The organism is Dyella sp. AtDHG13 (assembly GCF_003201105.1).
Taxonomy (GTDB): Bacteria; Pseudomonadota; Gammaproteobacteria; order Xanthomonadales; family Rhodanobacteraceae; genus Dyella; species Dyella jiangningensis_B.
Genome location: NZ_QICJ01000004.1, coordinates 1 through 110,869, shown reverse-complemented (window position 1 = coordinate 110,869; position 110,869 = coordinate 1). Strand labels below are relative to the sequence as shown.

The following is a 110,869-nucleotide window of genomic DNA, read 5'->3' as shown; positions in this document are numbered from 1 at the left end:
GCGGACGCATCGACGTCCAAAGCCAACGCGCTGAAGGCGCCGAAAGAGCTGGAAGAAGTCGAGGTGCAGGGCACCGTCGCGCAGTCCGCCATCACGCAGGCGCCGACGCAGGCCGACCTCAACATCACCCAGCCGCAGTCGGTGATCGGGCTGGACTGGATCAGCAACCACGTGGCGCCCACGGCCGACTACGCCACCATCGCGGCGATCTCGCCGGGCGTGACCAATGTGAGCCCGGCCGGCCCAGGCCTGGGCGAGTCCAAGCAGATGACGCTGCGCGGCTTCAACGACAACCAGTACAACGTCACCTACGACGGCATTCCGTTCGGCGACACCAACGACTTCAGCCACCACACCAGCAGCTATTTCCCGGCCAAGATGCTCGGCCAGATCGTGGTGGACCGCGGCCCCGGCAACGCCAGCACCATCGGCGAGGCGACCTTCGGCGGCACCGTGGCGCTGAGCTCGAAGGATCCGACCGACTCGTTCTCGTTCATTCCCACGCAGAGCTTCGGCAGCTACGACACCTCGCTCACGCACCTGGAAGTGAACTCCGGCAAGCTGGATGACCTCGGCGGCGGCAAGTTCATCGCCAGCGCGCAGTACATCAGCACCGACACCGCCAAGACGGACGGCGACATGTCGCGCAAGACCGGCTACATCAAGTACGTGCAGCCGATCGGCGAGAACACCGAGATCACCTTCCTCAGCAACTACAACTACATCCGCTTCAACAACCCCAACCTGAGTTCGCTGACGCTGCAGCAGATCGCGCAGCTGGGCCGCAACTTCGGCCTCAACGACGACCGCACCAGCACCAACTGCGCCTGCTACAACTACCAGACCAAGCAGACCGACCTCGAATACCTGGGCGTGCACAGCCTGCTGTCGCCGACCTGGTCGCTGGACAACAAGGTCTATACCTACGCCTACGACAACACCAGCCACGAAAGCCCGTACGTGGGCACGAAGGCATCGCCCACCAACATGGGCGGCTACGTCAAGATCAACAACTACCGCGCCTGGGGCGACGTACTGCAGCTGGTGCACGCGGACGACCACGGCCAGTTCCGCACCGGCGGCTGGTACGAGTACACCAACAACAGCCGCAGCAGCATCGCCATCGACTACGGCCGCGGCGGCGCGGTGGACGTTAAGCCGGGCGCCTCGACCTTCGGCACGTTCAACAGCAAGGGCGTGTACAGCGGCCCGTACAAGTACATCATGACCGACCAGCTGCACACCGGTCAGCTCTATGCGGAATACGAGTGGTACGCGTATGACGGCCTGAGCATCACCCCCGGCGTGAAGTACTTCAACGTGAGCCGCGACATCGAGGCGCCGATCAACCAGACCACCAAGACCCCGCTCTACTACAAGCAGAGCTGGGACAAGACGCTGGGCTACCTCACCGCGAACTACACGTTCAACCAGGAGTGGAGCGTCTACGCGCAGGCGGCGCAGGGCTTCCTCACGCCCAACCTCAACCAGTTCTACGTGCCCGACCCCACCGCCAACAACACGCATCCCACGCAGACGATGAACTACCAGTTCGGCACGGTCTACAAGACCGATCGCTTCAACGCCGACGCCGACGTGTATTTCATCAACTACAAGAACTACCAGTTCTCCACCACGGTGCCGGGCACCACCGAACCGGTCTACTACCTGGCGAAGGGCGCCTACATCAAGGGCATCGAAGGCGAGGCCACCTACTACGTGGGCGCCGGCGCCAGCGTGTTCGCCAACGGCTCGCTGCAGGATGCGTACTTCAAGGGCTCCAGCCTCGACATGCCCAACGTGCCCAACCGCACCGCGGCGCTGGGCGTGATGTACGAACACGAAGGCTTCTTCGCCTCGCTGTACGACAAGTACACGGGCAGCCAGAAGGCGTACAACTCCAGCTTCAATCCGGACGTCGCCTCTTCCGTGACCTCGACCATCGGCACCGGCGGCTACTGGCAGGCGGCAATGAGCCTGGGCTACGGCCAGAACCTCAGCGGCTCGGTGATCAAGAGCTACAAGGTGCGCCTGCAGGTGGACAACCTGTTCGACGCACACAACCTGGTGATCAACTCGGTGAGCGGCAACGTGGGTTCGTACTACGTGCTGCCGGGCCGCAGCTGGTTCGCCTCGCTGTCGCTCGCACTGTAAGGAACGAGGCAGTCGCATGATGTTCAAGCCAACGTTCCTCGCCCTGCTCCTGCTCGCACCGCCGCTGGCCGCCGCCCGCGACGGCCACGCCAACGCCTACCTCAGCGACACGCAGGTCAGCGTCGCGATGGCCGTGCTGCCCGCGCCAAGCACGCCGGGCAGCGCGGAAGACAAGGCCGACTACGCCGCCACCGACCGCGCCTTTGCAGACCGTTCGGCGGCCGACTTCGAGCAGGCCAAAAAGGAAGAGAAGTTCAACGCCTTCGACTTTGCCCCGGTGATCGGTGACGGTTTCCGCGCGGACAAGCTTCCGCACGTGGCCGCGCTGTTCAAGGAGGCCGAGGAAGAAACCAAGCAGGCGGTCGACCTTTCCAAGAATCACTGGAAACGCCCGCGCCCCTGCCCGCCCGCTTCCGAATGCGCCGATCATCCGGAGAAGGCCGCGAAGAAGAGCTTCGGCTATCCCAGCGGCCATTCCAGCCGCGCCACGGTGGACGCGATCCTGCTGGCGCAGCTGTTTCCGCAGGATGCCGACGCCTTGATGCAGCATGCTCGCGACATCGGCTGGCGCCGCGTGGTGAAGGGCGTGCACACCTTGCAGGACATCTACGCAGGACGCGAATTCGGCACGGCGCTCGCCACCGACATGCTCGCCTCGCCGGCCCTGCAACACGATCTGGCGGCAGCCCGCGAGGAATTGCGGGCCGCCGGTTTGGCTCCGAAGACGCCGTGATCCTCCCCTTCCAGTCTCGATGGAGCACGCCCACGGATGGGCACTTTTTTCCCCGGACCGTAACAAAACCGCAAGACAATCGACGGCAGGCCCGGGAATCCCCAGGCCTGCCGTTCTGGTACGAAGGGGCGCACGGTGCACATCATCCTCGTGGAAGACGATCTGGAGCTGGGCGCGGCCATCCAGCGCGCGCTGGAGCGCCTGTCCTACACCGTCACCTGGCTGACCGACGGCACCGGCGCCATCGCCACCATGCAGGCCAGCAGCGCCGACCTGGTGCTGCTCGACCTTGGCCTGCCCGGCCAGGACGGCCTGGACATTCTTACCGAAGCGCGCAACAGCGGCCTCGCCACGCCCGTGCTGATCCTCACCGCGCGCGATGCCGTGCAGGCACGCATCCACGGCCTGGATGCCGGCGCCGACGATTACCTCACCAAGCCGTTCCACCTGGATGAACTGGCCGCGCGCATCCGCTCGCTCACGCGCCGCATGCAGGGGCTGGCCGCCAACCGCATCGAGGTCGGCGCGCTGTGCCTGGACCTGGGCACGCTGGAAGTCAGCTTCCGTGGCAACAAGGTGGACCTGACCCGCCGCGAGCTGTCGCTGCTGCAGGCGCTGATGGAACGCTCGGGGCGCGTCGTGCGCCGCGACACGCTGGAAAGCTCGCTGTACGGCGGCGAGAAAGTGGTGACCGACGGCGCCCTCGACGTGCTGGTGCATTCGCTGCGCCGCAAGCTCAGCTTCGACACCATCCAGAACGTGCGCGCGTTCGGCTACATGATTCCACGGGACGCGCGGTGAAACCCACCAGCCTGCGCGGGCGCCTGCGCTGGATGATCATCGCGCTGCTGGTGCTGTTCCTGCTGCCGCTGGCTTTCTACAGCTTCTACCGCACCAGCGACGAAATGGCCGTGTTGTCCGACGCGCGCCTGGCCGAGGCGGCGCACACCGTGGCCGCGTTGATCCGCCAGTCCGGCCTGCAGACCTTCGCCAACCACGACGGCATCATCGTGCCCGTGCAGAAGAAGAGCGTGCTTGCCGCGCAGGGCGAAGTCGCCACGCACGAATCGGAAGTGGGCTTCCAGGTGTTCGACCGACAGGGCAGGCTGCTGCTCGGCACGGTCAACCTGATGACCCTGCCCGCCACGCCCGACGACCGCTCCGCGTATCACGACCTGAAGAAGCAGCACCACGTGTGGCGCGTGTTCAACTACGTCGATCCGGCCAGCCAGTACGTCATCCGCACCGCCGACCGCTACGACAGCCGCGAGAACATCGTCTACACGCTGTGGATCGATCACGGCGTGCCCTTCCTGCTCGGCCTGCCCGTGCTCGCCCTGCTGGTGGGCTGGGCGGTAGGCCGCGGATTGCGTCCGCTCGCCAGCCTCACCACCGCCCTGTCCGAACGCGAACCTGGCAGCCGCGAGCGCATCGTGCTGCCCGACGCGCCGCGCGAACTGCGTCCCGTGCTCGCGGCGCTCAACGAACAGCTGGCGCGGCAGGAAGATGCGCTGGAACGCGAGCGCCGCTTCAGCGCCGACGTGGCGCACGAACTGCGCACGCCGCTGGCATCCATCCAGCTCAACCTGGAAAGCGCGATGGAAACCGTCGACCCCGACGAGATCCACGACAGCGTGGCCGGCGCGCACGGCAGCGTCGCCACGCTGAGCCGGCGCGTGGAACAGCTGCTGGCGCTGGCCAAGCTCGAAGCGGGTGCAGCATCCACGCAGTTCGAACCGGTCGACCTGGCCGAGGTCGCCGACGACGTGGTGAAGGAGCTCGCGCCCGTCATCCAGCGGCGCGGCGTGGAACTCGGCTTCACGCAACAGCATGGCCGCGTGCTGGTGCAAGGCTACGCGCCTGCCCTCGTCGCGCTGCTGCGCAACCTGCTGGAGAACTCGCTGCGCTACGTGCCCGCCGGCGGCCATATCCAGCTCGCCGTGACGCAAAGCCGGCAGGAAGCCACGCTGGAAGTGATCGACAACGGCCCCGGCATTCCCATCGATCGCCGCCGCGACGTGTTCGCCCGCTTCCACCGCGAACACGGCAGCCGCGGCGAAGGCTACGGCCTGGGCCTTTCCATCGTCGCCCGCGCCGCCAGCCTGCACCGTGCCTCCATCGAACTGCTCGATGCGCCGATGGGGCGGGGATTGCGCGTGCGCGTGTCGATTCCGCTGCTGTGTCCCTGAGGGCCGGTTTCAGGACAACGTCACTATCGCCTGCAGCCCGCCGCCTTCGCGATTGGACAACTGCAGATGGCCGCCGATGGAGGCGATCAGCTGCGCGCCGATCGCCAGGCCCAGGCCGGAGCCGCCGGTATCGCGGTTGCGTGAGGATTCCAGCCGATAGAACGGCTCCAGCACCTGTTCGAGTTGGTCCTCGGGAATACCAGGGCCGCGGTCGGAGACGGTGATGGTGAACGCACCGGAGTCGGCGCGGCGCAGGGCCACTTCCGCCGAGCCGCCGTACTTGATGGCGTTGTCGATCAGGTTGACCAGCACGCGGCGCAGCGCTTGCGGGCGAACCGTCGCGGTGATCGCCGGCGCATCGGCCATGCTGACCGGCTGTCCGACATCCTGATAGTCGAACACCAGGCTTTCCAGGAAGGCGCCCACGTCCAGCTTCACCGGTGTTTCCGAACCGCCGTGCGCGCTGCGCGCGTAGGCCACGCCTTCGCGCACCAGGTGTTCCAGCTCGCGCAGGTCGTCGAGGATGCGCTGCTGTTCGGGCGATTCGTCAAGCGCCTCGACGCGCAGGCGCATGCGGGTGATCGGCGTCTGCAGGTCATGCGAGATCGACGCGAGGATGTGCAGCCGCTCCTTGAGATGGCGCGCGATGCGATCCTGCATGGTGTTGAAGGCTTTCGCGGCGCGCGCGACTTCGGTCGGGCCGTCCTGCGGCACGCGCGGGCCGTTGGCGGCCGGCGTCATCGCATCCGCCGCTTCCGCCAGCGTGGCGAGTGGCCGCGTAGCGAGCCGCACGGCCAGCCAGGTGCATATCAGCAGCAGGATCACCTGCAGCACGAACACGAACGGCAGCCACGACGCCACCGGCTTCATGCGCGGCGTGATCTGCAAGGTCAGCGGCGTGCCGTCGTGCAGGGTGAAATGCACCTGGTAGCGCTCCGGCGACATCGAGATGGTGTTGCCGTACACGCGATAGTCCGGGCCCACTTCCTTGGCGATCAGGTCGGTGGTGTAGCGGGAACGCGCCGTGGTCAGCTCGCGGCCCGGTTCGCCCGGGCCGAGCAGGTAGAAGTAGTTGTCGCGTTCCAGCCGCGTGAGCCAGCGCGGACGTTCGGCGGCGGGCAGGCGGTCGAGTACGGCGACGGAGGTGCCCACGTCGTGCTCCAGCGTGTTGAACATCGCCGCCGTCGCGCTCTGCATGCGCTCGGTATAGAGCACCGCGAACGACAAACCCTGCGCCAGCATCAGGCCGACGAAGATGATCAGGTAGAGCCGCGAGGCCATGCTGCGCGGCCACCAGCGCCGCAGGGCATTGGTCGCCTCGGCATTCATGGCTGGTCGCCGTTGAGGATCACCGGCATGGAGAACACGTAGCCCTCGCTGCGCACGGTCTTGATGTAGGTCTGCTCACGTGCGCCGTCCTGCAGGCGCTGGCGCAGGCGGCTCACCAGCAGGTCGATGGAGCGGTCGAACAGTTCCGCGTCCCGGCCCTGCGTGAGGTTGAGCAGCTGGTCGCGCGACAGCACGCGCTGCGGATGATCGAGGAACACGCGCAGCAGGCGGAACTCCGCGCCGCTCAGCGACACCACGGTGCCGTCCTCGTCGAGCAGGTGGCGTGCGGTGGTGTCCAGCCGCCAGCGGCCGAAGGCGATGACGTCGCTGCTCTCGGTCACGCGCAGGTTGGGCGGCAGCATGCGTGTGCGGCGGATCACCGCCTTGATGCGCGCCAAGAGTTCGCGCGGGGAGAACGGCTTGGTGACGTAATCGTCCGCGCCCATTTCCAGGCCGATGATGCGGTCGGTTTCGTCGTCGCGCGCGGTGAGCAGCACCACCGGCACGTGCTTGTGCTTGCCGCCGCGCAGCGTGCGGCACAGCACCAGGCCGTCGTCGCCCGGCATCATGATGTCGAGCACCACCAGGTCGAAGGCGGAGGAGTCCAGCTGCGCGAACATCTCGCGGCCGTCGGCGGCGGCGCTGGCGCGCAGGCCGTTCTTGCGCAGGTAATCCACGATGCCCGTGCGGATGCCGTGGTCGTCATCGACGACGAGGATATGGTCGATGTGTTCCATGCCTACTCCAATAGTGGGACGCAACCGCGCGCGCCGGTGTCACGCCTTGCCGAGCAGCCGGCGCACCTGCGCCTCGGTCTGATCGTAGTCTCCCTCGCCGACGTGGCGGTAGACCACGTGGCCTTCGCGGTCGATCAGGTAGATGGCCGGCCAGTACTGGTTGCCGTAAGCGTTCCAGATCCGGTGGTCGTTATCCATCGCCACGGGATAGCGGATGCCCAGCGTGCGGATCGCCTGCTGCAGGGCGGTGACGTCCTGCTCCTCGTCGTATTCGGGCGTGTGCACGCCCACCACCACCAGGCCATCGCCCGCGTAGCGGTCGTAGAGCGCCTTGGTGTGCGGCAGCACGTGCAGGCAGTTGATGCATTCGCGCGTCCAGAACTCCACCAGCACCACCTTGCCGCGCAATGCGGGCAAGGAGAGCGGCGGCGAGTTGAGCCAGCGGGTGGCGCCGTCGAAGCCGGCGGCGGGCGCATCGGCCACGGGTGTCTGCGCGCTGGCGCTGTTCCATGTGCCGGGCAGCGCGATGAACAGGGCTGCACTGAAAGCCGCGGCAGCAACGGCGTAGCGAAGGAAGGACATGAGCGGTTCTCCGGAAGTGATCGCGGCACGGCGCCGCCGACCTGCCTATGGAAACAGGCCCGCTTGTACCGGGCGTGTCCCGCCACCGGGCTTTTTGTATCGCTTTGTATCCGCCGCCGCGGCCCGCCACCGGCCCGGTTTGTATCCGAACGTATCCGCCTGCGGCGGCGATACATGGCGATGCCAAGAGCCACCGCGCCGGACACATCGGCGATACGCGCCGGGCGTCTCCTATCCCCACCGGCTGATGCACAGCCCTGACCACACCACCCCAAGGAGACTTCCCCATGTCCGACCGCACCATTCTCTATACCGGCAAGACCACCACCACCGGCGGCCGCGAGGGCCGTTCCATCAGCGACGACGGCCAGCTCGACCTCAAGCTCTCCGTGCCCGGCTCCCACCTGCCCGGCACGAATCCGGAGCAGCTGTTCGGCGCCGGCTGGTCCGCCTGCTTCACCGGCGCGATGCGCCATGCCGCCCGCGCGCAGAAGATCAACCTGCCCGCCGAGACCTCCGTGAGCGCGGAGATCGACCTGGGCCAGGGTTCCGAAGGCTTTTTCCTGCAGGCGCGCCTCACGGTCTCGCTGCCGGGCCTGGATCGCGACACCGCCCGCGCGCTGATCGACGCCGCCCATCAGACCTGCCCCTACTCCAAGGCGACGCGCGGAAACATCGACGTCGTGATCACGCTCGCCTGAGCGCCACCCACTCGGAGAAACCACCATGACCCGCTTCCGCGCCCTGCTTGCCGCCACCGTGTGGCTGACGCTCGCCTTCAGCCCGTTCGCCTTCGCCGCCAACCCCATGCCGCCTGGCGCGTCGGCCAGCCCGATGCCATCCGCCGGCGACGGCCAGCCATCGGCCAGTGAAATCAACAGCCGGGCGGACTGGAATGTCGACTATCCCTCCCAGCTCGCCCCGCAGGCGGCCACGCCGAAACTGCCCTACCGCACCTTGCCGACGGTGGTCGTGACACCGACGGGCGCGCCGGAACATCCGCAACCCTGAGCCGCCCGCGCATGGAGACGTGCCGGCTCGAACCGGCACGGCGTTACGTACAAATACGGTAGCCAGCGCCAGCGCGCAGGCGCACGCTGGCGGTTACCGAACGACGAATGATCGACTACGGCAAGGCGGGCCTCGGCATCATCGCGCCCGCATGACACATGCTTGAGGGCACGCCGAGGACATTCATGGAATGCCATCGACGCTACAGCGCAGGGATAGCGGCCATCCTTCTGATGCTGGCCGGGATGAGTCCAGCGATACACGCCACGGAAGGCGGCGGCGGACTCTACCTGCTGGGCAGCCAGTCGCTGGATGCCGGCCTCACGCCCGCACCGGGCTGGTACGTCACGCTGGTCATGCTGCACTACGCCGGCGACGCGGGCGGCGCCTCGCTCGGCGGCGTCAAGCTGATGTCGTTGAACAAGCGCACGGACAGCGCCGGCATCAACCTGCTGTATGCACCGCGACAGCGCGTGCTGGGCGGCCAGTTGGCCGTCTCGATCACCGCGCCTTATGCGCACCTGAAACTCAGTGGCGAGATCAGCGCACCGCGCGGCGTTATCTCGCGCTCGGTCAGCGGATCGGGCAGCGCCGATACGGCGATGAGCGCGCGCCTGGGCTGGGCCGTGGGGCCCTCGTTCACGCATGCGGTGGCCATCACCGTGTGGGCGCCGACCGGCACGTACAACAAGGGCTTCACGCCTTCGCTCGGGCACAACCGCTGGGCGGGCGACGCGCTATGGGCCTTCACCTATGCGCCGTTCGGCCATCACACCGAGTTCTCCGCCGCGATCGGCTACGGCGTCAACGCACCCAACGACGTCACGCATTACCGCAGCGGCAACGAGGCGCATCTGGAATTGGCCATCGGCCAGCATCTATCGCCGCATTGGGAAGTGGGCCTGGCCGGTTATGCCTATCGCCAGGTCAGCGGCGACAACGGCCCGGGCGCCCTGCTCGGCACGCTCAAGGGCCGCGTGTACGGCGCAGGCCCCGCCGTGAACTACGGCACACGACTGGGCACACACGTGGTGGCGTTCACTGCGCGCTACTACAGGGAGTTCGGAGCGGAGCATCATTTCGAGGGCGATCTGGTGCTGGCTTCGGCGACGATCCGGTTCTGACGCGCCAGGGTTCGATCCGCGCATCATTCAAGCTCTTGCGAAACCTGCCGATGAAGTGGCAGGAACAGCACGCAAAGGACTTGCCATGCCTCTCGCCATCGCCTCACCGGGAGCGATACCGCTCACGGCATCGACCCCATCCCTCAGCGCCGCTGCGTTGAACCAGGCGCCCGCCGCGTCGAGTTCGACGGTCACATCGGTGGAAGCCGCTCCCGCACCCGCGGACAGCCCGAAGCTGGCGGAAGCGTTGAAAGCGCTGGGCAAATCCGCGCATCTGCAGAGCGACCTTCAGGATGTCGCCAGTGCGCTGGTGCAGAGCATGCAGCAGGTGATCCAGGACAGGCCCGACCTTGCCATGGCGTCGTTCGATTTCCAGTCCGACGACGGCGCCATCAAGGTGGTGTCCAGCGCGCTCAACGCCAACGACAAGGCGTGGCTGGAACAGACGCTCAACGCCAACCAGTCGCTGGTCAAGGCCGTGCAGTCGTTCCATGACGATGCAACGGACAGCTACGCGCTGTGGTCGGACGCGGGCGGCCAGCCCTTGTCGGCATCCGACGCGGACCAGGCCTCCCGCCTTGCGGATACCAGCTACAACTTCATGAGCATGTTCCGCAAGGCCAGCCAGGCGATGGCGAAGACCATGGACCCCAACGCCAGCTACACCACGTCCAACGGCGCGCCGATCGATTTTCACCACACCGTGAACTCGCCGCTCAGCTTCCTGGTGTTCCAGAAGAGCAACCAGGCGATCACGGATGGTACCAACATCTACACGTCGAGCACCGGCCGCACGTACTACGGCATGATCAAGGGCAACCTGTTTTCCATGGGAGACGCGGCACCCGGCATGCTGCCGAATCTGCCGTCCGGATCGATCGGGTTGAAAGCCACGGCGTGAAGGCTCGCGTGGCTCATCCAGCGCTGTCGCGTTCCTGCATGTTGCGCTTGTAGGCGTTGGCGCGCTCCAGGAATGCGATGGTCTCGTCGAAGATCATCGACACCGGCGGGGGCAGGTCCTTGTTCGCCTTCGATGCCTCGAAGTCGCCCTTGGCGCCGTCGAGCAGCGCATCGATAAGGCCGGGCTCCTGCTGGTCCATCCGCTGCAGCAGGCTCAGCAGGATGTACGAGCAGGCATAGGCCTTGGCATCGGCCTTGGTGAAACCCTGCGGCGTGGCTTCCTCTTCCATCGCGCGCTCCCTTCAATCGTGACGATGCGCCAAGGCGTAGTCGATAGCCGCACGCACCGCGGCCACCTGCGCGTCGTTGCACTGCTGCGGCGTGGCGCGCGGGCTGTCGGGATACACCTCGGTGGTGGTGGCGTAGCGCGCGTGGGTGATGCCGGCGCACAGGCCCCACTGCTTCACCGGAAACTTGATCACGCCCGGCATCAGCAGCGGCGCGCCGATGATCTCGCCGCGCGCGTCAGCATCGGCGATATGCGTCACCTTCGCCACCGCCTCGATCACCGCCTGCTGGAACGCCGGCTGCGGGTTGTCGATGTCGTCGACCAGGTAGAAACCGTCGGGAACCTCGCCCGGCTCGAACGGCTTGCCATCGCGCGCGGCCAGTGCCGGACGGAACTCCGACTCGTCCGAATCGGTGGTCTCGTGCAGGTCGATATGCATCAGCACGTGATCGCTCAGCGGCTCCAGCAGGTCGACCAGCGCCGCCGACTCGCCGGCCGGGCTGCTCTTGCGGAAATTGCGGTTGGGGTCGAGCGCATCCGGATTCCAGCGATGGATGCGCTCGTACGCCCACGGGCTGACACAGGGCACTACCAGCAGGTTGGCGCGGCCGTCATAGTCGCGGCCATGCCGCTGCAAAAACTGCAGCGCGCCATGCACGCCGCTGGTTTCATAACCGTGTACGCCGCCCGTCACCACCAGCACCGGCAGATCGTCGCGCCAGTCGCGGCTGCGCACCACGATCAACGGGTAATGCTCATCGCCATAATGCAAGGCGCCGTACTCGCTGACGTGAAACGCATCGCGCAGCGTCCCCAGGACGCTCAGCACGTCATCGGCATAACTGCGGTGGCGCGTCTGCCTGGCAAGCCACGCCGCACGTTCCGCCGCGCCCCACGGCTGTCCGGGAGTGCCAATGGGATAGAAAGCCTGGTTGCTCATGGTGATGGCGTCGTGGTGGAGAGAGGGCCGTACTTTATCAAACGCCCCAGGCGTGACGGTCATTTTCCGCCTGCGCTTCTGGCCAAGCACCTGGCAGCGAACCTTCGAGACGCGACGTACTCAACCCGCGCCATCCAGCGGCACCTGCATGCCACGCTTGAGCGTGCTCAAGGCCACGCGGGTCTGGAATCGGCGGACGTTGGCGTTGTCGGCCACCAGCCGTTGCATGAGTGCCTCGAAGTCATCGACGTCGCGCGCCACCACGATCAGCACATAGTCGCCGGCGCCGGTGACGTACCACGCCTCCTGGACGCACGGCTCGGCGCCGATCCATTGCTTCAGGCTCGCCAGCAGCTCCGGCCGCTCGCGCTCCACTTCCACGTCGACGATCATCGTCAGTGGACGTCCAGCCCGCTTGGGATCGACTACCGCTACTTCCGCGAGGATGACGCCGTCCTCGCGCATGCGCACGATGCGCCGCTGCACCGCCGAGGCGGACAGGCCGACCTCCGCGCCGATCAGCTCCGCAGGGCGGCGCGCGTCCTTCTGCAGGATGCCCAGGATGCGTCGGTCAACCTTGTCCAGTTCACTGGCCATGAGCGCGAAACCCACACGAGACGGGAAAAAGATGCGCCGAGGCTCCCCAGGTTGCGGGCTGGCCGCGCCGCCGGACTCTAGCATAGCCCGCACTTCCACCACCCAGGCATTCGCCGCATGAAACTGCATTACCAGTCACACTCGCCTTATGCACGCAAGGTGCTCGTGTTCGCCCACGAAGCCGGGCTGGCCGATCGCCTCGAGGTGATCCAGCAGGAAACCAGCCCGGTGCAACGCAACGACGACGTGTTCGCGCTCAACCCGCTCGGCAAGGTGCCCGTGCTGGTCTGCGACGACGGCACGGTGCTGTTCGATTCCAGCGTCATCTGCGACTACCTGGATGGCCTGCACCACGGCGACAAACTCATTCCGTACGCCGCGCCGCGGCGCTTGCAGGCCTTGCTCAAGCAGGCGCTCGCCATGGGCCTGGCCGATGCGGGCATTGCCGCGCGCTGGGAATCGCAGCGCCGGCCCGAGGCGTTGCGCTGGCCGCCCTTGCTGGAAGGCCATCTGCAGAAAGTCATCGCCGCCTGCGATTACCTGGAAGCGAACGTGCCCGACGGCGAGCGCGTGGACATCGGCGACATCGCGCTCGCCACGGCCCTCAGCTGGATCGAGTTCCGCCAGGTCCACGATTTTCAGCCAGGACGTCCCCGACTGTCCGCCTGGTATCGACGCTTCTGCGCACGCCCGTCGATGATGGCCACGCCGCTGTCCGGCGAGACCGTCGACCGTCCCGCATCCTTCCCGCCGGGAGCCGCGGATGCCGTCGCTTTGGCTTGACCTGCTGTGCCTGCACGGACATATCGCCGATCCGCGGTTGCTGCGCAGGTTGGCGACACACCCACCGGCACCGCGACCCACGCGTGAGAAGCGCGATGCGCGCCTCTCGCTCGCCAAACGCGCCGTGACCTCACTGCGTATATGCCTGGGCATCGGCGATGGCGTGCTGCGTTCGCAGTGAATCGCAAGGCTGGGCCGCCTGTCGGCATCATGGTCGCAGGCCGTTATGATCGCGCTGCGCCATCACAACGGAATCCGCAGCATGACCCGACTGGAACAAGCCCGCACCGAAATCGTTCTACTGCACGAACAGATCGAAGCGTGGTTTCGCGGCGAAGCGGCACCTGAGGCACTGGATGCGCTGATCGCCTGTTTTGACGATGACTTCGCGATGGTGACGGTGCGTGGCGAACGTCTGGACCGCGACAGCACCCGCCACCTGTTCGCGCGACTCGGCGGCGCGCGGCCGGGCATCGCCATCACCATCGACGATGTCGCCGTGACCGTCGATAGTCCCGAGGGGTGCATGGTGAGCTACCGCGAAATACAGGTCCTGCCCGATGGCTCGTCCAACCAGCGGCATTCGGTGGCCTGGCTGAGCACCGCGGAACTGGGGCGACCCCGGTGGCGGTTTCTGCAGGAGACGTCCATTCCGCAGGCCGCATGACTTCAGGAACGTCCCACTAGCATTCGTCGTTCCATGGCGGCGCTGCAAGACGCGACAAGCGTTCAGTCCTGCGACGAAGCCGCACCCTGACCCGGCCCCTTCGTGCCGGGTGCGACGCGGTTCAACCATTCGAAGGCGCGTCGCATCCAGTTGCCCACCTGGGCCGTGTTCCACACGAAGGTGGCCACGCTGCGGGGCGGCATGGTGTATTCGAACTGGATGGTGCCTTCGGCCACGGACAGGTGTCGCTCCTGCGGGTTGGTGTTGACCATTACCAGCACGATCGACCCGTCGGTGGTGTTCTGGAACGCGACGTTGGCCACGCCCTTGTCGGCGTCGGTGTCCGTGGATGCCACGCGCAGGGCGTCGCGCATGACGAACTTGCTGAAGTGCGCCAGCGCGTAGTACTCGTCGTTGCGGCTCACCGCGCCGGTCTTGGAGTCGATCATGATCACGCCCTTGCAGGCGGCGCAGCCGCCGAAGTGCGGGCCGTGGTTTTCGTCCAGCGCCAGGTTCCAGTAAATCACGCCGCGCGCCCATTGCCGGATGCCGGTGACCAGCAGATTGCGCGCGAACCAGATCAGCTCGCCGTTGATGCTCGAGGCCCAGTCACCGCCGGAGCATTCGGTGAGATAGACGTCCTTCTGCGGATACGCGCGATGCACGCGCCCCTGCGCCGCCTGGCTGCCTTCGTAGCAATGCCAGGCCACGCCGTCGATGTAGCGCGAGGCATCGGGATCGCCCAGCACGGCCAGCGGCTGCTCGGGGTGGCTCCAGTTGTGGTCCCATTCGAGGATGGCCGTCGCCGGGTTGCGTCCCGCCAGCCGGGGCCCCAGGTATTGCGCGACGATGCGCGCGCGCGTCTCCGCGCTCATGGCCATGCCCGGATAGGTGATCGGCACGAAGTTGGGTTCGTTCTGCAGGGTCAGCGCGAAGATGGGGATGCCATAGCCGCGGTACGTGTCGACGTACTTCACGAGGTAATCCGCGTAGTCGCTTTCGTACTGCTCCAGCAACTCGCCGCCGATCAGGTTCTCGCTGCTCTTCATCCACGCCGGCGCGCTCCAGGGCGAGGCGATGATGCGCAGGTCGGGATTGACCGCAAGCACTTCGCGCACGGTCGGTATCACGTCCTGCAGGTTGGCGGTGACGTTGAAATGCGTCAGGTCGGGATCGGTCTGGCCGGTGGGTACGTCGTCCAGCGTGTACGGCTTCAACGAGAAGTCCGACGCGCCGATGGTCAGGCGCATCATGCTCAGGTTGAGGTTGGGCGGCGGCCCGTACAGCTCGCGCAGCAGCTCGCCGCGCTGCGCGTCGCTGAGCTTGTTCTGCAGCAGCCATGCGGACGAATCCGTCATCGCCGCGCCGAAGCCCACCATGGTCTGGTACTTCTTGCCCACGTCGATCACCACGTCGGCGGGCGAACCGCCGCGCGCACCCAGCGCGATGTCGGGCTGTCGCATCAGCTTGAGGCGACGGTCGGCCGTGCTCAGCCAGATCTCCACCGCCGGTCCGGTGATCGGCGCCGGGATGGCCACGCGGGCCACGGCCTTGGGATGTTCGAAGCGCGGCGCATAGACGGCCGCGAAGGTCAGCAGCGCGAGTACGACGATGAAGGCGACAGCAGCCCAGGGGGCATTCGACTCGCGCTCATCCATGGTGCGCGCAATACCCGTCGATCATGGTGCGGTTCACTTGAATCACGAAGCTCCCGGGCTTTCGCAGAAGCATACTGGACTTGCCGGCATGGATGAGTTTGGCGGCGGACACGCGCCCTGCACTCGCGCTCATTCCCGCTCGCGCAGGAACGCGCCGATGCGGCGACGCAGCTGGCGGTCGTCGATCTGCCTGGCGTCGTCGTCCGCCGCGATGGCGTACTCGCGCGCCCGCTCGGGTTCGCCGGTGCGGCGGTAGCGCTCGGCCAGCGCAAAGCGGATCGACGCACGATACGCGTGCGCATCCGGCCATGACGCCTTGTCCAGGGCCTTCAGGTACAGGGGAATGGCGGCGCGGTCATCCTCGGTGAAATCCGCGAGGGTTTCCCACAGGAACGGATGCTCGTATCCGGCAGCGCCTTGTGATTCGCAATAGTCTTTCAGCGCCTCGTAGCTCTCCCGGTACTTTTCGGGTTGCGCTTCGTTCGCCAGTTGGGTCGCGAACGCCATGACGCGATCCCAAACCTCTGCCTTGAGCTCCATCGGCTCCGCTCCTCGACCCGGCCGCATAACCTTGCGCCCACGTCCGCCAGGGGTCGAAAGCGGATGCGGGCGCCCGTTCCCTGTGCTGGAACGGGCATGCGCAGAGTAGCGCATAGCTCCTGCGACAGTGCGCGCCCGCCGGCCCTGGCCGGCACGTCCATGGCACCGCATCGACCCCATCTACACCGCAGGCGGGCTATAGTCTCCGACTGACCCGCAAGGTTGGCCGCCCGCCACTGGTCTAGAGCGCGACGCATGCTCAAGCGATATCGATGGTCCATGCTCAACGTATTGATTGCGACGATGACGCTGATCGTGATCGTCCTGGTGATGGTGCCGATCTGGCGCGGCTTCGGCCCGAGCCGGCACATCGCCGAGGCGCTGAAGGACGCGAACGCGTTGAAGGACGTCGTGCTGGAGGCGGCCACCGTGCGCGGCGGGCTGGCCGAGGTCCATGCCACGGATCTGCACTACAACCGCTCAGCGGCGGTGGGCACCTATATCGCCTCCGCGGAGATCGCCGACGGCGGCCTGATCACCTTGCACACACGCAATACCGGGGCAAACCCCGACCCCGTGCTGATGCTGATTCCCAGGGAGCGCAACGGCAAGGAAGGCGCGGAGATCACCTGGAGCTGCAAGCTCGTGCTCACCGGCTATTCGCTGTCGCCGCCCGATTGCCTCAACCAGAACGCGACGATGGTGCAGGCGGGCAACGGGCTGGAATCCCAGACGGCGAGAGTGGGCGCCGCGGCGACGCCGCCGGCGGCCGGAGCCCCGCAGCCCTGACCACGTCCGTCGGGTTCACGCGGAAGCGCCCTTCCCGTTCGGCTCGCCGTACCAGCGCTTCGAGCGGTTGACGATGCGCACCACCGACAGCATCACCGGCACCTCGACCAACACGCCCACCACCGTGGCCAGGGCCGCGCCCGAATCCAGGCCGAACAGGCTCACCGCGGCGGCGACGGCCAGCTCGAAGAAGTTGCTTGCGCCGATCAGGGCGGACGGCCCCGCCACGCAGTGTTCGACGCCCAAGCGGCGGTTCAGCAGATAGGCCAGACCCGAAGTGAAGTACACCTGCACCAGGATCGGCACCGCGAGCATCGCGATGATCAGGGGTTGCGCCAGCATCTGCTTTCCCTGAAAGCCGAACAGCAGCGTCAGGGTGATCAGCAAGGCGCCCAGCGACACCGGCGCCAGGCGACGCAGGCATGCGGCCAGGGCCGCTTCGCCGCCGCGCGCCAACAGCATGCGCCGCAGCAGGCTTGCACCGATCACCGGCAACACGATGTACAGCCCCACGGACAACGCCAGCGTGGCCCAGGGCACCGTGATCGCCGACACGCCCAGCAGCAGCGCCACCAGCGGCGCGAACGCCACCACCATGATCGCGTCGTTGATGGCGACCTGGCTGAGCGTGAACGTCGGCTCGCCCTGGCACAGGTGGCTCCACACGAACACCATGGCCGTGCACGGCGCCGCCGCCAGCAGGATCAGGCCGGCCACGTAACTGTCCACTTCGCCCGGCGGCAGATGGCCGGCAAAGACATGCCGCAGGAACAGCCAGGCGAGCACGGCCATGGAGAACGGTTTCACCGCCCAGTTGACGAACAGCGTGACGCCCATGCCCTTCCAGTGGCGCCCGACCTGGCGCATGGCGCCAAGGTCGACCTTCAGCAACATGGGCACGATCATCAGCCAGATGAGCAGCGCCATCGGCAGGTTGACCCTGGCAAGCTGCATCGCTCCGAGAGTGGCGAACGGCCCCGGCAACCAATGGCCCACCGCCGTGCCCAGCACGATGCACGCAGCGACCCAGAGCGTCAGATAGCGCTCGAACAAGCCGATGGCAGGCTGTGTGTCGACGGCTTCACTCATGCGCATCGTCCCCGGACTGGAACAGGCCGATCCGGTCCAGCGCGGTTTTCAACGCAGTGCGGTCGGCCCAGGTGTCGGACGGCAGATCGAGCAACGCCCTTACGCGCGCCTTGATCGTGGCATGCGCACGCGCAAATGCGGCGTGCTTGTCGGCATCGCTACCCTGCACGCTCGCCGGATCGGGCAAACCCCAGTGCGTGCGCACGAAGTCGCCAAGAAACACGGGGCAGGTTTCGTCATTCGCGCTATCGCATACCGTGATCACGATATCGAGCGCCGGCGCGCCGGCGCCGGAGAACTCGTCCCAGGATTTGCTGCGCAGGCCGTGAGTGGGCATGCCTGCGGCGTCGAGCGTGTCGAGCGCAAACGGGTTGATCTTGCCGGTGGGCCGGCTGCCCGCACTGAACGCCTCGAACCGTGGGCTGCCCCAGGCGCGCAGCGTGGCTTCGGCCAACACGCTGCGGGCGGAGTTGCCCGTGCACACGAACAGGACGCGATGAGTCACGACGATTCCCCGGAATAAAGATCAGCAGCTGTCGCCGGGCCGGCAAGCGCCGGACACCGGAGCACAGCCGGCGTCCGCGCTCCCCGCGCAGCAGTTGTGGGTGAGGTAGGCAATGAGCCCATTCATGGCGTCGAAGGCCGCCCGGTAGCAGACGAAACGGCCCTGCGGCTCGGCCGTCACCAGCCCCGCGTTGGCCAGCTCCTTCAGATGAAAGGACAGCGTGGCGCCGGGCATGCCCAGCTCGTCCCCGATATCCCCCGCCATGCGACCCGCCGGGCCCGCCACCACCAGCAGACGAAAGATGGCCAGGCGCTTGGCGTGGCCGAGGGCGGTGAGCGCGGCGATGGCGTCTGTCGTTTCCATAAAACTAGAATAGTCGAAATGTTTGCGGGGCGGCAAGCCGAGCCGCGAAGCCATGACTTCGCGAACCGCCACCGCGAGCGCGTGGGCAACACCTGCGCTCGTGCACGCCGCAGGCGTCGAGAAAGCATGAAGAGCGCGGGCACCATTTCGGCGGGAGCCAGCTTGGCGTGGCTATGCTCGACCGCCTCGGATGAGACCTGAGGTGCCGCCATGTCCGCGGATACGAAGACTCCGTTCGAACACGTCAACGATGTAGTCGCGCAGCTGAAGGAAATGCGCCACTACGCGAAGAACAATGTCGAAACCCTCACGGCGCAGTGGCTGCTGTTCGACGGCGAACTGAAAAAGCTCAAGCAGGCGGCGTCCACCGAAACGCTGATGACGCGCCAGAGCGAACTGCATGACGCACTGAACGAGCAGATCGCCATCCTCGAAGAACTCGCCACGACGCTGCAACCGCCGCCCGAGCAGCCGTAACTTCTACGGAGCCGCATCGGTCCTGATCTCAGGCGATGGATGCGTCGACGACCACCTGGTCGCGGCCGTTCTTCTTGGCCAGGCGCATGGCCTGGTCGGCGCGCGAGATCAGGCTTTCGATGTTTTCGCCGGGCCGATCGCAGCACACGATGCCGACGCTGACCGTCAGCAGGCGATCCGGGCGATGCACGACACGCACTGCCTCGCGCAAGCGCTCCGCGCGCGAACGCGCGTGCTGCATGTTCACGCCGCACAGCAGCACCACGAATTCCTCGCCACCCACGCGGCCAATCAGGTCCGAATCGCGCATCTGCGCACGCAGGCCGCTCGCCAGCTGGATCAGCACCTGATCGCCGGCCTCGTGGCCGAACGCATCGTTGAGCTGCTTGAAGTGATCCGCATCCAGGTAAAGCAGCGCCGCCGGCATGCGACGCAGGTAGATATCGCTCAAGGCGTAGCGCGCCAGTTCGAGAAACCGGTTGCGCTGGAGCAGGCCGGTGAGGCCGTCGGTGTGCGCCTGCTCCCTCAGTTTCTTTTCCAGGCGGAACTGCTCGAACAGCGTGCGCGTGATGAACGCGCGCAGCACGGCGGCCACGGAAATCGCGATGGTCATGTACACGGCGTACTGGAACACGGGCACGCCGCTGACCGAGCCCAGCATCAGCATCGGCAACGGACCGAGCGCGCACAGCAGCATCGCGACGATGAAATCCCAGCGGCCGATCCAGATCACCGACGACGCCACCGGCAGCAACAGCCCGGGCAGCACCAGCCGCTGGCCCGGCACTTGGCCGATGCCGTTCAAGTTGACGCCCACTTCCAGCAGCAGCACGCAGGCGAGCGCCAGCAGGCTCAACGCCAGCGGCCGCCGTTCGCGCCGGGCCGCCACAGCCAGCACCGCAAGCGGCACGACAGGCGCCAGCCGCAGCGGCAAAGGTACCGGCGACGAACTGAGCAGCGCGCGCCCGCCGGCCGCCAGCAGATAGGCGGCCACCGCCAGCGCCGTCAGCGCGCGGATTGCCGGCGCCATGCGTTGCGCAAGGTAGTGCGTGTACTCCCGTCGATGTTCCGTATCGTCGGCGCGCCGCTGCTTGGCGAACGGGTGGGGCATGCGGTGCGGGCCTCAGGCGCGTGGATGGGAACGGATACCACCCGATGCGCAGCAAGATGGATGCCACGCGCCCGAAGCAAGCGCTGTCGCGGTTTCGGCGCGACGCTCGCTGGCACGGCAGGGCCAAGCCTTACCTGGAAGGGCAGGCAGCGACGCCACACGGCAGTCCGCCGGCCCGCGGCGGCGCCTGGCTAGGCGGGTCCGAGGAAGGAGGCCAGGTCGCCCTTGATCATGCTTTGCGCTTCCTCGACCGTGAGGTTGTTGCCCACCACGGTGTCCAGATGCTCCGTGGCTTCCAGCAACAGGGAGCGCACGTCGCCGGACGACAGCACGCCCTTCTCCACCAGCTTCCGTACCAGCGCCCTGAGGATCTGGGCCTCAAGCGTGGTGTTTCCCAGGCCCGGTGTGGCATCCAGAGACATGATGATTTCCTCCGTCAGTAGCGCACGGCGCAGCCGTGGATCGCATCACCGCACGCCCGCCTCGAAAAACGCGTACCCCTGGTCCGCCACCTGCTTCAACACCGCCGCCGCGTCCAGGCCAACAAAGTAGTTGCCCGAGACCAGATCCGTGCCCTGCAGAAACAACTGAGGTTCCACCAGCTCCGGCTTGGGCGGAACACGCGCAAAGGCGAGCTGGTTCCCGGTGGGAACCGCGACGAACCAACCGTTGCTGATACTGCTTTGGTAGATGTCGACGAGCATGCTCCACTCCGGTCGGTGATGGACCCGCAAAGCGTGAAAGAGCCGTGCGGAAGGAACATAACCGACACGCCGTAGTTGGCGGCGTGACGACGCACGGCAGCGAGTAGCCCGGATGAAGCACCGCGAAATCCGGGGCAACGGAGCGACAGCACAGCAAACCCGTCGCATGCCGCGCGATCGCGGACGTCGTTCTTGGCCTGTATACCGACGACGCTATCGCTCGAAGAGCCTCCAATGCCCTTCGGAGATAATCTCGACGACACCATTCACCACCTTGATGGCGGTGTCGTCATCGATGGCATACCCCGGCACCGGCACGCGCGCGGCCCATTGCTCGGCATCGGCCATGCTGTTCTCCGGGCACATGGCGTTGTCCAGGTGCGGGAAGATCGAAAAGCCGACCATACCCAGCGCACGGTCGCCGCCCTCGGCCGGCTTCCAGCCCACGAAGGCCTCGCCGACGTGCGGCGCCATCACCATGCTGCCGGCGCTCAGCCCGACATAGACGGTATCGGCGAGCGATGGAAACTGGTCCGCCAGACCGGACTCGCGCATCCAGTGACGCAGATACAGTACGTCGCCACCGCACACCAGCAGCGCGTCGGTTTCGCGTACCAAGGGAACCCAGTTCTGCCTGTCGATGCTGGGCAGCGCGGTCAGTTCGAGCATGCCCACGGACTTCCATCCCAGCTCGACCATGGGCGTGGGCGTCAGCCCTGCAATCTGCCGCCACGTCATCACTGCGGTCTTCGGGAACATGCCGTACATCGCCGTGGGGACGCACAGCGCGGTGGACTCTTCGATGGGCTTGCCCAGCAGGTCGACTAGGGCCTGGCGGATGCTCCGGTTACTGACGCCACCGGACGTGAGCAGTAGCTTCATCGCGCGCTCCTTGTCCATCGAGAGGCGGGAACAGTGGCGCCGAGGCGCACAAGCCCCCGCATGTCGCCGGGTTCGTTGGCGGCCGAGTCAAGCATGGCGCATCGACCCGCACAAGTGCACGAGTCCGCCGACAAACCCGCGCCGCGCAGCCATGGGGGCGCAAACTTCAGATGCCGGCATACCACTCGTAGCCCTGATCTTCCCAGTAGCCGCCGTTGCCGTCGCCGATATCCTCGAGCGAACTGACCAGTTCGATGCGGGCCAGATACTTGGCCTGCTTGTAGCCGAGCTGGCGACCGATGCGCAGTCGCAGAGGCGCGCCGTTCGGCACCGGCAGCGGCTTGTCGTTCAAGGCGAAGGCCAGCAGCGTCTGCGGATGCCTGGCTTCCGTGAGGTCGATGCTCTCGTAATACGGCGTGTCTTCCTCCATCTCGTCGAAACAGTGGAACACCACGAAACGCGCGCGCGGATCGACGCCAACGTGATCGAGCACGGCGGACAGCGCCGTTCCCTGCCATTTGCCGATGGCGCTCCAGCCTTCCACGCAATCGTGGCGCGTGATCTGCGTGCGTGTATCCAGCCGCTTCAGCTGATCGATGGAGAGGCTGGCCGGCCGGCGCACCAGGCCATCCACCTGCAGTTTGTAATCGCGGAAGTTGTCGGCGAGCAGGGCCTGATAGGCCGGCGTGGCGGGCATGGTGGTGCCGTTGGGGTGGAACACCGGCGATATGTCGGCTTCGGTGTATTCCTTCGCCATGCTGCCGGAGGGAGACAACAGTGCCTGCACGCGGCGGTTCAAACCTTCCGCCTGGCCCAGCACATCGGGGCCCCACAACGTGCGCGAGATGCGGTCGCAGCCGACGACGAGCACGCCCGCCGCACCCACCATGGTCATGCGCAGAAACGAGCGGCGATCAGTCATGCGGGCGATCCTCCGAGGAAACGACTTCCGCGGCTGGCGGCTGCGTGTCGCGCGGCGAGGCATCGATCGCGTAGTAGCCGGTGATCATCCCCCGCAACTGGTTGAACACGCCGGTGATCAACACTTCGAACACATGGATCAGCACAAAGGCCACGAAGCCCCAGGCGATGATGAAATGGATCGTCCGCGCCGATTGCCGTCCGCCGACGGCTTCCACCAGCGGTGAAAGCACCGCATCCATGCGCGGCGACATGGCCAGCCCCATCAGCACGATGCCCACGCCGAACACGAAGATCACCGTCAGGTAGGCAAGCCGCTGCAGGATGTTGTAGCGCAGCGCCTCGTCGCCGTGAGGATGCTTGAAGCGCAGATGGTCGACGATGGATCGCCCGATGCCGCGCCAGTCCGCGCCCGTGGGCCACAGATCGCGCTGCAGGTGTCGCGTGGCGATGGCGTAGCCGACGTAGCACAGGCCGTTCAGCACGAACACCCACGCAAAGAAGAAATGCCAGCGCCGCCCCATCGCCAGCCACTGCGGGCCGGGCACGGTAAGCCATGACGGGAAGCCGCGGACCTGCGGACTGCCGTCGCTCCCGTTCGATACGCCAAGCACGCCGGTGGTGGTGAACTCGTGCTTGCCGATGCGCGTGGCGCCTTGCAGCTTGCCCGCCGCATCCTCGCGTGCGCCCAGCGCGAAGATCGCCGTCCCTTCGTCGGATCGATTGCCCCAGTACAAACTCGGATGCGCGTTGAATATCTGCAGCCCGCTCAGGAACATCAGCGTCAACGCGACCACGTTGATCCAGTGCATGATGCGGATCGGCAGCGGATGCCGGTAAACGGTTCTGCGCGACTCCCGATTCGCGATGGGAATCGGTGCGGATGCGCCAGCATCGAGGCTTTCCGTACTCATGGCCATACTCCGGGGAAGCAGGGCGAACCGAACGGCTTGCCACCTAGTCTACTCGCGCACCGGACAGACGCGCCTGCCACCAGACTCAGGTTTCACGCGAACCAGCCCGAGGCAGGCACGAAGCTTTGCCCTGTCACTTGTTCATTCGCGGCTGCGCGTTCACCGGTTACTCGCCGCATTGAAGCCAACGAAGTAACCCTGCGGGCCCGAGCGCCGAATACCAGAAGACCGATGCGCACGGTCGCTACAGGGGACTCGCCGCGGCGACACGTGTTGCCGCAATTACCTGCGATCACATCGAGGACTGGTCATGAAACGAACCATCTGCGGGACGGCATTGCTGGGGTTGATGGTGGCCGGCGCGGCTTACGCCCAAGCCGGCCTGGACTGGAACGACGGCGACCTTGTGGTCACGTCGTCGAACACAACCAACAACGAGCTGCTGGTCTATAACACGCGCGGCGTGCTGGTGGAGCAGTCCAAGACCGGAGGAACCGGCGGCGTGACCGGCAACGCCGGCGGCATCGCGCAGAACCATCGCCTGCTTGCCGTGGTGAATTTCGGTTCCGGCAACGTATCGATCTTTCGAAAACAAGAGGGCGGCGTTCCCCTGCAGCTGATGAAGCTGGTGCCCGCCATCACCAACCCGGTGAGCGTCGCCTTCGGCCGCGATCATCTCTATATCCTCACCGCCACTCGTATCGAGTCGCACCCGATCGACCGCTATGGCGTGGCATCGAGCGCGGACGGCGCGGCGCCACTGGTGCGCGCCGACGGCTCCGCCGCCCAGGTGGGCGTGCTCGACGGCGAGTTGGTCATCTCCGAAAAGAGTAATGCGATTGAAACCGTGCGCCTGACCGATCAGGGCGCCATCAGCGGCCAGACCCGACTGGTGGCCAATATTCCCGCCAACGTCAACGCGCCCTTCGGGCTCGCCACGCGCGGCCGCGACGCCTACGTCACCATTGCCCACGCCAACGAAATCAGCCTCGTGCGTGACGATGCGGTGCTCACGGTTACCGGCTCCGGCACCCAGATGGCACCGTGCTGGGTTGCGCTGGATGGCTCGTTCCTGTTCTCGGCCAATTCGCCCAGCCACTCCGTATCGCGCTACTCCGTCTACAACCGCAAGATCGTCCAGGACGCGGCCGTGGTTGCCACGTTCAACGGCAACCCCACCGACATCGCCTACCGCGACCGACTCGCCGCCGTGGTGGACGGCAACGGATCGGCATCGCATGTTTCCATCTTCAACGTCGATGGCGACGGCAACTTCGCGCTGAAAAGCAGCGTCACGCTCAACAGCGGTGCCACCAACGGCATAGCGATCGTGCATGCCGGGGACGATATCGACGACTGATCGACAACCCCGCGCCGGCAGGGCATCGCCTCTCCGGCGCGGGATCCCTTGCGGTGATTCCCTCTACCGATGCGTGCCCCCTAGCCGAGCTGCTCGGCAAGCCCGACAAGGATGCCTTCCGGCCCGCGGATATAGGCGAGGCGATACGTGTCCCCGTATTGCATCTGGCCGACAAGTTCGGCGCCATGGGCCTGCATGTGCGCGATGACCGTGTCGATGTCGTCGACGGCGAACATGATGCGGCGCAAGCCCAAGGTGTTCACCGGCGGCGCCACCGGCCCGAAGCGGATGGCGTCGGGCGTGTGGAACTTGTCCAGCTCGATGCCCTGGCCGTCGGGCGTGCGCATCATCGCCACCGTGGCCCGGACATCCGCGAGCCCGATCAGGCGCCCGACCTCGGGACCTTCGACCGTCGCCTGGCCTTCGAACACCAGGCCAAGCTCGATGAAGAACGACTTCATGCCTTCCAGATCGTCGACGACCAGAAGAATGTTGTCCATGCGCTTGAGCGCCATCTTTCACTCCCTTGTTCTGCGATACCGGCGGCACGCCTCACGCGAAGTAAACCAGACCCTACCCCACCGAACCCACTCATGGGGCGATATTGGCCTGCGTGAAGATCACCTGCCAGCGGCCATTGCGCTTCGCCCAGACGTCCGCGAAGCGTATCCGCGCGGAAAACGGCTTGCCGCGATCCAGCCCCTTGGCGTCAGCCAGTCCACCGAGCACCGCGCCATCCGTCCACACCTTGCGCACCTGCACGGACAGCGCGAGGTAGGTGGTCTTGCTGCCCGGCGCCACCATATCGGCGATGAACTCCGCCTTGGTCTGGCTTTTTCCGCTCGAATTCGCCAGCGTGTAATCGTCGGCCAGCAGCCTTTCCAGTTCGGCGCGATCGGCCTTGTACTGCGCCAGATCGTAGGCCGTCGCCGCGGCGGCAAGGTCCTCGGGCAAGCCCGAGTAATCACCAACCTCCTGCCCTGCCCGGGCCTGCGACGCGATCAGGGCCACACAGAACATCACCCAACGCCAGTGCGATAGCCGCATGAATCTCCCTCCCATGCCGATGACTTCGCACCAAGGTAGCCGGGAACCCCGGCCGCGCAATGACCAGCAAGGTCATATTCGGCCATGCCCCGCAGGCCAATACGAGCGATAGGCAGGTCGAATGGACGACTATCGTGGAGATCGCCGCGAAGCCGTTTGAACCCTGTATATCCAGCTCTCACAGATGTCGCTCAGCTTGACCGATGTCTCGCCAAGCCGAACTGCCTGGCGAAACATATCGGCCAGCGCATCCTGGTTGCGTGCGAAGTCAGGGTCCCCGCGCTCTAGAGCGAGATACAGGCAAGCGGATGCGCCCACCGCGCCCCGCTCCCTTTCCTCCTCGATCTTCGATTCCGCGTCCAGCATGTCCAGGGATGCATGGGTCGCTTCATGAAGCGCGATCATCGCGCCATAGAACAGTGCCGTATCGCCGTTGCCGTTCACGCATGGGGTCCAGTACCTCAGCTCGTAGGAACGGCCTGCATGCAGCGAGAAGCTATAGCGCGCGACATAGGCGTTGTCATCGACGATGGACACCCTGGCCTTTCCGACCGATGGAAGTCCGCCGGCCTTGTCCCAAAGCCTGGTGAGCGCTGCCGTCAGTTGCTGTTTGGCTACATCGGAGGATCGGCAGCTTTCCGGTGCCGCGACCTCAAGACCGAACCGGCTGTTTCCTGCGTGCTCGAAGGAAAACTCCGGAGCAACCACGGGCATCGCGCGCCTGGATCCGGGCAAGTACGTCCCGGAAATGGACCAGGTCAGGCCAGGCCATCGATAGACCGAGCTGTTATAGGCAGAGGTAACTTCATAGCCGCTTGCCTGAAGTTTCCCGACCTCGGAGAAGGCCGCCTTGGGCGCCTTGAAGGAAGCAGTGCACGCCGTCAGGAACAACGCGGAGACCGCGAGTGCCAGCACTCGGCGCATCATGCAACGCTCCCTGGGAATGATGACGTTGGATGGCGAACGAAGCGAGCGAGGTGCCGGCAAGATGCTTTCCTCACGCCAGCTGCCGCACGAACCGTTCCAGCCAGAGAAAGGCGATCAGCGGAGCCGCCGATGCATCTCCTCGCGTGGCCGCCACCTCTTTCAGCAAGGCCAGCGCGGCGCCGTGATCCACCAGGCCGTGATCCGCCAGTGCGCACTCACGCAACTGCGCGGCGAGCTGCTTCTCGTGCCGCGAGATCAAATCGGGAAGCACGCGTGCAAAGGTTTCCTTGGCGTAGTCCGGAGGAAAGACATCCGCACCCAGATGCCGGCCCAGATACCGCCGCATCGCGCCGCGACGATGGCGGCCCGCATGCGGAAGCCGGTGGCAGAACGCCACCAGCCGGGGATCGCTCAAGGGATTGACGGGCCATAGGCCGTGACGCAGCAGATGCGGTGCCTGGCACGTGCTGGCGAGCAGCGAAGAGACGGGAATGGGGCTCGCGGGTGCATCGAACATGCGCGAAGCGCGCACCGCCGCCTGGGCGCGCGGCGTAAGCAGCCTGGTCGCGTGATGCCTGGCTTGCTCGACCAACTCGCTGCCGGTGCTGGCCGCTTCTGCTTCGTCCTGATAGGTGGGAAAGAGCTCGTCGCCGCCCACGCCGGTGAAGAGCAACTCGCGTCCTTCGCTTCTTGCCGCTCCCCACAGGCGATCGAAGGCCTCCAGGTAAAGTTCCGCGTGTGGGTACACCTTGCGCTCGCCGGGCTGCAAGTCCAGCGTGGGCAGGTACGCGTCGATATCCACGGTGTCGTCGAGCAGGCCCAATCGCTGGCCGATCTTCTCGCGGCGCGCGACCTGGGGTTGCCGCTCCTCGCCACTGAGCAGGATGCCCTTGCTGGCAACCTTGCCGAAGGCGCTGGTCAATGCGCAGGCGACGGTGGCCGAATCCATGCCGCCGCTGAGCTCGACCGCGATGCGTTCGCCTTCCGCGGGACGTGCCGACACGACGCCATGCAGCAGCTTTTCGAATGCGTCGTCGGCGTCGCCGTCGAACGTCGATGCAGTGGAGCGCGCGCCCGTTTCGACCGCCGCCGGATAGTGATAGCGCGCCTTGCCGGGCTCCGCGAAGATCACTGCCCGCTCGGTGAGCAGGGTGACGCCCGACAGGATGGTTTGCGCCGAGTAAGGCGAGCCCTGCGCGAGAAACACGCTGGCGATATCGAAGTCGATGGAAGCGGGGGCCGCGAGGAAATCCGCGAGATCCCATGAAACGCTGAGCGCATCGGTAGTGGAGCGGCAATAGACGGGTGCCGCGCCATACATGCCGGATCGTAGCTTTATGCGGTGCCCGGCCTGGGCCACCTCGATCATCACGTAATCGAGCGGCCACAAGAGGCATGCGCGATGCAGCTCGTCGAACGCCTTGGCATCGAGCGTTGTGTGGGCATCGTCCTCACGTGACGGCATGCCTGCGTGGCGTTCGCGAACCACGAATATCCACTGCCCCTGCGTGTGCGCGAACAGTGTTTCCAGTGCGGCGTGCGCGTGGGGTCTTATCCAGCTGGCCCCGAGGGAAAGCACACCATCGCGCCATTCGGGCGCACACGACAAGTCACGAAGCGCGATCTCGGCCTTGAGCATGGCATCTTCCTTGAGTGCAAAACGCCGCCCCTCTGAAGGGACGGCGCTGTGTCGCTAGAACAGAAACTCAGAGCAAGGTTCCGCTCAGCCGCCGCTGTAGTACCAGCGGGCGTCCTGCGGGAATCCCATCGGCTTCATTTCCAGTGCGCCGGTCACCGCATCCTTCTGCATCGGACCGTCCATCTGGATCGCGAAGGGATTGCTCTCCTCAACCGCGCCTTCGATCTTGGCTTCTAGCGTATTCATAACGTCACTCCATTGAGTTGGTCAGCCGCCACCTGGCGGCATCGGCGAACCTAGCACGATGCGCGGAACGCGCACCAATGCCTTGCGCGTGAAAACATCTTGCCGCGCAGCAGCATGGCTCGCTTCTTCGCGCCACGTTCACGCATGTGAAGAAGAAAGGCTCGGCCTAGAGATCCGCGCCGCTGAAGGCGAACCAGCGGCCATCGTGAAACGTGTAGCCATCGACGAAGTGAACCTCCTTCGGGTTGCCCGCCTTGTCGGTGGTCCTGAGGATGGAATGGGCCGTCGCGGCATCGCCGTGGATCACCACGATGGTGTCGAGCTTGGGAACCTCCTTCGCGTCGTTGCTGACCTGCGGCACGCGATCGATCACGTCCTGCCGTGAACGCACCAGCCCGGATCGGCTGGAGGTGTGGTAATCCGGCTCCAGCAGGCACGCAAGATATTCCGGGTGGCCGCGGTATTCCGCGGTCAGCCAGGCCTGCTCGATGCGCTGGATCGTCGCCGCGTCGCGCTGCTGGCTGGGCGTGGCAATCTTGGCGCACTCCGCCGGGGTCGGGTCGGCAGCGTGGGCGTGGAAGGCAATGGCGCAGAGCGTCATGGCGCCGATGAGCGCGTTGAGATTCGAGCGGCGAAACAGGGGTGAGCGAAGCATCGTCGTCTCCTGGGTTGATGACGGCGCCAGCATTGGGCGGGCCCGCCCATTCGATAAGTGAGCGCCGTCATGCCCATCGCCCATGACAGCCGTCATGGGACAGCAGCGTGCGCCGGAGTTAAGGTGCGGCCCATGCCCTCGCCGCGCACACCTCTGCTTCGCATCCGCCTGCTCGTGCAAGCGGCGTGCGTGCTGATGCTGGCGGCGGCCGGCGGGCTGGCTCTCGTCACGCGGCTGCTGAAGCCGGAAACCTTTGCCGCCCACGCTCACTGGGACCTGCAGTGGACGCTCGCCTACGGCGCGCTGATCGCGGCCTATATCGCGGTCGAGCTGGACAGCAGCCCCGGCCTGACGCGCCGCAAGGCCGCGCTGCTCATCCTCGAGGGTTTCGCGGCGCAATACCTGGTGTGGCTCTATCCGAGCTTCCTGGTGACGAGCATGATCGTGGTGGTCGCCTGGCAGGTGGCGTGGATCGCCTCGCTGCGCACGGCGCTACTGGCCGCGGCAGCGCTGGCCGCGGCCCTGGTCGCGCAGAAGTGCGCGGTCGGCGGCGAAGGCATGTCGGCGGTGATCCTGATTTCGAGTTGCGGCTTCCAGCTTTTCGCCATCAGCGCCGCGCACCTCGCGCGCAGCGAAGCGGCCGCGCACGAGCGCCTGGCGCAGGCACACGCGGAACTGAATGCCACGCAGGCGCTGCTAACCGAAAGCGCGCGCATGGGCGAGCGGCTGCGCATTTCGCGCGACCTGCACGACGTTCTTGGCCACCACCTCACCAGCTTGCACGTGCACCTGGACGTGGCCGCACGCACGGCGGAAGGCCAGTCGGCGCTGCATCTCGGCCACGCACGCGACATCGCCGGCGAACTGCTGGACGAAGTGCGCGAGGTGGTGAGGCAGGTGCGCGTGCTGCCCGTGGACTTGCACACCACGCTGCGCGCCTTGGCCGAAGGCGCGGCGGACCTGGATGTCCGACTCGTACTGCCGGAGACGCTGGGCGCGCTGGATGCGCCGCGCGCGGACGCCCTGCTGCGCTGCGTGCAGGAACTGATCACCAACACCCGGCGACACGCCGGCGCGCGGCAGCTCCGCATAGAACTCGTGCAGGCGCCAAACGGCGAGATACAGCTGACTGCCAAGGACGACGGCGTCGGCACGGACACGGACATCGCCGAAGGCCAGGGCTTGGCCGGCATGCGCGAGCGCTTCGAGGCGCTGGGCGGCTGGCTGTCGGTGCTCAGCCGTCGCGGCGAAGGCTTCCAGGTGAGCGGCGCGATTCCGCCCGTGGGCGCGCGGCCATGATCCGCGTGTGCATCGCCGACGATCAGGCCCTGATACGCAGCGGTCTCAAGGCCCTGCTCAGTCTGTTCGAGGGCATCGTCGTCAGCGCAGAAGCGGCCGATGGCGAAGCCGCAATCAACGCCGTCATTGCCGACCGTCCGGACGTTCTGCTGCTGGACGTGCGCATGCCGAGGTTGAGCGGCGTCGAGGTTGTCGAGGCGCTCGCCGCGCGCGGCGAGCTTCCACCCACGCTATTGCTCACAACCTTCGAGGACGATGCCGCCCTGGTGGCCGGTGTGCGTGCCGGCGCGCGCGGTTTCCTGCTCAAGGCCGTCACCGCCGAAACGCTGGTGGAGGCGATCCGCACCGTTGCCCGTGGCGACGCCTACCTGTTCGCGCCGCTTGCCGAGAGTCTGGATGCTGCCCGCACCGGTGCCTGGCGCGATGACGCGTTCGACACGCCCGACGCGCTCACGCCCCGCGAACGCGAGGTGCTCAAGCTGATGACCAGCGGCATCTCCAACGGCGAGATCGCCAAGGCGCTGCGCCTGAGCGAAGGCACGGTACGCAACCACGTCTCCAATATTCTCTCCAAGCTCGGCGTAAGCGACCGCACGCGCGCGGTGCTCCGCGCGCTGGAACGGCGGCTGGTCTGATCGAACAACGGTCGGAGCAACGCTATCGGTGTGTAACGTCGCCTTGAAGCGCGCCGTTCAAGGCGTGATCTTGCCGCTCTTGGCGTCGACCCTGTAGTTTCCGCCCACGCAGCTGATGTCGAGCATATTGCCCGAATCGTCCGCGTAGTCGACCTTGACCACCGACGTGCAGGCGCGCTGGCGCACACGCAATGCGCTGGCCACCGCCTCGAGAACCTCGGGCTGGCTGGCTGCGCGATCCGTCGGAAACTGCGGCATGTCGGCGATGCGGTTGGCGTTGAAGTACGCGTTCTGCACAAAGCCCATCAGCTCGCCGAGCAGGGCGGGCGAGAGTTCTTCGGTGGCCTGGGCGCGTGCGCCCATCGGCATCATCGCCAACGTCAGGATCACCGCAGCCCATCGCTGGGCCGGCTTGGTACAGGTTGTCATTTGGCCTGCACCTCGCCGCTCAGCGGCTGCACGACGTAATGGCCGCCGTCGGCACAGGTCACTTCGATCCTTTCCCCGTTGGCGTCTATCGCATGGGCTTCCGTCACGTCCGTGCAGGCTTTGCCGCGCACGCGGATACCCGCGGCCACGCCGCTATACAGTTCAGCCGTGGTCAGGATTCCCTTGGGATACCTGGGCGCCTCGTCCGCCTTCTGCACGCCACTGAAGGCGTTGGGAACGAAAACACGCAAACCGAGGTGAGTGGCATCCATCGGCGCTTCTTGCGCCGGAAGCGAAGGTGCAACGCCGAGGAAGGCAAGCAGGATGACGAGCGAACGTTTCATGTGGAAATCCCTGTCCAGTCGATAAGGATGAAGCCGGCGAAGCTTATACCAGGGCAGGCAAGGCAGGTTCGAATCAAGCGCCTCCGCGCCTGGTGCGCCTGCGCCCCATCACGACATGCAGCGCCAGCAGCGCAGGCAAGGCCAGGCCAATCGTCCAATGAGCGAGCACGCTGGCGCTGCGCCAGCTGTCGTCCGTGAGGTAGTAGAGCAGGTAACCCGTGATGACCAGCCAGGCCAGAACGCCCACGGCCACGCCTCCGGTCACGCGCTGCCGGCCTGTCTTCCACCCGGCCACGATATGGACGCCCCAGGTGAGCCCGAATGACCACAGCGCGCCGAACGCCATGGCGCCATGCAAGCGCAGCCACCAGGGTTCCAGCGGATTCGGGGTGTCGCCAAACGGCCCCTTGCTCATCAGGAAGTAGTGGCACACCAGCCATGCGGCTCCGCTCAGCCAGAGCGTCCAGCCGATGGCGTATACCAGGTAGCGTCTCCTGCGTGACAACCGCAGCGGTGCGCGGTGATGGCCGATGACATTGTGATGGGTAGGATTCTTCATGCGATCGCCTGGCCCACGCAGGTCCACTCGCCGCTGGGGCAGTGCAGATAGGCTTCGGCATCGTAATGCCGGAGAACGGCATCGCTCTGCGTGCCAAGGGCAAGCACGACCTTGGTGAGCGCATCGGCATGCATGCATTGGCTGGCAACGACCGTCGCCAGCAGATCGCCAACGACCGGCGAACGTCGCCGTGCGTCGTGATGTGAAATGGCCGCACCCTGCGCGCGTGCCCTGGGGGTGCTCGTCGCGATCGCGACTTCACCCACTTCCAGCGCGGGAACATTCGCGCCTTCCTCATGCGTGGTATCGATGGCGACCCGATGCGGACCCTCCCCGATAAAGCGCAGATCGCCACCCGCGTTGACCACGCCATGGGCCACGCCGTGTTGCTTGAGCGCGAGCACGGCGCGATCCACCGCATAGCCCTTGGCGATGCCGCCCAGATCGATCCGGAGATGACGATGCAGGCAGGCATGCGTCGCCGACACCTCGATATCCTTCCAGCTCGCCAGGGGATCGGGCGGACACGGCGCACACGGCGACGGCAGCACGCCATCGCGGACGAGCTGGCCACCGATGGTGACGTCGAACACGCCGTCGGATTGCCTTGCCAGGCGCAGCGCCTCCTGGAGGACTTCCGCGGTCATGCGGTCGATGGAAATACGCTCGCCCAGCGGCGCGCGATGCAGCCGCGACAGGTCGCTCGCTGGTTCGTGAAAGCTCATCAAGGCGTGGACGCGCTCCACCTGCGCAAATGCCGCGTCGATGGCGGCATGCGCCTGCGCTGCGTCCAGCCCGTGCACGCGGATGCTTACCGTCGTGCCGAGCAGCGGACGCGCCCGTTCAACCTTGCTGCTTGGAAAGGACGAGGTCATAGGTGGTCAGCAGTCGCTTCACGCCGTCCGTGATGTGCCGGCTCGATAGCGTTGCACCCGAAATGTTCTGGATGTCCGTGCCCAGCTTGAGGGGTGCCGCATGTGTCTTGCCGGTGAACTGGGCGCGCCATGCTTCGTTGCGCACCTGGTCGCCGTAGGTTTCCCGATACTCGAGGATCTCCACCGACTTCACGGCGCCCTTGTCGTCCAGCGCCAGCGCGAACGGAATGAACTCGTGCTTGCCCACCACCTGGTCGGCAATGAACCAGCCGCCGGTGGATGCGCGCCAGGCCTTCACGTTGGGGCTGAGCACGTTGACGTCGCACGCCTTCTCGATGGCCTTGACCTGTTCGGGCGTCAGCGTCACGAAGTCGGGCGTCAAGGTGGCGCCAGGGAACATCTGCGCCTGGGCCTGTTCGACGCTCATGTACACCGTGGCCTGCACCGGGGCCGCGACCACCAGGGCATAGGCGGGAATCAGCAGGAAACGTGATTTCATGACGAGGCCTCAGAAGTACCAGCCGGCTTTGATGCGGACGCGATACTTTTCAAAATCGTTGTCGTAGATGCGGCGGCCGACGATGGCGCCGGGCACCGTGTCCGAGTGCGACGACGCCCAGGGCAGCTGCTCCAGGAACGTGGCCGTGACGAAGAACTTCTTGCCGCCGTAGTGGATCACCGGGCCAACGTAGTAACCGTCGTTCGCCTCGTTGCTGAAGTTGTAGCTGGCGTATTCGCGCTCGTTGAGAAGCTCGACACCGGCGGACCAGTTGGGCGCGAAGCGGTAGGAAGCGGCCACGTTGAGGTTGACGTCGGTTTCTTCCTGCCAGCGCTTGTGCGTCATGGCGTCGTCCGACCAGTCGTAGCGAAGCTCGGGCGCATAGGTGAAGTTGAAGGCCGTGACCAGGCGATCGTCGAAAAAGTTTTTCTGCAGGATCAGCTTGGTTTCCAGCTCGCGGAACTGCGGGCCGACCGTGGGCTCCACGTAGACGGCCACGCCCAGCGGATCCGTATACGGGCTCCAGATGCGATAGATCGCCTCGCCGGAGAAGCCGACGAAACGCTTGGCGCTGTAGTGGTCATCCGGACCCGGGCGGTCATACGAGAGCGGTTCCGGCGGCGTGGTCTCCTCGAACGGCCCGTTGTGATAGGCGCGCGACCACACGTAGTTCGCGTAGAACGCAAGCTGCAGCTTGTCGGTCATGCCGTACTCGAACTCGGTGCGGCCATCGACCTGATCGAAATAGCCGGCGACCTTCTGATGACGCCAGGTGGCCCACTGCTCCACTTCCTTGGCGCCCTGCGGCAGCAGGTCGGTGGTGTAGACATAGCCGAACTGGCTTTCCTCGGCGTGCACTCGAGAAACGGCGGAGCCCGCCAACGTAACGATGGCGGCGAGCGCGGACAGACAGATACCCGCGCAACGGCGAACGGCGTGCTTCATGCGAACAGCTTCCCCAAAGACGAGGACGCAATAGTAAATGATAGTAATTCGTAATTGTGTTTTCAGGCTGATATCGCAATAACTTGCGATGCACGGTAGTTCGTAGCCCGGATGAAGCCGCAGGCGGAATCCGGGAGACACGCCACTCTGCACGGCGAATCCCGGATTCCGCCTGCGGCTCCATCCGGGCTACGGGTCTACGTTCGCAGGATGGGTTGGCCGCTGCGTGGGTCGGTCAGGGTCACGTTTTCCAGCGCACGGATGCGCCACGTATCGCCCTGCGCCACCAGTACGGCGAGGATCAGCGTATCCACCTCGTGCGGCCCGGCGGGATGGGCGTTGCCGGTGGTCAGCCGGCTCCAGAAATGGATCACCACGGCGTTGTCCGCAAGGTGTACGACGTCGATGAGTTCATTGCGCAGCGTGGAATCGCGATAGATGGTTTCGTGGATGGGCGCGTGCAGCGCGATGATGGCATCGACGCCACGCACGTAATGCCCGAAGCGATTGACGAAGGTCGCGTCCTTGTCGAACAGCGCGCCGAACGCCGCCATGTCATGCGCATTCCAGACGGCCTGGAATGCGGCGGGCACGTCTTCGGGTCGGGTGATCGGGGTCATGGGTGCGCTCATACGTATTGATGTTCCGCGATGCCGCTCGAATCGAACCGGCGTCAATGCACCCGGCCAAACCTGATGAACTGCCGGAATGCCGCGCGAAAATAGCTGGCGTCGCCATTGTCTTCGGCGTCCGCGTGGGCCAGCGCCGGCAAGGCCGTCCAAGGCAACGTGGGATGCTGATGATGCAGGCGATGAAGGTGATGGTTCATCACCACGGGACGCCAGATGGCGGCCAGGCGAAAGTTTCTCGCGCGCTGCGGCTCGTGCAGCTTCACGTCGTAGTGCGGCAGGTTGTCCGCGATGGACAGCCACACGCCACGCAGGAACATCGCCGCGGCCAGCGCAGGCCACCACGGGCCGTAGAGATAGAAGGCGCACACATAGAGCGTCACCGACATGATCCAGTCGCGCCGCATGCGGCTGCGCCGGTCCTGGTTGGCGGCAAAGCCGACGAACAGGCGCTGGATGTCCTGCCCTACCCGCTCGTCGCTGCGTAGCCGGTTCGCCACCAGCCGGCTCACCCACGCGGCAGGAAGAAAGGCCAGCAGCGGCAGCGCGAGTTCCGCCAGGTAGAGACCGCCGAGCAGATGCGCGTAATAGCCGATGCGGGCGAGCAGCGGATGCGTGGTGCCGTCATGCACGTCCGGCCGGTCGTAGGCTTCGCGCGTGTAGCGGTGATGCATCAGGTGGCCGAAGCGCACGGCGTCGTAGGGCAGGCCAAAGGCGATTGCCAGAGTTCGCCCCAGCCCTTCGTTGAGGCGCCGCTGCGGCAAGAGCTGCCCGTGGATGGATTCGTGGATCAGGCCCCAATGCGTCGGGGTCAGCATCACAAGCGGCAGCATGAGCCACAGCGCCGGCGCGCCCCACTGCCGCAGCAGCCATGGCCACGCGAGCAGCTGCAGCAGCACGGCTGACGTGACGAGCCCAAGCAAGGCCAGGTTGGCGCGATGGTCGATGGGCACGCGACGGGGCGCGCGACGCTCTATCGCCGCTTGCGCGCCATCCATCGCTGCCGTTGCCTCCATGTCCATCTCTTCCCCTTGACTGCGGAATGGTCGCCGCCAAGTTAGCGGCGGCTTTTTACAATCCAGCGAGCCTGTCGACACTCAACGTCGCAGCCGCATCCACGTTGCCGCTAAGGTCCGGCCGCCGACAAGCCGAATTTAGCCGCCCGCTCGTCGATCTGTGGATCGAGCGCATGCGCAGCGGCCAGGTCGGCATGTCCCGCATCGGCCTGGCCGCTGCGCAGTTCGGCCAGGCCCAGGCCGTAGCGTGACCATGCGCCAGCAGCGTGCTGCGCCAGGGCGGCCTGGTAGTCCTTGATCGCGTCGGGATAATGCCCCAGCCGCAACTCGACCATGCCAAGGCTGTCCAGGTAAGCCGCATTCCCACCGTCGCGCTTGATCGCCTTGAGGCAATCCTTGCGGGCATCGTCCAGCATCTGGTTGCTCAGGCCGCGTGCCCAGCAGCGCTCGTTGAGCGCGGAGCCGAGCATGGCGTCGTCCCGGTGCAGGCGGATCCAGTCGTCCAGCAAGGGCAGCGCAGCGGCCGGTTGATCCAGCTGGACATACAGCCCCGCCACGGCGCGCGCCAACGTGGAGCCGGCGGGCACGACGTCTTTCGCCGCCGCGGCATCCACGGCAGCGCCCGTGCGGTCCTTGCGCGTGAAGCGCAGCCCGGCGCGCATCACCAGCGCTTCGCCGTTGTTCGGATCCAGCGACAAGGCTTTGTCCAGATCGGCCAGCGCGGCATCGGGCTGCTTGTTGGCCTCGTGCGCCCGCGCTCGCGCGATGTAGTAGGCGGATTGATCAGGCGCCAGCCGGATGGCTTCATCCAGTTCGCCAATGGCGGCACCCGCTTCGCCGCGCGACAGATGCGCCTGGCCGGACAGCGCATAATCGCTCGCGGTCTTCTTGTCGGCACCGTCGGTGTTCGCGGAATTGCCGGTGTCGGCTTTGCCGTCGCCCTGCGGCGCATCGGCAAAGGTGAACACGCGTCCGCCGTTGTAGGTGAAGTAGAGCTTCTTCTTGCTGTTGGCGACGAACATGTGATGGGCGAGAAGAAAATCCACGCCGAGCAGCATGTCGGTGTCGTCGCCGAAGCGTCCGTCGAGCACCTGCATCTGACTGTGCTGGATGGTTTCCGTGCCCACCGAGAACGTATCCACGTGCACGGTCCACGCCTTGAGCGTCTTGGCGCCCACACCCATGCCGCGGCCGACCCTGGTGCCGGCCGCGTTCAGATCGAGCCCGACGCGCTCGGCGGCGTTGCGCGTCAGCACGGTGGCCATGGCGCCCGAATCGAGCACGGCCCGCACCTTCTTGCCGTTGATCGTCACGTTGACGAAGCTGCGCCGGTCGTAAGGGTTGATGGAAGGTTCGAGGTCGGCCACGTTGTAGCTGCCGTCCTTCACCCAATACGCCAGCGAAACCTTGTCGCAGCCTTCGACCTTGAACAGCGTCATCTTGCCGTGCGCAAGGTCGATCTCCAGGTCGGCGAAGTCGAGCAGGTTGGCGCCGAGCAAACCCTCGCCCGCGTCCGTGCCGCCGACCATGAAGTCGACGTTCTTGAGCGTGGTGTCGAGTATGCCGAACTGCTTGACGTGCGCCTGCTGGATGTTCGCCGAACCGCCGATGCCGCTGACGCGATAGCCGAACGGCGCGGGCTGCAGGGTGAGGCCGAGCGACGATGCGTTCGCGCTCGACATGATGTTGAAGAAGGCGCCGGTGTCGAGGATGAAGCGCGCGTCCTTTCCGTTGATCTTCACCGTGGTGGTGGCGCGGTCTCCTACCATCTCCACCGGCAGCGTGCCGTATTGCTTCACGTGGCAGCTGTCGGCCCACGCCTGGCCCGCCAGCAGAAGTAGCACGGCTCCCGCACAGCACCAACGCAGCATGTCCGCCCCCTGTTTGTCCCGGCGGCAGAATATCGTTGGGGCTGGAACCGGTGCAACGCGTTCGCTAAGGCGAGCTGGCAGGCAGCATGCCGATGTTGCGCATCCACGCCTCGGCCAGCGAGGTCCACTGCGTGATCGGGTTGGGCGTGGAACGAACGCCGAGGGCATGGCCGCCGTGCGCGTAAAGGTGCATTTCCACCGGCACGCCCGCCTGCTGTAGCGCGACGTAGTAAGTCACCGACTCGCGCACGTCATCCACCGGATCGTCGCCCGCCTGCACGATAAGCGTCGGCGGTGCGTGCGGATCGATCTTCACGTCCGGCCGCAGCGTGATGCCGGGGCCTTTCCACAGGTGGCCGGGATAGAGCGCCATGGCGAAGTCCGGCCGCACGCTTTGCCTGTCCGCCTCATCCACCGCCTTGTAGCTGCGCTCGGCGTGGTTGCTGACGTCGGCCACCATGCGCCCGCCAGCGGAGAAGCCGACCACGCCGATCTTGTGCGGGTCGACGCCGAGGCTCGCCGCGCGTTCGCGCAACAAGGCGATGGCGCGTTGCGCATCCTGCAAGGCCATGGGCACGACGGGGCGTTTCTCGCAATTGCATTCTTCGTTGTAGTACGGGCCCGAACCGGGCACGCGGTATTTCAGCAGCACGCAGGTGATGCCGCGCGAGGTGAGCCAGTCGCAGATCTCGGTGCCTTCCAGGTCGATGGCGAGCACGCGATAGCCGCCGCCGGGAAATATCACCACGGCCGCGCCGGTGTTCTTCCCTTTGGCCGGATAGAGGGTCATGGTCGGGCGCGATACGTGTTCGACCACGGTCACCGGCAGGCCGGCAAGCGGTTGCGTGCTGGTGCCGAAGCTTTCTTCGCCGGGCATGGATGGCGGCGCGATCTTCACGCCGTCCGGCCAGAGGGGCGTCTGCACGGCGGGCGGCGCCGGTTGCCAGGGCCGCGCCTGGCGGTTCAGCAGGTTCGCCGTGCCGGTGGTCGCCCACGCCGTGGCGACGCAGAGCCACCACGCGACCATCAAGCCCATGCATGCGTGCTTGCGCATATCGCCTCCACCTTTCTGTCCCTGGATCGTGGATGAGGCGGGCGGCGCGCGGCGCCACCCGGAAGAGGCAGCCTGCACGCACGCGAGGGCGTGGCGCTTGCAACGTTCTGGCGATTCGCTGATCGGAAGGCGACGGACGCGCGACTGGCCTCGCGGCCCTGCAGGCGCTATCCTACTCATGCTGCACCGCACCAACGCGCCTCTCCCCAAGGCCTGAGCACTCCCATGTCCGCTTCCGCACCCGCTCTCGATCCGGGCACGCCGCCCGTCCGCGCTCCCCACGTCGGGCTTGTGATCCTCGCCCTTGCCGTGGGCGGCTTCGCCATCGGCACCACCGAGTTCGCCACCATGAGCATGCTGCCGCTGTTCGCGCAGGGGCTGGGCATCGACGCGCCGACGGCGGGCCACGCCATCAGCGCGTACGCCTTGGGCGTGGTGGTGGGCGCGCCGGTGATCACCGTGCTCGGCGCGCGCCTGCCGCGCCGCGCCCTGCTGCTGATGCTGATGGCGATGTTCACGGTGTTCAACGGGCTCACCGGCCTGTCGCCCAGTTACCACTGGATGCTGGTGTTCCGTTTTCTCAGCGGCCTGCCGCACGGCGCGTACTTCGGCGTCGCCGCGCTGGTGGCCAGTTCGATGGTGCCCCCCAACCGCCGCACGCGCGCGGTGGGCCAGATGTTCCTTGGCCTGACCTGCGCCACCGTGGTGGGCGTGCCGCTGGCGAGCTGGCTGGGGCAGATGGTGGGCTGGCGCTGGAGCTTCGCGCTGGTGGCGCTGCTCGGCGTGGCCACGATGAGCGCGGTGTACGCCTTCGCGCCGAATACGCCCGCCGACGCCAAGGCGAGCCCGCTGCGCGAACTCGGTGCGCTCAAGCGTCCGCAGGTATGGATGACGCTGGGTATCGGCGCCATCGGTTTCGGCGGCCTGTTCGCGGTGTACACCTATCTCGCCGACATCCTGCTCAAGGTGACGCACATGCCGCTGGACGCGGTGCCGTGGGTGATGGGCGTGTTCGGCATCGGCATGACGCTGGGCAACGTGGTGGTGCCGGTGCTCGCCGATCGCGCGCTGATGCGCACGGCGGGCGGCCTGCTGGTGTGGAGCATGGTGATGCTCGCGGTGTTTCCGTTCACCGCCGGCAACGTGTGGACGCTGGGCGCCACCGTGTTCCTGATCGGCATGGGCGGCGCATTGGGCACGGTGCTGCAGACACGATTGATGGACGTGGCGGGCGATGCGCAAGGCCTCGCCGCCTCGCTCAATCATTCCGCGTTCAATGCGGCGAATGCGCTCGGCCCCTTCCTCGGCGGCCTGGCCATTGCGCATGGCTACGGCTGGACCTCGCCCGGCTGGGTAGGCAGCGGCCTCGCGCTGGGCGGCCTGCTGCTGTGGTTCGTGTCGATGGCGATGGATCGCCGCGACGATGCCGTGACGGCGTGCGAATCCTGCTGATGTCGCCGCCCCGCTGACGGCACGGAGTGGACGACATCAATGCAGCAGGTCTTCCCAATTCTTCGGCACCTTGCCCTTCGGCCCGGGCGTGGGTTGATCCAGCGGATGGAACAGTGGCGGGCGCAGTTCGGGGCCGTAAAAGGCCTCGCCCGTGCGGTAGTCGAAGAACCAGCGCTCGTCCGGTTCGAAGTTCGCGATCACCGGGTGGCCAGTGGCGTGGAAATGCTTGCTGGCGTGCTGGTTGGGCGAGCTGTCGCAGCAGCCGATGTGGCCGCACTCGGCGCAGCGGCGCAGGTGGAACCACCAGCCGTCGTTCTTCAGGCATTCCACGCAGCCGTCGCCGCTGGGTTCCGCATCCAGGTTGATGCCTGAGTCCGGCTTGCTCATGTTGCGTTCCCCGTATCCATGATCGATGCATCGTGGCGTTGGCCGCGTGCAGGTTTCGTCAGCGCCGGTGCGATCAGAAGCCCAGTTCGCTCAGGCCCGGATGATCGTCCGGCCGGCGCCCCAGCGGCCAGTGGTACTTGCGCTCGGATTCGCCGATGCGCAGGTCGTTGATCGATGCATGGCGATGCGTCATCAGCCCGTGCTCGTCGAACTGCCAGTTCTCGTTGCCATAGCTGCGATACCACTGGCCAGAGTCGTCGTGCCATTCGTAGGCGAAGCGCACGGCGATGCGGTTGCCGGCGAAGGTCCATAGCTCCTTGATAAGGCGATAGTCCAGCTCGCGATGCCACTTGCGCGTGAGGAAGGCCTGCGCCTCCTCGCGCCCGTGGATGAACTCGGCGCGGTTGCGCCAGTAGGTGTCCGGCGAATACGCCAGCACCACGCGGGCGGGATCGCGGCTGTTCCAGCCATCCTCGGCCAGGCGTACTTTCTGCGCCGCTGTTTCGGCGGTAAACGGTGGAACCGGCGGACGTGCTTCCATGGGACACCTCGACAGGAAACCGATAGAGCGGGCAGCGTAGCGCGGAGATCATCCACGCATCGAGAAGACGAAAGCGTTACAGCGGCAAGGCGTAGGTGCGCTTGACCACCTGGCTGGGCATGTCCGTCTTGACGTTCTGGATGCCGTTGGCGCGCGTGAGGTGCGTGGACTGGAAATGGCGGTAGTCGTCCAGATCCGCCACCGCCACGCGCAACAGCGCATCGCTTTCGCCCAGCATGATGTAGCACTCCATCACCTGCGGCAGCCGCCGCATGGCGCGGATGAACTGGTCGATGGTGTCGGCGTCCTGCGCGATCAGCCACACGCGGGTGAACAGCGTGAGGCCCGCGCCGACCTTGGACGGATCGAGCACGGTGACGTAGCGCTCGATCACGCCGGCCTCTTCCAGTTGCTTCACCCGCCGCAGGCAGGGCGATGGCGACAGGCCCACTTCGTTCGCCAGATCGGTGTTCGGCAGCCGCGCGTTCTCCTGCAGGGCGCGCAGGATGCGCTTGTCGGTCTCGTCCAGACGGAGGGGCATGATGCGTCAGCCTTGGCGAAGAGATTGGCATGATATGCCAAAAATCGCAGACATCGCGCGATATTTGGCACCCTATGCCCGGCCTGTCCACGTAGCCTGTGGACATGGACATGCACACCTTGCTGCTCTTCGTCGCCACGGTGCTCCCGCTGATCGGCGTGCCGGGGCCGGACATGCTCTACATCGCATCGCAAGCCATCTCAGGCGATGCGCGCGCCGGCCTGCGTGCGACGGCGGGCGTGTGCGCCGGTTACGTGTTGCATTCGCTGCTGGTGGCGTTGGGGTTGGCCGCGGTGATCGCCGCGTCGCCCGTGTTGTTCCATGCGCTGCGTTGGGCAGGCGTGGCGTATCTGATCTACCTGGCCGCGCGGCTGCTGCGTTCGGCGATGCGGCCGGGACGTTTGGCGCTGTCCCATGCGCGGACAACGTCGCAGCTGCGCCGTGGCTTTCTTACCGCCGCGTTGAATCCCAAGGGCATGATGATCTATTTCGCGCTGCTGCCGCAGTTCGTGCAACCGGGCCACGCCGTGGCGCTGCAGGCGATGCTGTTGTCGGCTGTCTTCATCGTGCTGTGCGCGCTGGTGTACAGCGCGCTGAGCGTGGCGCTGGCACGCACCGGCAAGGCGGGCGGCCTGAGCGATCGGCGGCGGCGCTGCGTGGAAGGCGTGTCCGGTGGCCTGTTGCTCGCCGCGGCCGCCAGACTGGCCAGCACGTAGCCCGGATGGAATCCGGGATCACGCTACCGATGCATGGATATATGCCACGTCGGCACGCCATCCCGGATTGCGCTGCGCTCCATCCGGGCTACGAGTGCTACGGGTGCGGCTGCGGTTAGCGCTTGAGGTCGTTCCTGTCGACGTCGCCGCCCTTCATCACGAAGCCGACGTGTTCGAGCACGGAGACGTCTTTCAACGGGTCGCCATTCACCGCCACGAGGTCGGCGTAGTAGCCCGGCGCCACCGCGCCCACCTTGCCGGTCATGCCGAGCAGGTCGGCCGCGTTCACGGTGGCGGCCTGGATGGCCTGCATCGGCGTCATGCCCCACTTGGTCATGATGGCGAACTGCTTGGCGTTCCAGCCATGCGGGTAGACGCCGGCATCGGTGCCGAAGGTCATCTTCTCGCCAGCCTTCACCGCGCGCTGGAAGTTCTCGCGCTGCAGGCGGCCCACCATCTTCTCCTTTTCGATGGTGCTGGCCGGGAAGCCTTTCTTGGCGTATTCGGCCAGGATGTAGTCGTCGTTGTAGACGTCGAAATCCAGATACGTGCCGTGCTGCTTGGCGAGCTTCAGACCTTCGTCGTCGATCAGGCTGCTGTGCTCGACCGAATCCACGCCGGCGCGTATGGCCATCTTGATGGCCTCGGCGCCGTGCGCGTGCGCGGCGACCTTCTTGCCCCAGCGATGCGCCTCGTCCACCACCGCATTCATTTCTTCCTGCGAATACTGCGGCGCGCCCACCGAGGTCTCCGCGCTCAGCACGCCCGCGCTCGCCATGAACTTGATCACGTCGGCGCCGTGCTTCACGTTCTCGCGCACGCGATGGCGGATGGCGTCCACGCCGTCGGCCACGCCGTTGACGTCGTGGAACTCGATCCACGGCGAGAAGCCAGTGGTGCCGTCGGCATGGCCACCGGTCGCGCCCAACGGCGGGCCGGACACCAGCATGCGCGGGCCCGGAATGTCGCCGCGGTTGATCGCGTCGCGCAGCGAGATATCCACATAGTCGTCGGCGCCGACATTGCGCACGGTGGTGAAGCCGGCGTCCAGCGTGCGCTTGGCATAGGTGGGCGAAAGGATGGCCGCATCGATCGAGGTGCGCTTGAGCACGGCCTCGTAGTAGTCGCCCTTGATCTCAGTGGGATCGCCGGTGAGATGCACGTGGCAGTCGATCAGGCCGGGCAGCAGGGTCGCGTCGCCCAGGTCGATCAGCCTGGCGCCGGCAGGCACCTGCCCGTCGTAGCGCACCTCGGTGATGCGGTCGCCTTCGATGATCACCAGCGGGTTGTCGCGCTGCGTGCCGGCCTTCACGTCGACCAAGTGGGCCGCGCGCACGGCCACGCGCGTCGGCGCGGGTGCGGGTGCGTCATCGGCCACGACGGCGGCGGAGGCGCCAAGGCCCAGGGCGATGGCGGTAACGATAGGCAGCAGACGCATGGAATCACTCCGTGGGCATGGGCAAAAGGCAGCGGGCGGACAGCCAGACACTGCGCGCGTTGCGCCACGGTCGTATCAGTTCCTCCCCACGGCACCTTACCGCAGGGAGCGGCGAGGCTTCACCCATGACGGGTGGCCTATGCGGGGTTTCTTCATGGCGAGGCAAACGGAGCCGGCGCGCAGACGCCGGCTCCGCCAACCATTACGGCTGGTTGCCCGCCGCCTGCACGGCGGCATACGCATTGACGATGCCGGCGCCGATCGGCTTGCTGCCGCTGGGCGTGACATGCGGCACGGTGGCCGAGGACTTCAGCAGCGAGGTCACCTGTGACGGCGTGAGCAGGGCCTTGCCGAGCGCGAGGCGGTAGCTCTGCATCAGCGCGACGATGCCCGCCACGTGCGGCGTGGCCTGCGAGGTGCCGGCCATGCCGCCGTAGGTCGCGGTGGTCGGCGTGGTGGTGCCGGCATTGATGGTGGACCAGATGAAGCCCGTGGTGGTCTGCGTGCCGCTGGAGGCATCGCCCTTGTACACGCCGCCGCCCGGCGCCGCGACGGTGACGATGGAGCCGTAGTTGGAGTAGTAGGCGCGCGCGCTGGTGATGCCGGTGGCCGCCACCACCACGGCGCCGGCGCAACTGGCCGGCGAATAGTTGGCCGCGTTCGCGTTGCTGTTGCCTGCGGCCACCACCACGGTGGCGCCACGGCCGATGGCCCCGGTGATCGCCTGCCCCAGCACGCTGCTCGACGGGCACGTGCCCGAACCGCCCAGGCTCAGGCTGAGCACCTTCGCCGGATGCGTATTGGCGGGCACGCCCGACACGCTGCCGCCCGATGCCCAGGTGATGGCATCGGCGATGTCCGCATTGGAGCCGCCGCAATGGCCGAGCACGCGCACCGGCAACACCTGCGCGTTGTATGCCGTGCCTGCCATGCCGGTGCTGTTGTTGGTCAGTTCGCCGCCCGCGGTGCCGAACACGTGCGTGCCGTGCCAGCTGCTGTTCTCGGCCGGTTGGCCCGTGCCGCACTGGCCGGCCGTGACCCAATCGCCGGTATCCCAGCCGCCGGCCACGCGGCCGTTGGTGGAGCGCCCCGACACGGATGCGCTGGTGATGAAGTCGTAGCCGGCATTGGCGAGCGAGAGATCCAGGTCCGGGTGATTGGTCACGCCGGTATCCAGGCTGGCGATGGTGACGCCGGTGCCATCGGCAAGCGTCCACGCCTGCTGGATGTTCGCCGCGCCCCAGTTAGCCACGTTCGCGTTGAGCGTGTTGTCCAGGAAGTTCGCGCCGGTGGGCGCGAGGTAATCCCACTGGTAGCCGCCGTAGTAGGTGTCGTTGGGCGTGGTGAAGGTGGCCGCAGCGGCGGGACGGATATCGTCCACGCGCTTGAGCATGTATTCGGGCTCCACATAGGCCACGGAGGGGTCGGCCGCGATCTGCTTGATCAGGGTCGCCGCCTCATTGGAGGAGAGCGCGCGGTCGGTGTGCACCAGGTCCGAGCCGTTGGCCAGCTTGCGCGCATAACGCACGTTGAGCGCGCGCGGCGCGGCGGCGGTGCCGGCGGTCAGCCTGGCGCGCGAGGCGGCCACGCCGATGTTCTGCACGGCGGCCGAGGCATTGCTGCGCTCGGCGCTGCCGTTCTTGTACGTGATGATGAAGCCGCTGTAGGTCTGGTCGTTCTGCAGCGGGCTCACGTCGAAGTTCGCCGATGGCGGCGGCGACGTGCCGAACTCCGCGGCGGATGCCGACGCGGACAGGGCCAACATCATCGAAACGGCCAGCAGACGCTTGTACGTATGACGTTCCATTCGAGCTCCCCATAACCAAGTTGGGTCGAGCGATCCTCCGGCATCCCGCCAGGACCGGGCCGCGGCAATGTGCCGGCTGCCCGATGGCATCGGGCCTTCGACGTGGATGTTTCCTGGATCGCGGGAGTCGTCCCTGACCCTCCGCGAGCACGCACCGGCCCACGCCGCGCGAGACGCAGCGACCCGAATCGACGTAGCCGGACAAACCCGAACCGACGCGTACACCCCTCCGCCCGCCAGACCCGAAGGCTGGCGGTGGGCAGGTCATTCATGGGGCGCCGCGCGAATCCTCACCCCTGGCGCGGCACGTCGCATGAATTCGCGACGAGGGCCATTGATTCACGGCAGAAGTGAAGGAACCGCAAAAATTTGCCGATGCCATGACAGGCATGCGCCACTTATGTGCGTCAGTTCACACAAGTGGCGCGTGCGCGATTGGGCGGCTCGAACGTTGCTACGTTCCCGGGTGGTAAGTGCGCTCGATGTGGCCTTGCAGATCCTCCGGCCAGAAGTACACGGCACGCAGGTTGCCGGTGGTGTAGCGCTCGGCCTCGTCGTTGAAGTGCGGCGACTCCGAGTGGCCGCTTTCGCCACCGGCCGTGATGGCGCGTGCGCGCACCTTGTCGCCGAACTCCACTACCGCCACGAAGCTGTTGCCGCTGGTGCCGTAGTAGCGCCGCGTGCTGGGCCAGCGGTGGGCGCCGAACGAGGCGAGCGAACCCCAGCGCGACGAAGTGAACGGCACCGGGATGCTGGGCTTGCCGTCATCGAACGGCTGCTGGATGTCGCCGTTGATGCGCTGGTAGCGGTTCACCTCGCCCCACGGCACGCCCCAGCTGCCGAAATCCTTCTGCAGCCGATCGGATGCTTCCACCAGCGCGTCGAGCCGCGCCTTGGGGCCGGCGCGCTCGGCCATGATGTCGTAGACCGACAGCCCTTCGGACACGTCGGACTTGTCGACCTTGTCCCACAAGGTGTCGCCCCAGAACACCGCCAGCGAGGTGGGCATGGAGGCGATGCCCCAGCGGTAATCCCAGCCCCGCAGCAGGGCGATGGGGCCGGCGAGTTTGGGCTTCAGCGGATCATTGGCCGGCAGCGCGTCGTAGTCCTTCAACAGGATCGGAATCTGCCGCGCGAACGCCGGCAGATACGAATCGAACGCGGCGGTGATCAACGACGCCAGCGTGAAGTCGCGCTTGCCGCTGAGCACCTGGGTGGCGTGGATGCCGCGCGGGTTCTCGCCCACGCTGTCCATGTAGCGCGGGTAATCCTCGCGCTTCGGACTGTCCGGGCCGGCGGCCGAATACGGCCAGTTGTTGGTGTTCATGATCCAGCCGTTGCCGGGATTGAGCAGATGCGGCGCGGCATCCAGCGGCAGCAAGCCCTGCCAGTCGGTGGCCGGGTCGCTGCCATCCACCGGCTTGGTGTAATCGAAGCGGTTGTCGCGTTTGGGGATGAACTGCGGATGCAGGTACGCGATGTCGCCCTTGTCGTCCGCGTAGATGGTGTTGTTGGACGAGTTGGCCTTGAACTCGGCGATCTTCATGAAGCTCTTGAAATCGGTGGCCTTGGTGCGCAGCCAGCTCTGTTCCAGTGCTTCCATCGGCTTGTTCATCAGCGCGGTGGCGATCCACTTGCCATCTTGCTCGCGCACGATGGGACCGTGGTGCGTGGCATAGGTGGTGAAGCTGCGCTGCCCCATCGAGCCATCCGGCTTGCGGTAGTCGATGGTGATGGGCCGCGTGGTGACGCTCCGGGTTTCCTTGCCGTAGCGATAGCCGAGCTTGCCGCCATCGCGCACGATGGTCTCGGCAAACTCGTCCACCACGTCGGCGGTGGTCGAGGTGTGCATGAAGCCGATGTGCCTGTTGAAGCCCTGATAAATGAAGAACTGCCCCCAGGTCACCGCACCATAGACGTCCAATCCCGCATCGCTGGACATCTGCAGCTCGGAACGGAAGAAGAACGAGGTGTGCGGATTGATCAACAGCAGCGCGTGGCCGTCCGCCGTCAGTTTCGGCGCGATGGCGATGCCGTTGGAACCGGTGGGTTCCACCCAGCTGGACGGCGTATCGGCAAAGGCCACGCTCTCCGTAGGCTTGCCGTAGAACGCCTGCAGCTCCTTCAGGGACACGCGCTCGATATCGCCGCCGATGCTGCCTTCGCTGAAGCTCAGGGCCATCCACGGCTCGAAGTGCGTGATCACGCGCGGATGCACATCGGGATGCGCGGCGAGGTAGGCGTTGAGGCCGTCCGCCCAGGCATCCATCAACTCGCGCAGCCACGACGGACTCTTGGCGTAGAGCCGCTTCAGCTCGACCGGATCGATCCACAGCTGCTGGCGCAGGTCGGACCAGATCGCCTTCTCGCCCTCGGCCTTCGCCAGCCAGCCGAGCGAGTTGAGGTAATTGGTCTCGATGCGGTTGAAGTCGTCTTCCGCCTGCGCGTAGGCCATGCCGAACACCGCGTCCGCATCGGTCTTGCCGTGCACATGGGCGATGCCCCAGTCGTCGCGGGTGATGGTGACGGCGGCGGCTTCGGACTTCCAGCGGGCTTCGTCGTTGGAGGCCGCATGGGCAAGCGATGCACCAGATAGCGCAAGCAGCAGGGACAGGGAAAGCAGGCGCTTCGATGTCTGGATCGTCACGGTTGTTTGTCTCTCATTGAAGATACGCAGCGCTCACGCTAGCGCCGAATTTCCTAAAGCGTCATTCCGGCGCAGGCCGGGATCCAGTGGCCGAGAAGTTCGGTTTTCGCGCTGAGCATCCGGGTGATCAGAGGCGAAAACCGAGCACTGACGACACTGGATTCCGGCCTTCGCCGGAATGACGTTCTAGGTAAGGTAGAGGCGTAGATCAAGGCATCGTATAGCTGTTATTCGCCCGATCCGCATCCGGCAACTTGTGCTCCGGATCCAGCGTCACCGCCTTGATGCGCTTGCCCGTATGCAAGGCCAGCTTCGGCGTCGCACTCTGCCGCCACGCCTCCACCGGCACGCGCACGTCCTCGTGGCTGCCGTCGGCGTAGTCGACGCGCAGCGTGGCCGGCATCACCAGCTTTTGCTTGCTCACGAGCGACACCTGCACGCCCTTGGCCGGATCGTTGTCCACGTAGCTCGCGCCGCTTACGCCCATGTCGAGCTGCCAGTTGTTGAGGTACCAGCCGCGCCACCACCACGACAGATCCTCGCCCGCCTCGCTGCTCATGAAGCGGAAGAAATCCGACGGCGTGGGGTGGTGATACGCCCAGGTGGCGATGTATTTGCGGAAGGCCGGATCGAAGCGCTCGGGCCCGAGGATCTGCTCGCGCAGCAGCACCAGGCCCAGCGCGCCCTTGAAGTAGCTCACTGAGTGCCGGTATTTCTCCGACACCGAATCGGCGTGCGCCATCAGCGTGGGCGCATTGGCATCGGCGAGCACGGGCAGGATTTCGTCCACCGGATTGCCGCCCTTGGGCGCGTATTCGCTGTCGCGCTTGGGCGCGAACTCGCCCTTGTTGAAGGCGTCGGAGGCATAGACGTCGATGAAGGTGTTGAAGCCTTCGTCCATGAAGGCGTGGCGGCGCTCGTTGGAGCCCACGATCATCGGGAACCAGCCGTGGCCGAGTTCGTGCGCGGTGATCCAGAACAGCATCGGGCCCTTGTCGTCGTAGCCGTCGAACACGATGCCGGGGTATTCCATGCCCGCGCCGTGCCCGCCCAGGTTCACCGCGACCGGCCACGGGTACGCGTACCACTTGGCGGAAAAGTGCTCGATCGCGCCCTTCACGTATTCGGTGGAACGATTCCACGCATCCTTGCCCACGCCTTCCACCGGATACACCGACATGGCGAGCGCGTGCTTGCCCTCGGGCAGGTTGATGCGCGCGGCGTCCCACACGAAGGCGGGTGAGGCGGCGAAGGCCACGTCGCGCGTGTGCTCCATGTGGAAGCGCCAGGTCTGCGTGCCAGCCTGCTTCGGATGGCTGGCCGGGTCGTTCACTTCCTGCGGCGAGCGGATCATCACCGTGCTGTCGCTCTGCGCGGCCTGCGCAAGGCGCTTCTGCTGCGTGGCGGTGAGCACCTCGCTGCCGTTGGTGAGCGCGCCGGAGCCGGCGACGATGTAATTCCACGGCACGGTCACGGCATAGTCGATGTTGCCGTATTCCAGGTAGAACTCCGAGCCGAGATAAGGCTGCGTGTCCCAGCCGCGCAGGTCGTCGTACACGGCCATGCGCGGGAACCACTGGGCGATCTCGTAGATGTCGCCGTTCTTGGTCGGCGTCACGGCGGTGCGCCCGCCCCAGGTGCCCGGCACCGTGTAGTGATAGCGGATGCGCAGCTTCGCCTGCTTGCCGCCGGCCGCCAGCGCCTGCGGCAGGTCCACGCGCATGCGCGTGTCGTCGACGAGGAAATGCACGGGCGTGCCGTCCACTTCCACCGCGTCGATCTGGTAGCCGTCGGTGAAGTCGTTGCGCGGGCGCGGCGAGCCGAGCGAGGCGCGCGAATCGCGGCGGTAGATGTTCTGGTCCAACTGCACCCACAGCACGTCCAGCGCGTCGGGGCTGTGGTTGGTGTAGGTGATGGTTTCGTCGCCGCGCAGCGTATGCGTGGCGGGCTCGATGGCCGCCTGGATGGCGTAGTCCACGCGGTTCTGCCAGAACTGCGGGCCGGGCTTGCCGGCGCCGTCGCGGAAGGCGTTGGGCGCATCGGGCAGCGAGAGCGGCGCGAACAGCGCCTGGGGATCGAAAGCGGCGTCCGTGCCATCGGCGAAGGCCGGTGCGCTCGCTGCGCCAGCCGCAAGCAGGCCCGCCGCAACGGCGCAGGCCAGGACGAGTTTCTTCATCAGGCGTATTCCTCAAGGCTCCCCAGGTTTCACCGGACACTATAGGCGGCGGGTCCGGGCATGAACCGGGCCAGTGGTCATGGGCGGCCCCGCAGCTTCATGCGAAGAGCCCCGGCGGGCCGATGCCGCCGAGACGGTACAATGGGCGCATGAGCACTCCCGAACACTCCCCGCTCGGCAAGACCACGGTCTACGCCGACCGCTACGACCCTTCCCTGCTGTTTCCCATCCCGCGCCAGGCCAAGCGCGACGAGATCGGCGTGTCCGCGCCGCTGCCGTTCCACGGCGAGGACATCTGGAACGCCTATGAGCTGTCCTGGCTCGACGCGCGCGGCAAGCCGGTGGTGGCGCTGGCCGAGTTCCGCGTGCCGGCCAGCTCGCCGAACATCATCGAGTCCAAATCGTTCAAGCTCTATCTCAACGGTTTTTCGCAGGAGCGCGTCGACAGCCGCGAGCAGTTGAGCGCGACGCTGGCGAAGGATCTTTCCGCCGCGGCGGGCGCCACCGTGGATGTGGCGCTGACCGATGCGCGCGCACGCGGCCACGCGGTGATCGACCTCATGGGCACGCTGATCGACGATCTCCCCATCGACATCGACGACTACGGCCCGCCGCGCGCCGACTACCTCACGGCGGACAGCACCAAGCCGGTGATGGAAGAGGCTCTGGTGTCCAACCTGCTGCGCTCCAACTGTCCCGTCACCGGACAACCGGATTGGGGCAGCGTGCAGATCCATTACCGCGGCGCGCGCATCGACCGCGCCGGACTGCTGCGCTACCTGGTGTCGTTCCGCAATCACAACGAGTTCCACGAGCAGTGCGTGGAGCGCATTTTCGTGGACGTGATGCAGCGCTGCCGGCCGGAGCAACTCAACGTGTACGCGCGCTACACGCGGCGCGGCGGGCTGGACATCAACCCCTATCGCAGCACGGGCACCGAGCGCCCCGGCAATCCGCGCGGCGCGCGCCAGTAGCGTGAACTGGCGCGTTAAGTGCGCGTCCACGGCATGGCGCAGTAATCGCAGCTTCATATCGCCGGGGCTAGCCTGCACGGGATCGCCGCCCGGCACCGACCCAACAGCCGGCCGGGTGTGAGTCGCCACCAGCCACGGGGTCAGTCATGAATATCCAGCCACGCAAAACGGCTTTGTACTGCGCGACCCTTGCCGGCCTGCTTGTGCTCAGCGCGTGCGGCAAGAACCAGGAAGCGTCCAACACCACACCTACCGCGCCCACGTCCAGCGCGCCCGCGCCGGCGGTGCCGGCACCCGTGCCGCCCGCCACGGCACCGGCGCCCGAACGCAGCGCACCCTCGCCCACCAGCACTGCGCCGGCGCCCGCCCAGACCACCGGAAAATCCGCCAGCGTGAACGGCGGCGCCATCCGTGTGGCCGCCGTGACCATCGGCAGCCAGGTCGATGCGGGGTTGGCGATCAGCAAGGAGCAGCGGCAGTTCGCGCCGGAAGACAAGGCCATCTACGCCAGCGTCGCCACCATCGGCACCTCCGACAACGCCACGCTGAATGCGCAGTGGAGCTATCTCGAAGGCAAGGACGAAACCTTCAGCACCACCACCGAATCCATCGCCACCGATGGCCCGGCCGTGACCACGTTCAAGGTGCAGAACCCGAACGCATGGCCCAAGGGCAAGTACAAGGTGGTCATTTCGCTCAACGGCAAACCGGTGGCGTCGGAAGGCTTCGAAGTGCGCGGATGATCTTCTCTACGTTCCACACGAAAAAGGCGCCCGCTGGGCGCCTTTTTCGTCGCGTTGCATGCCTGGATCAGAGCACGCGCTTCCAGCGATGCATGCGCACGCCGGCCGCCACCTGCAGGATGCCGTACACCAGCGCCGCCGCCCCGATCCAGATGGCCAGGGTCAGCACGCCGGCCACCGGATACGCCAGCAGCAGGCCACCGAGCACGATGGCCAGCACGCCGCTCAGCGCGATCAGCCATTCGCCCTGGATCTCCTTGCGCACGCGGATGGCGAACACGATGCGGTACACGCCCGCCACGATCAGCCACGCCGCCAGGAAGATCAGCAGCACGTTGACCACCGCCAGCGGGTGCATGATGGCCAGCAGGCCGAACACGATCGACGCCAGCGCGTAGAGCACCAGCCAGCCGCGCGACACGGCGACGTGGCGGTTGAACAGAGCGAACACGCTGATGATGCCCTCGGCCAGCGCCATGACGCCGAACGCCCAGGCCAGTGCGACCACCGTGCTGCCGGGCCACAGCATGGCGCTGAGGCCGAACAGGATGGAGATGACGCCATAGATCACCAGCAGCCAGCCGGTGCGGCTGACGCCACGCTGCAGTATGGAACTCATGACATGACTCTCCTTTGAGTTGACGGTCGGGCCGCAAGTGGCTCGCGCGCACCGCGAGTAGACACCATGGCTCCGGGGCCGGCCATAAGGGACTCTCTCGTTTTCGTCGCACAAACAGGCGAGACACCATCGACGCATCTTGCATGTGGAGGACACGCGAAGGCCGCCGCGTCAGGTGTGCGTGAACGATACGCACATCCACGACACGATGCGTACGCGCGCTTAACCTGCGCGCTGCTCGAATCGATCCTCGCAATGCGCATTGCGTCTCTCCGACACCCAATGAGGATCAGTCATGAATCAAGACACCATCCAGGGGCATTGGAAACAGCTCAGCGGCCAGATCAAGCAGCACTGGGGAAAGCTCACCGATGACGACCTCAAGGTCGCCGAAGGCAATGCCGAGTACCTGTCAGGCAAGCTGCAGGAGCGCTACGGCATCGCACGCGACGAGGCCATGAAACAGGTCAAGGCCTTCGAGAAAGAGATCAAGCATCACTGACGGAGTACCTCCGACGCATCGGGAAAGGCGCGCCCGCTTCGACAGAGGCGGGCGCGCCGCCGATGGCGTCAGCGCTTGAGCCCGGCTGTCACAGCGCGTCGAGTGGTATCTTGAGGTAGGCCACGCCGTTGTCTTCCGCGGGCGGAAATTTTCCGCCGCGCATATTCACCTGCACCGAGGGCAGCAGCAGGCGCGGCATGGCGAGCGTCGCATCACGCGCGCTGCGCATCCGCACGAATTCTTCCTCCGCCGTGCCTTCGCGCACATGGATATTCTCGCGCCGTTCCGCGCCCACGCTGGTTTCGTGCACGAAGCCGTCGCGGCCCGGCGTCTTGTAGTCGTGGCAGAGGAACACGCGGGTGTCGTCCGGCAGGGCGAAGATGCGCTGGATGGAGCGGTACAGCGTGCGCGCATCGCCGCCCGGGAAGTCGCAGCGCGCCGTGCCGAAGTCGGGCATGAACAAGGTGTCGCCCACGAAGGCGGCATCACCGATCACGTGCGTCATGCAGGCCGGCGTGTGTCCCGGCGTGTGCAGGGCCACCGCCTCGATGCTGCCCAGCCGGTAATGCTCGCCGTCCTTGAACAGGTGGTCGAACTGGCTGCCGTCGCGCTGGAACTCGCTGCCCACGTTGAAGATGCGGCCGAAGGTTTCCTGCACGTCGCGGATGTGCTCGCCGATGGCGAGCGCGCCGCCCAGCCGGGACTGCACGTAGGGCGCGGCGGAAAGATGATCTGCGTGCACGTGCGTGTCGATGATCCACTGTACCGTCAGCCCCTGCGCCTGCACGAAGTCGATCAAGGCGTCGGCCGAATCGCGGCGTGTGCGGCCCGAGACAGGGTCGTAGTCCAGCACGCTGTCGATCACGGCGGCCTTCTGCGTCGCGGGATCCCACACGGCATAGCTGAAAGTGTTGGTCGCCTCGTCGAAGAAGGCCTTGACGTCAGGTCGCTGCATCGCGAGTGCCCCAGGTGAAGAGGCCCGATTGAAGCGCATCGGCCGCGACGACGCCAGCCGCCCGGGCCTGGTTTCAGGCATCGGCGTGATCGGCGCATGGCATGGGGGAAACGTCTCGCCCATCGCGCAAACAAAAAACCCTCCCCGGCGATGGGAAGGGTTTGATGCATGACATGGCGCGCCCGGAGGGATTCGAACCCCCGACCAATGGCTTCGGAAGCCACTACTCTATCCGGCTGAGCTACGGGCGCTTGAGCGTTGGCGCGTGGGCTGGACCGGTAGGTCCGGCGCACGGCGGACGCGCAGTATAGCGGAGTTGGGGGCCGGCGCCCATGTCGTGGGTCGGCTGGGCAAAGAGGCGGCCTGGGGCGAAATTGGCCCCTCGCCCCAGCCCTCTCCGCGCTCCTCAAAGCTGCAGCCATCCTTGGCTGCTCCCCGCGCGCCCCGAAGGGGAGAGGGAGAAGGGGCGCGCCGATCAGCGCGCCTTGAGCAGCTCCGAGAGGCGGTCCGGCTTGCCGCTGATGCGCTCCAGGTGCGGATACTTCAGGCCATCGTGGTAGTCGATGCGCAGCGTTTTGTACTCGTCGAAGTTCTTCACCAGCAGTTCCACCGGCTGGTTCTTGTCCTTCGCGGCGGCGGTCACGGCGTCCTTGATGGCGTCGCCGGAATACTCCTTGCCGTTGACGGCGACGATCTTCATGCCGGGCGACAGGCCGGCCTTGAAGGCGGGGCCATCCCATAGCACGTCGACGATGTCGCCGCTCTTGCCCATCGACAGGCCCAGCGAATAAGTGAGGTTGGGACCGCCGTAGCGGGTCTCCACCGCCTTGGCGACATCGGAGGCCTTGTCGTTGTAGACCAGCTTCCAGCCATTCGCCTCGAAGCCGCCGATCAGCGGACCGTGGCCGTCCAGGCGTTCGCGCAGGTAGGTGGCCCAGTCGTACGGCGTGATGCCGTTGAGCGTCTTCACCACGTCCTCGAAGGTGTAGGTGTTGACGTCCCACTCGCCGTTCTTCATGCCGAAGAAGGCCTTGGCGAAATCGTCGATGGAGCGCTTGTCGCCGGTGAGGTCGCGCAGCTTGCCGTCCACATCCAGCCAGATCATCTGGCCGCCGGAGTAGTAGTCCTCGCTCATCTGGTAATTGCGGTACGGCAGCGGCCGGCGCATGGCGATGATCGGGTCGTTGGTGGTGTCCTGGATGTTGCGCCACTGCTGCAGGCCCGGGCGGCCGCGATCGTAGGTGGCGGCCACGTTGGCCAGCATGTCCAGCGCCTGGTCCTGCTTCCACAGGCCCGAGCGCGCGGCCATCACGTAGCCCCAGAACTGTGTCTGGCCTTCGTACACCCACAGCAGGCTGTCCTGCATGGGCACGTTGAAGTTCGGTGTGGACAGATCCGCGCCGCGACGGTACTTGCCGTCCCAGGAATGGTTGAACTCATGCGGGAGCAGGTCACGCATGATCGTGCTCTTGTCCCATTCGGTGAAATAGCCGGGACCCACGCCGTTCTCGCTGGAGCGGTGATGCTCCAGGCCATTGCCCGACATCTTGTCGCTCAGCGAGAACAGGAAGTCGTAATGGTCGTAATGGTGTGCGCCATACAGCTTGTACATCTGCTGCACCAGGTTCTGGTGCAGCTTCAGCTGCTCGGGCTTGATCTCCAGGTATTTCGGATCGTCCGCCACGATGTTGAGGAACACCGGCGTCTTCGCGCCCGGGTCCAGGTCCACGCGCTTGAAGTACTTGCCGGCGTAGATCGGCGAGTCGACCAGGTTTTCGTAATCGATAGGCTTGAAGCTCACCGTGTCGCCATCGCGTGAGGCCATTTCCAGCGCGCTGCCGTACTGCCAGCCAGCCGGGAAGGTCACGCGGGTTTCCGCCTTGATCTGGCGCGCGAAATAACCGGCCGGATACACCGACACGGAATTCCACTGCAGGTTGAGCATTTCCGGCGTCATCACCACGCGGCCCTGGCGGGTGTCCTGCGCGGAAAGGAACTGAAACTCCACCTCCACTTCGCTCGCGCCCTGCGGCACGTCGACGTGGAAGGCGAACACGTTGAGCGGATCGCGCTTCCACGGAATGACCTTGCCGTTCGCCTTCACCACCAGGCCGGCGAGCTTGTCGATCGAACCCGTCGGCGAATGGTTGCCCGGCAACCACTGCGGATACAGCAGGGTCAGTGGGCCCGCCTGCGCCGGCACCGTTTCATGCACGCGGAACACGCGGTGCGCGATGTCGGTCGCGTCGACGTTGATCTTCAGCGTGCCGTTGAACGGAACATCCTGCGGCGCAGGAACGTCGGCGAGTGCCGCAAAACTGCCCAGGCCAAGGACCGTGGCGAGCGTGGCGGAGGCGAGGCGCGAAACTTTCAAGAGGTTCTCCTGTGGACTTCGATTCGTGCAAGGCGCGTAGCTGCACGAAACATGAACCTCCGATGCTAGTGTGCGTTGACATGCCGCACCCCCTGCCATTGGTCATGGAAGTGCCTGAACTTCGCCTATCCGCAAAACATGTCAAGGGTTTTACAAGAGTTAAAAACCCGTATCCTTTTCTTACCGCGATCCCCGCGCGGACCCCAGCGACATTCCCCCTTGTTGTCGCTGCGGATCACAAAAAGAGATGGAGCACTCCATGAACAAGACTCTTATTGCGGCCGCCTTGGCCGTCGTCGCTGTTGCGCCTTTCGCTGCCAAGGCTGACGAAAACACCAACCAGCTCGACAACTTCTTCGTGGCCGGCAACCTGGGCCAGAGCAACTACCGCATCGGCGGCGTGTCCGACAAGACCGACGTGTTCCAGAACGTGCGCTTCGGCTGGCGCTGGAACAACATCGTGGGCGCCGAAATCGGCTACGCCTACCTCGGCAAGGTGAAGAACGACTTCGACTTCGCCAGCGTCTCGGCCAAGCCGCGCGTGGCCCAGCTCGGTGTGAACGCCAAGTACAACTTCTACAACAACTGGTTCGTCACCGGCCACGGCGGCTACCTGCGCTCGCGCACCACCGGCGGCGTGACCGTCGGCAACGTCACCGCCTCCGAGCGCAGCTGGAACAACGGCTGGTACGCCGGTGCCGGCGTGGGCTACGACCTGACCAAGAACGTCGCCCTGGGCATCAACTACGACAACTACCACATCAAGTACGGCCGCGGCGGTTCCGACCAGCCGCAGACCAACGCCAATGTGGCGACCTACTCCGCTTCGGTGGAAGTGCGCTTCTAAGCGTCGCTTTTCCAGAGTGGAAACGGAAAACGGCCGCGCAAGCGGCCGTTTTCTTTAATGTCACCGGCATCCTTGGATGCCTGTTCAAGATCCTCGGTCCCGCTCGTCATTCCGGCGCAGGCCGGAATGACGATGAGGACATTGGGCACTCGCGCGAGATTTGAATTGCCTCTTGCAACAGCGGCTGCCCTTTTACGCCTGCTTCTCCAGCTTGCTGTGATGCATGCCATAGAGCAGGTAGATCACGAGGCCAATGCTCACCCAGATCAGGAACACCTTCCATGTGATCAGCGGCAGCTCCGCCAGCAGCCAGATGGAGAACGCGATACCGATCAGTGGCACCAGCGGCACCAGCGGCGTGCGGAACGAACGATGCAGGTCGGGCTTGCGCTTGCGCAGGATCATCACCGACGTGCAGATCACGATGAAGGCGGACAGCACGCCGATGTTCACCAGCTTCGCCACTTCCTCGATCGGCAGCAGGCCGGCGACGAGTGCGGTGAACACGCCCAGTACGATGGTGGGGCGATGCGGCGTGCCGTAGCGCGGATGCACATGGGCGAACCAGCCCGGCAGCAAGCCGTCGCGCGACAGCGCATACCAGATGCGCGTGGCGCCCAGCATGAAGGCGAACAGCACGCTGATCAGGCCGAACACGGCCGACACCGACACGGTGAGCGCCACCCATTGCAGGCCCAGGCCCTTGAAGGCGTCGGCCACGGGTGCGTCGGTGTTGAGCGTGGAATAGTGCGCGATGCCGGTGAGCACCATCGACACGGCCAGATACATCGTCATCGAGATGCCCAGCGACAGCAGCACCGCGCGCGGCAGGTCGCGCTGCGGGTTCTTCGATTCTTCCGCCGCCGTGGTCAGCGTGTCGTAGCCGAACACCGCGAAGAACACCACGGCCGCCGCCGCCGCGACGCCCTGGAAACCGAAGTGGCCGACGCCATCGGGGCCGATCACATGCTCGGGAATGAAGGGCACCCAGTTGGATGGCTTGACGTAGAACGCGCCGATGCCGATCACCAGCGCCACCGCGGCCACCTTGATCGCCACCACCAGCGTGTTGAAGCGCGCGCCCCACTCGGTGCGGAAGATCAGCAGCGCCGACACGCCCAGCGTCACCAGCGCGGCGATGACGTTGAACACGTGGCCTTCGCCGGTTCCTATCGCGCCCTGCGCCCATACGGGTATGTGGATGCCCATGCTGGTCAGCGCCGATTGCACGTAGCCGGACCAGCCGATGGCCACCACGGCGACGATCAGCGCGTATTCCAGCAGCAGGTCCCAGCCGATCAGCCACGCGGCCAGTTCGCCGAGCACGGCGTAACCGTAGGTATAGGCGCTGCCGGTGACGGGAATCATGCCGGCGAATTCGGCGTAGCACAGCGCCGCCGCCGCGCTGGCGATGCCGGCGATCAGGAAGGAAATGGCCACGGCGGGGCCGGCATTGATGGCGGCCTGCTTGCCCGCCAGCACGAACACGCCCACACCGATGATGCCGCCGATACCGATGGCGGTGAGCTGCCACAGACCCAGCACGCGACGGAAATCGCCACGCTTGCCGGCCTCGGCCTGTAGCACCTCCACTGGCTTGTGGCGCAACAACTTATCGAAGAAACCCATCAGCTCATCCCCAGACGTGAGCCGCGATCATAACGAATGCCCCCGCCCCTGCCATGCTGCAGCTGCGCGGTAGTGCCATTCGTCCTAGCCTGGGATGGCTTTTTCGGAGCCTTCGCGAGTGGCCGTGGAGATGGCCAGCCAGCCCAGCACCAGGGCGCTGAGCAAGGGAACGGCCACCAGCGCCGCCACCACATGACCATCCAGCCTAGGCACGCCAAACCACCCGCCGGTAAGCAACGGAATGGCCGCCGTAACGAGCAAGCGCACCAGCTCCAAGGCAACGCCGACGCGCCGCCCTTCCGTAAGCGCGCCCAGCGCCGAAAGGCTCAGTACCAGGAACACCGCGTAGCCCACCAGCTCAACCGCCGCCAGGTGCTTGGCGAGATCGAGGAACTGCACCGCCATGCCCAGCAGCAGCGCGAACTGCAGCAGGCTGTAGACGGTCAGGCCGCGCGACAGCACCGGCAGGTAACGCTCGCGCCCGATGTCGAACGCCGGCTTCGGAAAGCGCTGCGCCACATCCGCCGGCCGCCAGCCCGGTGGCTTGATCCACACCAGGAGCTTGTCGCGCCAACGGCGCGCGTGCCATGCGTCCTTGGCTGTCGCCCAGTACACCTCGGCATTGGCCCATAGTGGATTCCAACTGCGCAGCGGCGAGCGCGTGCCGTACACCGGCGGGTCGCTGTCGTCTTCCTCGATGAAGGTGCCGAACAGACGGTCCCACAGGATCAGGATGCCGCCGTAATTGCGATCCAGGTATCGGTCGTTCACCGCGTGGTGCGCGCGATGGTTGGACGGCGAGCAGAACACGCGGTCGAACCAGCCCAGCCGGCCGACCAGTTCCGTGTGCACCCAGAACTGGTACAGCAGGTCGATCAGCGCCACCACCACGAACACTTCCAGCGGATAGCCGACCACGGCCATCGGCAGGTAGAACAACCAGCCCAGCAGCACGCCGCTGCCGGTCTGGCGCAGCGCGGTGGAGAGGTTGTAGTCCTCGCTCTGGTGATGCACCACGTGCGCGGCCCAGAGGATGTTCACCTCGTGGCCCGCGCGATGCAGCCAGTAGTAACAGAAGTCGTAGAACACCAGCGCCGTGACCCATACCCACACGCTGTTCGCCGGCAACGCGAAAAGGGCAAGATGCTGCACGCACCATGCATAGATGCCCAGCGTGAGCAGCTTGCTGAAGACCGCGACGATCTGCGAGATCACGCCCAGGCCGAGGCTGTTGATCGCATCGCTGCTGTGGTACACGCAGCGGCCGCGCAGCTTCGCCACCAGCAGTTCCAGCGCGATCAGCGCGAAGAACACCGGCGTGGCCCAGGTGATGATGATTTCCTGCGTATTCATCGCGCTTCAACGACTCCCGCGGACCGAACGCGCCAGGCACCACAACGCCGCGTAGTACGTCGCCAGCACCCACAGCCCCGACAACGGAATGACGAAGCGGAAGCGGTCCCAGGCCAGCAGTGTATCGCTGAGCATGAAGAGCAGCGCGCCGGCCATCGACCATTGCGCCGAGCCGGCCAGCGCATCCCGCGCATGCCGGTTCGCCCGCACCACGGCCTGCCCGCCCATGCCGGACAGCACCAGCACGTAGACCACCACCGGCGCATGCAGCGCGTCCGGCAGCGAGGGCCACAGCGCCCACAGGTTGAACGCGCCATAGGCCACGCAGGCCAGCATGCCCCAGGGCCGTTCGGCGAAGCGGCTGTCGCCCAGCAGGGCCACGATGAAACACAGATGCGCCAGCAGGAACGACACCAGCCCCGCCACGAAGGCGTCCTGCGGCAGCATCAGGAACACGTCGCCCGCCAGCGAGCACACCATGCCGGCCGCCATCCAGCGCCGGTAGCGCGGCGATACCGCCGGCTGCGTGCGCAGCACCATGCCGAGGATAAGCGCCGTGGTCAGCGGCTTGCAGACCCAGTGCAGCCAGCGCCAGCCATCGATCTCACCCGGCGCTGCGAACGTGATGCCCGCGATGGCGCCAACCGCCAGCAGCGCGATGACGCCCTCGATACCGCGCGACGGACCCAGGCCCGCCGTTGCGTTTGAAACAACCATGCATGGATTCCCCGATCCATCAAGCTTCGCCGATGGTAGAGCCAACGGCTTCCGCGGCCCTGTCGCAGCGCAAAAAAATGCCCTCCCCCGGATCACCGGGAGAGGGCTTGCAAGAAGCGGGTACGCCGGCGGGACGGCGTTGCCCTCTCCCACCTTCCCCAAGCGGGGGAAGGCCCTCCACATGCGTTGGACGCTTAGAACTTCGCGTTGATGTTGAAGAACACCTGGCGCGGGGCGCCGGCCATCAGCGTCTGGTTCCAGCCCTGCGGGTCCGAGGCCACGTAACCGTTCGTGCCCGTGGTCGCGTAGTAGCGCTTGTTGAGCAGGTTGGTCACGTTGAGCCCCAGGCTCAGGTCCTTCACGAAGGACAGCGCGCCCACGTCATAGTTCACGCCGGCGTTGAACAGCCAGTACGAGGGCACCTGGGAATCGTTGATGTAGGTAATGTAGCGGCGGCCGGTGTACTTGCCGTCCAGCGTCGCGGTGAAGCCGCCGAAGCTGTAGCTGACGTTGCTGGTGAACATCCAGGTGGGAATGCCCACCACGTACTTGCCATCGGTGGCCACCACGCCGTTGTTGAGGTAGTCGTCCTGGTACTTGGAGTTGTCGTACGACACCGAGTTGAGCCAGCGCAGGTGCTCCACCGGACGCCAGATCACCGCCAGATCCACGCCGGTGCTCTTCACCGAACCCACGTTGTTGAGGATGGCCGAGCAGGTCTGCACCGCGCTGCACGGCGACACGGCCAGCAGGCGGTTGGTGAAGCGCGTGTAGTACGCATCGGCCGAGGCTTCGATGGTGTCGCCATGCACGCGATAGCCCAGCTCGAAGGTCTGCGACTGCTCTGGATTGAGCGAACTCTTGCTGGCGTTGAACGCCGCCTGCGACTGGCTGAAGGGCAGGAAGCCGTACGCCGAGAGGTTCTTGCTGTAGGAGGCGTACACCTCCTGGTTGGCGTCGATCTTGTAGTTCACGCCGGCCTGCGGCAGGAAGCCATCGCTGGCGCGGATGCGGCCCGCCGCCAGCGCGCTGCTCGCCACCAAGGAATCGGCCGCGTTGGTCACGCCCAGCGCCTTGGCGCCGAAGTTCAGGGTGAGGCGGTCGTCCATCAGGTGGATGGTGTCCGACGCATAGGCCATGCGCGTCTGCGTGACGTAGTGCTGGAAGAAGCCGCGCAGGAACGGTTCCTCGTTCTCGTAGAAGTTGCTGAGGTAGTTGTACGCGCCGGTGAGGTAGAAGTAGTTGCGCTCCTGGTTGGTCTTGGCGTTCTCCGCCCAGAAGCCCACTTCGATGTCGTTGTTGCCGATGGTGTAATTCAACGAACCGGTGCCGCCGTAGCGGTCCAGGCCGTAGTCGGTGGTGCGCATGGCCAGCGGCACGGTGGGCGAGGACGCCACGTACGGCGTGGCCCACTGGCCCTCGCCGCGATTGTCGTGGTAGTACGTGCCGATGTTCAGCGTGGCGTGGTCGTTGAGGTTGAAGGTGCCGCTCAGGCCCGCGAGGTTGTCGCGGCGGATGCCGCCGCCCGCGTAATAGGTGGAGTCCACCAGGTCATAGCCGGCTGGCAGCGGCGACAGCACCGACGGGTACGCACCCTTGCCGTTGTACGCATTGGCGATCTGCACCGCCGTGCCCCAATCGGGCTGCAGGTAGTCCCAGTTCCAGCCCAGCGCCTTCTGGCTGGCCAGGGACAGGTCCATGTAGTCGTATTCCTTGCGGCGCGAGTTGTCGAAGAACAGGCTCACGCTGCCGCCATCCCACTGGTACACCGACTTCAGGTTCACCTGGTCGGAGCGCTGGTCGCCGTAGCCCTTCCACTTGTCCGTCGATGCATGGTCATACGACACGTACATCGAGAAGCCGTGGTAGTCGCCCGTGTCCAGGCGCACGAAGGTGCGCGTGGTGGAATCCGAACCGATCACCTGGTTGATGCGCGCGCCGGCCACCGTATCCGGATCGGCCGAGTAGAACTGGATGGTGCCGCCGAGGTTGGTGTTCGACGCCGTGCCCAGCGCGCCCGCGCCCTGCGCGAGTTCCACCGTGCTCAGGTTGTCGCTGCTGATCGCGCGCGTCACCTGCAGGCCGGTGGTGGTGCCGTAGCTCATGTTGCCCAGCGGAATGCCGTCCAGCGTGAAACCCAGGCGGCTCTGGTCGAAACCGTGCAGCGTGATCTGCGTGGACCACTCGTAATCGCCCCACGGGTCGGCCGCCTGGAAATTCACGCCCGGCAGCTTGTCGATGGCCTTCAGCGGGCTGGTGCCTGGCGCGAGCTGCTGCAGGTCCTCGCTGGTGACCTTCTGCACCTGGCGCGTTTCGCCGGAAGCCACCACCGACACGGCCTCCATGGTCTTGGCCTTGTCGCGGCTGCCGTTGGCCGAGGCATCGGCGGCGGGTGCCGCGGCAACGGCCGGATTCAGGTCGTCGGCGAGCACGATGCCGCCGTGTACCGATGCCAGTGTTGCCAGCGCGATCGCGGTCCTGCGAAGGGTAAGCTTGGGCATGACGAATCCTTGCGCGCGGATTCGCCGTGAATCCGCACGTTCTCTAGTGGAAAGTTCAAAAGGGAAATAGCCGTCCGAACCTTTCGTACGGCATTAGGAAATCGTGAAGGCTTCGTGTGTAACAGCGGTTACACCGATATTTAAAACACGCGCGAAGATGCGGCGAAATGCGACAACGCGTGTGCACACGCGTTGTCGCCAGCGCTCAGGGCAGCAGCGACTTGCCTTGCGCTTGCGGCAGACTGACACCAAGCAGGCGCGCAACCGTCGGCGCGATGTCGCGCATGTCGATGTCGCCCAGGTTCTTGTTCGACGGCACGCCCTTGCCCCGCATCAGGAGCGTCGAACGCATCTGCGCGAGCGAGGGATCGTAGCCGTGCATGCCCAGGTAATGGCCGGGCGATGGCATCGGCGCATCGGGCTTGATGCCCATTTCGAAGCCGGGCTTGAACATCACGAACCACTGGGCCAGCGGCGTACCGCCATCCTCGTCCACGCGTGTCTTGTCCAGCACGCTGGCGATGCCGTAGGCCGGGTCGTTCTGCAATCGCGCCAGCAAGGCCTGGACCCTGTCGCGCACGGCGGCATCCTTCGGATCGCGCAGCACGATGGCGCCGCTGCCGCCGTCGTTCCACGGCATGGCCTTCCAGTCGGTCACGGCACCGTCCTTGAGGGTAACCAGTCCATCCGCGATGAACGGTGCGTAGAGGTTCACGTCGTGCTGCACCGGCAGGAAGCCGTGGTCCGACACCACCACCACGACGCCGTCGGGATGCACGCGACGGGCAGCGTCCACCAGCTCGCCGACCAGTTCGTCGATCTGGCCCAGCACCGCCCTGGCCTGCGGTGTATCCGGACCGCTGACGTGCTGTTCGTGATCCAGCGCGGTGAGGTAAGCCGTCATGAAATCCGGCTTGCGTGTTTCCAGCAGCTTCACCGCGAAGTGCGCGCGCGTGCGGTCGCCGGCCATGCTTTCGTCGATGCCGTCCGCATACGGGCCCAGATCGTGCTCCAGCGAAGGCAGCAGGCCCGGCGTGGCGAGCGCCGCGAGCAGCTTGCGATCGTCCGCCGTGCCGGTGCGCCAGATCTGCGGCAGGTTCCAGTCCACCTGCGCGCCCACGCTCACCGGCCAGTGCACGTTCGCGGTGTGCAGGCCCGCGGCATGTGCGGCGTCCCACAGCGTGGGCACTTTGATGTCGCTGGCGTACCAGTCCCAACCTTGCTGGTTCTTGTTGTACGGATCGAACGTGAGGTTGCCGCCGATGCCGTGCAGCGCTGGCGACACGCCGGTGATCAACGTGGTGTGGCTGGGATAGGTCAGCGTGGGCAACACGCCGCGCACGGATTGCGCATAGCTGCCCTGGTGCAGGAAGGCCTGCAGGTTGGGCAGGTGCAGGCCGCGCTGCTCGGCCTGCAGCACATCGGCGGGCCGCAGGCCGTCGATGGAGATCATCAGTACCGGCGCCGCGGCAGCGGGCAGGCTGGCGGCCATGGACAGCAAACCGGTGGCGCAAAGAAGAGTGGACAGGCGCATTGTCAGGTCGTCGCAGGTGTGAATGCATGGATACGTGGACAGCGCTCTCCGTCACCCGGCCCGATGCGGGATGACGGACGAACACGGCGGGGTCGGCGGGCTCAGCGGCCGTCGACGGCCTTGCGACCGATGGCGGGGTCGTCGGTGAAGAACGCATCCACGCCGGCATCGAGATACGCACGAATCTCCGCGATGGAGCCCGCTTCGTTGAACGTCTTCGGGTCGCTGCCCTGCCAGAAGTTCTTGGCCTGGAAGAAGTTTTCCGGGCGGAACGTGTACGGATGCAGTTCCAGCTTCACCGCGTGCGCGTCGTGCGCCAGCGAGGTCGGCTTGCCCAGCGTGCCGTCGGCGGCCAGCGGGATGATCGAGCGGATGCTCGGGCCGATGGCGTCGGCGTAGCCGGCGATGTCGCGCAGGCCGGCCGGCGTCATCATCTGCGCGAAGCTCAGATGCTTGCCTGCCGCCACCACGTCGTACGGCTCTTCCTTGGCATCACCCAGCAGCTGCAGCAGGCGGATGTTCGGGTGATCCTTGCCGAGCTTGCCGCGCAGGTAGCGCAGGTTGGCGATCTCGAACGACTGGATCTCCACCGGCGCGGTGCGCGTATAGGCATGATCGGCGAGGATGGCGAGCACGCGGTCTTCCATCGGCAGGCCCGCCTGCTTGAAGTAGGTGCCGTGCTTGATCTCGGGAATGATGCCGATCACGCGGCCCTGCGTGGCCGCCTCGGTGGCGACGAAGTCGATGATCTCGTCCAGCGTGGGGATCTGGAACTGGCCGTCGTACGCCGTGCTGCGGAACTGCGGCAGGCGCTCGCGGGCGCGCAGCGTCTTCAGTTCGACGAGCGTGAAATCCTCGGTGAACCAGCCGGTGACTTTTTCGCCGTCGATGGTCTTGGTGGTCTTGCGCGCCGCGAATTCCGGATGCTGCGCCACATCGGTGGTGCCGCTGATCTCGTTCTCGTGGCGCGCCACCGGCACGCCATCCTTGGTCATCACCAGGTCCGGCTCGATGAAATCCGCGCCATCGGCGATGGCCTTGCCGTAGGACGCCAGCGTGTGCTCCGGCCGCAGCGCACTCGCGCCGCGGTGGCCGATCACCAGCACCTTCTTCGCCAGCGGCGCTTCGTTCGCCTGACTATTGGCAGCCATCACCAGTGCACCCGCCATCATGATGGCCCAGCATAAACGACCCACGGCGACTCCTCTGCATATCGGGACACGCCTACTCGGCGCGGTGACCGCACATCGTGACGGCCGCGCATGTCGATTCATTGACAGGATGGCGCCACGGCGTTTGAACGCAAGCCGCGCGACAGCCATGACTGGTGGCACCCGCGTGACTTGCGGCCAGTGGCGGCCCGGCCGCGGCCTGTTAGCGTGTGGACCATCATCATCCGGATGCGGAACGCCCATGCTCGCCACCTTGCTTACCGCCCTGCTGGCCACGGCCGCGCCCGCCACGGACTGCCACGTCGGCGCGTATCGACTCAGCGACGGCAGCACGCTGGACATCGCCCCCACCGACAGCGACGCGCTGCGCTGGCGGCGCATCGACGGCAGCACCGGCAAGCTGACGCGCGGCGCCAACGACGTGTGGACCAGCACGTTCGGCTGGACCGACCGCCCCGACGGCAAGGACGTGCGCTTCGGCGACTGCGCCAGCGGAAAGCTCAGCTTCGACGGCATGGCCGCGCAGCGCATTCCGCTGCAGGTGCAGGAGACCACCTTCACCGGCGACGGCGGCACGAAGCTGGTGGGCCGGCTCCTCCTTCCACCCGGCCATGCGAAAGTGCCGGTGGTCGTGCTGATCCACGGCGCGGAACACGACTCCGCCCGGCAGTTCGACTTCATGCAGCGCGAGCTGCCGGCCGAAGGCGTCGGCGCGTTCGTCTACGACAAGCGTGGCACCGGCGCATCCGAGGGCACCTATACGCAAGACTACAACGTGCTGGCGAACGACGCGGTGGCCGCCGTGGCCGAAGCGCGGCGGCTGGCGGGAGCACGGGCCGGGCGCGTGGGTTATCGCGGTGGCAGCCAGGGCGGCTGGGTGGCGCCGCTCGCCGCCACGCGCACGAAGGTGGACTTCGTCATCGTCGGCTACGGGCTGGCCATCTCGCCGTTGGAGGAGGATCGCGAGGCGGTCGCGTTCTATCTCAAGCAGAAAGGCTACGACCAGTCGGTGATCGACAAGGCCTGGGAGCTCTCCGACGCGATCGGCCTGATCCTGTCCAGCCACTTCGCCAAGGGCTTCGACCAGCTCGATGCGGCGAAGGCGAAGTACGCCAAGGAGCCCTGGTACAAGGACGTGCGCGGCGACTTCAGCTACATGGTGCTGCCGATGAGCGACGAGGAGATCCGCGAGAAGGGCAAGGCGTTCGCCTCATGGAACACGCCCTGGCATTACGACTCCATGGCGGTGCTGGAGAAGCTGCACACGCCGCAGCTGTGGGAGCTGGGCGAGGACGACATCGACGCGCCGAGCGGCGAAACGCTGCGGCGGCTTGCGTCGCTGCAGGCGAAGGGTTTGCCGATCACCACCGCGCTGTTTCCGCACGCGGAGCACGGCATGACGGAGTATGAGTTGAAGCCGGATGGCGAGCGCGTCAGCACACGTTATTCGGCGGGCTACATGCCGATGACCATCGACTACGCGAAGGGCGCCTTCCACCCGCCCTACGGCGCGAGCAAGGTGGTCGGCCCGGAGGAGATCACGCCGTAACGGCGCCGCGGCCGAAACCGCGACGCCGTTATGTATCGTCAGAACTTCACGTCCAGCGTGAGGAAGCTCTGGCGCGGCGCGCTTGCATGGAACGCCAGCGCACGGCCCGCCGGGTCGGCGTTGGTGAAGGCCGTGAGGTTGGAGGCGTAGCGCTTGTCGGTGAGGTTGGTCACATTGAGCGACAGCTTCACATCGGTCAGGCCATACAACGCGCCGAAGTCGTAGCCCGCGCCGAAGTCGAACGAGGTGTAGCCGCCGAAGCCCTGGTCGTTGGTGTAGGTGTAGTAGCGCGTGCCGGTGTACTTGCCGCGCAAGCCGACGTTCCACGGGCCATACACCCAGCTGATTTCGCTGGCGAACAGCTTGTTGGGCGTATCCACCGTGATCTTGCCGCGGGTGGGAACGGTCACGCCGTTCTGCTGGTAGTTGTTGTCGTAGGTGGAACGGTTGAACGAGGCGGAGTTGTACCACTCGAAGTGTTCGAACGGCTTCCAGATGAAGGTGAGTTCCGTGCCGTGGCTGCTCACCGAGCCCACGTTGTAGAAGCGCGTGGTGCAGGCCGGCGTGGTGCCCTGCTGGATGCTCGGGCACGGGTTGAGCGAGAGCAGGCGGTTGTTGAAGTTCACGTCGTAGACGGCGACGGAAGCCTCGAACTCTTTCTGCACCACGCGGTAGCCGCCTTCGATGGTGCGCGACTGCTCGGGCTTCAGGTTGCCGCGCGTGGCGTCGAACGCGGCCTGCGTCACCAGCAGCGGACCGCTGGCGCCGCCGCCCTGGAACGCGGCGATGTTCTTGGCGTACGACAGGAACACTTCCTGCCCCGCGCCGAGCTGATAGCCAATGCCCGCTTCCGGCAGCAGCGCCTTGCTGGCGTTGAGGCGGCCGTTGGCCACCGGCGACTCCACCTTCACGCCCGGCACTTCCTGCGCGCCCATGCTCACGTGCGGACTCTTCACGCCCACGTCGATGCTGAGGCGATCGTCCAGCAGCTTGAAGCTGTCCTGCAGATAGGCCTGGCGCGTGATGATGGTGTATTTCTGGTAGAACAGGCGGCGGTTCGGATCGCTGAGGTAGTTGTCGTCATTGACCGGGCCGGTGATCCAGTAGAAGTTGCGCTGCACCGAGTGATGGTTGTTCTCGTACCATACGCCGCCTTCCACATGGTGGCCGCCCACGTCCCACGTGGCCGACGCGATCGCGCCATTGCGGTTGATGGTGTAGTTGGTGCTGCGGATGGAGATCGGCAGCTCCTGCGCGGTGCCCGGATACGACGGCTGGCCCGGCGCCCACCAGTGGCCCTGACCGCCGTTTTCATGGTGATAGACCTGCGCGTGCAGGGTCACCGTGTCGCTGGGGAAGAAGTCGCCCGCGAGGTAGTACAGGTCGTCGCGGCGCAACGCGCGGCTCTGGTAGTAGGCATCGTCGATGTTGTCCACGCCGCCGGAGAAACCGCAGCGCGCATCGCGCTTGCCGCCCTTGGTGTAGATCGGCGCGCAATAGGCGGCGGCCACGGCGCGGTTCCAGTCCGGCGCGTACAGGTTCCAGTCCCAGCCCAGGCCGCGCGCCATGCCGCTCTTGGACAGGTACGCATAGTCCGCCTGCGAGGTGCGCGAGTTGTCGGCGTAGGCGGTGATCTTGCCGCCATCGAACTGGTACACGGCCTTGGTGTTGTACTGCTTGGTGGTGGTCGGCGAACCCGGCGGCGCCCACATGTCGGCGGTGGCGCGCACGCCGGATACGTACATGGAAAAGCCGTGGTAATCGCCGCTATCCAGGCGCAGGTAGGTGCGGCGGTTCTGGTCGCTGCCGAAGGTCTGGCTGATGCGGCCGCCGAACGTGGTGGACGGATCGTCCGTGTAGTACTGGATGGTGCCGCCGAGGTTGCTGGTCGAGGCCGTACCCAGGCTGCCGATGCCCGAGGCCAGTTCCACGCCGCCGAAGTTCTCCGCCAGCATGGCGCGGCTGATGTTCAGACCGTTGTAGTTGCCGTAGGCGTTGTCGCCCAACGGCAGGCCATCGAGCGTGTAGCCCAGGCGCACGGTGTTGAAGCCGCGCAGGCTGATGGTCTGCGATTCCTCGTTGGCGCCGAACGCATCGTTGGACTGCACGTTCACGCCGGGAATGCGGTTGAGCACCTTCTGGATGCTGGTGCCGGCCGGCAGCACCTTGGTGTCCTGCACGGTGACGCGCTGCACCTGGCGGGTTTCGCCCTGGCCGATCACCGAAATGCTTTCGAGGTTCTTGGCACCATCGGCATTGGCGGGCGCTGCGGCTGCGGCGTCGGCAGGCTGCGGATTCTCGGCGGCGAAAGCGCTGGGCAACAGAACGACCAAGGCCGCCGCGACAGCGGCAGCAAGCACGTGCTTCTTCATGAGCGTGAACTCCAGGGGATGGGGAATCCGCGTGAGGCGGATATCCCGATCCTGCGGCCGTCGTGTGAAATTACGTTTACATGGGAATTTCACGCGTCAGGTTTGTGAGGTGTTGTGCAGGGATGACTATGCAGTTTCCCACTCAGCAGTTCCGAGTTTTGCCATTCGGCCCCTCTGCGTCCGTCGCCCCTCACCGTCATCCCCGCGAAAGCGGGACAAGCGCGAAGCGCGCAGAACGCCCGAAGGACGGCCCCGAAGGGGCGAGCGAAGCGAGTCATCCAGTGTCTTTTGGGCACGTGGCAAAGCGAAAGTCGCTGGATCCCCGCTTTCGCGGGGATGACGGTGAGGGAGAAGCGGCGCTACGCGGAAATATGCAGGTCCGTAGACCACAAGCTCCTCAACGAGCTATCTTTCAATATCACCGCGCCGCCTGCCCCTCCACCTCCCGCAACCACGCCCGATACGTCGGCCTGTCCAACGGCACGCCTTCGCTGTTGCAACTGCCAAGCCTGCACAGCTCCTCGCGAATGCGCGGCGTGTGCTGCACGATCACGTGGAAGATGGCGTTCTGTTCCAGTTCGCCGTGGAAGGCCGCCGCGCCCGGCCCGCTGGCGAAGATCGCCACGTCTTCGCCGCCGTGCGTTTCCGCCTTCATCGGCAGGATGGCTTCCTGCAGGTAATCGGGGTCGCTGGTCTTCGTCTTGGCGAGGTCCGGGCGGCCCTTGGTGGCGTACGAGTAATCATGCGCGGCGTGCGGGAAGGTCTTGCTGCCTTCCGGCTGCGTGTCGCTGGCGCCGGTGTAGCCGGGGCCGTTGGCGAAACCCAGCGTGGTGTACGGCTTGCCGGCGGCGTCGCGGGCGAGGCCGGCGCCACCTTCCTCGTCGTAGCTGTCGTTATGGCCCTGCACCAGGCCGAGGATGTCGTTGCCGCGCTTCGGGTAGCCCGCGAACGTCATGGTGTGGCTGTGGTCGGCGGTGACCACGATCAGCGTGTCGCGCGGGTCGGTACGCTGCAGTGCGGCCTCCACCGCGGCGGCCATGGCGATGGTTTCGTCCAGCGCGCGGTAGGCATTGCCGGCATGCAGCGCATGATCGATGCGCCCGCCCTCCACCATCAGAAAGAAGCCGTTCGGGTTCTGCTTGAGCACGTCGATGGCGCGGCTGGTCATCTCGGCCAGGCTGGGCTCATCAAGCTTGTCGTGCACGCGCTCGTGTTCGTAGTTCAGATGCGAGCTGTTGAACAGGCCGAGTAGCTGTTTTGTGCTCGCCATGTCCAGCGACTTGAGCTGCTGCGCATTCCACACATACGCGCCATCGGGATGTTTGCGCTTCCATTCGGCGATCAGGTCGCGCCCATCCAGGCGCTGGCCCACCTTGCCCTGCTCCACGGGGTCGTCCTCGCCGGCCACCATGAATTCGGTGCGTCCGCCGCCCATCGCCACGGTGAGGCCGTTGCCAGGAAAATCGATCAGCTGAGCGGCGAAATCCTTGCAGCCCTGCGCCTTGGCCTCCGCAGTGAGGTCCGCATCCACTTCCCAGTTGCGTTCGGGCAGATGGCCATAGGTTGCCGCGGGTGTGGCGTGCGTGATGCGCGTGGTGGTGATGGCGCCCGTGCTCATGCCGGCCGCCGCGGCGAGTTCCAGCGTGCTCACCAGTTCCTGCCCGTGCGAGGCGGCGCAATCCTGCCGGCGCGGCACCTGCGATACGCCGATAAAGCCGCCGCGTGTCTTCACACCGCTCATGATGGCCGTCATGGTGCCGGCGGAATCCGGCGTCTGCTGATCGGTTTCGTAGGTGCGGCTCAAGGCGCTGAACGGAAAGCGCTCGAAGCTCAGGCGATAGCTTTCGCCGTCCACGCTCTTCAGCTGTCCCGCGCGCACGTGCGCGGCCGCGATGGTCGGCAGGCTCATGCCGTCGCCGAGAAACACGATGACGTTCTTCGCGCGCTGCCCGCCGCTGTTCGACTGCGCCGACAGCTGCGCCGCCAACGCTGCGCCCTGGCGAAACCACCACTGCGGCGTCTCGCCATCCGGCCGCTGGATGGCCGGCACCTCGATGGACGCCGTGGCGGCGGGCGGCGTAACGGCCTCGCTGGCGCAGGCCGTCAGCAGGGAAAACGAAGCAAGCAACGCGGCACGGCGCGCCCGCGGCGACGGATGGAACATCGGCAACCCCTTCAGTGGTTTCGCACAGTAAGCCGGCGATCCTAGCCACTCCGCAAGAACTTGCTGTGACAATGCCGGCGAATGACGGGTGTTAGCCTGCCGCCATGAACGCTCGTGCCCTTCTGTTGGCGTGCCTCGCGTGGCTGGGTGCCAGCGCATCCGCGGATGAAGCGCCCACGGGTGTGCGCAATGACGTCACTTTCTCCCACTACAGCAAGGACTCGGGCAGCGCGGAGCTGGTGCGGCGACTGGTCACGCCACTCAATGCGTGGCGGCTGCAGCAGCACGCGTCGGCCAGCGGCATCGCCATCCAGGACCAGCCCGTGGACCTCACGCAGGAGCGCTTCGCCCTGTACGTGCCCGCGCAGATGCCGCCGGACGGCTACGCGCTGCTGGTGTTCGTGCCGCCCTGGGATGACGCGAAGGTGCCCGCCGACTGGACGCCCGTGCTGGATCGGCACGGCATGATCTTCGTCACCGCCGCGCGCATCGGCAACGACACCAGCCTGCTCGACCGGCGCGATCCGGTATCGCTGCTCGCGGCCATCAACGTCATGGCGACTTACCACGTGAATCCGCAGCGGGTGTACGTCGCGGGCCTTTCCGGTGGTTCGCGCGTCGCGCAGCGGCTCGCGCTGGGTTATACGGATCTGTTTCACGGCGTGCTGCTGGAGGCCGGCAGCGATCCCCTCGGCAAGACCGTGCCGCTGCCACCGGCGAGTTTGCTCGCGCAGTTCCAGACAGGCACGCGCGTCGTCTACCTCACCGGGCAGAGGGATACGGCGAACCTGGAGTCGGATCGCGTCAGCCGGCAGTCGCTGCGCGAGTGGTGCATCGAGGATATCGACACGCGCGAGATGCCGTGGACAGGCCACGTGCTGGCGGGGCCCACCGCACTGGATCGCGCGCTGACTTCGCTGGAAACGCATCACCCGCCGGACGCGTCGAAACTCGACGCCTGTCGCTCGCGCATCGCCAAGGCGCTTGACGGCGAACTCGACAAGGTTCGCGCATCGATGGAGGGCGGACGCAGCGACGATGCAAAGCAGCAGCTGGATGCAATCGACCAGCGCTACGGCGGACTGGCCGCGCCGCGCAGCGTGGAGCTGGCGGCGCGGCTGCAGCAGGCCACGCCTTAGTCCAGCGACACCGCCTCCACCTTGCCCGAGCGCACCGCTTTCACCAGCGCGGCGTGGTCGCGCTCGTTCTGGTCGGCGTAGCCCACCGAGAACGACGCGATGGCATCGGCAAACGCATCGCTCTTGCCCAGGTACGCGGACAACAACACCGCGTCGCCCGAACGCGCATGCGCACGCGCCAGGGTATGCGCGCACAGGCGGCCATAACGTCGAAGGTTGGGCACGCGCATCACCTCCACCTGCGGCGACACCTTGGCGTCGCGCAGCTGGCGCACGTAGAACTGGCGTGTCGGCCCCTGCGTCCAGCCCAGAAACATGTCGCTGGCGGCCTGCATCAGGCGCTGGCCCGCCACCACGCGCTGGCCGGAATGCTTGTACGGCACGATGCCGATGTACGGCTCGATCACCGACGGTCGCGCTTCCTTGAACTGCAGGAACAGCGGATCGCCGCTGCCCGACACCAGCAGGATGATGCCGCAGTAGGTACCGACGCTGCCCACGCCCACCACCTTCACCGCCGAATCCACGGTTTCGAAGCGGTCCAGCAACACGCGCCGCTCCGGAGACAGCGAATCGCGGTAATCGTCATACGCACGCTGGCGTTCTTCCAGCGTGATGTGATTGGCCAGTTCCTCGTCGTGGTAGATCAACGGCGGCTCGTCCTGGATGCGCGGCGGCGAGCCGCCGGCCACGGTGAGCTTGATGAATTCCTTGGTATGCGCCGTGAACTCCACCGCCTTGCGCACGCTCTTGGTGGCGAGCTTCTTCATCTCCGCGTCCTGCATGAGGTCGATCACGTCCTGCAGGTCGATGTGGTCGTACCAGGCGTCCAGCAGCGGCATCTCGGCGTATTCGGCGAGATGCGCCTTGTACGCCGCCGCGGCTTCCCAGGCGATGTCCTTGGCGTCGCTTTCGCTGAAGCCGTTGGCGCGCGAGGCCACCAGCAGGCTCGCGCACAGGCGCTTGATGTCCCATTCCCACGGGCCGATGGCGGTTTCGTCGAAGTCGTTGATGTCGAACACCAGCTTGCGCTCCGGCGTGGCGAAGCCGCCGAAGTTCACCAGATGGCAGTCGCCGCAGATCTGCAGGTTGACGCCGGTGCGCGCGGTCGTGGCGAGGTCGCCCGCCATGATCGCCGCCGCGCCACGGTAGAAAGCGAACGGCGAAGCCATCATGCGGCCGTAGCGGATGGGCACCAGCGACGGCACGCGGCCCCTGGAGGTCTCGACCAGCAGATCGACGGGATCGAATCGGTCCTTGGGTGCCTTCCAGCCGCCCAGCGATTTGCGCGGCACCTTCTCGCGAATCGCGCGCGCCATCGCCTGCCGTTCGGCCGCGCGCTCGAGCAAGGTGACCTGCGAGAGCGGCGCGCCCTCGCGGTGCGCTCGCCGGGCCGCGGAGGCCTTCTCCTCCGCCGTCGGCTTGACCGACCTGCGGACCACCTTGGGAGCGCGTTCGTCCGACGTTCTCGACATGGTTGCACCTCGTGACGGGGCACCGGGATGCCCACGGAAGTCGCATCAGGGGTGCATTTGACGCCCGCGCTCCGCAAAGGGGAATCGTAAAACTACGTACGTCCGCAAGCGGCTCACGCCGCGAAAAGGGCTAGTCGTCGAGCGCCTCGTGGGAGGCGATTTCGCCCTGCTTCCAGTAGCTGGATGCCCGGATGCGCTGTCGGTCCAGGCCGTGAACCTCGATCAGCCGCTGCCGCACCTGGCGGATGCTGGCGTACTCGCCGGCGGCCCAGGCAAAGCCGTCGCCTTCCGGCAGGATCAGTTCACCCACGGCATCGGGTAGGCCGCCCTGGCCCGCTTCGCGACGCAGCCAGGTCACGCTGGCCTGCGCGGCAGTGGGCAGGTCCAGCACGGCATCGCCGTCCTCGACCTCGACGAGGGCGAGGATGCATTCCTCTGGCGTGGCTTCTTCCAGGCGGCGCGCGATGGCCGGCAGCGCGGTCTCATCACCCACCAGCAGATACCAGTCCAACCCGGAAGGAAGGATGGAGGAGCCACGCGGCCCGCCCAGCGCCAGCACGTCGCCCACCCGCGCGCGGCGGGCCCACGATACGGCCGGGCCTTCGCCATGCAGCACGAACTCGATGTCCAGCTCGTTGGCGGCCGGATCGAACCGGCGCGGCGTGTAGTCGCGGGCGGCGGGGCGCGGGCGGGTGGGATCGAACGCGATGCCCTGCTCGGTCACCGTGGGCAGCGACGGCCGCGATTCGCCTTCGGCGGGCAGGAATAGCTTTACGTGGTCGTCGAATGAGGCCGAGACGAAGTCGGCCAGGTCGCCGGTGAGCGTTACGCGCAACAGGCGGGGCGATACCGGCGTGAGGCGCTTGACCGTCAGCTCGCGGATTTTCAATGGATGCCGGACGCGCCGGATCGCGGGGGAAACAGGGGACATGGGGAACCTCGCTGGCGACGGCCGGGTCGCGCCGCTATAATGGATGAAACTCATAGTGAGCTTGCTCAATACTTTTCCATGACCGCGCCCCGCAAGTCAACCACCGTCGAACTGGCCGACGCTTTCCTGGCCCTGCATCACCTGGTGCGCAAGCGCGTCGACGCCGCCATGACGGCCGCCGGCCTGTCGCTTTCGCAGTCCAAGCTGCTGGCGCTGGTCGCCCGGCTGGCCCCCTGCCGCCCCAGCGACATCGCCACGCAGATGGGCTACGCGCCGCGCACGGTCACCACCGCGCTGGACGCGCTGGAAGAAAACGGCTGGATCGAGCGCACGCCGCATCCCACCGACCGTCGCGCGCAGCTGGTGGACATCACCGCCGCGGGCCAGGCCAAGCTGGACGAGGTGCAAGGCCCCAAGCGCCAGGCGGTGGAGCAATTGTTTGGCGTGCTGAGTACGGGTGAGCAGAAGCAGCTGCGGGAGCTGATGGATCGCGTGCGGGAGCGGGCGGACGATTGAGAAGTTCACGGCTCTGCTGGAACACGCATGCTCCCTCACCGTCATTCCCGCGAAGGCGGGAGGCGCTTCATCAACAGCCGAAGGCTGGTCATCCAGTGCCTTTCTCCCGTTGAAGGTCAAAGTCGCTGGGTTCCCGCCTTCGCGGGAATGACGAATATGTAGTGCTGCGAGACTTCTTCAGGAACACGCAATTCCGCTTACAACGAAAGAGGGCGGCGAAATTCGCCGCCCTCCCGAAGCATCACTCGCGACGAATCGCGGAACAGGCATTACGCCGCCTGGCTCTGGATCGACTCCGCAGCCGGCGTCGCAGTCGTCGCCACAGCCTCGCCGATCTCCACGCGACGCAGCTTGTACGCCTCGGGGATCTCGCGCTTGAGGTCGATCACCAGCAGGCCGTTCTCCATGTGCGCGCCGGTCACCTGCATGTGGTCGGCCAGCTCGAAGCGGCGGTTGAACGGACGGTTGGCAATGCCACGGTGCAGCACTTCGCCTTCCTGCTCGCCCTTGCGCTCGCCGGTGACGGTGAGCATGTTGCCCTGCACGGTGATGTTGATGTCCCCGCGGCTGAAGCCGGCCACCGCCATGGTGATCCGGTACTTGTCCTCGCTCAGCTTCACGGAATCGAACGGGGGCCAGTTGTCGTTCGTCTGCGTGCGGGCGGCCGCCTCCAGCAGATCGAACACACGATCATAGCCGATGCTGGAACGGTGCAGCGGCGAGAAATCCAGAACAGTACGCATAACCATATTCTCCTATGAGCAACAGGTAGACGCCGCGCGACATGCAGCGGCGCACCGGCCCCGAAGCGACCGGTGACGGGGAAATGTGGCTGTCTTTTTTGGGATTCAAGCCGATCTTTTCAGCTGGCGTTTAGCCATCCAAAACCGTGTCGCATACCTCTTGAAACACGCATGCCCGGCTCCCATGGGGCGTGGCGGGCGCCAACTCAAGGCCGCCGCGCGCTACGACGGATCCGTGCCGTAGCGCGTGACGTTTTCCGGCAGCCTCACCCAGGCATGCCGGCGATGCTCGTAGACCGAGTCCTCCGGCGGCGGAAACGTGGGATCGGCGAACGCGCCCACCGCGACGGAGACGCGTCCTTCCACGCCTTCTTCGGTGTGGAATACGGTGCTGCCGCAGATGGGGCAGAAGCGGAAGCGGAATTGCGCGCCATGATCGCCCGTGCGCACGAATTCCGTGGCCTTGCCGGTGACCGTATACGGCGCAGCATAGCTGGCCAGTGCGGCGAACACGCTGCCGGTGCGTTGCTGGCAGGCCAGGCAATGGCAGACGCCAACGCCCAGGGGTTCGCCTTGCACTTCGATCCGCAACTGGCCGCAAAAGCAGGATGCCGTTCTGCTGGACATGCCAACCTCCGTGGAGATGTCGTTCGTCAGGTCACGCCGGAGCCCGCAGGGCCATCCACCAGCCGGCGCACGCGCGTGGCGTCTTCCGGCGTCGCCGGGCTGTAGACCACCATGCTCAGCCCGGGCTGTTCGTTCACCGCGAACACCGAATAATCCAGCGCGATGTGGCCCACCACGGGATGGCGCATGTGCTTGGTGCCTTCGCCGTAGCGCCGCACGTCGTGGTCGCGCCACATGGCCGCGAATTCCGGGCTTTGTTCGCACAGCTCCGCCACGAAGGTTTCCACTTCGCGCGATGCGCCCAGGCGCGCGATCTCCGCGCGGAAGGTCGCCACGATGCCGCGGGCATCGCTTTCCCACTCGGTCATGCGTTCGCGCACCCGGCGGTTGCCGAAGATCAGCCGCAGCGAATTGCGCTGATCCGGCGGCAGCTCGGCGTAATCGCCCAGCACCTTGGTGGCGGCGTGATTCCACGCCACGATGTCCCAGCGCACGGTGCGCACGAAGGCCGGGCTGTAGGTCATGGCATCGAGCACGCATTGCAGGCGCCGCGTGACACCCTGCGGAGCTTCGTACTGCACCTGCGGTGGACGATGCTGCGCCAGCAGGAAGAGGTGCTCGCGCTCGACCGGGTTGAGTTCCAATGCGCGCGCCAGGCGATCGAGTACCTCGGCCGACGGCGAGCCGCCGCGCCCCTGTTCGAGCCAGGTGTACCAGGTGGCGCTGACGTTGGCGCGCTGCGCCACTTCCTCGCGTCGCAGGCCGGGCGTGCGACGGCGCGATGGCGAGAATCCGTACGCGGCCGGATCAAGCCGCGCGCGCCGATCCCTGAGGAACAGCGCCAGCGGATTCTCCTCGTTGCCCACCATGCTCAGCCTGTCAGTCGCCATACCGGTATAACGTCACGGCTTCATCGCCGATGCGCCCTGCGCCGATCATCGAAGTCGGTTGAATCACTCAGGGACTTTATCATGCGTGTGTTTGTCACCGGCGCCACGGGTTTCGTGGGTTCTGCCGTGGTTCATGAATTGCTGGATGCAGGTCACCAGGTGTTGGGCATGGCGCGCTCCGATGCCTCCGCCGAAGCGCTCGCCGCCACCGGCGCCCAGGTACATCGCGGTTCGCTGGAGGATCTGGACAGCCTGCGCCGCGGCGTTGACGAGGCGGACGGCGTGATCCATACGGCGTTTATCCACGATTTTACACAGTTCGAGAAAAGCTGCGAAGTGGAGCGCGTGGCGCTCGGCGCCATCGGCGATGCCCTGGCCGGCTCGAACCGTCCGCTGCTGGTCACCTCGGGCACGGGCCTGCTCGCACCCGGGCGCCTGGCCACGGAAGACGATGCCAACGAATCCTCCTTCCCGCGCGTGGTCTCGGAAAAGACCACCGAAGCGCTGGCCGCGCGCGGCATCAATGCCTCCGTGCTGCGCCTGCCGCCCACGGTGCACGGCAAGGGCGACCACGGTTTCGTGCCTATCCTCATCAAGCTGGCGCGCGAGAAGGGCGTGTCGGCGTATGTGGGCAACGGGGACAACCGCTGGCCGGCCGTGCATCGCCTCGACGCGGCGCGCCTGTATCGCCTTGCGCTGGAAAAGGCGGCCGGCGGCGTGCGCTATCACGCCGTGGCCGAGCAAGGCGTGTCGTTCCGCGCCATCGCGACCGTTATCGGCAAGCATCTCGACGTGCCGGTGGTGAGCCAGTCACCCGAGGAAGCGGCGGAACATTTCGGCTGGTTCGCTCATTTCACCCAGATCGACAACCACACATCGAGCGCGAAGACGCGCGCGCAACTGGGCTGGGAGCCGCAACAGGTGACGCTGCTCGACGACCTCGAGCAGGGCCATTACTTCACGGCTTGAGTCACCCCGTAGCCCGGATGAAATCCGGGTTACGCGACGACTTGCGCGGTGCTCACCGCTTCATCGCCAGCACGCCATCCAGCGCTAGCTGCGCGTTGAAGCCCGCCTTCTCCAGGCGCTTCGCCACCTCGCGTGGCACGTCGCGGTCGCTGGTGAGCTTATTGGGGCTGCCGGTGTAATGGAACATCCGGCCGCCCCGCCGCAGCACGCGTGCGAGCTGGTCGTAGAACGTCTGCGCATACAGCTCGCCGGCAATGCCGAAGCGCGGCGGATCGTGCAGCACGGCATCCACCGATGCGTCCGGCATCTGCGCGATCGCCTGCGACACGTCCGCGTGCGCGAGTTGCAGGCGGCCGCCGCTGGCTTCCGGATCAGGCGACCACGGGTTGAGCGTGCGCAGCCACAACACGTCAGCGTTCTTTTCGAACGACTGGATGCGCGCCACGCCGGCCTCCAGGCAGCACGCGGCGAAATAGCCCAGGCCGCCGCAGGTATCGAGCACGACCTTGCCGCGCGGCTCCACCAGGGCCACCTTGCGGCGCGCGTCGTCCACAGGCGATTCCCTGGACGTGGGCAGCATCTTGATGCCGTCGATCTCGAACGTGGGCGCGCCCCACTCGGTGGGCACCAGCTTGATCAGCGACGTCGAGAAGCACGACACCGAGGAGAAATCCTCCCCATCCCAGTAGTAGATGGTGCGGTCCTTCAACTTGCCGGGATAGGGATAGCGCTGTCCGTTCCACAGCCAGCCGTCCGCCTGCAACTGCGCTCGGCCGCCGGAACGGTCCAGATCCATCGAGCCGGACCATTCGGTCTTGCCCGCGTCGCGCGCGGCAAGTAGGGACTCGCCGGCGGAGCGGACAAGCAGGGGGCCGGAATAATGCGCCACGCGGTGAAATCCTTGAGGGTAAACCCCGGCATTTTATTGGCGATGGCACGCGGCGGCCGATCGGCCGCCCTTGCGGCTTCAAGGTATCCGTCCACCAAGCGGCGTCGCCCTGGTTCCATCAACGCCAAATCGCAAAATCTTTCGCCAAGCTGACACCAGATTCACCACAGCTTCGCGCAAGGATTGAGCCCGGGTTCTCAGTAACGGCTATCAAAAACGGCTGTGCCGAACACGTAAGCCACGGATTTTACTGAAGCTTGCTGGAAACTTACAAAATTCGTTGACTTTTCGTGATTGCGCCGTCTAAGTTCGGTGACAGGTCGCAGGGGGGAATCGTAAATTCCTGCTGACTCATAGAGTTACGGCGCCATCTCTGCCGATGGCGTTGCGGGTACCTGCGTGCCTGAAAAGAAGCCGGGACGACGCCCGGCCCCTCACTTTCTAGTCGATCACGTCGTTAGGGGAGCTAAAACGTGAAGCATTATCGAAACAGCAAGCTGTCTGCGGCCATTCGCCTTGGCCTTGTCGTCGGCGCATTCGCCGCCTCCGGTTCCGTGCTGGCGCAGGACGCCGGCACCAGCACCACGCCCACGCCCGAGTCGGCCAAGAAGCTCGAAACCATCACCGTGACCGGTTCGCGCATCCGCAGCGTGGACGTGGAAACGGCGCAGCCCGTCATCACGCTGTCGCAGGCCGACATCCAGAAAACCGGCCTGACCAATGTGGGCGACATCCTGCAGAACCTGACCATCACCGGCCAGCCAACCTTCTCCAAGGCGGCTGTGCTGACCAGCAACACCGAGGAAGGCGGCCAGTACGTCAACCTGTACAGCCTGGGCGAGAACCGCACGCTGGTGCTGGTGAACGGCAAGCGCTGGATGACCAGCCTCAACGGCTACACCGACGTTTCCACCATCCCGGTGGCGCTGATCGACCGCATCGAAATCCTCAAGGACGGTGCTTCCTCCATCTACGGTTCCGACGCCGTGGCCGGCGTGGTCAACATCATCCTCAAGGACCGCTTCAACGGCGCGGCCGTGAGCGGCTATGTCGGCCAGAACGAAAGCGGCAACGACGGCACGCAGCAGGCTTACTCGTTCACCGTGGGAACCACCACGGACAAGTCCTCCATCGTGTTCGCCGCGACGTACAACAAGACCGGCACCGTGTGGGCGAAGGATCGTGACTTCACCAAGTACACCTTCGGCGATTTCGATCGCTCCGCCGGTTACAGCGGCACCGGCCCGTGGGGCCGCTTCTCGTACGACGGCAAGACCTATGTGCTCAACCACACCGGCGATCCGAACAACATCGGCGTGGGCGCGGATGCGACGCAGCTGAGCAACTACCACGTCGGCGTGCAGGACAACGATTACTTCAACGCCACCAACCAGATGATGGAGCAGCTGCCGAGCGAGCTGAAGTCCATCTTCACCGAAGGCACCTACAACTTCAGCGACAACGTGACGTTCAAGGCGACCGGCATGTACGCCGAGCGCAACTCGTCGACGCAGGTGGCCGGCTATCCGCTGACCAGCACCAGCCAGCCGAACTTCCCGGTCTACCTCAGCGGCGAGAGCTACTACAACCCGGTGCCGGGCACCGACCTGTCGTTCGCCCGCCGCATCGTGGAGCTGCCGCGCGTGAGCAGCGAAAGCGCCAAGTCGCTGCATTTCGATGCGGGCTTCGAAGGCAACTTCGAGTTCCTCGACCATGCGTGGAACTGGGATGCGGGCTTTGGCTACAACAAGTACGACGTGGACACCACCAACACCGGCAACATCAACCTGCTGAACCTGCAGCAGGCGCTGGGCCCGTCGTTCCTCAACAGCCAGGGCGTCGTGCAGTGCGGCACCGCCGCCAACCCGATCGCGCTCAGCCAGTGCGTGCCGTTCAACATCCTGGGTGGCCCGAGCGCGTCGACCAAGGAAGCGCTGAACTACATCATGGCGCGCGAGCACGCCACCGATCAGAGCGTACAGAAGGACTTCACGGCCAACATTACGGGCGGCCTGTTCGAGCTGCCGGCCGGCACCTTCAGCTTCGCGGCCGGTGTCGAACACCGCAACGTAAGCGGCTATGACCAGCCGGACGAAATGGCCAGCGCCGGCTACACCACCGACCTCGCCGCCGGCCCGACCTCGGGCTCCTACACCACCAACGAAGCGTACCTCGAACTCAACGCGCCGCTGTTGAAGGACCTGCCGGGCGCCAAGTCGCTGGCCGTGGACGTCGCCAGCCGCTACTCGCATTACAGCAATTTCGGCAGCACCACCAACAACAAGTACAGCTTCACCTGGTCGCCGTTCGACGACTTGATGGTGCGCGGCACCTTCGCCAAGGGCTTCCGCGCGCCGACGCTGGGCGACCTGTTCGGCGGCGGTTCGCAGACCTTCGACGGTTACACCGACCCCTGCGATGCCAAGTACGGCAGCACCAGCAACCCGACGGTGGCCGCCAACTGCAAGGCCGCTGGCCTGGCGTCGACGTTCCGTCAGACGGATACCGCCGGCAACCCGGTCGCGGGCCCGAACCAGCAGAGCACCACACCGTTCGTGGCCGGCGCCGGCAACGCGTACCTGCAGCCGGAGCACAGCACCACCCGCACGCTCGGCCTCGTGTACAGCCCGCACTATGTCGACGGCCTGGACATGACGCTGGACTACTACGACATCAAGATCACCAACGTCATCACGGCGATCGATGCCAACTACGTGCTGGACCAGTGCTACCAGTACTCGGTGCAGGAATTCTGCTCGGCGTTCCAGCGCGATGCCAACGGCCAGGTGGTGAACCTGCACCGCGGCAACGCCAACCTGGGCTGGCTGGAGACCACCGGCTACAACCTGGGCGTGAACTATCGCCTGCCGGCGTTCTCGTTCGGCAAGTTCGTGTTCAACGCGAACGTGAACTACCTGGACGACTGGAACCAGGCTTCGACCAACGACGCCCCGGCGATCAACTACGCCGGCCAGTACGGCTACAACCACTGGCGCGCCAACCTGGGCCTGGACTGGACGCTGGGCAACTGGGGCGCCACCTGGGGCATCCGCTACTACGGCGCGTTCCTCGACCAGTGCTGGGACGCCACCGCCGGCATCCACTGCAACAAGCCCAACTACACCAGCGTGAACTGGGGCTACGGCACCGGTGCGGACCGCATGGGCGCCGCCGTGTTCAACGACGCGCAGGTGCGCTACCAGCTGCCGTGGAAGGGCCAGATCGCCTTCGGCATGCGTGACATCTTCGACAAGCATGCGCCGAACACGGTCAACGCCTATGCGCTGGGCTACAACTCCTCGGGCTCGGTCGATCCGACGCTGGACCTGGGTCGCTACATCTACCTGCAGTACAACCAGCAGTTCTAAGCAGGGCACTCACCCTCCCCGCTAGAAATTGCCGGGACCTCGCAAGGGGTCCCGGCCTTTTTATGTACGGACTTCAGGCGGTGGAAGCGAGTGGTGGCACAGCAACCCGCCATCAACTCTCCGGCCGGGTCTCGGGCATGGTCAGCAACACCGGCAGCACCGCGAGCGCGATCACCGCGATCATCGCGCCCGGCACAGCCGCCCAGCCGGTCAGGCCGATCAACAGTTCGGCAAGAAACGGAGTAAGCCCGCCGAAGATCGCCGTGGCCACGGTGACGCCGAGCGCCAGCCCGCTCAGGCGGCCTTCGCCCGGAAACTGCTCCGCCGTGGCGGGTGCGCCCACCGCGCTGACGCCGCCGGCCACGCAGGCCAGCACCACCGCCGCGATCACGATTTGCACCGATGAGCCATGCGCCATCAGGGCGAACATCGCCGACGGCAGCGCGGCGCTCAGCAAGGCCAGCCATGCCAGCACCGGCTTGCGCCCCACGCGATCGGAAAGCGAGCCCACCCACGGCGTGACCAAGATCACCGCCACCGCCGCCAGCGTGGACAGCCCCAGCGATTCGCCTTCGCCCATCGTGCCGGTGGTGCTCAGGAAGGCGGGCACATAGGTGATGCCCACGTAGTAGGTGATCGACCCCAGCGCGGAGATGGCAAAGGTGCGCCAGATCGCCAGGCGATGATGGGCCAGCGTGTCGCGCACCGGCGTCTCGGGCACGCTGCCGCGCGCCTGCTGCCGCCGGAAGTCCGGGGACTCCTGCATGGCCGAACGCGCGATCCAGATGCTGCCGGCCAGGGCCGCGCCAACGAAGAACGGTATGCGCCAGGCCCACGCATCCAGCTGCGCGCGGCTGGCCAGCGCCACTGTGAGCGCCGACACGCCCACCGCCAGCAGCGCGCCGATCTCGCTGGCCGCCGACGCCAGCGACGTCACCAGGCCGCGATGGCGCTTTTGCGCGCCTTCGAGCAGATAGGCCACCACGCCGGTGTATTCGCCGCCCACGGAGAACGCCATCAGGCAGCGCAACAGCAGCAACAGGTAACCGGCGGTCATGCCCATATGGCGATAGTCCGGCAGCAGCGCCGTCACCAGCATCGCCACCGTCATCAGCGCCATCGACAACAGCAGCGTGTGCCGTCGGCCGAGGCGGTCGCCGATCACGCCGAACACCAGCGCGCCCAGCGGACGCATCGCATAGGAAATGGCGAAACCCGCCAGCGTGGCCAGCAGCGAATGCTCGCCGCCGCCGAAGAACACGCGCGACAGCACCGTGGCGAAATACAGGTAGAGCGTGAAGTCGTACCACTCGACCACGGTGGAAAGCGCGGCGATCACCATCGACGCACGCGTGATGGGTGCATGGCCCTGCACAGCGCTCGTCATCGGCATCCTCCGTCGGGTTGCGCACGCCCCTGCGGCGCTGGCGCGAGCCGCAACACGTGCTGTCGATCGGCCGCGCGCTACTCGCCGCGCGCCCTTGCCCGTGAACCATAACAGCAAGCGGGCGTGATCCCGCAACGAACGCCGGCGCGGAACGATGGACGCCGCCTCGATCCAGCGATGCCTAGGCGTCGACGCTCCGCTGTCCGCCGCGCGCCACGCGATCCAGCCACTGTGTATAGGCTTCGTCGTCGGCAGCGTGCCGGCGCACATCGTCCAGCGCATCGTTCATGCCGAAGCAATGCCAGGCGAGAGGCGCCAGTCGCGCCAGCATCGGCTGCTCGTCCTTGATGCTCTTGAGCAGAGCCAACGTGCGTTCGCGGAATTCTTCCAGCACCGGCGATGCGTAACGCGCCGCATTCGACAACGCCGCCAGGTAGGCCATGCGGGGCACCGCCCACGATGGCCACTGCAGGGCCATGCGCAACCACCACTCGAGCATGTTGCGTTCGCCCCACAGGTTTTCCTTGGGCACCAGCCCATGGGACACCAGCGACAGCATCAGGCTCTGGGACAGGCCGGTGAGATAGACGTCCATCGCCTCCGGCGTGGGGCGCGTGTATCCGTCGTCCCAAGGCGTGTCGCGCGTGCCGCCGATCGCGGCCAGCAGGCGTTGCTCCAGCGCGAGCACGCCCTGCGCCAGTTCGGCGACGGGCACGTCGACCCGCTCGCGGGCGATCCAGTCGTTCTTCTCCGCGGACCACGCGCTGCAAGCGATGCGCCAGCGGCCGTCGCTGTCGTCGATGGTGCCGCACACCACGATATCGCCATGCGACTTGAACGCGGCGATGGTTTCGTCCTCATCCTCCGATGCGCCGAACAACACCGGCCCGCCGCCGCGCACCACTGGGATCACCGCCTGGCCTTCGGCATCGGTCCAGCCATGCACGGATTCGGCGAAGTACAGCGGCAAGGCGCGGCTCAGGCGACCGATGGCGTTCTCGCGCTCCTGCTGCGCGACTTCGCCACCGGTCAGCTTCTTGGCGAGGCACAGGAACAGCACCTTCTTCGCATCCTGGGGCTTGGGCCTGAACAACCATTGCGGATCGCGCAGGCCGTAAGTCCAGATCGGCCCGCTGTAGGGCACGCCGGCGACGTCCATGGCCTGCTCGACGATGGGCGTGGGCTTCGCCTCCTGCGTGCGCAGCTGCTGGAACTGCGCCGCATAGCGATCCAGGTGCTGCTTGAACGGAGGCAGGTTCAGCGCGTAGAGCCGGGACAGCAGGGCCTCGCCCTCTTCCACCCTGCCCAGCTGCAGATAGGCCTGCACCACATTCATGGCGGCGCGCGGATCGTGCCGCTGCAGATCCAGCGCGGGCGCGATCAGTTCGATCATCAGCGGCACCTGGCCGTGGTTGCCAAGGTCGCCCGACACCATCATCAAGGCATCGCCATCGAGTGTTTCGCTCGCCAGCCACTGTTCGTACAACGCGCGCGCGTCGTCCACTTCGCCGCGTTCGAGATGCCGCCGCGCCAGCCACAGCTGCGCGCGCCAGCTGCCGAGCAGTGCCGCCACGCGTTGCAATGCGGCCGCATAGGCTTCGTCGCCACCGCGCTCCTTGTGCATGGCGGCCCACCACATCAGGCCGTTGTCGAGGTTGGGCTCGCGCTCGATCGCCGTCCACAGGGTGGCTTCGGCCCTCTCGTGTTCGCCGCGTGCGGCATGCACTTTCGCGAGGTTGGTGAGCAAGGTGCCGGTGTCGCCGACCTTCTGCATGGTCTCGCGCAACACGGCTTCCGCATCGTCGAGATGGCCGAGCTTGAGCAGCACGATGGCGCGCACGGTGCCGCTGCGTTCGGGGATGGGATCGATCGTCAGCAGGCGCGCGGATGCCGGCTTGACCTCTTCCACCATGCCGTCGTTGATGCCATTGACGATCAACGAGTACAGCGCATCCGGCTGGTCCCAGCTGGACTGGAGCTGGGGCAGGAACAACCGGTCGCGCCAGTCCGCCCGCGTGATGCGCATCTCGCGGCCGTAGGCGTCGTAGACGGTGATGAGTTCCTGCTCGTCCGGCGCGGACGCGGTTGCCGTGGCCTGGTCGGCATTCTTGCCCGACAGGCGGTCCATGATGCGCTTGAACATCCGTGTTTCCTTGCGTGGATTCAGGCGCGCAGTATGCCGGCCCGCCCCGGAACCGTGCATGACATGCGCGGCGGCGCACCCGCCGATCCGTGGCGGGCGCGCCGTTCCCTTCAGGCCACGGAAGCTGCTGGCGAGGCCAGGCCATCCAGCGCAGCCAGCACGTCGTCGGACAGCGCAAGCGTCGCGGCCTGCAGGTTCTCGCGCAGGTGCGCGAGCGAGGACGTACCGGGAATCAACAGGATGTTCGGCGCGCGATGCAGCAGCCACGCCAGCGCGACCTGCATCGGCGTCGCCCCCAGCGAAGTGGCGATGTCCGACAGCGCCGACGACTGGATCGGCGTGAAGCCACCCAGCGGAAAGAACGGCACATAGGCGATGCCCTGCGAGGCCAGCGCATCGACGAGGGCGTCGTCCGCGCGATGCACCAGGTTGTAGTGGTTCTGCACGCAGACGATCTCGGTGATGCGCTGCGCCTCGGCCACCTGCGCCGTCGTGACGTTGCTCAGGCCCACGTGGCGCACGAGCCCACGGCGCTTAAGCTCCGCCAGCGCTTCCACCTGGCGGGCGATGGAGCCCTCCTTCGGCGCGTGCACGTCGCCCATGATGCGGATATTCACCACGTCCAGCACGTCCAGGCCGAGGTTCCTCAGGTTGTCGTGCACGCCGCGTTCCAGCTCCGCCGGCTCCTGCGCCGGCAGCCAGGAGGCGTCGTCGCCACGGATGGCGCCCACCTTGGTGACGATGACCAGACCATCGCGATACGGATGCAGCGCTTCGCGGATCAGCCGGTTGGTGACGTGCGGGCCGTAGAAATCGCTGGTGTCGATGTGGTTGACGCCGGCATCGACCGCCTCGCGCAGCACGGCGAGCGCGGCCTGATGATCCTTCGGCGGGCCGAACACGCCCGGTCCGGCCAGCTGCATGGCGCCGTAGCCCATGCGGTTCACGGCGTGGCCGGCGAAGGGGGAGGTCTGGTGGGAATGCGTCATGGCGAAGGTCCTCGATGGGGTGGCATCACTATGCGCGCGGTCCGCCTGTTGGAGAATCCATGCCAATGCGCACAGGCTGTGCAAAACTTTGCACAATGGCCATGGAATTCAACGATCTTGCCGCCTTCCTCGCCGTCGCCCGGGCCGGCGGCTTCCGCGATGCCGCGCGCGCCAGCGGCGTGTCCGCCTCCGGACTCAGTGTGGCGGTGCGCAGGCTGGAAGCCGCACTCGGCGTTCGCCTGCTCAACCGCACCACCCGCAGCGTGGCGCCCACCGAGGCCGGCCAACGCCTGATCGAGCGCCTGACGCCGGTGCTGTCGGAAATGGAAGCGGCGCTGGACGTGCTCAACGTGTTCCGCGACAAGCCCACGGGCACGCTGAAGCTCAACGTGCCGGCCGGCGTGGCGCGCGTGGTGCTGCCGGCCATCCTCGCCGACTTCCTCGCGTTGTATCCGGACATCGTGGTCGACGTGATGGTTGAGGACAGCTTTGTCGACGTGCTCTCCGCCGGCTGCGATGCCGGCATCCGCTACGACGAGCGGCTGGAGCAGGACATGGTGGCCATTCCCATCGGTCCGCGCGTGCAGCGCTTCGCCACCGCCGCCACGCCTGCGTACCTCGATGCGCACGGCCGGCCGGCACATCCACGCGACCTGCTGCAACACGCCTGCCTGCGCGGCCAGTTCGCCAGCGGCGCCATGCCGGTGTGGGAATTCGAACGCGATGGCGAGATCGTGCGCATCGAACCGTCCGGCCCGCTGCGCACCCGTCCCGGCGCAGCGCTCGATCTGCTCATCCACGGCGCACTCGCGGGCCTCGGTGTAGCGCACATGTACGAAGACCTGCTGCGCGCCCACATCGACGGCGGCGCGCTCGAAGCCATCCTGGAACCGTGGTGGCAAAACTTCAGCGGCCCTTTCCTCTACTACCCCGGCCGACAGAACCTGCCGACGCCACTGCGCGCCTTCGTGGATTTCATCAAGGCACGCAATGCATCAGGCAAGCCTTGAATTCATGCGGTGCGGCGCGTCTCGGGCAACATGCGCGGCGAGGACGACGTGAACAGGCCGTTCGCTTCCGCCACGGTGAGCATGTGCTCGCCCATCAGCTCGAAGCGTCCCTGCGCGAGTGCTTCTTCCGCGATGCGCGCCAGATGCGCAAGCACGGCCTGCATGGTGCCGCAGCCGAGGCTGATGCGGCGTACGCCCAATTCGCGCAGCGTGTTCGCATCCGGCGCGCCTGGATAACCCACATATACGTTGAGCGGCACCGGCAGCGCCGTGGCGAAGCGGGCGATTTCGGTGGAGTCGGCCAATCCGGGAACGAAGATGCCATCCGCGCCCGCTTCAACGAAGGACCTCGCGCGATCCAGTGCCTCCTTGAAACGCGCCTCGCCGGAAAGGCCGGGCGTGATGTACGCGTCGGTGCGCGCGTTGATGAACAAGGGCACGCCGTGGTGCTCCGCCACCGCGCGAATGCTGGCGATGCGGTCGCGCAGAATGCGCGCGTCGGCCAGACGGCCGGTAGCGGGATCCTTGCCATCCTCGATGTTGATGCCCACGGCGCCGAGCTGGATCAGCGCACCGACCAGCTCGCCGGTCTCGTCGGCGTCACGGCCGTAGCCGCGTTCCACGTCGACGCTCACTGGGACCGAGACCGCATCGATGATGCGGCGGCTGGCGGTGAGCAGGTCGTCCAGTCCCAGTTGCTCGCCATCCGGGTAGCCCAGCGCCCAGGCCATGGCGGCGCTGCTGGTGGCGATAGCGGGCGCGCCGGCCTTTTCGATGACCCGGGCGCTGGCCGCGTCCCAGGCATTGGGCAAAATCAGCGGCGCGCTGCCGGCATGCAGCCGATGGAACGCCTGCGCGCGGGCCGTGTGCTGTTCGTTGCTCATGACGGTGATCCGTGAAGGCGCCCGCACTCCGGGCAGCGTCATGGGACCATCCGCGCCTCTTTGGCGCTGTCAGAATCTTTAGCTATCCCTTCCTCGGCACAGGTTCCGGGCCAGGCGCCTTGTTATGCTCGGCCCATATCCCGCCCGAGCCTTGCCGGCCACGCGTCCATGTCGACCATCACCAGCCACGTCCTGCTGTCGACGGAAACCCTCACGCTGCGCGACGTGCATTGCAGTGGCACCTGCCGTCACCGCAGCGCGGAGGAATGCGCCCGCTCCACGCAGCTGGTGTTTCCCTATCGCGGGCTCTATCTGCGTCACGTGGCGTCTGACCAGTCGGTGGCCGACGCCAACCACGTGCTGTTCTTCAACCGCGAGCAGGGTTATCAGGTGAGCCATCCGCTCGACGGCGGCGACGCCTGCCTGTCGATGAACCTGGCCGAACCCTTGCTGGCCGAACTCGCGCCGAAGGCGCTCGTCCACGCCGAAGACGGCCTGACCTTCCGCGCGCAATCGCAGCGCATCGATGCCCGCGCGCAGGCGCTGGTCGCGCTGCTGCGGCACAGCCTGCACAACGGCAGCATCGAAGCGCTGGAAGCCGAGGCGCTGGCGCTCACCCTGGTGTGCCGCAGCCTGGGGCCGCGCACTTCGCGCACGCCCAGTTCCACCCACGCGCGGCGACGCCTGGCCGACCGGGTGAAGATGCTGCTCGCCAGCGACCTTTCACGCCGCTGGACACTCGCCGACATCGGCGAGGAAGTCGGCAGTTCGCCGGTCTATCTCACCCAGGTGTTCAAGCAGGTGGAAGGCGTGCCGCTTTATCGCTACCAATTGCAGTTGCGGCTGGCGCGCGCGCTCGACCTGCTGGGCCGGATGGATGATCTTTCCGCGCTGGCCGCCGAGCTGGGCTTCTCCAGCCACAGCCATTTCACTCACGCGTTCCGGCAGGCGTATGGCCGCTCGCCCGCCGAATTCCGGCGCTCGTCGCGCGGCGAAGCGCCGGCTACCTGATCCGCCCGCCCGCGCGCTCCACCCGCCGCACGCCCACGGCGCAGCCACACACCGAGCCGGCCGCCAATGCCACCAGCAACATCATCCACACCAGGGGATCGAGCAGCATCAGGCCCAGTTTCCATTCGGCGGAATACGCCATGGACAGCGCCGTCGCCAGCGCAAAGAGCACACCGCCGCCGCGCGCCCAGGCCTTGAGTGCGCGCACGTCACCGGCGTGATGCCTGGAGCCGCTGATGGGGCGGGAATCGATATTGAACACGGGAGTCTGCACAAGCCGGAAAACGAGGTGCACAGCTTAAAAAGCCGCTCCCGGCCATCAACATAAGACGACTCCGAGTTTGCGCGGCGATCCGTCCCGGCTTGCGATGCCGCGCGCCGGCGAAACGACTAAAGAATTCGACAGCGCCTTCCCGCACACCCGTGGTCTTCTGAATGCACCCACGATCGGGTGACCACTGGAGAAAACCATGAGCGAGAAAACCTGCGCCGCCTGCGATTACCCGCTGGACGGAAACGCCATCAAAGTCACCATCGGCCAGCGCGTGGTGGAGGTGTGCTGCGAGGAGTGCGCGCAGCAGCTGCGCGAAGCGCAGTCCAAGGCAGCCGGCTGAAACCAGGGCGCGCCCGCGTGACGGGCGCGCCTTTTCCCCTGAGCGACGCCACTGTCATACTCGCCCGGTGCCGGGCCGGCACGCGCGGAGCACCGATACGTGGACGAGACCGCGAAACGCCATCGAACCATTCTGGCGGCACTGCTCGCCGGCGTCGGCCTTGTTTCATCCATGGCTGTGCTCGCCGCCCCCGACGACACCAGCCAACGCGAGATCGCCGCGCTGCTTTCCTTCATTGCCCATAGCCCCTGCACCTTCGTGCGCAACGGCACCGACTACGGCGGCGCGCAGGCCGAAAGTCATCTCGAAGACAAGCTGCACTACCTGCAGCAGCACGGCAAGATACATTCAGCGGAGGACTTCATCCGCCTCGCCGCCACCGAAAGCAGCCTCAGCGGCAAGCCGTATCTCGTGCGCTGCCAGGGCAAGGAACAACCGTCCGCCAGCTGGCTCACCGACGAACTGCAGCGCCTGCGAAAAGCCGGCCCCTAGACGACGACGCCTTCCGCCTCCACTTCTCAACCCGCAGGAAGAACCACGATGACCCGTTGGATCACCGCCGTGCTTGCTCCTCTGCTGTGCCTCGCCGTGTTGCCTGCCCATGCGCAGGACGACGCCACCGGCGTCGTGGCCGATCCCTGCGCCACGGAGAAAACGCCGGATCAGGTGCCGGAGGGCCAATGGACCTCGTACATACTCGCGCGTGATTTCGGCAAGCTGTGCCAGTACCGCGCGCAGAACGCCGCGCTGGCCAAGTCGGGCCAGGCGCCGCGCGTCGTCTTCATGGGCGACTCCATCACGGAATTCTGGGGCAAGCAGGATCCGAACTTCTTCACCCACGGCTATGTCGACCGCGGCATCAGCGGGCAGACCACCTCGCAGATGCTGCTGCGCTTTCGCCAGGACGTGATCGACCTGCATCCGCAGGCCGTGCATATCCTCGCCGGCACCAACGACGTCGCCGGCAACACCGGCCCGGTCACGCTGGAACAGGTCGAGGGCAATATCGCATCGATGGCGGAGCTCGCCCATGCGCAGGGCATTCGCATCATCCTCGGCTCGATTCCGCCGGCCGCGCGCTTTCCCTGGCGGCCCGGCGTGCAGCCGGTCGACACGATCCGCACCCTCAATGCATGGATCAAGGCGTATGCCGCGCGCCACGGCCACACCTACGTGGACTACTACGGCGCACTGGCCGACGCGCAGGGCGGCATGAAACCCGGCCTGGCGGATGACGGCGTGCATCCGACCAAGCGCGGCTATGCCGTGATGGAGCCACTGACCCGCGCGGCCGTGCAGGCCATCGCGCCATCGAAGTAAACCCGCGCGCGCCCGCTACGGCAGGCGCAGGCGATCCTGGCCCAGGCGATGCCGGAAACGGCGGCTGACGCGCAGCGCGGTGCCGTCCCGCAGCGTGACCAGCGCGTCGCGCGTGGGCAGCAGGCGAAGGCAGTGCACGCGATCGAGCGCAACGATGGTGGAGCGGTGAATCCGTGCGAAGCACAGTGGGTCGAGCCGCCGCTCGATGCCATCCATGCTCTCGTGGATCATGTGGCTGCGTGTTCCCACATGCAGCGTCACGTAATCGCCGCTGGCCTGTATCCAGTCGATCTCGTTCACGCTGACCCAAAGGGTTCGCCCGCCTTGCTTCACCGACACACGCGTTTCCCACGAAGCGCGAGGCGGCGCCACGACGTTGCCTGAGGCACGGAGCACCTGATGCGCGCGGCGCTCCTCCACGCGCTGGCGTACCGCGTGCACGGCATGGTCGAAACGGGTGTCGTCGATGGGCTTCATCACATAATCCACCGCATGCACGCCGAAGGCGCGCAGCGCATAGCCACCGTGCGGGGCAAGGCAAATGACCAGCGGCGGCTCGGCGCCATCGAAGCCGGTCAGCAGGCCGAAACTGTCCATACCCGGCATCTGGATATCGAGAAAGACCACATCGGGACGCAGCGCCTCGATCATTCGCCGTCCCGCCTCGCCCGAGGCTGCCTCGCCCACCACGCGCATATCCGGGGCGCGATGCAGGCGCGTGCGCACGCCGTGGCGCGCCTGCGGCTCATTGTCGACGATCAAGGCGCGGATCATGCAGGTGCTCCATGACGAACGGATTTGGAATCTCGATCAAGGCCAACCTTTTCCCGTGGCGATTTGGCCGTCCATACGATGCTGGCGTCACGGCCTATCGCTCCACGTCTTCCGTGCCGCACGACGGGCAAGAACGGTCCGCTTGTCGAAAACCGCTTTTCCATCGCGCCATCGCCTTCTAGTGTCTGGCCGCATCGATCCGTTCGACGGCCACCAAGAGATGCCATGAACAGCCTTCCCGCCACACCCAAGAGCCCACTCGTTCGCGCCACCCTGGTGGCCGGCACACTCGACCTGATCTCGGCCCTGAGCTACGCGGCGCTGGCAAGCAAGAACCCGCTCGCGATACCCGTGGGCATCGCTTCGGGCATCTGGCCGGGCGCGGTGAAAGCCGGTGCGCCCGCGCTCGTGGTCGGCGTGCTGCTGCATTTCCTGATCATGCTGGCGATGGTTGCCGCGTTTCTCGCCGTGGCGCGCCGGGTTCCGTGGCTTACCGCCAGGCCCATAGCCTCCGGCCTGCTCTATGGCCTGTTGCTGTGGGCAGTGATGAACCTGATCGTGCTGCCGCTGCGCTGGCCGGCGCTGTTTCCGCATTTCACCGCGCTGTCGTTCGGCGAGCAGATCTTCAGCCACACCGTGCTGGTCGGCCTGCCGATCGCATGGATGGCGAGCCGCGCCATGCGCCAGCCCGCGAGCTAGCGCTGGCTGGTCAGCAGGCGCACACCGAGCAAGGCAAAGCCCGCCGCAAAACCGCGCCGCATCCAGGCCAGCACGGCGGGCCGCGACAGCACATGCACACGCATGCGCGCCGCGAAGCAACCGTAGAGCACGAACACCACCCAGGTCATCGCCATGAACACCGCGCTGAGCCCGAACATGTGCGCGATGGGCGACGGATCATCGGCCGGCACGAACTGCGGAAGAAACGCCAGGAAGAACACCGGCAACTTGGGATTGAGCAGGTTGACCAGCACGGCGGAGGCGATGATCTTCGCCGCGCTCCGCTCCTTGTCCGCGCCGTTCGCCTGCAGCATGCGCGTGTCCCTCAGCGCCTGCCACGCCATGTACAGCAGGTAGGCGCCGCCAGCGATCTTGAGCACTTCGAAGGCCAGCGCGCTGGCGCGGAACACCGTCGCCAGCCCGAGCACGGCGGCAAGCATGTGCGGCACGATGCCGACCGTGCAGCCCAGCGCGGCGACCAGCCCGCCGCGCACGCCGTGCGTGAGGCCGCTTGAAATGGTGTAGATCGCGCCCGTGCCGGGCGAGGCCACCACCAGCAGCGCGGTGATCAGAAAGGCAAGGCTCATGGGGTTGACGCCTCCGTCGACGTATCGGCCGCCGCGGGCGCAACGCCCTGCGGCTGCAGCTGCGCGGGATCATAGTAGAAACGTTCGTGGAGGATCTTGCCGTCGTTCCATTGCTGCACGGCCATTTCGTCCAGCGACACGTGGGCGGCATCGTTCGAAAACTCGAAGCGCCACTGGATGGCGACGCGATCGCCATCGACCATCACCTGCAACGCGCGTCCATCCACCGCAGTGAAGGCATTGAGCACCCGCTGCTCGTTCTCGATCAGCACATCGAGCCCGTTGCGCGACGTCTGCCGGTTTTCCCAGACCACGGCGGCCGGGTGGTAGTAGCGCTGCAGCGCTTCGATAAAGCGCCCGTTCTCCACCAGGGAAACAAAGGTATCGACCACATGACGCTCAGGCATGCGTGGCTCCGGCAGGAAAGCACGGGGATGGGGAAGATGAGCGCAGCCTAGGTTGGCGCCAGGGCCCGGTCACTGGGCGGCGGCGACAGATCGATGGGCAATGCCGCCGCCCATTCGCGGATACCGTGTGCGATCCCGCCAATCTTGACGCCTCGCCCGCCACCCGCGCCGCCGGAAAATCGTGGCGATGATCGCGCATGACCTTGATAACGCTAGCGAATGCGCGCCACCACTGGCTGCATAAAGCCAACTCCGCCAGGCCAAGTGGCGCTTGACGCACAGGGCAAAATCGCCACGCTTGGCGTATCGCCGTGATCGAAGGGAACGAACGTGCGCGTCGCCATACTCGCCTACGACGGATGCATGGGCGCCGAAGTCCTTGGGCTGTCGGACGTGCTGCTGGTCGCCAACCGCATCAGCCTGCTGCGCGCACCGGAGGCGCCGGTGCCGTTCGCGGTGTCGATCATCGGCACGCGGGCCGGGCAGGTGCGGCTGGCCGGCGGCGCGCAACTGAGCGTGGCGGCGCCGGTGCCGTTCGACTTGCTGGTGGTGCCCGCGTTCGACTTCAACAGCGCCGAGGACATCGGCACCGCGCTCGCCGGCCTGGATGAGGAAAAGCGGCTGATCCGCCACGCGGCCGAACAGCGCAAGATCGCCTCCATCTGCGGCGGCAGCCTGCTGCTCGCCGAGGCCGGCGTGCTGGATGGACGCCAGGCGACGACCGCGTGGGCGCTGGCCGGGGAAATGGCGCGGCGCTATCCGCGCGTGGAGGTGATCCCCGATGCGCTGCTGATCCGCGATGGGGAAATCGTCACCTGCGGCGCATTCACCGCCTATGGCGATCTCGCGCTGCAGCTGATCCGCGATTGTGCCGGCACCAGCCTGGCGCGCGCCGTGGGGCGCTTCAGCCTGATCGATCACAGCCGGCGCAGCCAGGCTGCATACCTTGACCATCGCTTCAGCCACAAGCGCAAGGAATCGTTCGCGCGCGCGGTAAGCGCGTGGTTCGAGCAACGCCTGGCGCAGCGTTACCGGCTGGACGCGCTGGCTGATGCGTTCAACCTTTCCAGCCGCACGCTGCTCAGGAAATTCCACGCCGAAACCGGTCGCTCGCCGCTCGACCTGCTGCACGACCTGCGCGTGGAGAAGGCCAAGCTGCTGCTGGAAAACACCACGCTGAGCGTGGCGCAGATCGCCGGTGAAGTGGGCTATCTCGACGTGGCGACGTTCTCGCGGTTGTTCACGCGGCGCACGCAGCTCACGCCCGCCGCCTTTCGCAAACGCTTCCACAGCGCCGACATCACGGTGTTCTGACAACACGCCGAAGGTTGGCGAATGCGCCCATCATTCTGGCCGTGGCGCCCGCTGCCGTGGATGAAAGCGATTGCTAACGTCCCCCCTGACTTGGACACCACGAGCAGGACCCATGGACAGCATGAGCTTGCATGCGTCATCGAACGCATCGACGCCACGCGCGGATAAACCTGTCCGCATATCCACCAGCCAACGCCTGCTGCGCTCAGGCATGCGCGTGCTGGGAGCGATTCACCCGCCATCCGCCGCCGCCGTGATGAAACGGCTGTGGTTTTCCGCGCCGCGCCTGCGGCCCCGTGCGTCGGAACAAGCGGTGCTGGAGAGCGCCACGCGGCTGTCGTTCGACGTGCACGGGCGCCGCGTGGCCGCGTGGGCCTGGGATAACCAAGGCCCGGCCATCCTGCTGCTGCATGGCTGGGGCGGTTACGCGGGCCATTGGCAGGCGTTCGTGGAGCCGCTGCACGCGGCCGGTTTCCGCGTGGTGGCATTCGACGCGCCGGCGCATGGCGCATCCGACGCCAGCCGGCACGGCGGCCGACAGGTGACCTTCTTCGAGTTTGCCGATGCGCTGGCCACGGTGGCGGCGGCCGAAACGTCGGTGGCCGGCATCGTCGCGCACTCCGGTGGCTGCACCGCGCTGTCGCTGGCCTTGCGCGCGGGATGGCAGGCGCCGGCGAATATCGTCTTCATCGCGCCGTTCGCCCAGCCCTTCGCCGCCGTGGACGGCTTCGCCCGCGCCATCGGCGCGAACGAGCGCGTCGTTGCGGCCTTCAGTACCGACGTGCAGCGCTGGCTCGGGCATCCCTGGTCGTATCTGGACATCGCCACGCTGGAAGACACGCACAAGTGGCGGCGCCTGCTGGTGATCCATGACGAGGACGACCGCGACGTGCCGCTGTCGCAGGCGCGTGCGGTGGCCGCATCGTGGCCGGCGTCTCAGCTAATGGTGACGCGCGGACTGGGCCACCGGCGCCTGCTGCGCGAGCCGTTGGTGATCGGGAAGACGCTGGAGTTTCTAGGCGCAGCCGCGAGCGATGCACCTCATGGCGGTAACGCCTATCTTCCCCGCGATTCACGCGCCGCGCTGGATGCGGCGTACGAGGGCTATCTCACCTGCGCATCGGGCGGCAGGCATCGCTAGACGATGCCGCCATCCAGGCTCAACGCGACAGCAAGCGAAGCGCCGCGCCCTTGTGCGCGGCGACGTGATCGGTCTTGTCGCTCTTGATCTCGTACTGCGGATCGTCGTCCGTCGCGTGGTGGGTGTGGCCCTTGTAGTCGAAGTCATGGGTGTGTACCGCGGTGATCGTGCCGCTCACCCGGCCCGCCTCGGAATTCCAGCTGACGTGGTCGCCTACCTTGAACGCTCTGGCCATCGCATGACTCCTGCAGCCGTTTATGTCGCCCGCGTTACCCGCACCGGCACCGACTTGTAGGACGGCGTGCCGCTGACCTTGTCGTGGTAGTCCAGCGGCACCAGGCAGTTGCCCTCGGGGTAGTAGGTCGCCACAGCGCCACGGGCGATCTCGTAGGCCACCGCGATGACCTTGTCGAGGCGACGTTCCCTGCCCTGTCCGAACGCCGTTTCCACGCGCACCGCATCGCCTTCGCGGATGCCCAGCTCGGCAAGGTCGTCCTTGTTCATGAATACCACGTCGCGGCGGCCGAACACGCCGCGATAGCGGTCGTCGTAACCGTAGATGGTGGTGTTGTACTGGTCGTGGCTGCGGATGGTGGTGAGCTTGAGCACGCCTTCGCCGGCAACGACGGGATCTTCCTCCACGCCACGGAACAGCAGGAACTGCGCCTTGCCGGAAGGCGTCTTCCACACGCGCTCGGTCGGCGGCAGCGGCAGGCGGAAACCGCCGGGCACGCGGATGCGTTCGTTGTAGTTGCCGAAATCCGGAAAGACGGCGGCGATGGCATCGCGGATGCGGTCGTAATCGGCGATCAGTTCCATCCACGGCACGCGCGTATGCGGCAAGGTCGCCTTGGCGAGGCCGGCGACAATCGCCGGCTCCGAACGCAGCGCTTCGGACGCGGGCGTGAGCTTGCCGCGCGAGGCATGCACCATGGACATCGAATCTTCCACCGTCACCGATTGCGGGCCGCTGGCCTGCATGTCGCGCTCGGTGCGCCCCAGGCAGGGCAGCAGGAAGGTGTGCTTGCCGGTCAGCAGGTGCGAGCGGTTGAGCTTGGTCGCCACGTGCACCTGCAATTCCAGGCGACGCATGGCGGGCAGGCAGGCCTCCGGATCGGGCAGGGCCACGGCGAGATTGCCGCCCAGGCAGAGCAACGCTTTCGAACGGCCATCGATGATCGCCTGCATCGCCGCCACGGCATCATGGCCGTGCTTCGCCGGCGGGCGGAAGCCGAATGCCTGCTCGATGCGGTCCAGCTGCGCGGCGGCCGGCTTCTCGGTGATGCCGACGGTGCGGTCGCCCTGCACGTTCGAATGCCCGCGCAACGGACAGATGCCCGCGCCCGGCTTGCCGAAATTGCCGCGCAGCAGCAGCAGGTTGGCCACCTGCTGCACGTTCTGCGTGCCGGTGCGGTGCTGGGTCATGCCCATGCCGTAGGTGATGATGGTGGCGTTGGATTGCGCATAGGCTGCCGCCACGTCGCGCAGATCGCTTTCGGCAAGGCCCGACGCCGCCTCGATATCCGCCCATGCGGTGGCGCGCAGGTCGCCGGCCAGCGCGTCGAAACCCTGGGTGTGTTCGCGGATGAAGGCGTGATCGAGCACGGTGGAATCCGGCCCGGCCGCGGCGTCCATCTCCAGCAACGCCTTCATGATGCCCTTGAGCGCCGCCGCGTCGCCGCCGATCTTCACCTGCAGGTAGGTCGAGGCGATCGGCGTGGAGCCTAACGTGGCCATCTCCAGCGCATCCTGCGGATCGGCGAAGCGTTCCAGCGCGCGTTCCTTCAGCGGATTGAACACGATGATGGGTGCACCGCGCCGGGCTACCTCATGCAGCGTGCCCATCATGCGCGGGTGGTTGGTGCCGGGGTTGTGGCCCATCGCGATGATGAGTTCGCAGTGGTCGAAATCGTCCAGCGACACCGTGCCCTTGCCGATGCCGATGGCCGGCGGCAGGCCCACGCTGGTGGCTTCGTGGCACATGTTGGAGCAGTCGGGGAAGTTGTTGGTGCCGAACTCGCGCGCGAACAGCTGATAGAGGAACGCCGCCTCGTTGGACGCGCGGCCCGAGGTGTAGAACTCCACTGTGTCAGGGTCATCCATGCCGCGCAGGATCTCGCCGATGCGCGCAAAGGCCTCGTCCCAGCCGATGGCTTCGTAGATGTCCTTGTCAGCGTTGTAGACCATGGGGTGCGTCAGGCGCCCTTCGTCCTCCAGCTCGTAGTCGCTCCAGCGCCACAGCGAACTCACCGTGTTCGCGCTGAAGAAGGTCGGCGGCACGCGCTTGTGCGTGGCTTCCCAGGTGACGGCTTTCGCGCCGTTCTCGCAGAACTGGAAGGTGGACGTGTGCTTCTTGTCCGGCCACGCGCAACCCGGGCAATCGAAGCCATCGGGCTTGTTGGTGCGCAGCAGCGTGACGGTCGCCTCGGCGGCATCCATCTGCTCACGCACCGCACGCGCCGTGGCGCGCAGCGCGCCCCATCCGCCCGCGGGCTTGTCGTAGGTGCGGATGCCGGGAATGTCTTGGTCAGCCATGAAGCGAAGTCCTGCAGCCTGATCTGGGTCACGTAGGCGGTCTTTATACACAAACCGGGTGGCCGCATGGCTGGGGTGAGGGAGCTTATGATGTCGGGACGGATATGATTCAGCGAACTCGCGCATCGCCAGCGTGCCACATGCCCACCTAGCCCCTCACCGTCATCCCGGCGCAGGCCGGGATCCAGTAGCGATGACGGTAGGTTGTCGCGATAGGCACCATCTTTTGTGAGGCGTTCCGCGAAAACCCAACACTAAAGTCACTGGATTCCGGCCTGCGCCGGAATGACGGTGAGGGGAATGTTCCTCACAGCAACCGTGAAGAACCGCTACACGCTCAAATCATTCTCCACATCATCCACATAACGCGAAAACGCCAGCGCGACGCTGCCGCCGCTCGACACCGTCGCCGTCACGGTCAGCTTGAACTCCGCCGGCGCCGATGCGCGGAAAACACCCGCCTGCCCCGGCACCGGACTGAAATCGGCGCCATCGATCTCCACCCCACACGGCGTGGAGTCGATCACATCCCATGCGGCCAGATCGTCGTCTCCCGGCGGTGGTGGCATGGGTACCGCGACTTTCAGCTTGCCCTTGAGCATGGCCTTGTCCTCGCGACGCGATCAGCTGCCCAGTTCCTGGAAGGCGTGCCCGTTGGCCTCCAGCCCCTGCAGGATGGCCGGCGGCAGCTCGTTGGCCCACACGTGGCCTTCGAGCTGCCATTGGCTGGCGTCGGCCAGGTCGGGCAGGCCGGCGCCCTTTCTCACGTAGAGACCGAGCGTCGGCTTCTTGGGGTTGATGTAGAGATCGAACTCGTCCACGCGGAGCCCTCCTCTTCGACAGGCAAGGTTCTACTTGCTGGGCGACAGCATCACCGCGGCTTCGGCCGTCAGCTGCAGGAAGGTGAAGGACACCTGCAGGTACAGCTGCACCGTGCTTTCGTTGTGGCTGAGGTAACCGATGGAGATGTCCTGCCCCAGATGCAGCTCGAAATCCCCGCCGCGCGTGCTCAGTACCACGCCGCCGCTGATGGCTGGCGCCCAGATGATGTCGCCGTCCACCAGGTTGCGCATGTCGCGCGCCACCGGATAGCCGTGCTGGGTCGCCGCGCTCACCGCCGTGTACGACTGCTCGCCCAGCAGCAGCGTGTACGGCCCGTTGACGCCCATCTCGCGCAGCTGGCTCACCGCCTGCGCCACCACGGCGGGATAGCCGGTGGCTTCCTTCGGCAAGGCGATGGCCGGGTTGCTGCTGCCCTTGCGGATGCCTTCGATATGCGCCTGCTCGTAGCCTTCGAGCACCGCGCGATCCTCGGCGAAGGCGATCTTGCGCGCGGCGTCCTTGAGCGGCTGCAGGTCGGGATCGTTTGCGCCGCGCTCCACCGAATCCAGCGACTTGCGCGAGAGCTCAAACGGCACGCGCAACTCCACCACCGGCTTCACCTCGCGCAGATGCGCTTCGATGCCGTTGTCCGGCGACTTGATCTTTTCCTGATGGCCCGTGCCCACGCAGGAGAACTCCGTGCCCTTGGGCCCGATCACGTCCACCACGCGGCGCGCGGCCAGATGGCGCTTCAAGGTGCGTGCCGCTTCCTGCTCGATCTGCTCCCACGCCCCGGTGGAAATGGGCGCAAGCTTCCGGTGAAGATTATTCATGTGCGGGTTCTCCTTTGAGCGAACCGATACCGAGCGAACCGTCCGGCGAAGGCGCGGGCGCGCTCGCATGGGATGCGTCCTCGATCGCCGCGACCGGCGCGGGCGCGCCTTGCGGATCCACGTCGTCGAGGAAGCTGGCGGTAGGTACGAAGAACAGCGACCCCGTCACCGCCTTGCTGAAATCCAGCAGTCGGTCGTAATTGCCGGGCGGGTTGCCGACGAACATGTTGTTGAGCATCTTTTCGGTGCGCGCCGGCGAGCGCGCATAGCCGATGAAGTAGGTGCCGAACTCGCCCTTGGACACGTCACCGAACGGCATGTTGTCGCGGACGATCTGCAACTGCTCGCCGTTCTCCTCGATATTGGTGAGCACGTTGTGCGCGTAGCTCGCCTTGGCGTCCTCGGCCTGCTCGATGTCCGACAGCTTGTGCCGCCCGATGATGCGCTCCTGCTGCTCCACCGGCAGCTTGTTCCACGCCGCCAGGTCGTGCAGGTATTTCTGCACGATCACGTAGCTGCCGCCGATGAAATCGGGGTCCTCCTCACCGATGAGCACGGCATCCAGCGCGGCCTGGCCGGAGGGGTTTTCGGTGCCGTCGACGAAGCCCAGCAAGTCGCGTTCATCGAAGTACTTGAAGCCATGCACTTCGTCGGCGGAGGTCACGCCATCGCCAAGGCGCGACATGATCTGCGACGCCAGCTCGAAGCACAGGTCCATATGCGTGGCACGGATATGGAACAGCAGGTCGCCCGGCGTCGACGGCGCGTGGTGTTCGCCCTTGATCTCGATGAAGGGATGCAGATCGGCGGGGCGCGGCTGCCCGAACAGGCGATCCCACGCCTCCGAGCCGAAACCCATGGTGCACGACAGGCGCCGCGTGGGGTGACGGAAGCCGATGCCGCGCAGCAGCGAGGACATGTCCGCGCAGAGCTGGCGCACCGCCACGTCGGTCTGCGGCTGCGGCGACAGCGTCACCACGAGAAAGATGGCCGATTGCGTGAGTTTCTCCGCAACCGGCTGCGAAACGATGGAAGGCACAATCCACTCCTTTAGGCCCTGGCCCGCTGATGCGCGGCCGTCCTGCCATGAAGCACCCAAGCGCGCCGACAATCAACCCCCGGCGGCGCCGTGCCGCGAGATGGAACCGTCACCGGCGAGCGGAGGATTGTCGCGGCGCGCTCGTCAACAAGCTGTCACACTAAGCGGCCGCGGCCGGCCTTTGGGCGAATGACATCCGCGCGCCGTCAGGCACGCATGCTCAACCCCACGCGTCGATACCCAGCAGCAACTTCTTCGCCAGGCGCGGCTGGCGCAGTTGCTCCAGCCACCAGTCCAGCGCGCGGCCGTGATGATCGCCGCGCCAGCCCACGAACAGCCGGTTCGGGTCGCGCGGCGCCGCCATGCGTTTCTCCACCAGTTCGCCGCGCTTGAGCAGCGACTGCACGCGCTGGCGGGGCAGCCAGCCCACGCCCAGGCCTTCGCGCTGGGCCAGGATCTTGGCGCGCATGCTGGGTACGGCCAGCGTGGTCTGGCCGCCAAGGATGCCGAAGCTACGGCTGTCCAGGCTGCGCGCGGTGTCGGCCACCACCACCGTGCGATACGGCAGCAGTTGCTCCTGCTCCAGCGGTTCGGCCGCCTTGGCCAGCGGGTGGCGCGGCGACACCGCGAACACCCACTCCATCACGCCCAGCTCTTCCCAGCGCAGGTTGGGGATCACCGGCGGCGCATTGGTGGCGCCGACCACCAGGTCCGCGCGGCCGTCGCGCAGCGCTTCCCAGGTGCCGTTGAGCACCTCGTGAGTGATCCGCAGCAGCACGCCGGATTTCAGCGTGTCGAAGGCACGGATCACCGGCACCAGCGTGTCGAACTCCAGCAGTTCGTCGGTGACGATCCACAGCCGGTCCTCCCAGCCGCCGGCCACCTGCTTGACGCGACGGGTGAGCCGCGACACGTCCTGCGCCAGGCGCGCGGATTCCTGCGCCAGCAAACGCCCTGCCGGGGTGAGCTGCAGGCGATAGCGGCGCCGGTCGAACAGCAGGGCGTCGAAGCGCGCCTCCAGCTGCCGCGCTGCGTGCGAAACGGTAGAGGGCGCCTTGCCCAGCAGGGCGGCCGCGCGGGTCAGGCTGCCGCTGCTGTGGATGGCCTGCAGCAAGGCCAGTTCGTCGTCCGATAACATGTTCGATACCTTCGAACGTCTGGGCCAAACGCATCGTACGGCAAAGCCCGGGATGGCGCGCAGCATGGCAACCGTTCCCACCAACTCGGAGTCACCACCATGAAACGTTTCGCAGACAAGACCGTACTCGTCACCGGCGGCAGCAGCGGCATTGGCCTGGCCGCCGCCAGGGCCTACGCCGCCGAAGGCGCCCGCGTGGTCATCACCGGCCGCGACGGGGCGGCACTGGCCCAAGCGGCCGAGAGCATCGGCCCGCAGGCCGTGGCGCTGACCAACGACGCCGGCTCGCTGCCGGCCGCCAAGGCGCTGGCCGATGAACTCGCCCATCGCGGCCTGCGCCTGGACGCCGTGTTCATCAACGCCGGCGTCGCCAAATTCGCTTCGCTGGAAAACGCGGACGTCGCGCTGTGGGACCAGATTTTCGACACCAACGTGAAGGGCCCGTACTTCCAGCTGCAGGCCCTGCTGCCCTTGCTCAACCCGGGCGCGGCCATCGTCATTAACGGCTCGATCAACGCGCACATCGGCATGCCGGATACCTCGATCTACGCCGCCAGCAAGGCCGCCCTGGTGAGCCTGGCGCGCACGCTGTCCGCCGAACTGCTGCCGCGCGGCGTGCGCGTTAACGTGGTGAGCCCCGGCCCCGTGAGCACGCCGCTCTACAACAAGCTTGGCGTGGATGCCGCGGCGCTGGATGCGGTGGCCGCGCAGATCCAGGCACAGGTGCCGCTGGGCCGCTTCGGCACGCCGGAAGAAATCGCCGCCACGGTATTGCACCTCACCGCGCGCGAGTCCGCCTTTATCGTCGGCACCGAAGTGATCGCCGACGGCGGCATGAGCCAGCTGTAAGCCTTGCCGGCGCGTGGCGTGCTTCGTGGCCCGCCACGCGCCACGTGAACCCAAGGATCAACCTGCCCCCACCATCACGCCACACGTAGCCCGGATGCAGCGCAGCGAAATCCGGGATCCCTCAACATCATCGGCTCAACTCGCAAATCCAGTTCACTTCCCAATGCTGCCCGCCATCGGGCGAGAACGACTGCTCCATCCGCGCCGCATGGGGTGAGATGTTCAGCCACATCCAGCGCACCAGCACCGAGCGCCCCTTCCAGGTCTGGTGGTTGTAGAACTCGCCGCGGTTGCCGTGAAACTCGCCGATGACGGGCGCATCGAGCTCGCCCTTGTCCAGGTCCAACCCATAGATGCTCCATTGATGCGTGTCCGGGTTGTACATGCGCAGCGTCTGCGCGCGCATGTGCAGCTTCCCGTCCGTGCTGGTCACGTCGAACTGCTCGAAATTGGCGTTGGTGTCGATCAGCTTGTGATGATTGGAAATGCCGTCGTACACGACCCAATCGTGGGAGTTGTTCAGCCGATCCGGCAGACGGCGGACGTGCGCCTTCCAGTTGCCGATAAGGAAATCGAAGTCGTGGGAGCCATCGCGCGGCGGTGTAGCGAAGACGGCGGTCGGGTTTGCCGGGGAATCATCCGCCGCCATCGCGGATAGCGAAACCGCACTCACGACCACGACAAACGCGACCTTCAAGGCTTGCCATGTCATGCGATACATGCTGACCTCCCAGGAGTTCGTAGCCCGGATGAAGCCAACGGCGGAATCCGGGATGGCCGTGCGAAAGCGCTGCCGGTTCAGATATGGGAACATGTGGCACGGAGTGAACCCGGATTCCGCCGATGGCTTCATCCGGGCTACGTGTCGCGCATGGTTTGCGTGGGGTGTGCGCTTCGCAATGGCCGCTTTGCCGCGAAAGTCGCCTTCCGCCCCGACCACCGACATGCTCAGGCGGCGTGCAGCTCGCTCGGCGCGACGCCGAAGTAGGCGTCGGTAACGGTGCGCACGTCGCCCATCATGCGGATCTTGCCGTGCTCCAGCCAGATCACGCGGTTGCACGTGTTGAGGATGAGCTCGCGGGAATGCGAAGCCAGCACCAGGATGTGCGTGGCCTCCACCATGCTGGACAGGCGAGCTTCCGCGCGATGCCGGAACCCTTCGTCGCCCACCGAGAGCCACTCGTCCATCAGCAGGATTTCCGGCCGAAGGATGGTGGACACGGCAAAGACCAGGCGCATGTGCATGCCGGTGGAATACGTGCGCACCGGCATGTCGATGAAGTCGCCAAGCTCGGAGAACTCGATGATCTCGTCGATGTGTCCCTTCATCTTCGCCCGCGTCATGCCAAGCAGCGCGCCGCGCGTATAGATGTTCTCGCGGCCGGTGGCCTCGTGATCGATGCCCAGCGAGATATCGATGAGCGAACCGACCTTGCCCTCGATGCGGGCGCGTCCGGCCGAAGGCTCGTACACGCCGCTGAGCACGCGCAGCAGGGTGCTCTTGCCCGCGCCGTTGTGGCCGAGCAAACCCACGCGATCGCCCTTGCGCAGGGTGAAGGTCAGGTTTTCCAGTGCGCGCACCACCACGCGGCCGCGCTCGTCGGCGCCGATCTGCCCACCCGTCGCCACGCGCAGCAGGTTTTTCTTCAGCGAACGGCCGGTCGCGTTGTAGATCGCGAAATCGACGGTCGCGTTTTCAAATTCGATGATCGCCATGTCAGTTCAACCCCTGCAGGAAGGCGAGAGACGGTCCACGTCTCTTCCCGTTACAACCAGTAAGCGATGCGCCGCTTGTAGCGGCCGTAGATAAACAGCGCCAGCGCCCAGCCGACCACCGCCAGCGCCGCGGAAACGCCCCAGTTCATGGCGCTGGGCCATTGGCCGAGCAGCGGCGCGCGCACGATTTCAAGCAGGTGATAGGCCGGGTTGAAATCCAGCAGATACACCGACACGTTGGCCGGCAAGCTACGCGGCAGCCACATGATGGGCGTGAGGTAGAAGGCCACCTGCAGCACGCTGCCGACGATCTGCGACAGGTCGCGAAAGCGCGCGCACGCCGGGGTCTGCGTACCCGGCCAGTCGGAGAACGCATCCCAATGGTTCTCGGACGGGTTGTAGATGAGCACGGGAGGCAACGGATGCGCAGTCGGTTTGTCTTTGAGATAGACATTGAAGAACGGGATCATCACATCACGACGGAACGTGGTGGCTGTATCGCCGTTCCATTCGAGGGGCCCTAAATTCCGCGCAACGCCGTTGATTTGACTGTGGTACCACGGGCCCATAACGAGGTGGTTGTTGTCAGCGTGACCCGCTGCCTTGAGGGCTGCCCAGCTATGCACAGCGCCGTACATGTCTTCTTGATCCCAAAGCCCCTGGAGCCACATCGTGGGAACGTTGGACGGTTGCTGAGCAACTTTCTTGTCCAGGGCCTGAAGCTGCCAAAAGGCGTCATAGGCGGGATGTGCCGACATGCGATTCCACCAGGCCAGCTGCTTAAGACCATGCGCTTCTGCATAAGCACCCGCGGAGCCAGCATCGAGGAAGATCTGATAGTCGTCAACGCCATCGCGAGGAACGTCGTCACCTTCTCCCTTTACGCTGGTCTGCTTGGTGATGTAGTCGAGTTGGAACTGGCGAAATGCGCCGTAGTGGAACCAATCATCGCCCAGCCACCCATCGATCATGGGACTTTCAGGTGCTGCGACCTTAAGCGCTGGATGCGGTCCGAGCAGGGCCATCGTGACGGTCCAACCGTCATAGGAGGAGCCAATCATGCCAACCTTGTGGTTGCTCTCCGCGACGTTCTTGACGAGCCAATCGACGGTGTCATAGGCGTCGGTTGTATCGTCTGTTTTCGTTGGATTGAGTGGGCCGATGGACGGCCGCGACATGACATAGTCGCCCTCCGAACCATACTTACCGCGAATATCCTGCATGACGATGATGTAACCATCGTCGACCCACTCACGATCTGCTTCGAACACAGCATCCCGCATGTGCGGCTTGTCTGCCACCAGGCCGGATGCGTTGTACGGAGTACGCTCAAGCAAGATGGGCTGATCATGGGCCCCGTGATGAATCAGAATGACCGTATGGAGCTTTATCCCATCCCGCATCGGGATCATGACTTCGCGCTTGTCGTAGTCTTTCGGGCTTGCCGGCGCATTCCACTTGATGGGTATGTCGCTGCCATGTTGGACCATGTCGGGTGAAACCTTCCCTTCCTGCGCGCCAGCACTGAACGTTGCTGAAGTGGCAAGTAGCGCTGCCATTATTTTTGTTCTCATGTAGTTCCCCTTGAAGCAGCACCTAGAAAACACATTTGTCGCGCACAGAGAGGTCACTAATTTGAAGAAGAAAAAGCTCTTCGAAGTGAAGTTACAAAGAACGTGCTTGCATACCTTTCTCTAGTTTCTCTAACTAGGCATCGCTTTCATCCGGAAAGCCTTTAGCGGCAAGGAGAACTTCTGCCCTGAATCCACGTTCATCCAAGCCAGGTACGACGGTGATCGTGGCGCCATGGGCTCTGGCAATCCGCCTCGTCAATGAAAGACCTATACCGCTCCCGCACTCGCTTATTCACGTCCTGCGGAAGAACCGCTCAAATAACTTGTTGACTTCGGAAGCTGCAACGCCCTGGCCATCGTCCCGCACTGATAAAACGACTTCATGGCTGATCTGAGTGCAGCTGATGTAGATATTGCTGGCCCAACCGCTGTATCTGACAGCGCTATCGATGCGGTTGGATGCGAGCATGAGTGTGCGCCTTCGTGTTTCGGTTCCATTGGGGTCAAACACCGCCAATTGGGTCGCTACAGAAATTAATGGCCCGGGGTCCCTTTGACCTGCCCCCGGGCTTAGGGCCAAAACCTATTTCGTAGAGTCCAAGGTTGCGAGCTTATCGCTCGGTGATGGGTTGGCAAGGGTTCCTTGATCGCGAAGTGTGGCCGCAAACGCGGAAGGCGTGCGATTGCCGAGCGAGCTGTGCGGACGCACTTCGTTGTAGTCGCGTCGCCACGCCGTAATCGTTGCCTTGGCGTGTTCGAGCGAGACGAACCAGTTTTCGTTGAGGCAC

General features: G+C 65.9%; 112 protein-coding genes, 1 tRNA gene and 1 pseudogene (1 of these 114 cut by a window edge). 36 read left to right on the top strand and 78 right to left on the bottom strand.

What is annotated here, in order from left to right; all coding sequences use genetic code 11:
- The 4 genes from BDW41_RS08930 to BDW41_RS08915 form a co-directional block, all read left to right on the top strand.
- A protein-coding gene (locus BDW41_RS08930; RefSeq protein ID WP_074551785.1) for a TonB-dependent receptor crosses the window boundary here: on the top strand, nt 1-2,154 show its 3' portion. The gene continues 150 nt to the left of window position 1, outside the view; 2,154 of the gene's 2,304 nt are visible here — the last part of the coding sequence; the start codon falls outside the window, past its left edge; the stop codon is at nt 2,152-2,154.
- A 16-nt stretch (nt 2,155-2,170) separates the two neighbouring features.
- A complete protein-coding gene (locus BDW41_RS08925) occupies nt 2,171-2,887 on the top strand; it encodes a phosphatase PAP2 family protein (protein WP_074551786.1) in 717 nt (238 codons plus the stop codon).
- A gap of 135 nt (nt 2,888-3,022) precedes the next feature.
- Nucleotides 3,023-3,688 carry a response regulator gene (locus BDW41_RS08920; protein WP_074551787.1) on the top strand — a complete coding sequence of 222 codons (666 nt, stop codon included), beginning with the start codon at nt 3,023-3,025 and terminating at the stop codon, nt 3,686-3,688.
- Nucleotides 3,685-5,076: an ATP-binding protein gene (locus BDW41_RS08915; protein WP_199535310.1), complete on the top strand. Its 1,392-nt coding sequence runs from the start codon at nt 3,685-3,687 to the stop codon at nt 5,074-5,076. The genes BDW41_RS08920 and BDW41_RS08915 overlap by 4 nt, the downstream gene beginning before the upstream one ends.
- 9 nt (nt 5,077-5,085) lie before the next feature.
- On the opposite strand, the gene BDW41_RS08910 is transcribed toward BDW41_RS08915, so the two are convergent.
- The 3 genes from BDW41_RS08910 to BDW41_RS08900 are packed head-to-tail and all read right to left on the bottom strand — an operon-like array spanning nt 5,086 to nt 7,724.
- Nucleotides 5,086-6,405, bottom strand: coding sequence for a HAMP domain-containing sensor histidine kinase (locus BDW41_RS08910; protein ID WP_074551788.1), 1,320 nt, complete (start codon nt 6,403-6,405; stop codon nt 5,086-5,088).
- Nucleotides 6,402-7,142 (bottom strand): response regulator, encoded by a 741-nt coding sequence (locus tag BDW41_RS08905; RefSeq protein WP_074551789.1) that lies wholly within the window; start codon nt 7,140-7,142, stop codon nt 6,402-6,404. The genes BDW41_RS08910 and BDW41_RS08905 overlap by 4 nt, the downstream gene beginning before the upstream one ends.
- Before the next feature lie 39 nt (nt 7,143-7,181).
- On the bottom strand, nt 7,182-7,724 hold the full coding sequence (locus BDW41_RS08900) for a redoxin domain-containing protein (RefSeq protein ID WP_074551790.1): 543 nt from the start codon (nt 7,722-7,724) through the stop codon (nt 7,182-7,184).
- Nucleotides 7,725-8,011: 287 nt separating this feature from the next.
- Here BDW41_RS08900 and BDW41_RS08895 point away from each other — a divergent pair, with 287 nt between their 5' ends.
- The 4 genes from BDW41_RS08895 (at nt 8,012) to BDW41_RS08880 (ending at nt 10,760) form a co-directional block, all read left to right on the top strand.
- Nucleotides 8,012-8,425, top strand: a complete 414-nt coding sequence (locus BDW41_RS08895; RefSeq protein WP_074551791.1) for an organic hydroperoxide resistance protein — start codon at nt 8,012-8,014, stop codon at nt 8,423-8,425.
- Nucleotides 8,426-8,450: 25 nt separating this feature from the next.
- Complete coding sequence (locus BDW41_RS08890) at nt 8,451-8,735, top strand: hypothetical protein (RefSeq protein ID WP_074551792.1); 285 nt, start codon at nt 8,451-8,453, stop codon at nt 8,733-8,735.
- Nucleotides 8,736-8,920: 185 nt separating this feature from the next.
- Nucleotides 8,921-9,859 (top strand): transporter, encoded by a 939-nt coding sequence (locus tag BDW41_RS08885; protein ID WP_233496821.1) that lies wholly within the window; start codon nt 8,921-8,923, stop codon nt 9,857-9,859.
- Between the two features lie 85 nt (nt 9,860-9,944).
- A complete protein-coding gene (locus tag BDW41_RS08880; RefSeq protein ID WP_146217334.1) occupies nt 9,945-10,760 on the top strand; it encodes a hypothetical protein in 816 nt (271 codons plus the stop codon).
- 13 nt (nt 10,761-10,773) lie between these two features.
- Here the strand turns inward: BDW41_RS08880 and BDW41_RS08875 are convergent, their stop codons facing one another.
- From BDW41_RS08875 to BDW41_RS08865, 3 genes are all read right to left on the bottom strand, one after another.
- The gene (locus BDW41_RS08875; RefSeq protein ID WP_074551795.1) at nt 10,774-11,049 is read right to left on the bottom strand and encodes a hypothetical protein; all 276 of its coding nucleotides are present in this window, start codon (nt 11,047-11,049) and stop codon (nt 10,774-10,776) included.
- A gap of 12 nt (nt 11,050-11,061) precedes the next feature.
- Nucleotides 11,062-11,988, bottom strand: a complete 927-nt coding sequence (locus BDW41_RS08870; RefSeq protein WP_074551796.1) for a M14 family metallocarboxypeptidase — start codon at nt 11,986-11,988, stop codon at nt 11,062-11,064.
- Nucleotides 11,989-12,108: 120 nt separating this feature from the next.
- On the bottom strand, nt 12,109-12,585 hold the full coding sequence (locus tag BDW41_RS08865; protein ID WP_074551880.1) for an Lrp/AsnC family transcriptional regulator: 477 nt from the start codon (nt 12,583-12,585) through the stop codon (nt 12,109-12,111).
- 117 nt (nt 12,586-12,702) lie between these two features.
- Here BDW41_RS08865 and BDW41_RS08860 point away from each other — a divergent pair, with 117 nt between their 5' ends.
- The 3 genes from BDW41_RS08860 to BDW41_RS08850 are packed head-to-tail and all read left to right on the top strand — an operon-like array spanning nt 12,703 to nt 14,035.
- On the top strand, nt 12,703-13,368 hold the full coding sequence (locus tag BDW41_RS08860) for a glutathione S-transferase family protein (protein ID WP_074551797.1): 666 nt from the start codon (nt 12,703-12,705) through the stop codon (nt 13,366-13,368).
- Nucleotides 13,349-13,549 carry a hypothetical protein gene (locus BDW41_RS08855; protein WP_074551798.1) on the top strand — a complete coding sequence of 67 codons (201 nt, stop codon included), beginning with the start codon at nt 13,349-13,351 and terminating at the stop codon, nt 13,547-13,549. Before BDW41_RS08860 ends, BDW41_RS08855 begins: the two co-directional genes overlap by 20 nt.
- Before the next feature lie 45 nt (nt 13,550-13,594).
- Nucleotides 13,595-14,035 (top strand): DUF4440 domain-containing protein, encoded by a 441-nt coding sequence (locus BDW41_RS08850; RefSeq protein WP_083337783.1) that lies wholly within the window; start codon nt 13,595-13,597, stop codon nt 14,033-14,035.
- A gap of 62 nt (nt 14,036-14,097) precedes the next feature.
- On the opposite strand, the gene BDW41_RS08845 is transcribed toward BDW41_RS08850, so the two are convergent.
- Both BDW41_RS08845 and BDW41_RS08840 read right to left on the bottom strand, forming a co-directional pair.
- Complete coding sequence (locus BDW41_RS08845) at nt 14,098-15,693, bottom strand: glycoside hydrolase family 30 beta sandwich domain-containing protein (protein ID WP_083337784.1); 1,596 nt, start codon at nt 15,691-15,693, stop codon at nt 14,098-14,100.
- Between the two features lie 129 nt (nt 15,694-15,822).
- Entirely contained in the window at nt 15,823-16,200 is a 378-nt protein-coding gene (locus BDW41_RS08840; protein WP_146217333.1) for a hypothetical protein, read from the bottom strand.
- A 336-nt stretch (nt 16,201-16,536) separates the two neighbouring features.
- Here BDW41_RS08840 and BDW41_RS08835 point away from each other — a divergent pair, with 336 nt between their 5' ends.
- Nucleotides 16,537-17,022 (top strand): hypothetical protein, encoded by a 486-nt coding sequence (locus BDW41_RS08835; protein ID WP_158536989.1) that lies wholly within the window; start codon nt 16,537-16,539, stop codon nt 17,020-17,022.
- Between the two features lie 15 nt (nt 17,023-17,037).
- On the opposite strand, the gene arsB is transcribed toward BDW41_RS08835, so the two are convergent.
- The 3 genes from arsB to BDW41_RS08820 are packed head-to-tail and all read right to left on the bottom strand — an operon-like array spanning nt 17,038 to nt 18,979.
- Nucleotides 17,038-18,111 (bottom strand): ACR3 family arsenite efflux transporter, encoded by a 1,074-nt coding sequence (gene arsB / locus BDW41_RS08830; RefSeq protein WP_199535309.1) that lies wholly within the window; start codon nt 18,109-18,111, stop codon nt 17,038-17,040.
- Nucleotides 18,104-18,616 carry an arsenate reductase ArsC gene (locus BDW41_RS08825; RefSeq protein ID WP_074551802.1) on the bottom strand — a complete coding sequence of 171 codons (513 nt, stop codon included), beginning with the start codon at nt 18,614-18,616 and terminating at the stop codon, nt 18,104-18,106. The genes arsB and BDW41_RS08825 overlap by 8 nt, the downstream gene beginning before the upstream one ends.
- Before the next feature lie 21 nt (nt 18,617-18,637).
- A complete protein-coding gene (locus BDW41_RS08820; RefSeq protein ID WP_074551803.1) occupies nt 18,638-18,979 on the bottom strand; it encodes a metalloregulator ArsR/SmtB family transcription factor in 342 nt (113 codons plus the stop codon).
- Nucleotides 18,980-19,189: 210 nt separating this feature from the next.
- On the opposite strand from BDW41_RS08820, the gene BDW41_RS08815 reads away from it, so the two are divergent.
- Nucleotides 19,190-19,456, top strand: a complete 267-nt coding sequence (locus tag BDW41_RS08815; RefSeq protein ID WP_074551804.1) for a hypothetical protein — start codon at nt 19,190-19,192, stop codon at nt 19,454-19,456.
- Between the two features lie 28 nt (nt 19,457-19,484).
- Here the strand turns inward: BDW41_RS08815 and BDW41_RS08810 are convergent, their stop codons facing one another.
- From BDW41_RS08810 to BDW41_RS08785, 6 genes are all read right to left on the bottom strand, one after another.
- Complete coding sequence (locus tag BDW41_RS08810) at nt 19,485-20,567, bottom strand: GGDEF domain-containing protein (protein ID WP_074551805.1); 1,083 nt, start codon at nt 20,565-20,567, stop codon at nt 19,485-19,487.
- Between the two features lie 191 nt (nt 20,568-20,758).
- A complete protein-coding gene (locus tag BDW41_RS08805; RefSeq protein ID WP_074551806.1) occupies nt 20,759-20,989 on the bottom strand; it encodes a hypothetical protein in 231 nt (76 codons plus the stop codon).
- Nucleotides 20,990-21,034: 45 nt separating this feature from the next.
- Nucleotides 21,035-21,271: a hypothetical protein gene (locus tag BDW41_RS08800; RefSeq protein WP_074551807.1), complete on the bottom strand. Its 237-nt coding sequence runs from the start codon at nt 21,269-21,271 to the stop codon at nt 21,035-21,037.
- Between the two features lie 213 nt (nt 21,272-21,484).
- On the bottom strand, nt 21,485-22,153 hold the full coding sequence (locus BDW41_RS08795; RefSeq protein ID WP_074551808.1) for a Type 1 glutamine amidotransferase-like domain-containing protein: 669 nt from the start codon (nt 22,151-22,153) through the stop codon (nt 21,485-21,487).
- Nucleotides 22,154-22,319: 166 nt separating this feature from the next.
- The gene (locus BDW41_RS08790) at nt 22,320-23,075 is read right to left on the bottom strand and encodes a molybdopterin-binding protein (protein WP_074551809.1); all 756 of its coding nucleotides are present in this window, start codon (nt 23,073-23,075) and stop codon (nt 22,320-22,322) included.
- The gene (locus BDW41_RS08785) at nt 23,068-23,988 is read right to left on the bottom strand and encodes a cytochrome b/b6 domain-containing protein (protein ID WP_083337785.1); all 921 of its coding nucleotides are present in this window, start codon (nt 23,986-23,988) and stop codon (nt 23,068-23,070) included. Before BDW41_RS08785 ends, BDW41_RS08790 begins: the two co-directional genes overlap by 8 nt.
- A 310-nt stretch (nt 23,989-24,298) precedes the next feature.
- Between BDW41_RS08785 and BDW41_RS08780 the strand changes: the two genes are divergently transcribed.
- Nucleotides 24,299-25,348 carry a hypothetical protein gene (locus BDW41_RS08780; protein WP_146217332.1) on the top strand — a complete coding sequence of 350 codons (1,050 nt, stop codon included), beginning with the start codon at nt 24,299-24,301 and terminating at the stop codon, nt 25,346-25,348.
- 80 nt (nt 25,349-25,428) lie between these two features.
- Here BDW41_RS08780 and BDW41_RS08775 read toward each other — a convergent pair whose 3' ends face one another.
- The 6 genes from BDW41_RS08775 to BDW41_RS08755 form a co-directional block, all read right to left on the bottom strand.
- A complete protein-coding gene (locus BDW41_RS08775; RefSeq protein WP_074551811.1) occupies nt 25,429-25,863 on the bottom strand; it encodes a VOC family protein in 435 nt (144 codons plus the stop codon).
- 76 nt (nt 25,864-25,939) lie between these two features.
- The gene (locus BDW41_RS08770) at nt 25,940-26,395 is read right to left on the bottom strand and encodes a nuclear transport factor 2 family protein (RefSeq protein WP_074551812.1); all 456 of its coding nucleotides are present in this window, start codon (nt 26,393-26,395) and stop codon (nt 25,940-25,942) included.
- A gap of 129 nt (nt 26,396-26,524) precedes the next feature.
- On the bottom strand, nt 26,525-27,322 hold the full coding sequence (locus BDW41_RS08765) for a hypothetical protein (protein ID WP_074551813.1): 798 nt from the start codon (nt 27,320-27,322) through the stop codon (nt 26,525-26,527).
- Between the two features lie 70 nt (nt 27,323-27,392).
- Nucleotides 27,393-28,961, bottom strand: a complete 1,569-nt coding sequence (locus tag BDW41_RS08760) for a hypothetical protein (RefSeq protein WP_074551814.1) — start codon at nt 28,959-28,961, stop codon at nt 27,393-27,395.
- An 84-nt stretch (nt 28,962-29,045) separates the two neighbouring features.
- Nucleotides 29,046-29,207, bottom strand: a complete 162-nt coding sequence (locus tag BDW41_RS23360; protein WP_158536988.1) for a hypothetical protein — start codon at nt 29,205-29,207, stop codon at nt 29,046-29,048.
- 166 nt (nt 29,208-29,373) lie between these two features.
- The gene (locus BDW41_RS08755) at nt 29,374-29,862 is read right to left on the bottom strand and encodes a nuclear transport factor 2 family protein (protein ID WP_074551815.1); all 489 of its coding nucleotides are present in this window, start codon (nt 29,860-29,862) and stop codon (nt 29,374-29,376) included.
- 132 nt (nt 29,863-29,994) lie between these two features.
- On the opposite strand from BDW41_RS08755, the gene BDW41_RS08750 reads away from it, so the two are divergent.
- Both BDW41_RS08750 and BDW41_RS08745 read left to right on the top strand, forming a co-directional pair.
- Complete coding sequence (locus BDW41_RS08750) at nt 29,995-31,161, top strand: histidine kinase (RefSeq protein ID WP_074551816.1); 1,167 nt, start codon at nt 29,995-29,997, stop codon at nt 31,159-31,161.
- Nucleotides 31,158-31,796, top strand: a complete 639-nt coding sequence (locus BDW41_RS08745) for a response regulator transcription factor (protein ID WP_074551817.1) — start codon at nt 31,158-31,160, stop codon at nt 31,794-31,796. Before BDW41_RS08750 ends, BDW41_RS08745 begins: the two co-directional genes overlap by 4 nt.
- Nucleotides 31,797-31,853: 57 nt before the next feature.
- Here BDW41_RS08745 and BDW41_RS08740 read toward each other — a convergent pair whose 3' ends face one another.
- The 10 genes from BDW41_RS08740 to BDW41_RS08695 all read right to left on the bottom strand — a co-directional run bounded on the left by BDW41_RS08740 (nt 31,854) and on the right by BDW41_RS08695 (nt 40,017).
- Entirely contained in the window at nt 31,854-32,225 is a 372-nt protein-coding gene (locus BDW41_RS08740; protein ID WP_146217331.1) for a hypothetical protein, read from the bottom strand.
- Complete coding sequence (locus BDW41_RS08735) at nt 32,222-32,569, bottom strand: hypothetical protein (protein WP_074551818.1); 348 nt, start codon at nt 32,567-32,569, stop codon at nt 32,222-32,224. Before BDW41_RS08735 ends, BDW41_RS08740 begins: the two co-directional genes overlap by 4 nt.
- Nucleotides 32,570-32,642: 73 nt before the next feature.
- Nucleotides 32,643-33,128, bottom strand: coding sequence for a hypothetical protein (locus BDW41_RS08730; RefSeq protein WP_074551819.1), 486 nt, complete (start codon nt 33,126-33,128; stop codon nt 32,643-32,645).
- Complete coding sequence (locus tag BDW41_RS08725; RefSeq protein ID WP_074551820.1) at nt 33,125-34,003, bottom strand: FAD:protein FMN transferase; 879 nt, start codon at nt 34,001-34,003, stop codon at nt 33,125-33,127. Before BDW41_RS08725 ends, BDW41_RS08730 begins: the two co-directional genes overlap by 4 nt.
- The gene (locus tag BDW41_RS08720; protein WP_074551821.1) at nt 33,972-34,502 is read right to left on the bottom strand and encodes an FMN-binding protein; all 531 of its coding nucleotides are present in this window, start codon (nt 34,500-34,502) and stop codon (nt 33,972-33,974) included. Before BDW41_RS08720 ends, BDW41_RS08725 begins: the two co-directional genes overlap by 32 nt.
- A 9-nt stretch (nt 34,503-34,511) precedes the next feature.
- Nucleotides 34,512-35,447 (bottom strand): DUF6662 family protein, encoded by a 936-nt coding sequence (locus tag BDW41_RS08715; RefSeq protein ID WP_074551822.1) that lies wholly within the window; start codon nt 35,445-35,447, stop codon nt 34,512-34,514.
- A gap of 197 nt (nt 35,448-35,644) precedes the next feature.
- Nucleotides 35,645-36,067, bottom strand: coding sequence for an SgcJ/EcaC family oxidoreductase (locus BDW41_RS08710; RefSeq protein WP_074551823.1), 423 nt, complete (start codon nt 36,065-36,067; stop codon nt 35,645-35,647).
- Between the two features lie 53 nt (nt 36,068-36,120).
- The gene (locus BDW41_RS08705; RefSeq protein WP_158536987.1) at nt 36,121-37,092 is read right to left on the bottom strand and encodes a fatty acid desaturase; all 972 of its coding nucleotides are present in this window, start codon (nt 37,090-37,092) and stop codon (nt 36,121-36,123) included.
- 110 nt (nt 37,093-37,202) lie between these two features.
- The gene (locus BDW41_RS08700) at nt 37,203-38,963 is read right to left on the bottom strand and encodes a retropepsin-like aspartic protease (protein ID WP_233496820.1); all 1,761 of its coding nucleotides are present in this window, start codon (nt 38,961-38,963) and stop codon (nt 37,203-37,205) included.
- Between the two features lie 64 nt (nt 38,964-39,027).
- Entirely contained in the window at nt 39,028-40,017 is a 990-nt protein-coding gene (locus BDW41_RS08695; protein ID WP_233496819.1) for an alpha/beta hydrolase, read from the bottom strand.
- A gap of 225 nt (nt 40,018-40,242) precedes the next feature.
- Between BDW41_RS08695 and BDW41_RS08690 the strand changes: the two genes are divergently transcribed.
- Complete coding sequence (locus BDW41_RS08690) at nt 40,243-41,469, top strand: MFS transporter (protein ID WP_074551825.1); 1,227 nt, start codon at nt 40,243-40,245, stop codon at nt 41,467-41,469.
- Nucleotides 41,470-41,505: 36 nt separating this feature from the next.
- Here BDW41_RS08690 and BDW41_RS08685 read toward each other — a convergent pair whose 3' ends face one another.
- From BDW41_RS08685 to BDW41_RS08675, 3 genes are all read right to left on the bottom strand, one after another.
- Complete coding sequence (locus BDW41_RS08685) at nt 41,506-41,856, bottom strand: UBP-type zinc finger domain-containing protein (protein ID WP_074551826.1); 351 nt, start codon at nt 41,854-41,856, stop codon at nt 41,506-41,508.
- A 73-nt stretch (nt 41,857-41,929) separates the two neighbouring features.
- Complete coding sequence (locus BDW41_RS08680) at nt 41,930-42,397, bottom strand: nuclear transport factor 2 family protein (RefSeq protein ID WP_074551827.1); 468 nt, start codon at nt 42,395-42,397, stop codon at nt 41,930-41,932.
- Nucleotides 42,398-42,473: 76 nt separating this feature from the next.
- The gene (locus tag BDW41_RS08675; RefSeq protein ID WP_074551828.1) at nt 42,474-42,938 is read right to left on the bottom strand and encodes an Lrp/AsnC family transcriptional regulator; all 465 of its coding nucleotides are present in this window, start codon (nt 42,936-42,938) and stop codon (nt 42,474-42,476) included.
- Nucleotides 42,939-43,048: 110 nt separating this feature from the next.
- On the opposite strand from BDW41_RS08675, the gene BDW41_RS08670 reads away from it, so the two are divergent.
- Nucleotides 43,049-43,654 carry a LysE family translocator gene (locus BDW41_RS08670; protein WP_233496818.1) on the top strand — a complete coding sequence of 202 codons (606 nt, stop codon included), beginning with the start codon at nt 43,049-43,051 and terminating at the stop codon, nt 43,652-43,654.
- Between the two features lie 115 nt (nt 43,655-43,769).
- Here the strand turns inward: BDW41_RS08670 and BDW41_RS08665 are convergent, their stop codons facing one another.
- From BDW41_RS08665 to BDW41_RS08650, 4 genes are all read right to left on the bottom strand, one after another.
- Entirely contained in the window at nt 43,770-45,092 is a 1,323-nt protein-coding gene (locus BDW41_RS08665) for an amidohydrolase family protein (RefSeq protein WP_074551830.1), read from the bottom strand.
- A 202-nt stretch (nt 45,093-45,294) separates the two neighbouring features.
- Nucleotides 45,295-46,899, bottom strand: coding sequence for a S8 family serine peptidase (locus tag BDW41_RS08660; protein ID WP_074551831.1), 1,605 nt, complete (start codon nt 46,897-46,899; stop codon nt 45,295-45,297).
- A gap of 454 nt (nt 46,900-47,353) precedes the next feature.
- A complete protein-coding gene (locus BDW41_RS08655; RefSeq protein WP_074551832.1) occupies nt 47,354-49,546 on the bottom strand; it encodes a penicillin acylase family protein in 2,193 nt (730 codons plus the stop codon).
- A gap of 208 nt (nt 49,547-49,754) precedes the next feature.
- Entirely contained in the window at nt 49,755-51,722 is a 1,968-nt protein-coding gene (locus BDW41_RS08650) for a M1 family metallopeptidase (RefSeq protein WP_074551833.1), read from the bottom strand.
- A gap of 149 nt (nt 51,723-51,871) precedes the next feature.
- On the opposite strand from BDW41_RS08650, the gene queF reads away from it, so the two are divergent.
- Entirely contained in the window at nt 51,872-52,696 is an 825-nt protein-coding gene (gene queF / locus BDW41_RS08645) for an NADPH-dependent 7-cyano-7-deazaguanine reductase QueF (RefSeq protein WP_074551834.1), read from the top strand.
- A gap of 146 nt (nt 52,697-52,842) precedes the next feature.
- Nucleotides 52,843-53,439 (top strand): hypothetical protein, encoded by a 597-nt coding sequence (locus BDW41_RS08640; protein ID WP_074551835.1) that lies wholly within the window; start codon nt 52,843-52,845, stop codon nt 53,437-53,439.
- A gap of 67 nt (nt 53,440-53,506) precedes the next feature.
- On the opposite strand, the gene BDW41_RS08635 is transcribed toward BDW41_RS08640, so the two are convergent.
- Nucleotides 53,507-54,058, bottom strand: a complete 552-nt coding sequence (locus BDW41_RS08635) for an HdeD family acid-resistance protein (RefSeq protein ID WP_074551836.1) — start codon at nt 54,056-54,058, stop codon at nt 53,507-53,509.
- 295 nt (nt 54,059-54,353) lie between these two features.
- Here BDW41_RS08635 and BDW41_RS08630 point away from each other — a divergent pair, with 295 nt between their 5' ends.
- The gene (locus tag BDW41_RS08630; protein WP_074551837.1) at nt 54,354-54,560 is read left to right on the top strand and encodes a CsbD family protein; all 207 of its coding nucleotides are present in this window, start codon (nt 54,354-54,356) and stop codon (nt 54,558-54,560) included.
- An 88-nt stretch (nt 54,561-54,648) separates the two neighbouring features.
- Here the strand turns inward: BDW41_RS08630 and BDW41_RS08625 are convergent, their stop codons facing one another.
- The 3 genes from BDW41_RS08625 to BDW41_RS08615 form a co-directional block, all read right to left on the bottom strand.
- Nucleotides 54,649-55,515 (bottom strand): MBL fold metallo-hydrolase, encoded by an 867-nt coding sequence (locus tag BDW41_RS08625; protein WP_074551838.1) that lies wholly within the window; start codon nt 55,513-55,515, stop codon nt 54,649-54,651.
- Nucleotides 55,516-55,689: 174 nt separating this feature from the next.
- Nucleotides 55,690-55,766, bottom strand: a tRNA-Arg gene (locus BDW41_RS08620).
- 224 nt (nt 55,767-55,990) lie between these two features.
- Nucleotides 55,991-57,841 carry a M61 family peptidase gene (locus BDW41_RS08615; protein WP_233496830.1) on the bottom strand — a complete coding sequence of 617 codons (1,851 nt, stop codon included), beginning with the start codon at nt 57,839-57,841 and terminating at the stop codon, nt 55,991-55,993.
- Nucleotides 57,842-58,148: 307 nt separating this feature from the next.
- On the opposite strand from BDW41_RS08615, the gene BDW41_RS08610 reads away from it, so the two are divergent.
- Nucleotides 58,149-58,736, top strand: a complete 588-nt coding sequence (locus tag BDW41_RS08610) for an outer membrane beta-barrel protein (protein WP_074551840.1) — start codon at nt 58,149-58,151, stop codon at nt 58,734-58,736.
- Between the two features lie 192 nt (nt 58,737-58,928).
- Here the strand turns inward: BDW41_RS08610 and BDW41_RS08605 are convergent, their stop codons facing one another.
- The 6 genes from BDW41_RS08605 to BDW41_RS08580 all read right to left on the bottom strand — a co-directional run bounded on the left by BDW41_RS08605 (nt 58,929) and on the right by BDW41_RS08580 (nt 67,621).
- Nucleotides 58,929-60,365 (bottom strand): amino acid permease, encoded by a 1,437-nt coding sequence (locus tag BDW41_RS08605; protein ID WP_074551841.1) that lies wholly within the window; start codon nt 60,363-60,365, stop codon nt 58,929-58,931.
- A gap of 84 nt (nt 60,366-60,449) precedes the next feature.
- On the bottom strand, nt 60,450-61,718 hold the full coding sequence (locus tag BDW41_RS08600; protein ID WP_074551842.1) for a sterol desaturase family protein: 1,269 nt from the start codon (nt 61,716-61,718) through the stop codon (nt 60,450-60,452).
- A 6-nt stretch (nt 61,719-61,724) separates the two neighbouring features.
- On the bottom strand, nt 61,725-62,435 hold the full coding sequence (locus tag BDW41_RS08595; protein WP_083337789.1) for a lysoplasmalogenase: 711 nt from the start codon (nt 62,433-62,435) through the stop codon (nt 61,725-61,727).
- A 194-nt stretch (nt 62,436-62,629) separates the two neighbouring features.
- A complete protein-coding gene (locus tag BDW41_RS08590) occupies nt 62,630-64,936 on the bottom strand; it encodes a TonB-dependent receptor (RefSeq protein WP_074551843.1) in 2,307 nt (768 codons plus the stop codon).
- Nucleotides 64,937-65,141: 205 nt separating this feature from the next.
- Nucleotides 65,142-66,470: an ectonucleotide pyrophosphatase/phosphodiesterase gene (locus BDW41_RS08585; RefSeq protein ID WP_074551844.1), complete on the bottom strand. Its 1,329-nt coding sequence runs from the start codon at nt 66,468-66,470 to the stop codon at nt 65,142-65,144.
- A gap of 101 nt (nt 66,471-66,571) precedes the next feature.
- Nucleotides 66,572-67,621 (bottom strand): glycerophosphodiester phosphodiesterase, encoded by a 1,050-nt coding sequence (locus tag BDW41_RS08580; RefSeq protein WP_233496829.1) that lies wholly within the window; start codon nt 67,619-67,621, stop codon nt 66,572-66,574.
- A gap of 262 nt (nt 67,622-67,883) precedes the next feature.
- On the opposite strand from BDW41_RS08580, the gene BDW41_RS08575 reads away from it, so the two are divergent.
- Entirely contained in the window at nt 67,884-69,191 is a 1,308-nt protein-coding gene (locus BDW41_RS08575) for a CocE/NonD family hydrolase (protein WP_074551845.1), read from the top strand.
- Nucleotides 69,192-69,229: 38 nt separating this feature from the next.
- Here BDW41_RS08575 and BDW41_RS08570 read toward each other — a convergent pair whose 3' ends face one another.
- Complete coding sequence (locus BDW41_RS08570; RefSeq protein ID WP_074551846.1) at nt 69,230-71,563, bottom strand: TonB-dependent receptor; 2,334 nt, start codon at nt 71,561-71,563, stop codon at nt 69,230-69,232.
- 418 nt (nt 71,564-71,981) lie between these two features.
- The gene (locus BDW41_RS08565) at nt 71,982-73,727 is read right to left on the bottom strand and encodes an alkaline phosphatase (RefSeq protein WP_074551847.1); all 1,746 of its coding nucleotides are present in this window, start codon (nt 73,725-73,727) and stop codon (nt 71,982-71,984) included.
- Between the two features lie 104 nt (nt 73,728-73,831).
- Between BDW41_RS08565 and BDW41_RS08560 the strand changes: the two genes are divergently transcribed.
- Entirely contained in the window at nt 73,832-74,866 is a 1,035-nt protein-coding gene (locus BDW41_RS08560; RefSeq protein ID WP_074551848.1) for a PHB depolymerase family esterase, read from the top strand.
- Here the strand turns inward: BDW41_RS08560 and BDW41_RS08555 are convergent.
- Nucleotides 74,863-76,341 carry a DUF2252 domain-containing protein gene (locus tag BDW41_RS08555; protein ID WP_233496817.1) on the bottom strand — a complete coding sequence of 493 codons (1,479 nt, stop codon included), beginning with the start codon at nt 76,339-76,341 and terminating at the stop codon, nt 74,863-74,865. The two genes, BDW41_RS08560 and BDW41_RS08555, sit on opposite strands and share 4 nt — an antisense overlap.
- Before the next feature lie 130 nt (nt 76,342-76,471).
- The gene (locus tag BDW41_RS08550; protein ID WP_074551849.1) at nt 76,472-77,272 is read right to left on the bottom strand and encodes a siderophore-interacting protein; all 801 of its coding nucleotides are present in this window, start codon (nt 77,270-77,272) and stop codon (nt 76,472-76,474) included.
- 78 nt (nt 77,273-77,350) lie between these two features.
- Here BDW41_RS08550 and BDW41_RS08545 point away from each other — a divergent pair, with 78 nt between their 5' ends.
- The gene (locus BDW41_RS08545) at nt 77,351-77,788 is read left to right on the top strand and encodes a MarR family winged helix-turn-helix transcriptional regulator (RefSeq protein WP_074551850.1); all 438 of its coding nucleotides are present in this window, start codon (nt 77,351-77,353) and stop codon (nt 77,786-77,788) included.
- A gap of 269 nt (nt 77,789-78,057) precedes the next feature.
- Here the strand turns inward: BDW41_RS08545 and BDW41_RS08540 are convergent, their stop codons facing one another.
- The 3 genes from BDW41_RS08540 to BDW41_RS08530 all read right to left on the bottom strand — a co-directional run bounded on the left by BDW41_RS08540 (nt 78,058) and on the right by BDW41_RS08530 (nt 80,048).
- The gene (locus tag BDW41_RS08540; RefSeq protein ID WP_074551851.1) at nt 78,058-78,531 is read right to left on the bottom strand and encodes an Hsp20 family protein; all 474 of its coding nucleotides are present in this window, start codon (nt 78,529-78,531) and stop codon (nt 78,058-78,060) included.
- Nucleotides 78,532-78,753: 222 nt separating this feature from the next.
- On the bottom strand, nt 78,754-79,158 hold the full coding sequence (locus tag BDW41_RS08535; protein WP_074551852.1) for a GFA family protein: 405 nt from the start codon (nt 79,156-79,158) through the stop codon (nt 78,754-78,756).
- Between the two features lie 26 nt (nt 79,159-79,184).
- Nucleotides 79,185-80,048 carry a helix-turn-helix transcriptional regulator gene (locus BDW41_RS08530; RefSeq protein ID WP_233496816.1) on the bottom strand — a complete coding sequence of 288 codons (864 nt, stop codon included), beginning with the start codon at nt 80,046-80,048 and terminating at the stop codon, nt 79,185-79,187.
- 81 nt (nt 80,049-80,129) lie between these two features.
- On the opposite strand from BDW41_RS08530, the gene BDW41_RS08525 reads away from it, so the two are divergent.
- A complete protein-coding gene (locus BDW41_RS08525; RefSeq protein WP_074551853.1) occupies nt 80,130-81,017 on the top strand; it encodes an SDR family oxidoreductase in 888 nt (295 codons plus the stop codon).
- Between the two features lie 52 nt (nt 81,018-81,069).
- Here the strand turns inward: BDW41_RS08525 and BDW41_RS08520 are convergent, their stop codons facing one another.
- Nucleotides 81,070-81,906 (bottom strand): MnmC family methyltransferase, encoded by an 837-nt coding sequence (locus BDW41_RS08520; protein WP_074551854.1) that lies wholly within the window; start codon nt 81,904-81,906, stop codon nt 81,070-81,072.
- A 554-nt stretch (nt 81,907-82,460) separates the two neighbouring features.
- Between BDW41_RS08520 and BDW41_RS08515 the strand changes: the two genes are divergently transcribed.
- Complete coding sequence (locus tag BDW41_RS08515; protein ID WP_233496828.1) at nt 82,461-85,274, top strand: TonB-dependent receptor; 2,814 nt, start codon at nt 82,461-82,463, stop codon at nt 85,272-85,274.
- A 112-nt stretch (nt 85,275-85,386) separates the two neighbouring features.
- Here the strand turns inward: BDW41_RS08515 and BDW41_RS08510 are convergent, their stop codons facing one another.
- The 3 genes from BDW41_RS08510 to BDW41_RS08500 all read right to left on the bottom strand — a co-directional run bounded on the left by BDW41_RS08510 (nt 85,387) and on the right by BDW41_RS08500 (nt 89,793).
- A complete protein-coding gene (locus tag BDW41_RS08510; RefSeq protein ID WP_074551855.1) occupies nt 85,387-86,661 on the bottom strand; it encodes an MFS transporter in 1,275 nt (424 codons plus the stop codon).
- Nucleotides 86,662-86,842: 181 nt separating this feature from the next.
- The gene (locus BDW41_RS08505; RefSeq protein WP_074551856.1) at nt 86,843-88,804 is read right to left on the bottom strand and encodes a tetratricopeptide repeat protein; all 1,962 of its coding nucleotides are present in this window, start codon (nt 88,802-88,804) and stop codon (nt 86,843-86,845) included.
- 110 nt (nt 88,805-88,914) lie between these two features.
- A complete protein-coding gene (locus BDW41_RS08500; protein ID WP_074551857.1) occupies nt 88,915-89,793 on the bottom strand; it encodes an aldo/keto reductase family oxidoreductase in 879 nt (292 codons plus the stop codon).
- 95 nt (nt 89,794-89,888) lie between these two features.
- Between BDW41_RS08500 and BDW41_RS08495 the strand changes: the two genes are divergently transcribed.
- Nucleotides 89,889-90,803 (top strand): LysR family transcriptional regulator, encoded by a 915-nt coding sequence (locus tag BDW41_RS08495; RefSeq protein WP_199535308.1) that lies wholly within the window; start codon nt 89,889-89,891, stop codon nt 90,801-90,803.
- Between the two features lie 2 nt (nt 90,804-90,805).
- On the opposite strand, the gene BDW41_RS08490 is transcribed toward BDW41_RS08495, so the two are convergent.
- Nucleotides 90,806-91,687, bottom strand: coding sequence for an isocitrate lyase/phosphoenolpyruvate mutase family protein (locus BDW41_RS08490; protein ID WP_074551858.1), 882 nt, complete (start codon nt 91,685-91,687; stop codon nt 90,806-90,808).
- Nucleotides 91,688-91,855: 168 nt separating this feature from the next.
- Here BDW41_RS08490 and BDW41_RS08485 point away from each other — a divergent pair, with 168 nt between their 5' ends.
- On the top strand, nt 91,856-92,698 hold the full coding sequence (locus BDW41_RS08485) for an AraC family transcriptional regulator (RefSeq protein ID WP_074551859.1): 843 nt from the start codon (nt 91,856-91,858) through the stop codon (nt 92,696-92,698).
- Here the strand turns inward: BDW41_RS08485 and BDW41_RS08480 are convergent.
- Nucleotides 92,691-92,960 carry a hypothetical protein gene (locus BDW41_RS08480; protein ID WP_074551860.1) on the bottom strand — a complete coding sequence of 90 codons (270 nt, stop codon included), beginning with the start codon at nt 92,958-92,960 and terminating at the stop codon, nt 92,691-92,693. The two genes, BDW41_RS08485 and BDW41_RS08480, sit on opposite strands and share 8 nt — an antisense overlap.
- Nucleotides 92,961-93,168: 208 nt before the next feature.
- Between BDW41_RS08480 and BDW41_RS23510 the strand changes: the two genes are divergently transcribed.
- From BDW41_RS23510 to BDW41_RS08470, 3 genes are all read left to right on the top strand, one after another.
- On the top strand, nt 93,169-93,312 hold the full coding sequence (locus tag BDW41_RS23510) for a hypothetical protein (protein WP_199535307.1): 144 nt from the start codon (nt 93,169-93,171) through the stop codon (nt 93,310-93,312).
- A 99-nt stretch (nt 93,313-93,411) separates the two neighbouring features.
- The gene (locus tag BDW41_RS08475) at nt 93,412-93,804 is read left to right on the top strand and encodes a DUF5329 domain-containing protein (RefSeq protein ID WP_074551861.1); all 393 of its coding nucleotides are present in this window, start codon (nt 93,412-93,414) and stop codon (nt 93,802-93,804) included.
- Nucleotides 93,805-93,852: 48 nt separating this feature from the next.
- The gene (locus BDW41_RS08470) at nt 93,853-94,632 is read left to right on the top strand and encodes an SGNH/GDSL hydrolase family protein (protein ID WP_074551862.1); all 780 of its coding nucleotides are present in this window, start codon (nt 93,853-93,855) and stop codon (nt 94,630-94,632) included.
- A 15-nt stretch (nt 94,633-94,647) separates the two neighbouring features.
- Here the strand turns inward: BDW41_RS08470 and BDW41_RS08465 are convergent, their stop codons facing one another.
- Complete coding sequence (locus BDW41_RS08465) at nt 94,648-95,406, bottom strand: LytTR family DNA-binding domain-containing protein (RefSeq protein WP_074551863.1); 759 nt, start codon at nt 95,404-95,406, stop codon at nt 94,648-94,650.
- Between the two features lie 225 nt (nt 95,407-95,631).
- Here BDW41_RS08465 and BDW41_RS08460 point away from each other — a divergent pair, with 225 nt between their 5' ends.
- Nucleotides 95,632-96,105, top strand: a complete 474-nt coding sequence (locus BDW41_RS08460; protein ID WP_074551864.1) for a hypothetical protein — start codon at nt 95,632-95,634, stop codon at nt 96,103-96,105.
- Here BDW41_RS08460 and BDW41_RS08455 read toward each other — a convergent pair.
- Both BDW41_RS08455 and BDW41_RS08450 read right to left on the bottom strand, forming a co-directional pair.
- The gene (locus tag BDW41_RS08455; RefSeq protein WP_074551865.1) at nt 96,102-96,713 is read right to left on the bottom strand and encodes a LysE family translocator; all 612 of its coding nucleotides are present in this window, start codon (nt 96,711-96,713) and stop codon (nt 96,102-96,104) included. The two genes, BDW41_RS08460 and BDW41_RS08455, sit on opposite strands and share 4 nt — an antisense overlap.
- Complete coding sequence (locus BDW41_RS08450; protein ID WP_074551866.1) at nt 96,710-97,120, bottom strand: nuclear transport factor 2 family protein; 411 nt, start codon at nt 97,118-97,120, stop codon at nt 96,710-96,712. Before BDW41_RS08450 ends, BDW41_RS08455 begins: the two co-directional genes overlap by 4 nt.
- 330 nt (nt 97,121-97,450) lie before the next feature.
- On the opposite strand from BDW41_RS08450, the gene BDW41_RS08445 reads away from it, so the two are divergent.
- Both BDW41_RS08445 and BDW41_RS08440 read left to right on the top strand, forming a co-directional pair.
- Nucleotides 97,451-98,434: a helix-turn-helix domain-containing protein gene (locus BDW41_RS08445; protein WP_074551867.1), complete on the top strand. Its 984-nt coding sequence runs from the start codon at nt 97,451-97,453 to the stop codon at nt 98,432-98,434.
- Nucleotides 98,435-98,546: 112 nt separating this feature from the next.
- Entirely contained in the window at nt 98,547-99,575 is a 1,029-nt protein-coding gene (locus BDW41_RS08440) for an alpha/beta fold hydrolase (protein WP_074551868.1), read from the top strand.
- A 19-nt stretch (nt 99,576-99,594) separates the two neighbouring features.
- On the opposite strand, the gene BDW41_RS08435 is transcribed toward BDW41_RS08440, so the two are convergent.
- The 7 genes from BDW41_RS08435 to BDW41_RS08405 form a co-directional block, all read right to left on the bottom strand.
- Nucleotides 99,595-99,810, bottom strand: a complete 216-nt coding sequence (locus BDW41_RS08435; protein ID WP_074551869.1) for a DUF2945 domain-containing protein — start codon at nt 99,808-99,810, stop codon at nt 99,595-99,597.
- 20 nt (nt 99,811-99,830) lie between these two features.
- Nucleotides 99,831-102,110 carry an FdhF/YdeP family oxidoreductase gene (locus BDW41_RS08430; protein WP_074551870.1) on the bottom strand — a complete coding sequence of 760 codons (2,280 nt, stop codon included), beginning with the start codon at nt 102,108-102,110 and terminating at the stop codon, nt 99,831-99,833.
- Nucleotides 102,111-102,439: 329 nt separating this feature from the next.
- Nucleotides 102,440-102,712 (bottom strand): hypothetical protein, encoded by a 273-nt coding sequence (locus BDW41_RS08425; protein ID WP_074551871.1) that lies wholly within the window; start codon nt 102,710-102,712, stop codon nt 102,440-102,442.
- 21 nt (nt 102,713-102,733) lie between these two features.
- A complete protein-coding gene (locus tag BDW41_RS08420; RefSeq protein WP_074551872.1) occupies nt 102,734-102,931 on the bottom strand; it encodes a hypothetical protein in 198 nt (65 codons plus the stop codon).
- 30 nt (nt 102,932-102,961) lie between these two features.
- Nucleotides 102,962-103,765: a family 1 encapsulin nanocompartment shell protein gene (locus BDW41_RS08415; RefSeq protein WP_074551873.1), complete on the bottom strand. Its 804-nt coding sequence runs from the start codon at nt 103,763-103,765 to the stop codon at nt 102,962-102,964.
- Complete coding sequence (locus BDW41_RS08410) at nt 103,758-104,804, bottom strand: Dyp-type peroxidase (protein ID WP_074551874.1); 1,047 nt, start codon at nt 104,802-104,804, stop codon at nt 103,758-103,760. Before BDW41_RS08410 ends, BDW41_RS08415 begins: the two co-directional genes overlap by 8 nt.
- A gap of 220 nt (nt 104,805-105,024) precedes the next feature.
- Nucleotides 105,025-105,942, bottom strand: a complete 918-nt coding sequence (locus BDW41_RS08405; RefSeq protein WP_074551875.1) for a LysR family transcriptional regulator — start codon at nt 105,940-105,942, stop codon at nt 105,025-105,027.
- Between the two features lie 99 nt (nt 105,943-106,041).
- Between BDW41_RS08405 and BDW41_RS08400 the strand changes: the two genes are divergently transcribed.
- Nucleotides 106,042-106,791, top strand: a complete 750-nt coding sequence (locus tag BDW41_RS08400) for an SDR family oxidoreductase (RefSeq protein WP_074551876.1) — start codon at nt 106,042-106,044, stop codon at nt 106,789-106,791.
- Between the two features lie 127 nt (nt 106,792-106,918).
- On the opposite strand, the gene BDW41_RS08395 is transcribed toward BDW41_RS08400, so the two are convergent.
- The 5 genes and pseudogenes from BDW41_RS08395 to BDW41_RS08375 all read right to left on the bottom strand — a co-directional run.
- Complete coding sequence (locus tag BDW41_RS08395) at nt 106,919-107,737, bottom strand: hypothetical protein (RefSeq protein ID WP_146217330.1); 819 nt, start codon at nt 107,735-107,737, stop codon at nt 106,919-106,921.
- A gap of 2 nt (nt 107,738-107,739) precedes the next feature.
- On the bottom strand, nt 107,740-108,507 hold the full coding sequence (locus BDW41_RS08390) for an ABC transporter ATP-binding protein (RefSeq protein ID WP_074551877.1): 768 nt from the start codon (nt 108,505-108,507) through the stop codon (nt 107,740-107,742).
- 356 nt (nt 108,508-108,863) lie between these two features.
- A pseudogene (locus tag BDW41_RS08385) lies at nt 108,864-110,081 on the bottom strand (CocE/NonD family hydrolase); the annotation flags it as partial.
- A gap of 292 nt (nt 110,082-110,373) precedes the next feature.
- Nucleotides 110,374-110,550, bottom strand: a complete 177-nt coding sequence (locus BDW41_RS08380) for a sensor histidine kinase (protein WP_110301562.1) — start codon at nt 110,548-110,550, stop codon at nt 110,374-110,376.
- 114 nt (nt 110,551-110,664) lie between these two features.
- The coding region (locus BDW41_RS08375) for an integrase core domain-containing protein (RefSeq protein ID WP_146217329.1) at nt 110,665-110,869 on the bottom strand (205 nt) is incomplete at its 5' end.

Excerpts from the sequence above, each read along its gene's own strand:
- BDW41_RS08430 (WP_074551870.1), bottom strand. The coding sequence starts at position 102,110 with ATGGCTGACCAAGACATTCCCGGCATCCGCACCTACGACAAGCCCGCG.
- BDW41_RS08775 (WP_074551811.1), bottom strand. The coding sequence starts at position 25,863 with ATGGCGCTCAAGCGCATGGACAACATTCTTCTGGTCGTCGACGATCTG.
- BDW41_RS08380 (WP_110301562.1), bottom strand. The coding sequence starts at position 110,550 with ATGCTCGCATCCAACCGCATCGATAGCGCTGTCAGATACAGCGGTTGG.
- BDW41_RS08455 (WP_074551865.1), bottom strand. The coding sequence starts at position 96,713 with ATGAGCCTTGCCTTTCTGATCACCGCGCTGCTGGTGGTGGCCTCGCCC.
- BDW41_RS08840 (WP_146217333.1), bottom strand. The coding sequence starts at position 16,200 with ATGGCGTTCGCGACCCAACTGGCGAACGAAGCGCAACCCGAAAAGTAC.
- BDW41_RS08605 (WP_074551841.1), bottom strand. The coding sequence starts at position 60,365 with ATGGGTTTCTTCGATAAGTTGTTGCGCCACAAGCCAGTGGAGGTGCTA.
- BDW41_RS08450 (WP_074551866.1), bottom strand. The coding sequence starts at position 97,120 with ATGCCTGAGCGTCATGTGGTCGATACCTTTGTTTCCCTGGTGGAGAAC.
- BDW41_RS08550 (WP_074551849.1), bottom strand. The coding sequence starts at position 77,272 with ATGTCCCCTGTTTCCCCCGCGATCCGGCGCGTCCGGCATCCATTGAAA.
- BDW41_RS08745 (WP_074551817.1), top strand. The coding sequence starts at position 31,158 with ATGATCCGCGTGTGCATCGCCGACGATCAGGCCCTGATACGCAGCGGT.
- BDW41_RS08575 (WP_074551845.1), top strand. The coding sequence starts at position 67,884 with ATGCTCGCCACCTTGCTTACCGCCCTGCTGGCCACGGCCGCGCCCGCC.
- BDW41_RS08415 (WP_074551873.1), bottom strand. The coding sequence starts at position 103,765 with ATGAATAATCTTCACCGGAAGCTTGCGCCCATTTCCACCGGGGCGTGG.
- BDW41_RS08400 (WP_074551876.1), top strand. The coding sequence starts at position 106,042 with ATGAAACGTTTCGCAGACAAGACCGTACTCGTCACCGGCGGCAGCAGC.
- BDW41_RS08555 (WP_233496817.1), bottom strand. The coding sequence starts at position 76,341 with ATGTCGAGAACGTCGGACGAACGCGCTCCCAAGGTGGTCCGCAGGTCG.
- BDW41_RS08585 (WP_074551844.1), bottom strand. The coding sequence starts at position 66,470 with ATGCGCCTGTCCACTCTTCTTTGCGCCACCGGTTTGCTGTCCATGGCC.
- BDW41_RS08580 (WP_233496829.1), bottom strand. The coding sequence starts at position 67,621 with ATGGCTGCCAATAGTCAGGCGAACGAAGCGCCGCTGGCGAAGAAGGTG.
- BDW41_RS08690 (WP_074551825.1), top strand. The coding sequence starts at position 40,243 with ATGTCCGCTTCCGCACCCGCTCTCGATCCGGGCACGCCGCCCGTCCGC.
- BDW41_RS08395 (WP_146217330.1), bottom strand. The coding sequence starts at position 107,737 with ATGTCGGTGGTCGGGGCGGAAGGCGACTTTCGCGGCAAAGCGGCCATT.
- BDW41_RS08525 (WP_074551853.1), top strand. The coding sequence starts at position 80,130 with ATGCGTGTGTTTGTCACCGGCGCCACGGGTTTCGTGGGTTCTGCCGTG.
- BDW41_RS08440 (WP_074551868.1), top strand. The coding sequence starts at position 98,547 with ATGGACAGCATGAGCTTGCATGCGTCATCGAACGCATCGACGCCACGC.
- BDW41_RS08540 (WP_074551851.1), bottom strand. The coding sequence starts at position 78,531 with ATGCGTACTGTTCTGGATTTCTCGCCGCTGCACCGTTCCAGCATCGGC.
- BDW41_RS08905 (WP_074551789.1), bottom strand. The coding sequence starts at position 7,142 with ATGGAACACATCGACCATATCCTCGTCGTCGATGACGACCACGGCATC.
- BDW41_RS08835 (WP_158536989.1), top strand. The coding sequence starts at position 16,537 with ATGACGCTGATCGTGATCGTCCTGGTGATGGTGCCGATCTGGCGCGGC.
- BDW41_RS08490 (WP_074551858.1), bottom strand. The coding sequence starts at position 91,687 with ATGAGCAACGAACAGCACACGGCCCGCGCGCAGGCGTTCCATCGGCTG.
- BDW41_RS08650 (WP_074551833.1), bottom strand. The coding sequence starts at position 51,722 with ATGAAGAAACTCGTCCTGGCCTGCGCCGTTGCGGCGGGCCTGCTTGCG.
- BDW41_RS08785 (WP_083337785.1), bottom strand. The coding sequence starts at position 23,988 with ATGAGTACGGAAAGCCTCGATGCTGGCGCATCCGCACCGATTCCCATC.
- BDW41_RS08665 (WP_074551830.1), bottom strand. The coding sequence starts at position 45,092 with ATGCGTCTGCTGCCTATCGTTACCGCCATCGCCCTGGGCCTTGGCGCC.
- BDW41_RS08610 (WP_074551840.1), top strand. The coding sequence starts at position 58,149 with ATGAACAAGACTCTTATTGCGGCCGCCTTGGCCGTCGTCGCTGTTGCG.
- BDW41_RS08860 (WP_074551797.1), top strand. The coding sequence starts at position 12,703 with ATGAAACTGCATTACCAGTCACACTCGCCTTATGCACGCAAGGTGCTC.
- BDW41_RS08660 (WP_074551831.1), bottom strand. The coding sequence starts at position 46,899 with ATGGAACGTCATACGTACAAGCGTCTGCTGGCCGTTTCGATGATGTTG.
- BDW41_RS23510 (WP_199535307.1), top strand. The coding sequence starts at position 93,169 with ATGAGCGAGAAAACCTGCGCCGCCTGCGATTACCCGCTGGACGGAAAC.
- BDW41_RS08735 (WP_074551818.1), bottom strand. The coding sequence starts at position 32,569 with ATGAAACGTTCGCTCGTCATCCTGCTTGCCTTCCTCGGCGTTGCACCT.
- BDW41_RS08925 (WP_074551786.1), top strand. The coding sequence starts at position 2,171 with ATGATGTTCAAGCCAACGTTCCTCGCCCTGCTCCTGCTCGCACCGCCG.
- BDW41_RS08625 (WP_074551838.1), bottom strand. The coding sequence starts at position 55,515 with ATGCAGCGACCTGACGTCAAGGCCTTCTTCGACGAGGCGACCAACACT.
- BDW41_RS08750 (WP_074551816.1), top strand. The coding sequence starts at position 29,995 with ATGCCCTCGCCGCGCACACCTCTGCTTCGCATCCGCCTGCTCGTGCAA.
- BDW41_RS08545 (WP_074551850.1), top strand. The coding sequence starts at position 77,351 with ATGACCGCGCCCCGCAAGTCAACCACCGTCGAACTGGCCGACGCTTTC.
- BDW41_RS08510 (WP_074551855.1), bottom strand. The coding sequence starts at position 86,661 with ATGACGAGCGCTGTGCAGGGCCATGCACCCATCACGCGTGCGTCGATG.
- BDW41_RS08565 (WP_074551847.1), bottom strand. The coding sequence starts at position 73,727 with ATGTTCCATCCGTCGCCGCGGGCGCGCCGTGCCGCGTTGCTTGCTTCG.
- BDW41_RS08700 (WP_233496820.1), bottom strand. The coding sequence starts at position 38,963 with ATGCTGCGTTGGTGCTGTGCGGGAGCCGTGCTACTTCTGCTGGCGGGC.
- BDW41_RS08505 (WP_074551856.1), bottom strand. The coding sequence starts at position 88,804 with ATGTTCAAGCGCATCATGGACCGCCTGTCGGGCAAGAATGCCGACCAG.
- BDW41_RS08870 (WP_074551796.1), bottom strand. The coding sequence starts at position 11,988 with ATGAGCAACCAGGCTTTCTATCCCATTGGCACTCCCGGACAGCCGTGG.
- BDW41_RS08850 (WP_083337783.1), top strand. The coding sequence starts at position 13,595 with ATGATCGCGCTGCGCCATCACAACGGAATCCGCAGCATGACCCGACTG.
- BDW41_RS08885 (WP_233496821.1), top strand. The coding sequence starts at position 8,921 with ATGGAATGCCATCGACGCTACAGCGCAGGGATAGCGGCCATCCTTCTG.
- BDW41_RS08630 (WP_074551837.1), top strand. The coding sequence starts at position 54,354 with ATGAATCAAGACACCATCCAGGGGCATTGGAAACAGCTCAGCGGCCAG.
- BDW41_RS08770 (WP_074551812.1), bottom strand. The coding sequence starts at position 26,395 with ATGCGGCTATCGCACTGGCGTTGGGTGATGTTCTGTGTGGCCCTGATC.
- BDW41_RS08765 (WP_074551813.1), bottom strand. The coding sequence starts at position 27,322 with ATGATGCGCCGAGTGCTGGCACTCGCGGTCTCCGCGTTGTTCCTGACG.
- BDW41_RS08685 (WP_074551826.1), bottom strand. The coding sequence starts at position 41,856 with ATGAGCAAGCCGGACTCAGGCATCAACCTGGATGCGGAACCCAGCGGC.
- BDW41_RS08760 (WP_074551814.1), bottom strand. The coding sequence starts at position 28,961 with ATGCTCAAGGCCGAGATCGCGCTTCGTGACTTGTCGTGTGCGCCCGAA.
- BDW41_RS08910 (WP_074551788.1), bottom strand. The coding sequence starts at position 6,405 with ATGAATGCCGAGGCGACCAATGCCCTGCGGCGCTGGTGGCCGCGCAGC.
- BDW41_RS08465 (WP_074551863.1), bottom strand. The coding sequence starts at position 95,406 with ATGATCCGCGCCTTGATCGTCGACAATGAGCCGCAGGCGCGCCACGGC.
- BDW41_RS08695 (WP_233496819.1), bottom strand. The coding sequence starts at position 40,017 with ATGCGCAAGCACGCATGCATGGGCTTGATGGTCGCGTGGTGGCTCTGC.
- BDW41_RS08720 (WP_074551821.1), bottom strand. The coding sequence starts at position 34,502 with ATGAAATCACGTTTCCTGCTGATTCCCGCCTATGCCCTGGTGGTCGCG.
- BDW41_RS08705 (WP_158536987.1), bottom strand. The coding sequence starts at position 37,092 with ATGGAGGCAACGGCAGCGATGGATGGCGCGCAAGCGGCGATAGAGCGT.
- BDW41_RS08795 (WP_074551808.1), bottom strand. The coding sequence starts at position 22,153 with ATGAAGCTACTGCTCACGTCCGGTGGCGTCAGTAACCGGAGCATCCGC.
- BDW41_RS08560 (WP_074551848.1), top strand. The coding sequence starts at position 73,832 with ATGAACGCTCGTGCCCTTCTGTTGGCGTGCCTCGCGTGGCTGGGTGCC.
- BDW41_RS08675 (WP_074551828.1), bottom strand. The coding sequence starts at position 42,938 with ATGCCCCTCCGTCTGGACGAGACCGACAAGCGCATCCTGCGCGCCCTG.
- BDW41_RS08485 (WP_074551859.1), top strand. The coding sequence starts at position 91,856 with ATGTCGACCATCACCAGCCACGTCCTGCTGTCGACGGAAACCCTCACG.
- BDW41_RS08890 (WP_074551792.1), top strand. The coding sequence starts at position 8,451 with ATGACCCGCTTCCGCGCCCTGCTTGCCGCCACCGTGTGGCTGACGCTC.
- BDW41_RS08495 (WP_199535308.1), top strand. The coding sequence starts at position 89,889 with ATGGCCATGGAATTCAACGATCTTGCCGCCTTCCTCGCCGTCGCCCGG.
- BDW41_RS23360 (WP_158536988.1), bottom strand. The coding sequence starts at position 29,207 with ATGAATACGCTAGAAGCCAAGATCGAAGGCGCGGTTGAGGAGAGCAAT.
- BDW41_RS08435 (WP_074551869.1), bottom strand. The coding sequence starts at position 99,810 with ATGGCCAGAGCGTTCAAGGTAGGCGACCACGTCAGCTGGAATTCCGAG.
- arsB (WP_199535309.1), bottom strand. The coding sequence starts at position 18,111 with ATGAGTGAAGCCGTCGACACACAGCCTGCCATCGGCTTGTTCGAGCGC.
- BDW41_RS08855 (WP_074551798.1), top strand. The coding sequence starts at position 13,349 with ATGCCGTCGCTTTGGCTTGACCTGCTGTGCCTGCACGGACATATCGCC.
- BDW41_RS08530 (WP_233496816.1), bottom strand. The coding sequence starts at position 80,048 with ATGGCGACTGACAGGCTGAGCATGGTGGGCAACGAGGAGAATCCGCTG.
- BDW41_RS08500 (WP_074551857.1), bottom strand. The coding sequence starts at position 89,793 with ATGACGCATTCCCACCAGACCTCCCCCTTCGCCGGCCACGCCGTGAAC.
- BDW41_RS08635 (WP_074551836.1), bottom strand. The coding sequence starts at position 54,058 with ATGAGTTCCATACTGCAGCGTGGCGTCAGCCGCACCGGCTGGCTGCTG.
- BDW41_RS08755 (WP_074551815.1), bottom strand. The coding sequence starts at position 29,862 with ATGCTTCGCTCACCCCTGTTTCGCCGCTCGAATCTCAACGCGCTCATC.
- BDW41_RS08595 (WP_083337789.1), bottom strand. The coding sequence starts at position 62,435 with ATGGTTGTTTCAAACGCAACGGCGGGCCTGGGTCCGTCGCGCGGTATC.
- BDW41_RS08590 (WP_074551843.1), bottom strand. The coding sequence starts at position 64,936 with ATGCCCAAGCTTACCCTTCGCAGGACCGCGATCGCGCTGGCAACACTG.
- BDW41_RS08800 (WP_074551807.1), bottom strand. The coding sequence starts at position 21,271 with ATGCTCGTCGACATCTACCAAAGCAGTATCAGCAACGGTTGGTTCGTC.
- BDW41_RS08715 (WP_074551822.1), bottom strand. The coding sequence starts at position 35,447 with ATGAAGCACGCCGTTCGCCGTTGCGCGGGTATCTGTCTGTCCGCGCTC.
- BDW41_RS08670 (WP_233496818.1), top strand. The coding sequence starts at position 43,049 with ATGCACACCTTGCTGCTCTTCGTCGCCACGGTGCTCCCGCTGATCGGC.
- BDW41_RS08790 (WP_074551809.1), bottom strand. The coding sequence starts at position 23,075 with ATGACTGATCGCCGCTCGTTTCTGCGCATGACCATGGTGGGTGCGGCG.
- BDW41_RS08535 (WP_074551852.1), bottom strand. The coding sequence starts at position 79,158 with ATGTCCAGCAGAACGGCATCCTGCTTTTGCGGCCAGTTGCGGATCGAA.
- BDW41_RS08845 (WP_083337784.1), bottom strand. The coding sequence starts at position 15,693 with ATGGATGAGCGCGAGTCGAATGCCCCCTGGGCTGCTGTCGCCTTCATC.
- BDW41_RS08865 (WP_074551880.1), bottom strand. The coding sequence starts at position 12,585 with ATGGCCAGTGAACTGGACAAGGTTGACCGACGCATCCTGGGCATCCTG.
- BDW41_RS08390 (WP_074551877.1), bottom strand. The coding sequence starts at position 108,507 with ATGGCGATCATCGAATTTGAAAACGCGACCGTCGATTTCGCGATCTAC.
- BDW41_RS08900 (WP_074551790.1), bottom strand. The coding sequence starts at position 7,724 with ATGTCCTTCCTTCGCTACGCCGTTGCTGCCGCGGCTTTCAGTGCAGCC.
- BDW41_RS08880 (WP_146217334.1), top strand. The coding sequence starts at position 9,945 with ATGCCTCTCGCCATCGCCTCACCGGGAGCGATACCGCTCACGGCATCG.
- BDW41_RS08460 (WP_074551864.1), top strand. The coding sequence starts at position 95,632 with ATGAACAGCCTTCCCGCCACACCCAAGAGCCCACTCGTTCGCGCCACC.
- BDW41_RS08815 (WP_074551804.1), top strand. The coding sequence starts at position 19,190 with ATGTCCGCGGATACGAAGACTCCGTTCGAACACGTCAACGATGTAGTC.
- BDW41_RS08805 (WP_074551806.1), bottom strand. The coding sequence starts at position 20,989 with ATGTCTCTGGATGCCACACCGGGCCTGGGAAACACCACGCTTGAGGCC.
- BDW41_RS08470 (WP_074551862.1), top strand. The coding sequence starts at position 93,853 with ATGACCCGTTGGATCACCGCCGTGCTTGCTCCTCTGCTGTGCCTCGCC.
- BDW41_RS08740 (WP_146217331.1), bottom strand. The coding sequence starts at position 32,225 with ATGACAACCTGTACCAAGCCGGCCCAGCGATGGGCTGCGGTGATCCTG.
- BDW41_RS08875 (WP_074551795.1), bottom strand. The coding sequence starts at position 11,049 with ATGGAAGAGGAAGCCACGCCGCAGGGTTTCACCAAGGCCGATGCCAAG.
- BDW41_RS08730 (WP_074551819.1), bottom strand. The coding sequence starts at position 33,128 with ATGAAGAATCCTACCCATCACAATGTCATCGGCCATCACCGCGCACCG.
- BDW41_RS08425 (WP_074551871.1), bottom strand. The coding sequence starts at position 102,712 with ATGCTCAAGGGCAAGCTGAAAGTCGCGGTACCCATGCCACCACCGCCG.
- BDW41_RS08780 (WP_146217332.1), top strand. The coding sequence starts at position 24,299 with ATGAAACGAACCATCTGCGGGACGGCATTGCTGGGGTTGATGGTGGCC.
- BDW41_RS08405 (WP_074551875.1), bottom strand. The coding sequence starts at position 105,942 with ATGTTATCGGACGACGAACTGGCCTTGCTGCAGGCCATCCACAGCAGC.
- BDW41_RS08820 (WP_074551803.1), bottom strand. The coding sequence starts at position 18,979 with ATGGAAACGACAGACGCCATCGCCGCGCTCACCGCCCTCGGCCACGCC.
- BDW41_RS08680 (WP_074551827.1), bottom strand. The coding sequence starts at position 42,397 with ATGGAAGCACGTCCGCCGGTTCCACCGTTTACCGCCGAAACAGCGGCG.
- BDW41_RS08570 (WP_074551846.1), bottom strand. The coding sequence starts at position 71,563 with ATGAAGAAGCACGTGCTTGCTGCCGCTGTCGCGGCGGCCTTGGTCGTT.
- BDW41_RS08810 (WP_074551805.1), bottom strand. The coding sequence starts at position 20,567 with ATGCCCCACCCGTTCGCCAAGCAGCGGCGCGCCGACGATACGGAACAT.
- BDW41_RS08710 (WP_074551823.1), bottom strand. The coding sequence starts at position 36,067 with ATGACCCCGATCACCCGACCCGAAGACGTGCCCGCCGCATTCCAGGCC.
- BDW41_RS08895 (WP_074551791.1), top strand. The coding sequence starts at position 8,012 with ATGTCCGACCGCACCATTCTCTATACCGGCAAGACCACCACCACCGGC.
- BDW41_RS08600 (WP_074551842.1), bottom strand. The coding sequence starts at position 61,718 with ATGAATACGCAGGAAATCATCATCACCTGGGCCACGCCGGTGTTCTTC.
- BDW41_RS08640 (WP_074551835.1), top strand. The coding sequence starts at position 52,843 with ATGAATATCCAGCCACGCAAAACGGCTTTGTACTGCGCGACCCTTGCC.
- queF (WP_074551834.1), top strand. The coding sequence starts at position 51,872 with ATGAGCACTCCCGAACACTCCCCGCTCGGCAAGACCACGGTCTACGCC.
- BDW41_RS08725 (WP_074551820.1), bottom strand. The coding sequence starts at position 34,003 with ATGACCTCGTCCTTTCCAAGCAGCAAGGTTGAACGGGCGCGTCCGCTG.